Here is a 110,843-nt window from a genome sequence, read left to right on the forward strand (position 1 = left end):
CCGTCCCACGCCGTCCCGCGTTGTCCCGTCCCATCCCGGGCCGCTGTGGCGCCTTGTCGCGCTGCGGGGCTCAGGTGCTGCGCGGGGCGTACATGATCACGGCGACGCCGACCAGGCAGATCGCGGCGCCGATCACGTCCCAGCGATCGGGGCGGAACTTGTCGACGACCATGCCCCAGGCCAGCGACCCGGCGACGAAGATGCCGCCGTACGCGGCGAGGATCCGGCCGAAGTTCGGGTCGGGCTGGAACGTGGCGACGAACCCGTACGCGCCGAGGGCGAGGATGCCGCCGGCGATCCAGAGGACACCGCGGTGTTCGCGCCAGCCCTGCCAGATCAACCAGGCGCCGCCGATCTCGGCCAGCGCGGCCAGGGCGAAGAGCAGCAACGATCGCGCGACGGTCACACCGGCAATCCCATCACGCCCGGCCCGGGCAAATCACCCCGGTCACGCCCGGCCTGGGCATTTCACCGGTCACGCCCGGCCCGTGTGCTTCGCCCCGGTCACGCCCGGTCTGGGCATTTCACCGGTCACGCCCGGCCGGTGCGCTTCGCCCCGGTCACGCCCGGTCTGGGCATTTCACCCCCGGTTTAGGCGCGTCGCTCGCCGTGGTCACCATCCGCTGGTCGCTGGTCGCTGGTCGCTGATCGGTAGCCGGTAGCCGGTAGCCGGTAGCCGACCGGCGGCCGGTAGCGATCGGCGGCAACCGCGCCGCCGCCCGGCTGGCCGGTATGCCACTGTGGTGCACGCCGCTGACCGTCTGCAGCGCGCTCGCCGCGCCGCCAGACTGCTGAGCACTGCCCGACCCCGGGCCGGCGAGTCCGGATCAGCACCCGCAGTCGTCGGCGCAGCCGGAGCCGGTACGGCGGCGCCGGAGGAGCACGAGGCCGCCTGCGGTGAGCAGGAGGACGGCGCCCGCGTCGAGGAGGACGTCACGCAGCCCGGCGGCTGCGCCTGCGGTCAGGAACCCGGCGCCGACCAGCGGCGGGACGCAGCACAGGCCACCACCACGCCGAAAGCTGCGGCGATCGTGGCGGCGGCCGCGGTGAGCCGGGCCCGGAACCGTCCGCGCGACCGACGGGACGGTGATGCGGTGAGCGCAACGCGGCTCGTCATTCCGGGGCACTCCTTTCGACCGGCGCACAGCAGGCGTCGACCCGGGGCGGCGCGGTGCGCGCCGGAGTACCGCACGTGTCGGGCCTAGTCTGCGCGGTGCGCGCCGGAGTACCGCACGTGTCGGGCCTAGTCTGCGCGGTGCGCGCCGGAGTACCGCACGTGTCGGGCCTAGTCTGCGCGGTGCGCTCCGGGGTGCCGCACGTGTCGGCCCGGGGCTCCGCGGTGCGCTCCGCGGCGCCGGAGACCTCGGCCAGGTCGCTGAACGGCAGCGGGCAGCGCGGGCTGTCAGCGCAGGTGATCAGGTCGTCGCAGCCCGCGTCGACGGCGTCGGCCAGAGTGTCGCGGATCGTGTGCAGGTCGGCCAGGCGGGCGTCGATCTCGGCGAGTTTGGTCCGGGCGCGGGCCTGCAGGCCCGCGTCGGCGCGGTGCCGGTGGCGCCCGGCCTCGAGCAGGTCGGCGACCTCGTCGAGGGTGAAGCCGAGTCGCTGTGCGGCCTTGACCACCCGCAGCAGCGTGACCGTTCCGGCCGGGTAGAGGCGGTGCCCGCCGGGGGAGCGCCGCGGCTCGGCGAGCAACCCGCGGCGTTCGTAGTAGCGCAGGGTCTGCGGGTTCACCCCGGCCGCGGCGGCGACCTCGCCGCTGCGTAACCCGGGCCCGGTCACGACGCCGCCGCGGTGGCGCGGGCGGCCAGCGCGTCGAGCACGTCCGTTTGCGCAGCCGGCACCTCGGCGTCGAGCAGCAACTCGCCGTCCGCGCCGGCCAGCGTGAAGGTGACGAACGCGCAGCAGGACGTCTCGCGGGCGGCCAGGTCCTCGACGGCGGCGCGCCGCCCGGCGGCGTCGCGCAGCACCAGCCGGAGCCGGGTGGGCGCGGGACGTTCCACCCGACGCAGCGCGGCGGCGAACAGCGCGTCGAACTCGGCCACCCGCTGCGGCTGCTCGGGCGGGGGGAGGGTGCACGCGGACGGCACCCACCCCGGGTCGTGCGTCGATGCGGTCATGACCTGACGGTAAGCCTGTACCCGGGTACCGGATGCAAGCCTGACATTTAAGCCTTTGGTGCCGACCGGGACCATTGACCCCGTGAACACCCTGCTTCTCGGCGTCGTCGGATCGACGGCCTACGGGCTCGCGCACGCGGGCTCCGACGTCGATCGGCTCGGCGTGTACGCCGTGCCCACCGTCGAGCTGCACGGGCTGCGCCTGCCGATCGACCGGGCGGCCACGATCGTCGAGCACGACCCGGACCGCACCGTGCACGAGGCCCGCAAGTTCGCGATGCTCTGCCTGTCGTCGAACCCGACGGTCACCGAGCTGCTCTGGTTGCCCTCCTACGAGCGGTCCGCGCCGCTCGGCGAGGAACTGGTCGGGCTGCGCGGCGCGTTCGCCAGCGCGGACGGCGTCCGCAACGCGTACTTCGGCTACGCCACCGCCCAGTTCAAGCGCCTGCTGACGACCGGTCAGTTCCAGTCGAAGATGCGCAAACGCCGGTCCAAGCACGCGCGGCACCTGCTGCGGCTGCTCGACCAGGGCTACGAGTACTACGTGACCGGGCAGCTGCGGCTGCGCGTCGACGACCCGGAGCGCTACCGCGAGTTCGGCGACCGGGTGGCCGTCGATCCCGAGGTGGCCCGCCCCGTGCTGGCCGCGGCGCGGGAGAAGTTCGCGGACGCGACGTCGCCGCTCCCGGCGGCCCCGGACGAGCCGGCGGTCGAGGCCTGGCTGCGGCGGGTCCGGAAGGAGTACCTGTGAAGCCCTCCGCCGTGCTCGTCGACGTCGACGGCACGCTCGCGACGCGGGTCACCGACCGCTCGCCGTTCGACTGGCACCGCGTCGGCGAGGACGCGCCGGTGGCCGCCGTCGTCGCGGCGGTCCGTGCGCTCTCGGCGGCCGGGCACACGATCGTCGTGCTGTCCGGCCGGGACGAGACGTGCCGCCGCCAGACCGAGTCCTGGCTGACCCACCACCTCGACGTGCCGTACGAGCACCTGCTGATGCGCCGCGCCGGCGACAACCGCCGCGACGACCTGGTCAAACGTGAGCTCTACGAGCGGTTCCTGCGCAAGCGCTTCGACGTGCTGTTCGTCCTCGACGACCGCGACCAGGTGGTCCGGATGTGGCGGCGGCTCGGGCTGGTCTGCTTCCAGGTCGCCGAGGGGGACTTCTAGGCGGCAGAAAAGGTGGGAACAACGACATTGCTGCCACCGGCGAGGCCCGCCAGGCTGACGTCATGCAATCGGTACTGGTCGTGTTGTTCGACGGGGTGCAGAGCCTCGACGTGACCGGCCCGCTCGAGGTCTTCGCCGGGGCGAACCGGGTGGTACCGGGCACCTACCGGCTCGCCACCGCGAGCCCCGGCGGGGACCCGGTGCGGGCGTCCAGCGGGCTGACGCTCGTCCCCGATGTCGGCCTGGCGGCCGCGGACACGCCGCACACGCTCGTCGTCCCCGGCGGGGAAGGCACCCGCGACCTCGATCCGGACGTCGTGGACTGGCTCCGGGCGCGGGCGGGGGAGGCCACCCGGCTGGTCTCGGTGTGCACCGGTGCGTTCCTGCTCGCCGAGGCGGGCCTGCTCGACGGCCGACGGGCGACCACGCACTGGCGGGTGTGCGACACGCTGGCGAAACGCTATCCGGAGGTCGGCGTCGACCCGGAGCCGATCTTCGTCCGGGACGGTCCGGTCGCCACCTCCGCGGGGGTCACCGCCGGGCTCGACCTGGCGCTGGCGCTGGTCGAGGAGGACCTCGGGCGGGAGGTGGCGCTGCACATCGCCCGGCACCTGGTGATGTTCCTGCGCCGGCCGGGCAACCAGGCCCAGTTCTCGACGCAGCTCTCGGCCCAGGTCGCCGACCGGCCCGGGCTGCGTGAGGTGCAACGCTGGATCGCCGACAACCCGCACGCCGACCTGAGCGTCGAGGCGCTCGCCCGCCGCGCGAACCTCTCGCCGCGGCAGTTCGCCCGCGCGTTCGCGGCCGAGGTCGGGCGCACTCCCGGGCGGTACGTCGACGCGGTGCGGCTGGAGACCGCGCGCCGCGTGCTGGAGGAGAGCGACGAGAGCGTCGACGTGGTCTCGCGCCGCTGTGGATACGGGACGACGGAGGCGATGCGCCGTGCCTTCGTCCGGACGCTGGGCGTCGCGCCCGGCGACTATCGGCGCCGATTCGCCGGAGGTCACCGCTGATGCTGTTCGCGATCCTGCTCTACCCGAAGGTCACCGCGCTCGACGCGGTCGGCCCCTACGACGTGTTCAGCAAGGTCCCCGGCGACGAGGTCGTGTTCGTCGGGGAGCGGACCGGGCCGGTGCGCACCGAGATCGGCAGCCTCGGCCTGATCGCCGACGCCACGCTCGACGAAATAACGAGCCCAGACGTCGTCGTCGTCCCCGGCGGCCACGGCCAGGCCGACCTGATGTCCGACGGCCCGATCCACGACTGGCTCCGCCACACCGACGCCACCAGCACCTGGACGACGTCGGTGTGCTCGGGTTCGTTGCTGCTGGCCGCGGCCGGGCTGCTGCGCGGGCGGCGCGCGACGTCGCACTGGCTCGCGCTCGACCAGCTCCCGGCCTTCGGCGCCGAGCCGACCGGGGAGCGGGTGGTACGCGACGGCAAGTACCTCACCGCCGCCGGGGTCTCGTCCGGCATCGACATGGCGCTGACCCTGGTCGGCCTCCAGAGCGGCGACTGGGTCGCGCAGGCGGTGCAGCTGGGCATCGAGTACGACCCGCAGCCGCCCTACGACGCCGGCTCGCCGGACAAGGCGCCCGCGGATGTCGTCGGCTACCTGCGCGAAAAGCGCCGTTTCGTGCTCACCGGACGGGATTAGCATCCGGGGCATGAGCATGATCCTCGGTGCCATGATCTTCTATCCGGGCGGCGAGCACCTCGCCAGCTGGCGGCTGCCCGGGGCCGAGCCCGAGCGGTACCTGGACCTCGGGTACTACCGGAACTTCGCCCGCACGGCCGAGCGCGGCGGCTTCGCGACGCTGTTCATCGCCGACGAGCTCTACGTCTGGGACCGGTTCGCCTCCGGGATCGACCACGTGGTGAACATCCGCCCGGAGCCCTTCACGCTGCTCGGCGCCCTCTCCCAGGTCACCGAGCGGATCGGGCTCGCCGCGACCGTCTCCACCACCTACAACGAGCCGTTCCCCATCGCCCGCAAACTCGCCTCGCTGGACTTCCTCAGCGAAGGACGAGCCGGCTGGAACGTCGTCACCAGCGCCAGTGACGAGGAGGCCTGGAACTTCGGCCGCGACGCGAACCTCGACCACGCGGTGCGCTACCGGCGGGCCGCGGAGTTCATCGAGGTCGTCAACGGTCTCTGGGACAGCTGGGACGACGACGCGTTCCGCTACGACAAGGAGTCGGGGTACTTCGCCGACGCCACGAAGCTGCACACGCTCGAGCACCGCGGCGAGTTCTTCACCGTCCGCGGCCCGCTGAACATCGCCAGGCCGCCGCAGGGCCGCCCGGTGATCTTCCAGGCCGGGGCGTCGGAGGCGGGCCGGGCGCTGGCCGGCGCCACCGCCGAGGCGGTGTTCACGATGGGCACCAACGCGGTCCGCGGCGCGAAGATCCTCTACGACGACTACAAAGCGCGGGCCGCCGCGAACGGCCGGAACCCCGACCACCTCAAGGTGCTGCCCGCGCTCTCCCCGGTGATCGGCGAGACGCTCCGCGAGGCCGAGGAGTACCTCGACCGGATCGAGGCGCTCACCCCGGAGCGGCTCTCGCTCGACTGGCTGTCGCACTACCTCCAGTTCGACGTCAGCCGGCACCCGATGGACGAGAGGTTCCAGCCCGACCTGTCGGTGCCGACGAACCAGGTGCGCTCGGTGCAGGAGCAGATCGGCCGGCTGGTCGGGTCGGGCACCTTCACGCTGCGCGAGGTCAACCGGGCGCTGCTGCGGCGGCGGTTCCTCGTCGGTACGCCCGACACGATCGCCGACTGGATGACCGAGCGCTACCGGGCCGGCGCGGCCGACGGGTTCATGCTCGCGTTCTCGTCGATCCCGGTCGGCGTCGACCAGTTCGTCGACCTGGTGGTGCCGGAGCTGACGAAGCGGGGTGTCTACTCCGGGGAGTACCGGGGCCGCACCCACCGGGAGAACCTGGGCCTACCGGTGCCCCCCAGCCGCTACGCGTGACGCGTCCGCCACGTAGGACGCGATCCGGTCCGCGGCCGCGCCGCCGTCGAGGTCGGGGTTGTAGATCGTGACGCTCAGCCCGCCGCAGCCGCCGATCGTGAGCAGCTGCCCGGTCAGGGTCTCCAGCTGCTCCCAGGACAGCCCGCCGGGCTGCGGGTAGTCCACCGCCGGGAGCGCCTCGGTGCTCAGCACGTCGAGGTCCACGTGCAGCCACCAGTGCTCGGTGCGGGCGACGAGCCCGGCGGCCATCCGGTGTGCGGTCTCGAGGCCACCGGGGGCGGCCAGCCGCTCGCCGGGGAGCACGGCGACCCGGTCGGCGAGACTCGGCTGGCCCGCCCCGGTCAGCTCGGCCGCGTCGCGCGGGCCGAGCTGGACCAGGTCGGCCGGGCGCAGCACCGGCGGGTAGCCGGGAACCCACCCCAGCGCCAGCGCGATCTCGCTGTCGGCGGCCTCTCCGGTCGGGGAGCGGTGCGGGTCCCAGGCGTCCTCGTGACCGTCGACGAAGACCAGCCCGGCCCCGTAGCCGCGCCGGTCGGCGGCGCGGAGCGCCCCCAGCAGCACCGGGCAGTCCCCGCCGAGCACGACCGGCAGGCGGTCGGCGGCCCACGCGTCGAGCACCCGCTCGCTCACCGACTCCACCATCGCCGCCAGCGCGTTCTCCGAGGCCAGACCGCTCGGGCCCCGGGCCGCGTCGCCGGTGGGGACGGCCGCGTCCACCACCCGTGCGCCGGGCAGGCGGGCGGCCAGACCGGCGTCGAGCAGCGCCGAGGGGGCCCGCGCCACCCCGTCGGCGGCTCCGGACGAATTGAACGGCACCAGGATGAGGTCCACCCGCACATCATCGCGCGAGTTACATTTGCCTCCGGGGTAAACACTGGGCTCGTCTACTGTAGACCTCCGCTGGCCGGGAGGGCTCATGAGTGCGTTTCGCCTGCTGGGCAGTTTCGAGGTGCGCGCGCCCGACGGCTCCCGGATCGCGGTGGGCCGGCGCAAGCAGCGGGCGCTGCTCGCGTTGCTGCTGCTGCGCGGCTCCTCACTGGTGCGATCGGACGAGATCGTCGACGCGCTGTGGGGCGCCGACCCGCCGTCGTCGGCGCGGGCGAACCTGCACTCGTACGTGTTCGGGCTGCGCCAGGTCCTCGATCAGGTCGCGCCGGGTGGGGCGGCCCGGCTGGTCACGTCGGCCGCCGGGTACCGTCTGGACGTCGCCGCCGGTGACTGCGACGCCGCGGTCTTCGAGCGCCTGGCCGCCGAGGGCCGTCGCGCGCTCGAGCAGGAGCGCTCCGCGGACGCCCTGGACGTCCTGACCCGCGCGCTGGAGCTGTGGCGCGGGCCGGTGGTCCCGGATCTGGCCGACGCGCCGTGGATGGCCCCGCACGTCACGCGGCTGACCGAGACCCGGCTGGCCGCGATCGAGGACCGCGTCGAGGCCCGGCTGGCGCTCGGCGACCACGCCGGGCTGGTCGGGGAGCTGGCCGCCGCGACCGCGGAACACCCGCTGCGCGAGCGCCTCTGGGGCCAGTACCTGCGGGTGCTGCGGGTCACCGGGGCCCGCGCCCGGGCGCTCGCGGCCTACGAGACGCTGCGCGCGGTGCTGCGCGACGAGCTCGGCGTCGAGCCCTCGCCGGAACTCCAGGAGCTCTACCGGGCGATCCGTGACGACGACGGGGCTACGGCGGCACCGCGTCACCCGGCCCTGTTACCCCCGGCGGTGCCGGACTTCACCGGCCGGGTGTCCGAGGTGCGCCGGCTGCTCAAGGTGCTGACGCCGCACACCCCACCGGCGGGGCTGTCGGTCCTCGGCATCACCGGGATGGCCGGGGTCGGCAAGACGACGCTCGCGGTGCACGTCGCCCACGCGGCCGCGCCGGCGTACCCGGACGGTCAGCTGTACGTGAACCTGGCCGGTGCCGGGCCCGACCCGGTCGCCCCCGCCGACGTGCTGGGCCGGTTCCTGCGGGCGCTGGGCGTCCCGAGCCCCGCGGTGCCCACCGACGCCGACGAACGGGCCGAGCTCTACCGCACGCTGCTCACCGGGCGGCGGGTTCTCGTCGTGCTCGACAACGCCGCCACCGAGGCCCAGGTCCGGCCGCTGCTACCGGGGGCGGCGGGCTGCACGGTGCTGGTCACCAGCCGGGTGCGGCTGTCCGGTCTGGAGGGTGCGCGCTGGACCGAGCTCGAGGTGCTCGACGCCGACGACGGCGTGCGGCTGCTGTCCCGGATCGTCGACGACGCCCGGGTCGACGACCACGACGCCGACGCCGCGGCCGTCGTCGGACTCTGCGGTGGTCTGCCGCTGGCGGTGCGCATCGCGGGCGCGCGCCTGACCGCGCGCCCCGGCTGGACGGTGTCGCACCTGGTGGCCCTGCTGCGCGACGAGAACCGGCGCCTCGACCGGCTCGACGCCGGTGACCTGCGGGTCCGCGCGTCGCTGGCGCTGAGCGACGACGGGCTCCGGCCGTCCGCCCGGGCGCTGTTCCGGCGCTTGAGCGTGCTCGACGTCCCCGACTTCGCCGGGTGGCTGGCCACCGTGCTCTCCGACGAGAAGCCCGAACGCGCCGCGCGTGACCTCGACGACCTGGTCGACGCCCACGTGCTCTCGGCCGTCGGCACGGACCCCGCCGGCCAGACCCGCTACCGCTTCCACGACCTCGTGCGCCTCTACGCCCGCGACCGGGCCGCGGCCGAGGGCGACGACGAGGAGGCCCTGCGCCGCGGTCTGGGCGCCTGGCTGGCGGTGGCCTCCGCGCTCGAACCCGGCATTCCCGGCCCGACCTGGGCGCAGATCGAGAGCCGGGCGTTCCGCCCGGACGTCCACGAGGTCCGGTGCGAGTTGTCCGGGGTGTCGGCCGTCGACTGGTTCGACGCCGAGCAGGTCGCGTTGCGTGCGCTGGTCCGCCAGGCCTGCGCGGCGGGGCGCACCGACGTGGCGTTCGACCTCGCCCAGCGCTGCGAGAAGTATTTCGACCTGCGCGGGATGTACGCCGAGTGGGCCACGACGAACCGCCTGGTCGTGGGTGCGTGCCGCGCGGCGGGCGACCGGCGGGGGGAGGCGGTGGCGCGGCGCGGGCTGGCCGACCTGACCACCTGGATCACCGACGACCAGAGCACCGAGGCGATGACCAGGCAGCACGCGGAGGCGATCCGGGTGCAGGAACTGTTCCGCGAGGTCGGCGAGCACGGCGGCATGGCCGACGCCGGGGTGATGCGCTCGTGGGCGCTGACCGCCACCGGACGTCACGCCGAGGCGATGAGCGCCGCCCGCGAATCGCTGGAGTGGGCCTCGGCCGCCGCGCACGTGGGCGGGGAGTCGCGCGCCCACCTGGCGCTGGCCGTGGCGGCCGGGGAGTCCGGTGACCTGGGGCAGGCGCTGGAGCACCTGAACCTGGCGCTGGAGCGGGCCCGGGTGCTCGGCAACCCGCGCGGCGAGGCGACCGTCCTGCAGTTCTTCGGCATCGGGTTCGGGCGGGCGGGCCTGCTCGACGAGGCCGAGGGCTACCTCGCCGAGTCGCTGGCGATCTCGCGGCGCCACCGGGACCTCTACACCGAGACGCTGACGTTGATCTGCCTGGCGCGGGTGCGGTTGCAGCGCGGGGACGAGGACGCGTCGCTGGCCGCCGAGGAGGCGTTGGCGACGGCTCGTGAGTACAACATGCCGCACCACGTCGCCGACGCGCTCGGGATCCTCGGGGAGATCGCGCTCGGGGCCGGCCGGCCGGTGGAGGCCGTGGGGTACCTGCGTGAATCGGTGGCGCTGTGGCGCACGCGCGGCTGGCTGCGTTTCCTGGCCGGGGCGCTGGTGGCGCTGGGGCGGGCGCTGACCGCGGTGGACCGGGTGGAGTCCGCGGCCGCCTTGCGTGAGGGTGCTGCGTTGTTCGCGCAGGCCGGGGACGACGCCGGGGCGGACGAGGCGCGGCGTTTACTCGCGGAACTCTGACCACTCGGGTCCGATGAGGGACATCCCGTGTGTTGTCGCGCCGACGGAGCGCGGGTTTCGTCGTGCGTTCAATGGGTGACGACGCGAACGTAGGCGATCGAAGGGATGTCCTCTGATGAAAAGCCGCCTGGCCCTGCTCGGCGTCGGTCTGCTGCTCGCCGTGCCGGCCTGCTCGGTTGAGTTCGCGGCCGCCCGGGCCGCGGATCCGGCCGTGTGCACGGCCGAGGACATCCAGGTCGACGTCACCCGGCAGCCGTCCGGGCCGGTCGGGCTGGTCGCGCTGGAGAACGCGTCGGAGCGGGCCTGCACGCTGGACGGCCGGGCGACGGTCACGCTGACGAACGCCGCCGACGAGGACGTGTCCGTGCCGACGGCCGCGGTGGACCAGCCCGGCCCCGCGGTGTCGTTCCTGCTGCCGCCCGGGACCACGGCGTTCCAGGGAATCACGTGGACGCCGTGCTCCAAAGGGGACAGCTCGTGCGGGGTCGGCAACGGGCTGCGGGTGACGCTGCCGGGCTCCACGACGCCGCTGAACGCCGAACTCCTGGACTTCCCGGCGCCGGAGAAGAACGACATCACGATGTCGTCCCTGCGGGTAGGGACGATCCAGCCGTCCCGCCAGGGCGTCGTGGCCTGGTAGCCCGCGGCCGCGGGTCGAGTCCTTCCTTAGACCGGACGGATCGTGGTGAGGCGGGTGCGGGCGGCGTCGAACTCGGACGTCAGTCGGTCGACGACCTCGGCGACCGGGGGAGCGTCGGTCACCAGGCCGAGCCCCTGGCCCGCGGCCCAGAGATCCCGCCACCGGGCGGCCGGGTTCGCGCTGTCGTAGGCGCGGCCGCCGGCGAGCGTCCCGGCCGGGTCGATGCCGTGGGCGTCGAGGCTGGGGCGCAGCCACGACGCCGGGGTGCCGGTCACGGCCGAGCTGATCACCAGGTCGTCCGGGCCGTGGTCGATCACCATCTGCTTGTACTCCGGCGCCGCCCGGCTCTCCGCGGTGGCCAGGAACCGTGTTCCCACCGACACCAGGTCGGCGCCGGTCGCCAGCCCGCCGAGCACCCCGGCGCCGTCCGCGACGCCGCCGCCGACCACGAGCAACCCGTCGAAGAACGACCGGACCGCCGGGACGAACGCGAGCGGCGACAGGTGCCCGGTGTGCCCGCCGGATCCCGCCGAGACCAGCCCGAGCCCGTCGACGCCGGCCGCTACGGCCTTGCGCGCGAGCCGGAGGTCGACGACGTCGGCGATCACCAGCCCGCCGTACGCGTGCACGACCTCGACGGCCGGGGCCGGCGAGCCCAGCGCGGTGATCACGACCGGGGGCCGGTACTCGGCCACCAGCCGCAGGTCGTCCGCGAGCCGGGTGTTCGTGCGGTGCGTGACCAGGTTCAACGCCCACGGCGAGGTGACCGCCGCGGTGATCGTGCCGAGCCACGCGTCCAGCTCGCCGGTGGTCCGGCAGTTCGGCGCCGGGAACGCCCCCAGCACCCCGGCCTTCGCGGCCGCGATCACCAGCTCCGGCCCCGACACCAGGAACATCGGGGCGCACAGCACCGGCAACCGCAGCCCGGCCAACACCTCAGGAAGCACCGAACCTCCGCTGCAGCTCGTCCTTGCGTACCTTCAGGCTCGCGGTGCGCGGCAGCGCGTCGACCACGTGGATGCTCGTCGGTTTCTTGTACGACGCGAGCCGCTCACGGACCAGCACGTCCAGCGCGGCGGTGTCCACCGCCGCGCCCGGCCGCGGCACCACCGCGGCGGTCACCGTCTCACCCCACCGCGGGTGCGCGACGCCGAACACCGCGACCTCGGCGACGCCCTCGCCGAGCGCGAGCACCTGCTCCACCTCGGCCGGGAAGACGTTCATGCCGCCGGTGACGATCATGTCCTTCGACCGGCCGCGGACGTACAGGTAACCGGCGTCGTCGAGCGCGCCGAGGTCGCCGGTACGCAGCGCGTCGCCCGCCGGCGCGTCGTCCAGGTAACCGCTGAACAGCGTCTCGCTGCGGACGACGATCTCGCCGGTCTCGCCCGCGCGCAGCGGCGTTCCGTCCGGGCCGACGATCGACACCGACGCGATCGGCACCGCGCGCCCGGCGCTCGCGTAGGGGTCGGACGCCGCGCAACCCGCGCGCCAGTCGTCCGGCACGGTCGCGGTCACCGGCGCCCCGGTCTCGGTCATGCCGTACGTCTCCACGTACCGCGGGCCGATCGCGTCGACCAGGTCCGCCACCGCGTCGCGCGGCGCGAGCGACCCGGAGTGCAGCACGCCGTCGAGGTGGTCGAGCACCGCCGGGCGCCGCCGCACGGCGTCCGCGAACGCGGTCATCAGCGGCGTCGGCGCGTAGGTGAAGTTCGTCCGCTCGGCGATCATCCGGTCGACCCAGCGCTCGGGGTCGAGCCCGGCCTGGAACGAGACCTCACCGCCGACGTACAGGTGGGGCAGCACGACACCCCAGATCCCGGCGACGAACGCGAGCGTGCCGGTGAACCCGCAGCGGCTACCCCAGCGCAGCCCGTCGTGGGCGGGCATGTGGCGTACGATCGCGTCGAGGTTGCGGTGGGTGTGCACCACGCCTTTCGGGCGCCCGGTGGTGCCACTGGTGAACCCGACGATCCCGGGGAGGTCGGGATCGCCGGGCGTCGACGGCACGGCGGTGGACCCCGCCGCGACCATGTCCCGGTAGTCGGCCGGCGTGACGACGCGCAGCCCGGAGCCGGCCAGCAGCTCCTCGAGGCGCTCGACGTGACCGGCCGTGACGACGACCGTGCCGGCGCCCGAGCGCGAGAGCACCTCGGCGATCTCCGGCACCGCCAGGCGGTCGTTGACGTGCACCGCGGTCGCGCCGGTCAGGCCGACCCCGAGGTAGGCCTCGACCGCGTCGGCCCGGTCCTCGACGACGAGCGCCACCCGGTCGCCGGGCCGCACGCCCAGCGCGTGGGCGAACCGGACCGCCCGGTCGCGTGACTCGCCGTGCGTGCGGACCACGCCGTGGCCGCGGAAGGCGACGGCCGAGCGCCGCCGCCCCATCGCGGCCACGACCGTGTGGGCCCAGGACACGTCAGAGACCCATCCCGCGCAGCAGCGTCGCCCGGTCGTAGTACTCGAGCCACTCGGTGACCTTGCCGTCGGCGATCCGCAGCACGCCGACGACCGGGACCTCGCCCTCGTGCCCGTTGAACCCGAACCGGTCGACCCGCTCCACGAACACCTTCCCGTCGATCATCCCGAGCGTCTTGACGTCGAGCGTGATCCAGGTGGCGCCGGCCGCGAGCTCACGCAGCCGCCCGGCGATCGCCTCCTTGCCGACCAGCGGCTCCTGCATGACGCTGTGCAGCACGCCGTCGTCGGCGAACAGGTCGATCGCGGCGTCCCAGTCGAGCCGGTCCCAGGCATCGAACATGGCGCGTGCGACCTCGAGGTCGGTCATCGGCGTAGCTCCCGCTTCAGTACCTTGCCGACAGGGTTGCGGGGCAAGGCGTCCCGCACGTCGAGCCGCTCCGGCAGCTTGTACGACGCGATCTTCTGCTCGCGCAGGAACGCGACGAGCTCGTCCAGCGTCAGCGACGCTCCCGGCGCGAGCACGACGACCGCCGCGACCTTCTCGCCGAGCACGTCGTCGGGGTCACCGACGACCGCGACGTCGGCCACCGCCGGATGCGCCCCGATCAGGCCTTCCAGCTCCGCCGGCGCGATGTTCATCCCGCCGCGGATCACCAGGTCCTTGGCCCGGTCGAGGAACCGCAGGTACTGCCCGCGGTCCCCGGCGATCTCGAACAGGTCCCCGGTCTTCAGGTACCCGTCGGAGTCGAACGGCGCGACGCCGTTCAGGTAGCCGGCGAACACGGTCGGGCCGCCCAGGTGCAGCTCACCCGGCTGCCCCGGTGCGGTCACCTCGGCGCCCGACACCGGGTCGACGAGCTTCACCGTGACCTGGTCGGCCAACCGGGACGACCAGGTCACCCCGGGCGCGCCGTACCGCGGGAAGAACTGGGCCCGCTCGGCCGGGTCCGGGAAGTCCTCGGGGCCGGAGAGCAGGCCGATGCCCTCGTTGGACCCGAAGAAGTTGATGACGCCGATCCCGAACCGTTCCTGCCAGCCCCGCACCATCTCCGGCTGCAGCGGCACCGAGCCCGACCCGATCCGGGTCAGCGCGGACGTCTCGACGGCCTTGCTCAGCCGGTCGTCGGAGAGCAGCAGCCAGAGCATCGCCGGGGGCGCCACCGTGTAGGTGACCCGCTCCGACGCGATCTGGCCCAGGAACACCCCGAGGTCGAACGGGTGGTGCTGGACGAGCACGCACCCGGTACGCAGCCACGGCAGGAACATGCCGTTGATCCCGGCCATGTTCACCATCGGGAACGGGTTGAGCAGCACGTCGGCGGCGACCATACGGGGCGCGTCCACGGTGGCCCAGCAGATCGCCAGCCAGTCCAGGTGGCACCGGGGCACGCCCTTCGGGGTGCTCTCGGTGCCCGACGTCCAGCAGATCGTCAGCGCGTCGTTCGGGTCGTTGGGGTCGCCGGCCCGGTGCGCGTCGACCGCGCTCCGGTCCTCGGCCGACGCCGGGACCGGCACCCAGGCGGCGCCCTCACCCGGCCGCCCGAAGGTGACGACGTGCTCCAGGGCCGGGAGGCGATCGCGGACCGAGGCGACCTCGGCGGCCGGCGACCGGCCGCCGAACGTCGCCACCGTGACGTACGCGCGGAACGACGCCTGCGCCGCCATCTCGGCGATCTCGCGCTCGCGGTACTGCATCGGCAGCGGCGAGACGATCACCCCGATCGTCCAGGCCGCGAGGTAGACCTCGGCCAGCTCGACCGTGTTCGGCAGCTGCACGCCGAGGACGTCGCCGCGCCGCAGCCCGAGCTCCAGCAGGCGGGCGGCCAGCCAGGTCACCTCACCGTCCAGCTCGGACCAGGTCAGGCGCCGGGGTTCCCCGCCGAGCAGCGCCGCCCGGTTCGCCGGATCGACGATCGCCAGGTGGTCACCGCGCTCCGCGACCCGGTCCCGGAACAGCTGGTCGACGGTCTCGTCGCTCCACCAGCCCCGGGCCTGGTAGTCGGCGACCTTCTCCGCCGGGTGCAGGCCCCTGCTCACTGGCCGTCCGAGATGTCGATGACGTCGCCGGACGAGGTGAACCGCTTGGCGCCGGCCTGCCAGGTGTAGGGCTGGAACGCCTGGATGCCGAGCGACTTGTCCGGCGTCATCGTGAACTTGATGCCGTCGATGAACATCGGCGGCTGGTAGCTCTGGTTACGCGCGGCCTGCATGATCGAGGCCCGCGACAGGCCTTCCTTCGACTTCGCGGCGTTGGTGAACACGTCGATCATCAGGTCGCCGATCGCCCAGCCGTTGACCGTGTAGCTGTTGGTCGGGGAGTCGGCGCCGTTGGCCGCGGACTGCTTCAGGTACTCCTGCACGGCCGCGTCGGACGCGAACGCCTGGTCGGCCGGGTCCTTGAGCCACTTGAGGATCTGCTGCTGGTCGGCGGCGGCACCGGCCGGCGCGTAGAGCGTCGCGCCGTCGGCGCAGTTCGAGGGCTGGATCACGGTCTCGGGCTTCCAGCCGACCCGGCCGATCGCCTGGGTCAGCGCGAGGCAGTCGGTGGTCACCCCGGCGTTGACCAGGATCGGCGCGGCCGACGCCTTCAACGCCGACGCGGCGGTGTTCGGGTCGGTCAGCGGCGCTTCCTTGGCGATCGTGAAGTTCGTGCCCTCGATCGCCTTCTTGAACCCGTTGGCGTAGCCCTGGCCGGACTCGGTCTGGTTGGCGGCCAGCGCGACCTTCGCCCCCTGCGGGTACTTCGTCTTCAGCCCTTCGACGACGACCTTCATCTCGACCTCGGCCGAGGGCAGGTACTCGGTGGTCCACGGGAACTTCGTCGCGTCGCGGTAGGCGGGCACGCTGGCCTGCCCGAACAGCAGCGGTACGCAGGCGTCGTTCTGGGCGTCGCTCATCGCGTCGAGCTGGCCGGAGCCGAACGTGTCGAGTACGTCGACCTTGTCCTTCTCGATCAGCTCGCCGACGTTGGTGCGGGCGCGCTCCGGGTTGAACGCGTCGTCCTTCACCACCACCTGCAGCTTCACGCCGTCGATGCCGCCGGCCGCGTTGGCCACCGCGAACCGGGCCTCCATGCCTTCGATGACGTTGCCGACCGCGTCGGCCAGCGGCCCGGACGTGGCGGCCGACCAGCCGACCTTGAGCGTGTCGGTGATCTTCGCGGTGGCGGCGTCCGGGTCCGCGCAGTTCTCGACGTCGAAGGCGCTCGACGATCCGGCGGCGGTGTCGTCCTCGGCGCCGCTGTTGCTGCCGCAGGCGGAGAGCGCCACGGTGGCCACGACCAGGGGAATGAGGAGTCTGCGCTTCATTGCGTTCCTTCCGGGGGTGGGTCGTGCGCGCCACCGCGGGAGAGGGGCGGTGGCGGGAGTAGTCAGCGTTCGCGGAGCGAGGGATGGTCGGGTGGCAGCACGGTCACGACCTTGCGGATCAGGATTCCGAGACGACCGGCGATGCCCTCGGGCATCAGGAAGCACAGGGCGATCAGCACGGCGCCGAACAGGACGCCGGAGAGGGGTCCGGTCATGAACGACGAGGTGTAGTAGGGCAGGAAGACGACGGCGAACGCCCCGATCAGCGGCCCGAACTGGGTGGCGACCCCGCCGAGCACCAGGCCGGTGACCAGCTCGATCGACTTGAGCAGCGTGAACGAGCCGTCGGGGGAGAGCGCCCCGATGTACATCGTGAACAGCGCGCCGGCCAGGCCGGTGATCGCGCCGGAGACGCCGAACACGAGGATCTTCGTCCGGGCGATGCCGACGCCGCTCGCTGCGGCCGCGATCTCGTGGTCGCGGACCGTGCGCATCATCAGCCCGAACCGGCTGCGGATCAGGCCCCGGGCGAACAGCATGACGAGGACCAGGACGAACGCCGACAGCCAGAACATCCAGATGCCCCGCTGGGCCCGCACCAGCCCGGTCCACTCCGGGGGCGCCAGGTACCGGGAGCGCACGACCATGCCGGCCGCGCCACCGGTGAGGCCCTCGAGGCGGCGCACGATCTCCGGGAACGCGACCGCCACCGCGAGCGTGACGAGCGCCAGGTACAGCCCGTGGATACGCAGCGACGGCAGCCCGACGAGCAGCCCGAGCGCGAACGTCAGCAGCATCGCGATCGGGATCGTCGCCAGGGGGGAGAACTCGAGCTGCACGATGAGCACACCGGTCGTGTAGGCGCCGAGCCCGAAGAACGCCGAGTGCCCGATCGAGAGCAGACCGGTGTACCCGGTGACCAGGTTCAGGCCGATGATCGCGATCGCCATGATGAACACCGACGTGAACTGGCCGACGCGGAAGCTCGTCAGCTGCGAGGCCGCCAGAAGTGCGAGGGCGGCCACGACGATCCCGGCGGCGCGGATGCCGCGGTGCTCCCAGGAGCCTTCGACGATCGTGAAGCGGGCGGTCGTGCTCGCCGCGGGCTTCGCGAGAGTTGCGGTCGTCATACGCGCACCGTCCGGGCCGTGCCGAACAGACCGTTCGGGCGGATGAACAGGATCGCGACGATGATCAGCAGCGCGGAGGTCTGCTGCAGCTCGCCGCCGATGAACGAGACGTAACCCGAGAGCATGGCTTCGAGCACGCCGATCGTGATGCCGCCGACCACCGCGCCCTGGAGGCTGTCGAGCCCGCCGAACAGGGCCGCGGCCGACGCGGCGATGAAGATGTGGAACATCGTGGTGAGGCCGAGCTGCTCCGGCGCCAGCGGCGTGACCAGCACCCCGGCCAGCGCGCCGATCGCCCCGGAGAGGCCCCAGCCGATCATCAGGATGCGGCTGGTGCGCACACCGGCCAGCGCCGCCGACTCGGGGTTCGCGGCCACCGCACGCATGTGCAGGCCGATGCGGGTGCGCCGGAACAGCAGCGTCATCAGCACGACCAGGACGATCAGCGCACCCCAGACGCCCAGCGCGTCGCCGTAGAGCCGGGCGCCGCCGATGCTGACGTAGTCCTCGAGGCCGTTCGGGAACGGGCTCGGCATGATCTTGGTCTCGGAGTTCCACAGCAGACCGGCGAGCGAGTTCAACCCGGTGAACAGGCCCAGCGCGACGATGAGCACGGCCATGTCGTTCTTGCGCTGAACGGGGCGGATCAGCAGCCGTTCGATCGCGGCGCCGAGCACGAACCCGACGATCAGCGCGGCGACGATCGCGATCCACACCGGCGCGTCGAGCGTCGTCAGCCACCAGGCGACGAACGTGGTGAACAGCGCGAGCTCACCCTGGGCGAAGTTGAGCGTGCCGGTGGCCCGGTAGACCACGACCAGCGCGAGCGCCAGCAGCGCGTAGACCGATCCGTTGGTCAGACCGGCCAGGAGACGTTCGACGAAGAGCTCCACGTGAGGCTCCTAGTAACCGAGGTAGGCGCCGCGGACGGTGTCGTCCTCGCGGAAGCGCTCGACGGGGCCCGAGGCGGCGATCGTGCCGACTTCGAGCAGGTAGACGGTGCTCGCGATGTCCATCGCGAGTTCGGCGTTCTGCTCGACGATCAGCAGCGCGGTGCCGTCGGTGCGGTTGATGTCGGCCAGGGTGGCGAACAGTTCCTGCACGACGATCGGGGCGAGGCCGAGGCTCGGTTCGTCGCAGAGCAGCAGCGTGGGGCGGCTCATCAGTGCGCGGGCGACGGCGAGCATCTGCTGTTCGCCGCCGGAGAGCGTGCCTGCCTTCTGGTTCGCGCGCCGGCCCAGCACGGGGAAGACCGTGCACCAGCGCTCGATGTCCTCGGCGATCTGCTTCTGGTCCGTGCGCACGGCGGCGCCGACGCGGAGGTTGTCGAGGACGGAGATGTCGAGGGTGCCGCGGCCCTGGGGGACCAGGCTGATGCCCTGGCGCACGATCTCGTCGGGGCGGCGGCCCAGCGGTGCGCCGTCGAAGGTCGCGGTGCCGCGGCGGCCGATCAGCCCCGCGAGCGCACGCATCGTCGTGGTCTTCCCGGCGCCGTTGGCGCCCAGGACCACGACCACGTCCCCCTTCTCGACGGTCATCGAGATGCCGTGCAGCACGTCCCGGCCGCCGTACCCGGCGGTGAGGTCGCTGACGTCGAGCAGGCTCATCGCGCGGCCTCCGCGGACTCCGGACGCCCATCGGGCTCCGCGGCGCCCGCACCGGCTGCTGACTCGGCGGCCTCCGGGCGGGCGCCGGACTTCGCGCGGCCCAGGTAGGCGGCGACCACGGCCTCGTCCTCCCGGACCCCGGCGGGGGTGCCGTCGTAGATCTTCTGCCCGAAGTCGAGCGCGACGACGTGGTCGCTGATGCCGAGCACCAGGCCCATGTGGTGCTCCACCAGGAGTGCGGCGAAGCCGTACTCGTCCCGGAGCGAGACCAGGAGCCGGCCGAGTTCGTACACCTCGCTGTGGGTGAGGCCACCGGCCGGCTCGTCGAGTAACAGCAGCCGCGGTTCGGCCATCAGCGCGCGGGCCAGCTCGACGCGCTTGAGCGTGCCGAATGGCAGCCCGGCGGCGGGCCGCCCGGCCACCTCGACCAGGTCGAGCCGCTCGAGGATCTGCCAGGCGCGGGCCCGGGCCCCGGCGCGGCTGCGCGCGAGCCCTCCGGCGAGGGTGTTCTCGAAGACGGTGAGCGTGCCGAACAGCGCGAGGTTCTGGAACGTGCGCGTGATGCCGGTTCCGGCGAGCCGGTGCGGTGCGGTGCGCAGCAGGTCCCGGCCGTCGAAGCCGATCGAGCCCGCCGTCGGCCGGTAGATGCGGGTGATGCAGTTGAACAGCGTGGTCTTGCCGGCGCCGTTCGGGCCGATCAGCCCCAGGATCTGGCCGGGCTCGACCTCGAACGAGACCCCGTCGAGCGCCCGCACCCCTCCGAAGTGAATGGCCACCTCGTTGACCTGCAGCAAGGCGCCTCCCTGATGACACTTCAGTTAACGGTGTGATACGGATTACTACAGGAAGCAGAGCGAGTCGTCAACGACTCCGGACCGGGAGGGAGAGCGCCAGTGGACGCCGCGCTCCAGACGTTGCTAGCCAAGCAAGAGGTCCATGACCTGCTCGTTCGCTACCTCCGCGCGATCGACCGCGGAGACGTCGCCGCGTTGGAGGCGTGTTACCTGCCGGGGGCCACCGAGGATCACGGCGGTCTGTTCACCGGCCCGGCGAGCGAGTACGTCGCCTCGGTGCGGCGCACGATCACCCACCCGAAGGCCGTCAGCACGCACGCGCTGACGAACGTCCTCGTCGACGTGGACGGCGACACGGCCCGCGCCGAGTCGTACGTGCTGGCCTTCGCCCGGGTCCGCCGCCCCGACGGCCGGATCGGTGACACGCTGACCTCGGCCCGGATGATCGACGACCTGGAGCGGGTCGACGGGCGCTGGGGCATCCGGCACCGCGCGCTGCGGTGGGACTGGAACCACGACATGGAACCGTCCGAGGGCTGGGTGTTCGGCCTGCTCGGCGACGTCGAGGCGATGTCGCGCAGCGAGAAGTACCCGACCGACGTGCTGTACCAGGGGAGCCGGGCATGAGCGTTCTTCGCGGGGTCCCGGTCGCCGGGGCCACGGTCGTCGTCACCGGCGCGAACCGGGGGATCGGGCTCGCGTTCGCGCAGGAAGCACTCGCTCAGGGGGCGGCGAAGGTGTACACGGGTGTGCGTGACCCGTCCGCCGTCCCGGAGGAGCTGGCCGGCGCCACCCCGGTCCGGCTCGACGTGACCTCCGACGCCGACGTGACGGCCGCCGCCGAGGCGTGCGGTGACGCGACGATCGTCGTCAACAACGCGGGGCTGTTCACCGGCAACCGGCTGATCGAGGCCGGTGACCTCGACGCGGCCCGCGCCGAGATGGAGGTCAACTACTTCGGCGTGCTGCGGATGACCAGGGCGTTCGCGCCGGTGCTGGCCCGCGCCGGGCACGGGTCGTTCGTGAACGTGCTGTCGGTGGCGGCGATCGCGCCGACCGCGTTCATGGGCGGGTACTCGCCGTCGAAGGCCGCCGCGCTGAACCTCGGCGGCATCGCGCGGGCCGAGCTGGAGCGCTACGGCATCACGGTGACGTCGCTGATCGTCGGTTCGGTGGACACGCGGATGGCCTCGCACGTGGAGGGCACGAAGGAGGCTCCGCGGGAGATCGCCCGGACCGGGCTGGCCGCGATGGCCCGCGGCGAGTGGACGTGCGACACCGACACGCTGGCGGTCGAATCGCGGGCGCGCCTGGCCCGCGACCCGGTGCGGTACGAGAAGAGCCTCGGCAAGCTGCTGTTCGCGGCCGAGCTCCGGACCGGAAAATGACGATCCGGGTGGCGCAGTGGGCCACCGGCGCCGTCGGCAAGACGATCCTGCGCGGCATCCTCGACCGCCCCGACCTGGAGCTGGTCGCGCTGCTCGTCTACGGCGAGAAGAAGGTGGGCCGGGACGCCGGGGACATCGCCCGGCGGGCACCGACCGGCGTGACGGCCACCCGCGACATCGCCGACGTGATCGCGGCCGCGCCGGACGTCGTCGTGCACGCGCCGCGTCTGCAGATCCCGTACGAGAAGCACGACGCCGACCTGGTGCGCCTGCTGGAGGCCGGCATCAACGTCGTCACGACCGCCGGGCAGCACTTCCCGCGGGCCCACGGTTCCGCCCGCGAGCAGCTCTTCCTCGACGCGTGCCGGGCCGGCGGCAGCACGCTCTACGGCGTCGGCATCAGCCCCGGGGTGATCGGTGAGCGGCTCACGCTGGCGCTGACCGGCGCGAGCGTCACGCTGGACCGGATCACGATCGACGAGGTGCTCGACGCGCGCTCGATGCCCGACCCGGACTTCCTGTTCACGGTGATGGGCATGGGGTCGGACCCGGCGACGCTCGACGGGTCCGGGCCGCTGCCGACGCTCTACGGGCTGCTGTACCGGGAGACGATCGCGTACGTGTGCGCGCAGCTGGGCGTCGCGGTGGACGACATCGTGCCGGACCATCGCACCGTGCCCGCGCGGAGCGACCTGAGCGTCGCGGCCGGGACGATCGCGGCCGGCACGGTCGGCACCACCGAGTGGCGGTGGCACGCGCTCGTCGGCGGGAAGCCGTTCCTGACGCTGGCGATCATCTGGACCTGCGAGCCGGACCGGCCCGAGTACGCCGGGCGCGACCACTGGCGGATCCACCTCGAGGGCAAGCCCGAGATGATCATGACCCTCAACCTGGTCGAACCCTCCGAGGAGGGCGTGCGCACGACCGCCGCCCAGTACGTCACCGCCGGCCCGGCGTTACGCGCGATCGAACACGTGGTCGCGGCGCCGCCGGGAATCTTCGCCGCCCCGGTGTTCGGCGCGTACGACGCGGCCCGGGCCCCGCAGGCCCGACCGGCCGCGGCGCCGGTTTCCGCGGCGCCGGTCTCCGCGGGGGAGGGGGCGCGATGACCACGGTGCTTCTTCCCACGCCGGCGGAGTACGCGGACCCGCACTACGCGCTGCACGCGGACGGCACCCGCGTCGAGCGGCTCGAGGACATCACCCGGCGGCGGGCGGCGGCGACGCCCACCGCGTCGGCCGTGCGCACCGGGACCGCGACCACGACGTACGCGGAACTGGACCGCGGGGCCAGCCGGGTGGCGAACGCGCTGATCGGCGCCGGGGTCGCGCCCGGCGACCGGGTCGCGTACCTGGGTGAGAACTCCGCGCAGTTCCTCGCGACCCTCTACGGCGCGAGCAAGGCCGGGGCGATCCCCACCGCGCTGAACTTCCGGCTGGCCCCGCCGGAGGTCGACTACATCCTGCGCGACGCCGAGCCGGCCGCGCTCGTGCTCGGCCGGGGCCACGAGCACCTGGCGCCGGCCGCTCTCGAGGCCGGCGTCCGCCTGGTGGCGACCCTCGCCGACCCTCCGGCGGGGAGCGACCCGGCGGTGGTGGGGTACGACGCCTGGGTCGCGGCGGCTGCCGACACGGACCCGGGCTTCGCGCGCGACCCCGAGGACACCGCGCTGATGTTCTACACGTCGGGCACCACCGGTCACCCCAAGGGCATCGAGCTGACCGGCGCGAACCTCGGCCGGGCCGTCGCCGCGATGCACTACCTGCTGGAGCTCGACACCACCTCGGTGGCGCTGGCCCCGGTGCCGTTCTTCCACGTCTCCGGCCTGGGCCTGGCCCTGGTCGCGGCGATCAACGGCTCGGAGCTCCTGCTGCGCAACCCCACCTCCCCGGCCGACCTGTGCGTGATCCTGCAGGAGTACCGCGTCTCGCACGCGGTCGCGGTGCCCACCGTGATCCAGTTCCTGCTGACGCTGCCCGAGGTGCGCACCGGCGACTGGAGCGCGCTGAAGTACCTGGTCTACGGGGCTTCGCCGATGCCGGAGCCGGTGCTGCGCGAAGCCACCGGGGTCTTCGGCTGCAAGTTCCTGCAGTCCTACGGGCTGACCGAGTCGACCGGCGGCGTCACGATGCTCAGCCCGGCCGATCACCGCGCCGCGCGCAAGCTGCGTTCGGTGGGGCAGCCGATGCCGAACGTCCCGGTGCGTGTCGTCGACCCGGTCACGTTGGAGGACGTGCCGCCCGGCGTCCGCGGCGAGGTGCTCATCGGTGGCGGTCACGTGATGCGCCGCTACTGGCGCAACCCGACCGCGACCGAGGCCGCGATCACCCCCGACGGCTGGCTGCGTACCGGCGACGGCGGCTCGTTCGACGAGGACGGCTACCTCTACCTGCACGACCGTCTCAAGGACATGATCGTGTCCGGCGGCGAGAACGTGTACCCGGCCGAGGTGGAGAGCGTCCTCACCGGACACCCGTCGGTCGCGCACGTCGCGGTCGTCGGCGTGCCGTCGTCCCGGTGGGGCGAGACGCCGCTCGCGGTCGTCGTCCCCGCCGCCGGCCGGACCGTCGACGCCGCCGAGCTGATCGCCTGGGCCCGCGACCGGATGGCGCACTACAAGTGCCCGTCCGATGTCGTCCTCGTCGACGCCCTGCCGCTGACCGCGAGCGGGAAGGTACTGAAGACGTCTCTCCGTGGTCGCTACGGAGGCGCCCCCCGCTGATCGTTGCGACGATCGGGGCATGACCGGCTACCTCACCGACCCGCCTGCCTCGGCGGAGGGCGACGCGCTCTTCGCCGAGGACGAGGCCGACCTCGGCTACGTGATGAACGCGACGCGCCTCTGGGCCCACGACCCCGCCGCCGAACGCGCTCTCTTCGCGCTGATGGGGCAGGTGGCGGCCCCGGCGCTGGACCTCCGCCGCCGCGCGATCCTGGTCTCCGCGACCGCGTCGGCCTTCGGCGACCCGTACTGCTCGCTGGCCTGGGGCACCCGCCTGGCCCGGGTAGCCGGTGACGACGTGGCCGCCGCGGTACTCACCGGCGACGACGCGGCCCTGCCGGCGCCGGAACGGGCGATGGCGGCCTGGGCCCGCCGCGTGGCCCGCGCCCCCCACGCCACGACCCCGGCCGACGTCGACGCTCTGCGCGGGGCCGGCTTCCCGGACGCGGAGATCTTCGCGATGACCGTCTTCATCGCCCTGCGCCTGGCCTTCTCCACCGTGAACAACGCCCTCGGCGCCACCCCCGACCCCGACCTGCACGCCGACGCCCCGGAGCCCGTCCGGGACGCGCTCCGGTCGCTCCGGCGGTAACGCCGCTATCAGCTCCTGCTCAGAAACGACTCACGGTCCTCCGGCAACTGAACCAGCCCGGTGACCCGTCCGACATCGAGTATCTGATGGAGTGCCTCGACGGCGGTGAAGCGCTCCGATGGGCTCGACGCGGAGTCCACAGCGAGGTCACGAAGCCAGAGGCACTGATCGTGGCGAAGATCGTCACTCAGCCGCGCCTTCGCGAGGGCCAGTTCGCACCGCTCGTCGACGGTTGTTGCGAAATCATTTGGGACTCGTGAGATTGCGATGCGAGCCGGACCTGTCTCGGTGAGCTCGAATCGCATCAGCAACTCTAGTGCCAAGGCCCGATTCAGCGGAGTCGACGTAGAATCCGACGACATCTCGCCGAGGGCACGTCGAAGGGTCAAGCGGTGCGCGGGGGAACCGTCGTTCAGGATCCGCGCGGCCTGGCGCCGTGCTGCCGCCGGCACGGTGCTGTTGCGGACCAGGGTGCGCAGCGCGTCGTCGGCGGCGGGCCGATACCGAACGTCGGTAGCCGCGAGCGAGCGCAGAACACAGGCGCGGGTGAGGACGTCGAGGTCGCCGGCCGACGACAGTTCGCGAAGGAGGCGATGGCCTGATTCGCTGTGCGCACCGCCGACTTCTTCGAGTGCGACCGCGGCCATCCAGCGTGCAACCGGCTCCTGCGCCGGATCGCGGGCCAGCGAAGACAGCAGCTGAGCTGCCGAGCTTCGGTGCTCGAGGCGCCACGTCCCACACGTGATGAGGGACTTGGCGGCGAATACACGCTGCTGACTCGGTGTGGATTCGACGGTCGCCAGCTGGAAGAGCTTTTCCGCCGCCGCATTGTCGTCGTCAAGATCGAGAGCGTCGAGTGTGCTCCACACCTCCGTGACTTCCCAGGGGTCGGCGGATGGCTCAGATGTGCAGGCCCGCAGGCTCTCTCGCGCCCGTGCGCGCCCGGCCGGCCCGTACCGCGCGAGCGTTTCAGCTGCAGCACGTCGCTCCCAGACCCGAATCTGTTTGTCCGCGGCCAAGTCATCCAAGAGGTTGAACGCGCTCGTGTTCTCGTAGCGCGAAAGCCTCATGAGGTTTTCGGACGCGTAGTGACGCTCCCAGCCGGGCGCAGCCGCATCCAGTGCGACTCTGGTGAGCGTCTCCCGTGCCGCTCGATACTGCGGCGGGTCCCCGCCGGAAATCTTCGCTGCGGCGGCCTGCAGCAGTCCGTGGGCGAGAGGCGATCGGAGCGAATCGCCACTGGCCCGGAGGAGTTCGAGCGCGAGAACGCGGGCGGAGGGGCCGAGTCGCGCGAGCGCATGGGCCGCGTCGCAACGATGCCACGCGCGTAGGGACTCATCCCGGAGAATCGATGCCCAGGCCTCGATCGCGACGGGACGGGAATCGAGGCCGAAGTCGCTGAGCGCGGTGGCGGCACGTTTGCGTCCGTCGGCCTCTACCTTCGGGTTGGTCGCGAGACGGGAGAGTTCGCGTATCGCCCAGTCAAGTTGGGAACTGCCGAAGCGCGCGACGAAGCGAATGGCCCGCACGCGACATTGAGGAATTATGCTTACATCGCGAGTGATTTCCTTGATCGAACGGAGGGCCCGGTCGCGTGAGGCCCCGGGAAACCGCGCGAGGTGGATCGCTGCATCGACGCGAGTTTCGGCGCCGCATCGCGGGTCGACCGCGATTTCTTCGAGAACGGCGAGGGCAGTTTCGCGGTTGGCGCCGGGATAAGCGCAGAGATCCTGTGTCGACTCGAGTCGGTCGCGGCCGCCGAGCGTTGCATCGCTAACGATCGCGGCGAGTGCGCTCACGGAATGCGACCATCCGGCCTCGCCCCGGCTGGCGAGCGCTGAGATCGCGCGGCGCCGGGCAGTGGGAGGCAGGCTCTTGTCGTGGGCCAGCGTCGAAAGGCCCGTGATGAGCTCAGGGTCGGGAATCGTCCCGCCGCGGGTCAGGGTAGCTAGCGCCTCGATGCGGTCCTCTACCTGGGTACGTGGACTATCCGCTAGTTCACGTGCCACCGCAAGGGCACTGTCTCGGTAGCGGGGGCTGGTGCGAGCCAAGTCGCTCGCGGCATCGACCCGCACCGCGTCATTGGCGTGGGGGTGGACCAGCCTGCGGTGGAGAGCGTCCTCGACCGAACTCACGTCCTCTAGCGTCGCGTTGACGTCCGAGGAAAGGTATAGCGAGCCGGCTGGGAACTCCGCGCACCAGGTCTGGAATGCGATACCGAGTTCTGGGACCTCTCCCACATCCCAGTCAAATCCCCACCACAAGGATTCCGGCGGGTCCGTTGCGGCAATTCTGACGATGGCACTCCGGACGACCGCGCGAAGGGAACCTCCGATGCCGGCCATGTTGCCGAGAAGGAGCACTCCGAAATGAGTGACGTCTCCGTCGGACAAGGTGAGCGAGAGAATGTCTGTCGTGAAGGCCGGCTCGGCCAGCGTCCTTTTCACCAGCGCTGCGAGATCGTCTACCGGTACTTGGGGAAGCGTGGACAGTCTCTGCAGAGCCAGTAATCGCCGTACCCGTGGGGCGAACGGGTCAGTAGCGAGATCCGCCAGAATCTTATGAGCGACCCGCGATTGCGCCGGCCCGACGTCGGCGAGCAGATCGGCGGCGTGGAACCGTTGTTCGGTCGTGAGGACCGGGGAGGCGGCTCGTTGCTGTAACAAAGTGCCGGTCAAGGTCGCGAGGTCGGGTCGAGTCACCACCAGGGCGGCAGCGGCAAGCTCGATCTCCGAGTCGCTCGCGTCCACGTCCATCAAGGAACACTCGACCTGCGCCATCAGTTTGGCACTGATGTCCGGGCTGATCGCGACGACCACGGTGAAAGCGGCGATTCGCTCTTCGCGAGCCAACCACGTGTCGAGGAAAAGCCGCTCTAGCAATCGGGCCGCGTCGCTGGGATCAGCGTCCGTCCGCGCCAGCTCCTCTGCGGCTCGTCGTCGAGTCGCCGCTCTCGCTGTGGGCGACGCGGCGAGCCGGCGGTACTCCGCGATCGCGGAATCGGCGAATCGGGGGCCGAGCTCGGCGAGGTTGGAGGCCGCGGAGAGCTGCTCCGACGGCTCGACGCCGACGTCGGCGGCGATCTCACGAAGCAGGCCGGCGGCCGAGTGGCGGTAGGCAACCCCGAGCGTTGCTAGCTCCCGTGCGATCTCGCGCCGATCATCGGCGGAAACAGCGGGATCGCTGGCGATGGACGCGATTTTGATGGCGGCGGCCGGTCGGTGCTCCGGCAGAATCCGTGCCGCAGCGGCGTGTGCGAGAGCGCGGTCGTCGGCTTGCGCGGCGCTATTCCGAGTGACGGCGAGCAGCAGGTCGGCCGCGCGTCGTCGGTAGTTCCCGCCGAGCGACGCGAGCTCGTCCGCGACGGTTCGACGATGCCATTCGGTCGCTGCGGCGTCAGTCGCGAGCTCAGTCAGTATCGCTCCAGCTTCGTCACGATAGCCAGACCCGAGCTTTGCCAAGGCGACCGCAGCATTCAGACGCGCGGGCACGTCGAAGGCCGATCCGGTCGCGCGCTCGCGCAACGCGTCCGCTGCGACGGCCCGCCCGTCGTCACCGAGCCGTGCCAGCTCTTCTGCCGCCGCTCGATGCTCGTAGCCGGTAGCTCTGCGGGCAACCTCACTTAGTGTCTCTAACGCCCGTTCGCGCTCCGGTCCGCCGAAACGTCCGAGGACGGCGGCCGCGGTGTAGCGATAGTCCGACGGTTCGGAGGGACTGGTCCAGCCAATGAGCCGCTGCGTGAATTCGGCCCTCCGGTTAGGTAACCGCGTACGGAGCAGGTCGATGAATGCTATCCGGACCCCGATGGCAGCCTCTTCGCTCCGTGTCAGGGCGAGGAGTCGGTCGCGGACGACCGCATGCGCGGCAAGTGCTGCCACCGCGGGCACGGCATGGGTCAACCAGTCGCCTACCCGGACTCGGTCCTCGATCAGCTGCAGATAGCGGTCGCGCTGGAGGTCGGTCGCGGTCTTGGGTGCCTGCGTGAGTAGCCTGCCGGCGGCCAAGCGGTGCTTGCTGCTCCCTGCTTGGAGGCCGTCGATGAGCCCCGTCTGTTCGCCGCGTTCTCTCGCAAGTTCGAGATAGTGCACGAGTACACGAGTGCTGGGTTCGTCGGCCTGCAACAACCCTCGAAGATGCTTGGCGCACTGTGCGTCTTGCGGTCGAAAGGGGCAGGACAACTGTTTGGCTTCGGCGGTCGCGGCCAGGTGCTCGGCGAAAGTCTGGTGGACGAATCGGAGTCGGCCGGCGTCCCAGGTGAGCAGTGAACCGTGCTGGAGCCACTCCACGAGAGCCGACTGCCATCCGAGCGGAAGACTGAGCTGCGGAAGCTCTGCGCGGAACAAATTCTCGGCGACGTCTAGCAGCGGCTCTTCGGCAGTGGTGTACGCGATCGCCAACGTCTCGAGAAGCTTGGTCCGATGCTCGTCCACCCACTGGGCCAACGCGGGGCAGTCACCGCCCAGATCGCGAAACGCGGCGAGCGCCGCCGCCTCCTCCGCGCGTCGGTGCGGACCGAATTGGCGGAAGTATTCCCTGTACAGCTCGTAGCGGCTGGCCGGAAGCGAATCGTTCGGGTGAGCCTCGAAGACGCGGGCTGCGATTTCGGCGAGCAGTGGCACGTTCAGCGTCGTCTCTAGGCCTGCCTGCCTTACCTGCGCCAAGAACTCGGCTGACGCCTGTGGGCGGTGCGGCCAGCGCTCGGTGGGGAAGCGCTTCTCCGCGAAGCGTACGAGTGAACCCTCGTCGAAGGGCTGGAGTTCGTAGAGGCCGACCTGGGCCCCTTGGAGCCGGTCGAGCTCTCCCGGCGGCAACGGGCGACTGGTGACAAATAGGTGTGTGCCGGTGTCCGACTGCGTCATCTGCACTGCGAGCAACTGCAACAGCTCCTCGCGATGTTCCTGTGAGGGAATCTCGTCGAGGGCGTCGACGACGATCCACCAGGGATGGCTGCCGACACGGCCGCCGAACAGTGACGCTGGTAAGGGCGCGGAGAGCAGCCGCCGGTACTCGTCGTCGACGGTGGCCGCTACGGCTTCCTCCCAGGGGCGATCGCGGTGGGCGACGAGCGAGCGTGCACTGATCAAGACGGGAATGGGTTGGGCCTGGCGGCTCTCGTGAGTAGCGAGTAAGGCGGTCGCCCGTTCGATGACGATGTGTCGGCCCAGCGTCGTCTTTCCGAGACCGGCCCTCCCTTCGATCACCAGGTGTTCGTGTCGGTCGATCACGTCGTCGAACGGCTCGTCGAGGCCGGGCTGGCGGCGACGGGCATCCTCCAGCGGTCCGAATTCGGAACGGCCTGCTGCTTCGTCCCCCGGTCCGCGAGGTTCACGCGACTCGGTGGGAAGCCGCACCGACTGACGGACGTAGACACTCCCGAGCCCGATCGGAGAGGCGCCGCGGAGGGCACGCGGCAGCGTCTCGGCGTAGTGCAGCATTCGTCGTGCGAGTTCGAGCACGAGAGGGGGCAGCTCCTCGGGACCCGAGTCGTCATGTTCCTTGACCAGCTTTTCCGCGAGCAGTCGTAGCGCGTCGCATACGGCTGCTTCGAGCGCATCGTGCGTCGCGAACGTCCGGACGAGGCGTTCGCCCTCGCCTGAGACGCGGGCGAGGAAAGCCTCCTGCTTGTCGCCGTGATGACGGTTGGCACGAATCCAGGAGGCCGGCACCTGGGCGTCCTCGTCCAGGCGGAACGCCAGTCGTTTCATGCCCATAGTCCCCGCTGTCTCATACTCCAACTCCGTGTACGAGAGCCCCGAGCCGTCCGGCACGAGAGTGCCGTAGCGATAGCCGAGGAGTGTGACGTGGACATCGCATCCGCGGACCCGGCTCACAGAGACCTCGGCCGTGGAGAGATCCTCGGCGTCGAAAATGCTCATCTCGACCGGTACATGGCCTGCTCTGACCACCCCCGCGCACGCGGCCGCCAGATAGCTGCGATCGTGCGGATGGCTACGAAGCTCGGTGGTGTGCGAAATGAACACCCGCCAAGGACGGTCGACCATTCAAGCCCCCAACGATCCTGAACCACTGCCCCCTTGGAGGGACAGTTTGGCGGAGTAGGCGGCTGCTGGATGGCTGTCCACGAGGATCTGGCAGGAACGGCGGGTCGACGACGACGTTCGCGGCAGTAGGGACTCCTCCAAGTGGTGAATGAGGACGGCCGCGGTCCGCCACGGTGCGGTTATCGCCGGGATATCCGAATGCGCATACCGTGTCGCAACGCCGCGCTGGCTTGACTGCCCCCATGAGCCGAATCGCGATATACGGGTGCGGGCCGGACGAGGCGGATGCGTTCCGGGCGATGGCGCCCCGGTTCGGGGTCGAGCCGATCGTCATCGAGGCGCCGGTCGGTGCGGGGAACAGTGGGCTGGCGGCCGGGAGCCGGTGCGTCAGCGTCGATCACCGGACGCGGCTCACCGCGCCCGTGCTCCGGGCCCTGAGCCGCGCCGGTGTCGGGTACGTGTCGACGCGCAGTGTCGGGGTCGACCACATCGACACCGGGTTCGCCGCGCGGGCCGGGATCGTGGTCGGCACGGTGCCGTACTCGCCCGACAGCGTGGCCGACTACACGCTGATGCTGATGTTGATGGCCGTGCGGAACGCGAAAGCCATGGTGCTGCGGGCGGAGGTGCACGACTACCGGCTGAACGACGTGCGCGGGCGGGAACTGCGCGACCTCACGATCGGGGTGGTCGGCACCGGGCGGATCGGCTCGGCGGTGATCACCCGGCTGAGCGGCTTCGGTGCCCGGATCCTCGCCCACGACGTGGCCCGCGACGACTCGGTTCCGCTCGACGACCTGCTGCGCGAGAGCGACCTGGTGACGCTGCACGTGCCGCTCACCGCCGCGACCCGGCACCTGCTGGATCGGGCGCGTCTCGACCGCTGCAAACCGGGCGTGATCCTGGTCAACACCGCGCGCGGTGCGCTGCTCGACACCGAGGCGTTGCTCGCCGCGCTGGAGAGCGGCCGGGTCGCCGGTGCCGCGCTCGACGTCGTCGACGGGGAGGACGGCATTTTCTCCGAGGACCGCCGCGACACCCCGATCGGGAACAAGCCACTGCTGCGCCTGCAGGAACTGCCGACCGTGGTCGTCAGCCCGCACACCGCCTACTACACCGACCACGGTCTGCGCGACGTCGTCGAGAACACCCTTGTCAACTGCCGGAACTTCGAAAGCGGGGAGCAGTGAAGGTCGGAATTCTCTTCGGGGGCGCCTCGGAGGAACACGCCGTGTCGGTCAAGTCCGCGCGGGAGGTCGCGAAACATCTCGACCCGGCGAAGTACGAGCCGGTCTGGGTCCGGATCACGCCGGACGGCGCCTGGCGGTGGTGCGACGGGCCCGACGGGGACGACCGTGGCCCGGCCGTGCTCTCCCCGGACCGCGGCGACCACGGGATCCTCGTCGGCGGGCGCGACCCGGTCCGGCTCGACCCGGTCCGGCTCGACGTGGTGCTGCCGGTGCTGCACGGCCGGTTCGGCGAGGACGGCGCGATCCAGGGCCTGCTGGAGCTCTCCGGCATCCCCTACGCCGGCTGCGACGTGCCGAGCTCCGCGCTCGCCATGGACAAATCCCTCGCGTACACGATCGCCCGCGCCGAGGGGATCGCCACCCCGGACTTCCGGGTGCTCACCGACGACGAGAAGCTCGACGGGCTCACGTACCCGGTGTTCGTGAAGCCGGCCCGGTCCGGGTCGTCGTTCGGCGTCAGCAAGGTGGAGCATCCCGGCGAGCTGCCCGACGCGGTGCGTGCCGCCCGGCGGTTCGACCCCAAGGTGCTCGTCGAGGAAGCCGTCGCCGGCCGTGAGGTGGGGTGCGCGGTGCTGGGGAACGACCCCGACCTGATCGTCGGGGAGGTGGACCGGGTCGCGTTGACGCACGGGTTCTTCCGGATCCATCAGGAGGCGACACCCGAGACCGGGTCCGAGAACTCGGCATTCGTCGTCCCCGCCGACATCTCCGACGTGTCCCGGGCGCTGGTCCGGCAGACCGCGACCACCCTGTACCGCGCGTTCGGCTGCCGGGGCCTGGCCCGCGTCGACCTGTTCCTGACCGACGCCGGCACGGTCGTCCTCAACGAGGTCAACACGCTGCCCGGCCTGACCTCCTACAGCCGCTACCCGCGCATGATGGCCGCCGCCGGGGTACCGCTGCCGGTGGTGCTCGACCGGCTGATCGCGCTGGCGCTGGGCCGATGAGCGACCGGTTCGTGTTCGTCGACGAGTTCGTCCCCGGCGTCCGCTGGGACGCCAAGTACGCCACCTGGGACAACTTCACCGGCACACCGCTCGACGGGTACCTGGCCAATCGCATCGTCGGGACGACCGCGCTGTGCGCCGGGCTCGAACGGGCCCGGGCGGAGGCCGAGTCGTACGGGTTCGGGCTCCTGCTCTGGGACGGCTACCGCCCCCAGCGCGCGGTCGACGCGTTCCTGCGCTGGTCGGAGAAGCCGGAGGACGGCCGGACGAAGCAGCGGCACTACCCGAACATCGCGCGCGGGGAGATGTTCACGCGGGGCTACGTCGCCGCCCGGTCCGGGCACAGCCGCGGCGGCACCGTCGACCTGACGCTGTTCCACCGGGCCGGCGGGGAGCTCGCCGCGATGGGCGGCGACCACGACCTGATGGACACGATCTCGCACCACGGGGCCGACGGGATCACCGCGACCGAGGCGACCAACCGCCTGCTGCTCCGGTCGATCATGGAGGCCTGCGGGTTCCGCGCCTACGAGAACGAGTGGTGGCACTACACGCTCGTCGACGAACCGTATCCGGACACCTATTTCGACTTCCCGATCACGGTCGGTCGCGCGGTAGCCGGACCGTGACGCGCAGGCCGCCGCCGTCGCGGGGTTCGAGCCCGAGTGTTCCGTCGTGGGCCTGCGCGATGCTCTTCACGATGGCCAGCCCCAGGCCGACGCCGGCCTGGTCGGAGCGGACCCGTGCGGTGCCGCGGGTGAAGCGTTCGGCGAACGTGGCGACCCGCTCCGCGGCGAGCGGCTCGCCGGTGTTCTCCACCGTGAGCACGGCGCACCCGTCGTCGGCGGCCGTGTGCAGGAGCACCGTGCCGTCCCCCGGGCGGTTGTGGACGATCGCGTTGTGCAGCAGGTTCGTGGTCAGCTGCAGCAACAGCGCGGGCGAGCCGCGGGTGGGCGTCACGTCCCCGGTCGTCACCACGCGCACCCCGTGCTTCTCCGCGAGCGGCAGGAGCGTCTCGCTCGCTTCCTCGGTGAGCAGCGACAGGTCGACCGCGGCCCGGGGGAACGCGCGCTGGTCGGCCCGGCTGAGCAGCAGCAACGCCTCGGTGAGCTCGATCGCCCTGGCGTTGACGTCACGCAGGCGCCCGTCGAGTTCCCCGGCCGGCCGCTCAGGGTCGTCGCGGGCGACGTCGAGCAGGGTCCGCATGATCGCCAGCGGCGTGCGCAACTCGTGGGACGCGTTGGCGGCGAACCGCTGCTGTTCGGCGACGTCGGCCTCGATCCGGGCGAGCATCGCGTCGAAGCTGTCGGCGAGCTCCCGGAACTCGTCCGCTCGGCCCTCCAGCGCGATGCGGTGCGAGAGCGACCCGCTCGCCGCCCGGCGGGTCGCCTCGGTGATCCGGTCCAGCGGGGCGAGCATGCGCCCGGCCAGGACCCACCCGCCGATCAGGCCGAAGACCAGGAGGAACACCATCACCTGAGCGGCCCGGGGGAAGAACGCGACCTGTAGCGCGTAGCGGGTGGGGCTCATCAGCGCCCGGTGGTCGTGGACGCCCTCCGGCGGGTTGGGCACGTAGCGCAGCAGGAACACCCACACCGCGCCGAGCAGCAGCACGCCGACCACCATCAGGAACCCGACGTAGCTGAGGGTGAGCTTCAGCCGGACGCTCAGCCCGGGTCTCCTAGGCATCGATGCGGTAGCCGACGCCGGGCACGGTCGTGATCACCCACGGCTCGCCGAGGCGTTTGCGCAGCGCCGAGACCGTGATGCGCACCGCGTTCGTGAAGGGGTCGGCGTTCTCGTCCCAGGCCCGCTCGAGCAGGTGCTCGGCGCTGACGACGCCGCCCTCGGCGGCGAGGAGGACCTCGAGGACGGCGAACTGCTTACGGGTGAGCGCGACGTACCGGCCGTCGCGGTGGACCTCGCGCCGGAACGGGTCCAGGCGCAGACCCGCGAGCTCGCGCACCGGCGGCCGGCGGTACGCGCGGCGGCGGTCGAGCGCACGCAGCCGCAGCACCAGCTCGCGGAGCTCGAACGGCTTCGTGAGGTAGTCGTCGGCGCCGAGCGCGAAGCCCGACGTCTTGTCGTCGAGCCGGTCGGCCGCGGTGAGCATCAGGATCGGGGTGCCGCGGCCGGAGGCCACGATGTGCTCGGCGATCTCGTCGCCGGAGGGGCCGGGCACGTCGCGGTCGAGCACGGCGATGTCGTAGTGGTTGACGTCGAGCAGCGCCAGCGCGGTGTCGCCGTCCCCGGCGACGTCGGCGGCGATCGCCGCCAGCCGCAGCCCGTCGCGGATGGCGTCGGCCAGGTAGGGCTCGTCCTCGACCACCAGTACACGCATGCTCCCAAACTACGAGCCGGTGCCTATCGTTCGTGTATCGAGAGCTCGGAGAGCAGGTCGCCGGCGTCGTCGACCCGGCGGCCGCACCTCGCGGTCACGGCGTGGGTGACGTGAAACGGCGCCGGTAGGACGTCGGGGTGGTGGCGTAGGCGGCGACGAAGTTCTGGCGGAACGTCACGACGCTGCCGAACCCGCACGCGCGGGCGATCCGCTCGACCGGCCAGGGGGTGGCCTCGAGGAGCCGGCGGGCCTCGTCCAGCCGGCGGGCGAGGAGCCAGCGGGCCGGGGTCGCACCGGTCACCTCGGCGAAGCGCCGGGTGAGGTTCCGGCGGCTCATCCCGGCGTGGCCGGCCAGGTCGTCGAGGCTGAGCGTGCGGTCGAGGTGGGCCAGGGCCCAGTCGATCGTCGCGCCGAGTTGCCCCACCCCGCCGGGCTCGGGGATCGGCCGGTCGACGTACTGCGCCTGGCCGCCGTCGCGGTGCGGCGCGACGACCAGGTGCCGGGCGACGGTCGACGCCGTGACCGAACCCAGGTGGGTGCGCAGCACGTGCAGGCAGGCGTCGATCGCCGACGCGGTCCCGGCCGAGGTGAGCACGTCGCCGTGGTCGAGGTAGAGCGCGGACGCGTTGACCTCGATCGCGGGGCGCCGCCGGGCGAGCTCGGGGCCGGCCGACCAGTGCGTGACCGCCGTGCGGCCGTCGAGCAACCCGCTGTCGGCGACCGGGAAGGCGCCCAGGCACAGCCCGGCGATCCGGGTCCCGCGGGCGTGGGCGTCGCGGACCAGCGTGACCAGGGCGTCGTCGGCCGGGCGTAGATCGGTGTGCCAGGACGGGAGGACGAGCAGGTCGGAGCCCGCCACCACGTCCGGCCCGGCGACGTCGCCGATCGTGACGCCGTCCGCGGTGCGGATCCGGTGCCCGTCCGACGTCCAGACCGTCGTGTCCCAGCCCACCTCGCCGAACACGAGCAGCGGCGCCGCGAGGTGGAACATCGTGATGCCGTCGAAGGCGTGGACCGCGATCCTCATTCTGGCCCGATCTCATCGATGGTGGTCTTTCGTGCCACTCACGGTACCGGCCCGGCCGGACGCACGATCGGGACATCACCGACCGAGAGGGAGCTGTGCCATGCGACGAGCGTTGATCGTGGTCGACGTCCAGCAGGAGTACTTCGACGGCGCGTTGCCGATCCAGTACCCGCCGCGGGAGGAGTCGCTGGCGAACATCGTCCGCGCGCTCGACGTCGCCGCGCAGCACTCGCTGCCGACCGTCGTCGTGCAGCACGAGTACCCCGAGGGCGCACCGGTCTTCGCCGCCGGGTCGGCGGGCTGGGCCCTGCACCCCGACGTGGAGAAGCGGGCCGACCCGGCGTGGAAGCGGGTCACGAAGAGCAACTCGAGCGTCTTCGCCGGCACCGACGTCGCCGCGTGGCTGGCCGAGCAGCAGGTCGACACGATCACGATCGTGGGGTTCATGACGAACAACTGCGACCTCGCGACCGCGGTGTCCGCCGAGGAACTCGGGCTGACCGCGGAGGTGCTGTCCGACGCGACCGGCGCCATTCACCTGTCGAACGCGGCCGGCAGCGTCTCGGCCCGGCAGCTGCACGAGACGCTGCTGGTGCTGCTCGACTCCAACCTCGCGTCGGTGGCGACGATCGAGGACTGGGTGGCGGCGGTGGAGAACGGCGAGGCGCTGCCGGCCACGGATCTCGGCGGCTCGGCCGCCCGGGGCCGCGAGACCTTCGCCTGACGCCCGCGCGGCGGCAGCGGCCGACGGGGCCTCAAGCCGGGCTGACACCCGCGATCGTCAGCCGCAGCAGGCGGCGGGCCTCGGCGGCGCGGTCCGGGTGGTGCTCAGTGGCCAGCGCGATGCCGGTCACCAGGTGGAGCAGGTCGCCGATCGTGACCCCGGGCGTCAGCGTCTCCGCGGCGCGGCGCACCAGCGGGTCCCCGGCCCGGGTGAGCCGCGCGGTGGCGCAGTGGTCGTGGGGTTCGTCCGGGTCGGCGACCGGGTCACGGTTGAGGGCCTCGGCCACGCCCCGGGTGGTGGCGGCGAACGTCAGCACGGCGTCGAGCCAGTCGACGAGCGCGGCGCGGGGCTCCGGCTCGTCGGCCAGCTCACGCGCCCGCGCGGCCAGCGCGTCGATCCGGCTGCGGAAGACCGCCTCGAGCAGGGCGTGGCGGGTCGGGAAGTGCCGCCGGACCGTGCCCGAGCCGACCCCGGCGGTGCGGGCGATCTGCTCCAGCGACGCGTCCGCGCCCTCGTCGGCGACGGCGCGCACGGCCACCTCCAGGAGCAACGCGTAGTTGCGTCGAGCGTCGGCGCGCACGGGCACCCCTCCCGGTTGCTAAGTGGCGGACCCCGCCGTATGTTAGCCGAGAGGAAACGGCGGGCCCCGCCGTTTAACCGTGGATCCCGAAGGAGGAGCGCGATGTCCGCTCCCGTTCTTGTCGTCGGCGCCACCGGGCAGCAGGGTGGCGCGTCCGCGCGGGCCCTGCTCGCGGCCGGTGTCGGAGTGCGTGCGCTGGTGCGCGACCCGGCGAAGGCACCGGCGCTCGCCGCGCTCGGGGCCGAGCCGGTGGTCGGCGACCTGCGTGACCGCGACTCGCTGGCCGCCGCGGTGGCCGGCGTCCGGGCGGTGTTCTCGATCCAGATGGCCGAGGTGAAGGACGGCGCCTACGACTTCGCCGGCGAACTGCGGCAGGCCGGGAACCTGATCGACGCCGCCAGGGCCGCGGACGTCGCGCAGTTCGTGCACACGTCGGTGTCGGGGTCGGACCGGCTGCGTGCCGCGCCCGGCTACGAGACCGGCCGGTGGTCCCCGATGGAGCCCTACTACGCCGCCAAGACCGGGATCGAGAACCGGGTGCGCGAGGCCGGGTTCCGGTACTGGACGCTGGTGAAGCCGGCCTTCTTCATGGAGAACTTCCTGCCCTCGGCGCGGTACCTGCTGCCGCGCGGCGTCGAGGGCGGCCTCGCGACCGTGCTGCGTCCGGCGACCCGTCTGTCGCTGGTGGCGGTCGACGACATCGGGGCGACGGTGGCCGCCGCGATCGCCGACCCGCGGCGGTTCCACGGTGTCGAGCTGGAGCTGGCGAGCGACTACCGGTCGATGACCGAGATCGCCGCGGCGCTGTCCCGGGCGACCGGCGTGCCGATCACCGCGCCGGACCTGACCGAGGCCGAGGCCCTGGCCGCCGGGATGCCGCCGTACGCCGGGCTCTCGCACGAGCTGCTGAACGTCGCCGGCCAGCCCGCGCGCCCCGAGTTCGCCCGCGCGCTAGGAATCCCGCTCACCACGTTCGACGCGTGGGCCGGCGAGCGCATGGCGGCGGCGGACGCGGCGTAGCACGAACCAGCCCGCGGCGAGCACGACCACGAGCGCCACGACGAACCACTGGTAGCGGCGCAGCGTCGCCTCGACCTCGGGGAGATGACCGCCGACCAGGTAACCGGCGGTCGTCCAGGTGCCGGCCCACAGCGCGGCGCCGATCGCGTCGAACACGACGTAGCGCCGCCACGGCATGCCGGTGGCTCCGGCCACCAGGCCACCGAGCTGACGCATCCCGTCGACGAACCGGGCGATCGTCACGACCACCGACCCGCGCCGCGACAGGAACGCCTCCACCCGGTCGAGGCGCTGCTCGGTGAGGCGCACGTACCGGCCGAAGCGCAGGATCAGCGGCCGGCCGCCCTTCCGGCCGATCCAGTAACCGATGTTGTCGCCGGTCACGGCGGCCGCGAACGCGACCAGGCCCACGCCGACGACGTTCAGCTTCCCGGTTCCCGCCAGCCCCGCGGCGAGCACGACCGCGGTCTGGCCGGGGGCCGGGATCGCGAAGCCCTCCACCGCCACCAGCACCGCCAGGCCCAGGTAGCCGTAGTCGCTGACCAGGGCGGTGATTGAGTCCATCGTCCCTCCCGCGGGAACGATAGCCGCCGCCGTGGTCAGGGCCGCGGGTGCACCGGGACGGTGTCGTCCCAGGGCTGGCGGGTCACCAGGTCCGCGACCCGCACGTAGCCCCGTTCGAACTCGCCGGTGGCCGCGTCGACCAGCCGGTACTCCTGCCGCTGCCGGTGGATCGGCTGCGCGTCGACGAGCACGACCCGGACCTCGCCGGGCGCGAAGCCGCACCGTTTCTGGAGCGCGGCGACGAGCTGTTCGTTGTGCAGGTGACCGTCGCCGAAGTTCCAGCCGACCGCGGTGCTGCACATGCGTTCGCCGTCGACCAGGACGTAGCCGGCTTCGTCCCGGTCGGCCAGCGCGCGGTGGGCGAGCGTGAACATCGCGCGCCCGTGCGAGTTGAACGAGCGGAACGCGTAGCCCATGTACAGGTACAGCTGCGCGGTCTCCGGGCTGCCGTAGTACCGCTCCAGCTGCGCCTGCGGCATGCTCGCGATCGAGACGACGTTGGCCTCGATCTTCGCCGACGCCGACGGCGTGACGCACCACAGCGTGGTGTCCCAGTTGCCGGCGTAGTACCGCATCCCGGGCAGGAACGAGACCTTCCGCGGCGCGAGGTTGCCCACCACCACGACGGCCGCGAGCACCGCGAACAGGAGCACCGGCAGCGGGGTGGTCAGGTCACCGGGCCCGACGCCGGGGTGGCCCAGGAACAGGGCGACGACGCCGAACATCATGAACACGTTCCACTCCAGCGGCACCCCCATCGGGATCGACGACAGGATCGCGAGGTGGAAGCACAGCAGGACGACCGCCGCCGTGGTCTTCAGCGGACCGCCGGGGGCGAACAGCAGCACCAGCGGGACCAGTCCCTCGACCGCGGTGGCGACGTGCGCGAGGACCCGGGACGGCCGCCCGGGGCGCAGGTCGTCGGGGAAGTTCTCGAAGAACCGCCGCTTGATCCACTTCGGGCGCAGCACCGGGTTGTTGCTCATCATCGTCGAGATCACGAACGGGAAATGCTTGTTCAGCTTGGACGTCGCCGCGCCGAGCCAGATCGCGACGCAGACCAGCTGGGCGGCGACCACGAGGTCGACGCCCGACGCGGTGGCGAACAGCGTGGCGACGGTGAACGACCCGTACACCTCCCCGCGGGCGGCCAGGAACACCACCTTGTCGCGCAGCCCGAGCACGGCCAGCAGCCCGACGACGACCCAGACCTTCGCCGCCGGGATCACCCCGACCGACGAGCCGAGCTCCGGCATCGGGCCGGTGCCGTCCGAGGCCAGGGCGACGACCAGCGCCACCAGCAGCGCGGCGTAGAGCAGGACGTCACCGGCCGTCCGGGTGTCGCCCCGGGTCAGCGGTACCCGCCCCGGCCACGGGGGCAGCCGGATCGTGCCCGGCCGCAGCCAGTACAGGGCCGAGCCCATCGGCGGCACGAACCGGTTGTTGAGCGGACCGAACCCGCAGCCGAGGCCGACCACCTCGAACGCCAGGGTGTACAGCACGACCTTCTGGAAGACGATCGGCTCGGCGTACCAGCCGCCCACGTCGGTGAACCCGTCGATCCCGCCGGTGCCGACCGCGATCGACCAGCCACCGAGCACGTAGAGCAGGATCTTCGCGACGTAGAACAGGTGCAGGACGATCGGCGTCCCGAACCCGACCTCGGCCCAGTGCCGCGCCATCGGCCGGATCTTCTCCGACCGGGTGCCCCGGCTCCACTCCGCGAAATCGACGACCGGCGCGTCCTGCTTGAGAAACCCCACGGACGTCTCCGATCGCCGAGGCCGCTGCCGAGCGATGATGAACCGTCCGAAGAGGACGCGCAAGCTGTTCTAGCCTGGAGACCATGAGCCGGGAACTGTGGTGGGACGGGTGTGTCAACGTCCGTGACCTCGGTGGGCTGGGGCGCGTGCGACCCCGGGCGGTCGTCCGCATGGAGGCACCGACCACGCTGAGCCCCACCGGGTGGGCGGCGGCCTGGGACTACGGCATCCGGACGTTCGTCGACCTGCGCCACGCCGAGGAGTGCGACCCGGACGACGCTCCGCGCCCGCCGGGGATCACGACCGTGCGGGTGCCGCTGGAGCCGATCGGCACGCCGTTCTACGAGCGCTGGGTGCCGATCGACAACCTGGCGTCGCCGCTCTACTACCCGGCGATGCTGGCCGAGCACCCGGAGCCGGTGATCGCGGCCGTCCGGGCGATCGCGACCGCCGCACCCGGCGGCGTCGTGATCCACTGCGCGGGCGGCAAGGACCGCACCGGGCTGGTGTCGCTGGTGCTGCTGACGCTGGCCGGCGCCACCCCGGAGGAGATCACGGCCGACTACCTGATCACGTTCGAGCGGATGGCCGAGCGCTACGCCGCGCTCGGCTACCCCGACGTGCTGGGAAAGGTCAGCCGGATCCTCGCCGAGCACGGCACCACGGTCGAGGCGTCGCTGGCGTCCACCGTCGCCGGGCTCCGGATGCCGGGCTTCCTGCGGGACAACGGCGTGACCGACGCCGAGCTCGCGGCGTTGCGCGCCCGGCTGCTCAGCGGAACGTGAAGCGGACGCCGTTGAGCTCGAGCGGCTCGGGCGCCGGGCCCGGCGCGCGGAGCTCGACGCCGGTCAGCATCGTCCGCGGCCCCTCGGCGAACCGGACGGTGCGGGTGCCCAGCCGCAACACCCCGTCGACGGTTCCGGTGCCGAACACCGCGCCCCAGCGGCGGGCCTGAGCCGCCGGGTCGGGCGAGTGCAGCGTGACCCCGCGGATGTCGTCGATCACCGGGTTCGGGGGCGCGACGACCGGGATGTCGTCCCAGAACCAGACCGACGGGTCGGCGATCTCGTCCAGCTCGACCAGCAGCCCCATGTCCCGCGGGTGCAGCTGCACGATCCGGTGGCCGTAGGCCTCCAGGTCGGCGGCCAGCCGCACGCCGTCGGCGAGCGCCCGGTCCACGTAGGGCTGCACCAGCGGCACCTGGATCGAGAGCGCGTACCCGCCGCCCCCGCCGCCCTTGCGCAGCCAGTTCGCGATCGACACGTCCGCACGCAGCGGCGCGACGACCTCCAGGTGGGCCTCGGACCCGACCCGGATCGTCTCGTCGGCCATCCCGATGTCGTCGAGCAGCGGGTCGGCGAACCCGGGCGCGAGGCCGAACGTCTCCCGGAGTTGCTTCCCGGTGACCGCGGCGTCCTCGGCGCCGAGCACGACCTGGCGCAGAATGGGGAAGGTCATGAGATCGCTCGCTCCTGTCCGGCCCAGTACGGTTCGCGCAGCTGCCGTTTGAGCAGCTTCCCGGACGGGTTGCGCGGAAGATCGGCCACGACCTCGACCGCGGTCGGGCACTTGTAGTGCGCCAGGTGGGCCCGGCAGTGCTCGATCAGCGCGTCGGCGTCGAGAGCGGCCCCGGGGCGGGGCACCACGACCGCGAGCGGCGTCTCGCCCCACCGGTCGGACGGAACCCCGATCACCGCCACCTCGAGCACGTCGGGGTGCGCCATGATCGCGTTCTCGACCTCGGCCGGGTACACGTTCTCGCCGCCCGAGCTGATCATGTCCTTGATCCGGTCCTTGAGGAACAGGTAGCCGTCCTCGTCGAGGTAGCCGGCGTCCCCGGTCCGGAACCAGCCGCCGGGCCAGTACGCCCCGGCCTCGCCGCGCTTCCAGTAGCCCGGGGTGACCGCCGGGCCGCGGGTGACGACCTCGCCGGTGGTGCCGGGTGCGACCGGCGCCCCGGTCGCAGGGTCGGCCACGGCCACCTCGACGCCGGGCACGGCCCGTCCCGCCGAACGGAGCTTCGAAGCGGCCCCCACCACGTGGTCGTCGGCGCCCAGGATCGTCGTCACGCCGATCGTTTCGGTGAGCCCGTAGCTCTGGGCGAGCTTCGCCCCGAACACCCGCTGCGCGCCGACCATCACCGACTCGGAGATCGGCGAGCCGCCGTAGACGACCCACTCGACGCTCGAGTAGTCCGCCGCGGAGGCCTCGGGCGAGGAGAGGAACAGCTGCATCACGGTGGGCACCATGATCACGTGGGTGGCCCGGTGCCCGACGATCGACGCGATCAGCCCGGCCGGCGTGACCTCGGTGAACTGGACGATCCGGCCGCCGGCCGCGAGCGCGATGAGCGACCAGCCGCCGGCCGCGATGTGGTAGTACGGCGTCGGGACGAGGCTGACCGACGCCGACGAGACGTCGAACGCCGGGCCGAACGCGCCGACCGCCCAGAGGAACCCGGCGACCGTCGTCGTGACGCCTTTCGGGCGTCCGGTGGTGCCGGACGAGTACATGATGCTGAACAGGTCGTCGCCGGTGGAGTCGCGGTGCGGGTCGTGCGGCGCGGCGGCGGCCAGGAAGTCCTCGTAGGAAGAGCCGAGCACCAGCTGGAGCCCGTCGAACGAGGCCGGCACCAGGTGCTCCTCGACCAGCAGCGCGGCCGGGGTCACGTCGCCGAGGATCCACTCCACCTCGGGCGCGGCCAGCCGGAAGTTCATCGGCACGATCACCAGCCCGGCCTTGGCGGCGGCGAAGAACAGCTCCCAGTACTCGGTGGCGTTGCGGGCCAGGTACGCCACCCGGTCGCCGGGCTGCAGCCCGGCCCCGATCAGGCCGCGGGCCAGCGCGTTGGAGCGCCGGTCCAGCTCGCCGTGGGTGACGTTCCGGCCGTCCCCGACGACGGCGGGCGCGTCGGGGGTGCGCCGGGCGGTGGCGCGCAGCAGGTCGGCGAGGCTCGTGGCGTTCGCGACGGCGTCGGCGACGGGATTGGAGGGACTGCTCATGCCTCTCCTTTGAAGCGTTGAGTCAAACGATCCGGACGTCACGGCGGTGGACGACGGCGCTGCACTGGTCGCACCGCAGCTGGGGGTCGAACTCGGCCCCGCAGGTCGTGTGGGTCTCCAGCAGCGCCGGGCCCTCGGGGGAGCGGAACCAGCGCTGGCTCCACTGCAGGGCGGTGGCCACGACCGGGAAGAACGCACGGCCCTTCTCGGTGAGGTGGTACTCGGCCCAGTCGGGCCGCTTGTCGTTCTGGGTCGCGAACAGCACGTCGATCGCGACGAACGCGCGGAGCCGGTCGGCGACGAGCGTCGGCGGCGCGGACAGGGCCTTCTCGAAGTCGGTGAACCGGGTGATGCCCCGGAACGCGGCCCCGATCAGCGCCGACGCCCACCGGTTACCGAGGATCGTCATCGTGTCGGGGAACAGGCCGGCGGCGCCGCTGATCTGCTCGGAATCCCAGCGCCGGCGGGTGGAGGCCTCCGGAACCGACCGGGCCCAGTTGCCCGAGGGGCCCCAGTCCGCGGCGATCTCGCGCGCGGCCGCGGGCTTGCCGCACGACGCGCAGGACAGGACCGGGGCGAACTCCCGCTCGCAGACGGTGTGCACCATCCGCGGGAGCTCGTGCCCCGGCACCCATTTCCGCTCCCAGTCCCAGATCGTGACCATGAACGGCCAGAGCGACCGGCTGCGCGGCGTCGTGAGGTACTCCGCGCGCAGCGGGTTGGACTGGTAGACGTTGCGCTCGAGCAGCCCCTCCCGGGTGAGGAGGTTGAGCCGGGCGGTGAGCACCGCGTTGCTGATCGGCATCGCGGCCTTGAACTGCCCGTAGCGGGTGACGCCGATCAGCGCCTGCTGGATCAGCAGCAAGGTCCACTCGTCACCGAGCAGGCCGAGCATCTTGCCGACGGCGTTGGGGCCGCCGGGCTCGAGTTCGGTGGGCTGCTCGTCGCTCATTGTTCGTTCCTTTTGTGGGGTTACAGACCGACCGCCGACGCGGCGGTGTCTGCATCCTGCCAGCGACGCAGCTCGGAGCCGGCGGCCCACGTCGAGTGGGTGCCGCTGGAGATCCGCTCCGGCAGCTTGAGCTTGCAGACCGGCCCGTCGGCGATGCGCGCGGCGTCGAGCACCACGCAGTACGACGCGTCGGCGTTCATGTCGGTGGTCAGCGTGACCAGGTACCCGTCGTCCTCGCCGGTGCCGCCGACGCGGGGCGCCATCGCGGTCTCGCTGCCGTAGACGCCGTCGCCGAACGACAGGTGCTCCTCGGCGCCGGTCTTCAGGTCGTGCCGGACCAGGCCGTCGAAGAGGAACCAGGACGGCTTGCCGGTGGCCGCCCAGACGTAGCGGTAGTCGCGCCCGGCGTGCTCACCGTTGATCATGCCGAACTCGGTGACCCGGTCCGAGCGCTGCTCCTCGGTGACCGCGCCGGTGACCAGGTTCAGCCGCCAGCGGTGCAGGCGGGACTGCATCCGGTCCAGGGCGAGGAAGCGGAACGCGCGCTGCCACTTGTCGCCCATGCCGTTGTCGGCCGGCTCCGGGTCGCCCTGGAAGAACCCGTCGAGGACGATCTCGTCGCCGTCCTCGTAGGCGTTCGTGAAGTGCAGGACGTAGGTCGACTCGGCCTCGAACCACTTGATCGCGTCGGGGCCACCCCGGCGCGGGATCACCGCGAACCGGGCCGGCATGTCCCGGTGCCAGCGCGGCGCGTGCACGCCCCGCTCCAGCGCCGCGGCGTCCCAGAACAGCGGGAGGTCGTTGAGGATCGCGTAGTTCTCGGTGAACGCCATGTCGTGCGGCAGGCGCGGGCCGGGCAGCGGCACGTCGACGTAGTGCACCAGCGCGTTGTCGGCGTCGACGACGCCGTAGTGCATGTACGGCGCCTCCTTGCTGTAGTTGAAGAACAGCAGCTCGCCGGTGCGGTCGTCGACCTTGGGGTGGGCCGAGACGCCCCACTCGAACGGGAACCGGCCGCCCCAGCTCTCCTTGCCGCGGGTGTCCCCGGTCCACGGGTCGACGCGGTACAGGTCTCCGCACTGGTAGAAGCTGGTCAGCGCCGTGCCGCGGTGCACGATGACGTCGGTGCTCGACGCGTCCTTCATGCGGCCGCGGGCGCCCCAGCCGTCGTCGCGGCGGGAGAGCGCCGGGTTCTCCGACACCCCGGCCCAGAGCGCCTCGCCGGCCTCGTTCTCGGCGAGCAGCCCGTCGGTGCGCACGAACCGGTTGCGGTAGAACGTCTTGCCGTCCCGGAAGCCGACGACGTGCACCATGCCGTCGCCGTCGAACGGGTGGTAGTTCTTCACCGACGGGTGCACCGGGTTCTCGGTGTTGCGCAGGTAGACCCCGTCCAGGTCGGCCGGCACCTCGCCCTCGACGACCTCGAGGTCGTCGGCGCTCCACTCGGTGGTCTGCGGACGCCACGGGCCCGTGCGGTACGGGTGCTCGTCGTCCGCGGGAAGCGTGGACAACATGCGGCCCACGATTTCGACGCTCATGCCATTTCTCCTGGGGCCGATCCGACGACGAGGCTCACGGTGGTGGCCGTGCTCCCGCCGAAATTCAGGGTGCCGAACGTCTTCGCGCCGTCGACCTGGTACTCGCCGGCGTTGCCGGACACCTGCTTGGTGGCGTCGAGCAGCATCCGTACGCCCGAGGCGCCCACCGGGTGACCGCCGCCGATCAGCCCGCCGCTGGGGTTGATCGGCAGGCGGCCGCCGATCGCGATGTCACCGTTCTCGACGGCTTTCCAGGACTCGCCGGGGCCGGTGAGCCCGATGTGGTCGATCGCGAGGTACTCGCTGGGGGTGAAACAGTCGTGGGTCTCGAGGCCGTCCAGGTCGTCGAGCGTGATCCGGGCCCGCCCGAACGCGTCGCCGACGGCCCGGCGCAGGTGGGGCAGGACGTACGGGTCGTCGGCGGACCGGTCGAACTTCTGCTGCATCGGCAGGCCGACCGTGCGGTGTCCCCAGCCCAGGATGCGTGCCCAGGGCCGCAGGTGCGGATTGCGGCGCAGGTAGCCGTCGGTGACCAGGACGACGCCCGCACCGCCGTCGGTGATCTGGCTGCAGTCGAACCGGCGCACCCGGCCCTCGACCGGTGGGTTGGTCGTGTCGTCCGCGCTCAGCGGCGGAACGTCCCAGCCGCGGGTCTGCGCGTTCGGGTTGCGCCGCGCGTTGGCGAAGTTGAGCTCGGCGATCGCGCGCAGGTGCTGCTCGTCGAGGCCGTAGCGGCTCGCGTACTCGTCGGCGACCAGGCTGAACATGTGCGGCCACATGAACTTCACGCCCTCGCCCTCGTGACCGGTCCAGGCCGCGGTGCCCAGGTGCCGCGCGGCGGTGTCGCCGGGAACCGTCTTCTCCAGCTCGATGCCGACGACGAGCGCGGTGTCGTAGTTGCCGGCGCGCAGGTCGGCCATCGCGGCGAGCGCGGCGACGCTGCCCGAGGCGCAGGCGGCCTCGTGCCGGGAGGACGGGGTCTCCCAGAGGTCCTCGCGGACCGTGGCCGGCATCGCGCCGAGGTGGCCCTGCGCGGCGAAGAGCTCGCCGAACGCGTTGGCCACGTGGACGACGCCGATCTGCTCGCCGGGGACGTCCGCGGCCTCGAGCGTGCCGTCGACGACCTCGCGGGTGAGGTCGGAGAGGTCGCCGCCCTCACGCGTGAGGTTACGGGCGAAGTCGCTCTGGTAACCGCCGAGAACCCAGATGTCGGTCGTGCTCATTGGTCCGCTCCTTTGCGTCCGCTGCCGGCCTCTTGCATCTAAGCTACAACTAGCAGAGTATCTCCCGCTGTTGAAGCGTGAATTTTCCTCGGCGATGAGGAGACATCGATGACGTTCGTTCTCGACTACGTCCGGACCCCGCGCGGCAAGGCCTCGGCGAAGGGGTCGCTGCACGGCGTCCCGGCCGTGGAGCTCGTCGTCGGGCTGCAGCGCTCGCTGGCCGAGCGCACCGGCCTCGACCCCGAGCAGGTCGAGGACGTCGTCCTCGGCTGCGCCTCCCAGGTCGACGAGCAGGGCGCCGACCTGGCCCGCACCGCGACGCTGCTGGCCGGCTGGGGCGACCGGGTGCCGGGCGTGACCCTCAACCGGTTCTGCGCATCGGGCATCGACGCGGTGGGCCAGACCGCGGCCCGGGTGCGCGCCGGTGACCTGCGGCTGGCGGTGGCCGGCGGCGTCGAGAGCGTGTCCCGGGTCCCGATGTTCGCCGACCGCGGCCCGCTCTGGACCGACGCCGACACGGTCCGCCGGATCGGCTCGGTGCACATGGGGATCGCCGCGGACCTCAACGCCACGATCGAGAAGTTCACCCGCGAGGAACTCGACGCGTACGGGGTCGAGACCCAGCAGAAGGCGGCCGCGGCCCGTGCCGGCGGCGCGTTCGCCCGCTCCCTGGTGCCGGTGGCCGGACTGGACCACGACGAGCTCGTGCGGCCGGGCACCACGCTCGACGGGCTGGCCGCGCTGCCGCCGGCGTTCGCCGGGCTCGGCGAGGGCGGCCAGGACGCGATCGCGCTCGGCGCCTACGACGGGGTCGACCACATCGACCACCTGCACACCGTGGGGACCTCACCGGCGATGGCCGACGCGGCCGCGCTGCTGCTGATCGGCGACGAGGACGCCGCCCGGCGCGCCGGGTTGCGCCCGCGCGCCCGGATCGTCGCGGCCGCCACGACGTCGGTGAACCCGGTCGTCATGCTCACCGCCGGGCAGAGCGCGGTCGAGACCGTGCTCACCCGCGCCGGCCTGACCCCCTCCGACGTCGACGTGTTCGAGTTCGCCGAGGCGTTCTCCGCGCTCTGCCTGCGGTTCCGGCGCGACCTGGACGCCGGTCCGGACCGGCTCAACCCCAATGGAGGCACGATGGCCATGGGCCATGCGTTCGGCGCCACCGGCGCGATCCTCGTCGGCAGCTGCGTGGAGGCGCTCGAGGACTCCGGCGGCCGCTACGGCGTCGCCGCGGTCTCCGGCGCCGCCGGGCTCGGCGTCGCGGTGCTGATCGAGCGGCTCGCCGCGTGAGCGCGCTCGACGGGCGCGTGGTGATCGTCACCGGGGCGGGGAAAGGGCTGGGGCGGGCGTTCGCGCTCGACCTGGCCGCCCGGGGCGCCAAGGTCGTCGTCAACAACCGCAACCGCGTCGTCGACGACGCCGGGCTCGGGCCCGCCGACCACGTCGTTGCGGAGGTCCTCGCCGCCGGGGGAGACGCCGTCGCCGACCACGGCGCGGTCGAGGACCCGGCCACCGCGCAGCGCCTGGTCGCGACCGCGCTCGACCGCTGGGGCCGGCTCGACGGCCTGGTCACCAGCGCCGCGGTCAGCGGGCCGCAGATGCTGCACAGCACCACGCCGGAGAACCTGCGCGCGGTGCTCGACGTCAACGTCGTCGGCACCGTCCTGGTCACCGCCGCGGCCTCGGCGGTGATGCGTGCCGCGGGCGGTGGCCGGATCGTGCTGGTGGCCTCCACCGCCGGCCTGCACGGCGAGCCGACGGTCTCGGCGTACGCGGCGAGCAAGGGCGCGGTGATCGCGCTGGGCCGGACCGCGGCCGCCGAGGGCGCCCGGCGGGGCGTCCACACGAACGTGGTGCTGCCGTACGCGACCACCCAGATGACCGAGGCCGGGATGGACCCCCGCTACGCCGGGCTGATGCGCCCCGAGGCGGTGGCGCCGCTGGTCAGCGCGTTGCTGGACCCGGAGTCGGAGGTCAACGGCGAGGTGATCGTCGCGGCCGCGGGCGGGATCCGGGTCGCCGACGCCGTCGAGGGCGGCACCGTGAGGTTCCCCGCCGACGGGGTCGGTCTCGCCGCCGCGCTGGCCGCGAGCCGCGCCGGGGACCGGCACACCTATCCCGAGGCGCAGGCCGCGTTCCAGGACTTCGCGAAGGAGCTCCTGCCATGAACTGGTCCGGGTTCGCGCTCAACGTCGTGCTCTGCCTGGCCGCCGCGCTCGTGTACTTCGGCGTGCTGATGGCGGTGGCGATCCGGATCTCCAACCAGTCGATCATCGACATCTTCTGGGGCCCGGGGTTCGTGCTGATGGCCGTGGTGAGCTACCTCGCGTCGACGGGCTCCGGCGACGACCTGCGCCGCGGCGTGGTGCTCGCGCTGACCGCGATCTGGGGCCTGCGGCTGGGCGTCTACATCGGCAACCGCAACCGCGGCCACGGGGAGGACAAGCGCTACACCGCGCTGATGCGCCACCGGACCGGGTCGCTGGTGGGGTTCCTGATCCGCAAGATCTACGGCTTGCAGGGGGTCCTGCTGCTCGTGGTGTCGATCCCGGTGCAGCTCGCGATGTACCAGTCCGCGTCGCTGGGCGTGCTGGGCTTCCTGGGCATCGCGGTCTGGCTCGTCGGGTTCCTGTTCGAGGCGATCGGCGACGCGCAGCTCGCCCGGTTCAAGAAGGACCCGGCCAACGAGGGCCGGATCATGGACCGCGGACTCTGGGCCTGGACCCGGCATCCGAACTACTTCGGGGACACGGTCGTCTGGTTCGGGCTGTGGCTGCTGGCCCTCGGTCACCCGGCCGGTGTGCTCACCGTGATCTCGCCGATCGTCATGATGGTGCTGCTGCTGCGGTTCAGCGGCAAGGCCCTGCTCGAACGACGCATGCGTCGGCACCGCGGCGCCGCCTACGAGGAGTACATCGCGCGGACCAGCGGCTTCTTCCCGCTCCCTCCGCGCAAGCGAGCGACCGGGGCCGCGTGAGGCTCGCCGCGCTGCTCGACGTCGAGGCGCTGGGGGAGGGGCGGTTCCGGGGCGAGAGCGACGGGATGCCGCTGCCGCAGCCGTTCGGCGGCCAGCTCGTCGGCCAGTCGATCGTCGCCGCCGGGCGGACGCTGCCCGCGGACCGGGCCGTGCACGCGATCCGCACGACGTTCCTGCGCGCCGGCCGCACCGGGCACCCGGTGACGCTGCGGGTGGAGCCGCTGCGCGACGGGCGCCGGATCTCGGTGCTCGAGGTGAGCGTCCACCAGGACGGACGCGAGCTGTGCCGGTCCTGGGTCTCGGCCGCGGTCGACGCACCGGACGGCATCCGGCACGCGGCCGCGCCGGCGCTCGTCGCGGGTCCGGACGCGAGCACGCCGCTGGCCGCGCTCGCGGTCGACGACGGCGGCCTCGGGGAGCTCTGGGACGGTTTCACCGCGGTGGACGTGCGTGTCGCCGGCACCGGCGAGGACGGCCGGGTGCACTGCTGGATGCGGTGCGCCGCGCTGCCGGCCGATCCGCTGCTGCACCGGGCCGCGACCGCGTACGCCAGCGACCTGATGCTGATGGCGACGGTCGTGGCCCGGCACGGCGTCCCGGTGGGGCACGAGCGGTCGCTCGCCGAGGAGTGGAACGCGGTGTCGCTGGACCACTCGGTGACGTTCACCGGCGACACCCGCGCCGACGACTGGCAACTGTTCAGCCAGTTCTCGCCGGCCGCTCGCGGCGGGCGCGCGGTGGTCACGGCCGCGGTCTCCGACCCCACCGGCCGCCCGTCGGCCGACGTCTCCCAGGTCGCCCTCGTCTGGCCCCGAACGCCCGGGTAGCCACGGTGGGGCCGGCTGCGGTGGGGCCGGCCGCGGTGGGGGCCGGCCGCGCGCTCGGTGACCGCCGTCGCGGGGGCCGGGTGCGGGCGCGGGGCCGCCGTCGCGGGGGCCGGGGGCGGGCAGGCGGTGGATGTCGGTGGGGGCGCGTAGGGTGGCCGCACGGTCGGCGGCGGAGGGAGTCGGGGTGCGGCTGGCGGTGGGGTGCGCGCAGTGGACGCACAAGGCGTGGCCGAACCACGCGTTACCGTCGGCGGAGCGCCTGGGCGCCTACGCCCAGTGGTGCGACGCGGTGGAGGGCAACACCACGTTCTACGCGACACCGAGCCCGGCGACCGCGGCCGGCTGGGCCGCGCAGACCGGCGAGGACTTCCGGATCGTCCCGAAGTTCCCGCGCACCGTCACCCACGAGGGCCGCTTCCAGGGCGTCGAGAAGGACGTCCGTGCGTTTCTCGACGCGATGGAACCGCTCGGCGCCCGCGCCTGGGCGCTGTGGGTGCAGCTGCCGGGCACGTTCGCCCCGGCCGACGTGCCGTCGCTGGCCCGGTTCCTGCGCCGCCTCCCGGCGTCGTTCCGGTACGCGGTCGAGGTGCGCCACCCCGCGTTCTTCGACGACGCCGGGGCCGCGCGGGAGCTCGAGGCGGTACTGGGCGCGGCCGGCGCCGAGTGGGTGCCGTTCGACACGACCGCGTTCTTCGCCACCCCGCCCACCAGCGACGCCGAACGCGACGCGTGGACGAAGAAGCCGCGGGTCGCGCTGCGGGCGACCGCGCTCAGCGACCGGCCGATCGTGCGCTACCTGGGGCGTGACGACCCGGCCCGCACCGTCGAGGGGTGGCGGCCCTGGGTCGGCCGGGTCGCCGCGTGGCTGCGCGAGGGCCGCTCGCCGACGGTGTTCGTGCACACCCCCGACAACGTCGAGTCCCTCGAGCTGGCCCGCCGGTTCCACGCGGCCGTCCGGGCCGAGGTCCCGGAACTCGACGCGCTCCCGGAACCACCCCCGGTCGAGACCATGACGCTGTTCTAGCCGCGCCCGGGGGCCGGGCGCGGCTGCGAACGGCTCAGGCGCGCTGGCCCTCGGCTTCGACGTCGATCGCGTCGACGCGGCCGTCCCAGAACGCCACGTGGCCCTTGATCGCGGCGACCGGGCCGTACGGCTCGGTGTACTCCCAGACCGCGTCGGTCGACTTCTCCCCGCCCAGCGGGATCGAGTAGTAGCTCGCATCGCCCTTGTACGGGCAGTAGGTCTCGTACGAGCTGCGCTCGAGCAGCGACGTGTCGACGTCGGCCAGCGGCACGTACTGCACCGGCGGGTAGTTCGATTCCTGCAGCGTGAGCGCGTTGCGGGTGTCGGCGACGACCTTTCCGGCCACCGTCACGACGACCCGGTTGTGGTTCGGCGTGACCGTGATCGGGTGGTCGGGTCCTGGCTGTAGTACCGGCTTGTCAGTCATATGAGCTAGATGGGCCCGCCGCCGCGAATTATTCCTTCCGCCCCACCGCGCCGTAGCAGCCGACGTGGGCGGGGTCGGGGCGCTCCGCGGCCGGCAACGGCGACCGCCAGTCGGTGATGCACACCAACCCGGGGTCGACCAGCTCGGTGCCGTCGAAGAACGGACGGAGCTCGGCGCCCGACCGCATCTGGAACGTCGCCAGCCGCTGGAACTCCGGGACGTCGGCGAGCGCGTCCGCGCTCATGAAGTCGGCGGTGCCGTGGCTCATCACCAGGTAGCTGCCGCTCGGGAGCGCGTCGAGCAGCGTCCGGGCGGCGGCCAGGGGGTGCTGCGCGTCGGGGATCAGGTGAACGAGCGCGACGAGCATCAGCGCGACCGGTTGGTCGAGGTCCAGGACGCGCCCCGCCGACACCGCCGCGAGGATGTCGTCCGGCCGCAGGAAGTCGGCCTCCAGGAACGCGGTGTGCTCCGGCGACCCGCCGAGCAGCGCCCGCGCGTGCGCCATGACCAGCGGGTCGTTGTCGACGTAGAGCACCCGCGCGTCCGGCGCGACCCGCTGCGCGACCTCGTGCACGTTGTTCGCGGTGGGTAACCCGGTGCCGACGTCGAGGAACTGGCGGATGCCGGCCTCGCCGGCCAGGTACTCGACCGCGCGGCCGAGGAACGCACGGTTCTCCCGCGCCCACATCGGCGTCCACGGGTAGAGCGCGGCGATCTGGTCCCCCGACTCCCGGTCGACAGCGAAGTTGTCCCGCCCGCCGAGCCAGTAGTCGTACCGGCGCGCGGCGTGGACGACGGTCGTGTCGATGCGGTCGCCGGTCATCGCGGCCCTCCCGGTCTCTCGCGATAGGACGCTCACCCTAGCGTGTGACCCACACCACCGGTATCGGCCGTCGTCGTTACGGATAGGCTTTCGGTATCCATCGTGGTACGGGAGGGGAAGCCGGCATGACCGCGATCTCGGACATTCCGCTGCGCACGATCCGCGGCGAGGAAACCAGCCTCGCCGCGTTCGGCGGCCAGGTGCTGCTCATCGTCAACGTCGCCTCGAAGTGCGGCCTCACCCCGCAGTACGAGGGCCTGGAGAAGCTCCACGAGCGGTACCGCGAGCAGGGCTTCGCGGTGCTCGGCTTCCCCGCGAACGACTTCGCCGGTCAGGAGCCGGGCACCGACGCCGAGATCGCCGAGTTCTGCACCACCACGTTCGGCGTGCAGTTCCCGATGTTCTCCAAGATCTCGGTCGTCGGCGGCGACAAGCACCCGCTCTACCAGCAGCTCACGGCCGCGATCGCCGAAGCCGAGGGCGACAAGGCGACGCACCGCGAGAAGCTCAAGGGCTACGGACTGCCGGCCACCGAGGACCCCGAGGTGCTCTGGAACTTCGAGAAGTTCCTGGTGTCGCGCACCGGCGAGGTCGTGGGCCGGTTCGCGCCGAGCCTCACCCCCGACGACGACCGGCTGACCGCCGCGGTCGAGCGCGAGGTGGCTACTCCTCGCTGAGCCGGTCGCGGGCCTTCGCCGAGCGGGTCGCGGCGAGGGCCCAGGCGATCAGCGCGGGCTGACCGAGCAGGCGCACGGCCCGCTTGGTGTCGGTGTCCAGCCCGAACGCGTCCTTGTGCTCCACCAGCTGCGCGATGTTGCCCGGGAAGACCGCGACGAAGAACCCGGCGACGAGCCAGCCCAGCCGGCGCCGGGCCGGCTGCTTCCACGTCGTCACCAGCGCCGTGCCGAGCGCGAGCTCGACGACACCCGACGCGAGCACGACCGTGTCGGGATCGGCCGGGAACCAGCTCGGCACCTGCGCCCGGAACTCCTCGCGCAGCGCGGTCAGGTGGGCCGTACCCGCGGTGAGCAGCACCGCGCCGAGCGCGGCCTGCCCGGCCACGCGAAGAACCTTGGACACCGGACTCCTCAGGGTCGACGGACGACGAGCGTGTGGGCCAGCATGTCGCCGATCCGCCGTCGCTGCCGTGAGTTCACCACGACTACCAGTGCGACGAGATACCCGCATCCGCCGTCGATCACGCGGGCCGCGGTACGCACCGCCGCTTTCCCCAGGCCGGGAGGGAGCCCGGTGACCGCGTCGACGACCTGGATGCGCATCAGCATCGTGCCGAGCGTGCGCCCGAGGTAGGCCTCCATCCGCACGTAGTACAGGACGGCCAGCACCAGCCAGGCCACGCCGTACCGGGGCGAGAGCTGCGTGAACTCCAGCCCGGTCCGGAGCCGCCCGTCCGCCGCGCCGAACGCCCGGTGGACGAGCGCGAGGAGGACGGCGTCGGCGAGGGTGGCGACCACGCGACGATCAGTGACACGAACGTCCTCAAATGGGACGTTAGACCTACCCCTCAGGTGAACAGACGTCGCTTGGCGTCCTCGAACTCTTCCTTGCTCATCTGACCCACCTGCACCAGCTGCCAGAGACGACGCAGCTCGTCACCGGGGTCGGGCGCGGACGCCGGGGGCGGAGGTGGCGGGGGGGCGAGCACACCCGCGCGGGCGGCCTCCAGCGTCGCGCCCAGGCGGTAGAAGTCGTCCGCCCGGCCGTTGCGGAACGCGACCGCGAGCTCGGCCCGGGCACGCCGCCCGTCGGAGCTGGTGATCTCGACCCGGAACTGCCCGTTCGTGAACCGCGCCGGGCGGACGTCGATCCCTGTGATGTCCTGCACGTGGGCGCGCCGGTCGCTGGGGCGCACCGGTTCGCCGCGGCGCTGGATGGTGATCCAGGTGCCGTCGAAGGTGATTTGCTCGGATTGGCCTTCGACGCACAGCGGCTGGTGCGGGCTCGGGAGCGGGTACGGCGGCAGGGGACTGGCCACGGGGTGAAGTTATGGGAGTGCGTAGCGCGACGTCTGGTGTTTTCGGCGGATCTGGACGTCCTGCTTCCGGAGGATGACCGGACGGCTAACAGGAACCAACTGTTCGTGGGTAGCGAGGGAATTGCCAGACGGGATCGGTCCAATTTGCAAGTTGCATGGCGCGCCTTGGTTTGCAATAACAAGCCCACACAACCCCCTGACCAGCACGGACATTCACCGCACCAAGGGTGAAGAAGGCTCGGACGAGCCGGAACCGGACGGTTCGCCGAGATACTGCGGGGGAACGGCGTCGACGAGCCACACCTCGTTGTCCGACCGGAGGAACACGTGGCCGTCGCGCGCCATCGCGCCGGCGTCGACGGTCAGGATCGCCACCGGCCCGCGACGCCGGGATCCGACCCGCTGCGCGGTCGCCTCGTCCGGGGAGAGGTGGACGTGGTGACGCTTCCCGCGGTGCAGCCCGGTGGCGCGGATCGACGCGAGCGCGGTGGCCCCGGTGCCGTGGTAGAGCACGGCCGGGGGCTCCGCCGGCGCGTACCCGAGCTCGACCGTCACCGAGTGCCCCTGGTTCGCCCGAACCCGGTCGTCGGCGACCGCGAAGCGGCGTTTGTCGTCGCGGGCCACGACCGTGTCGAAGTCGGTGCGGTCGATCCGCAGCGCGGCGAGGAGGTCGTCGACGGCGACCCAGCCGGCCGGGTCGAGCGTCAGGCCGAAGCGCCCCGGCTCGTGACGCAGCGCGAGCGACATCCGTTTGCTGAGCCGCACCCGCCGGTCGTGTTCCATGGGATCAGTGTGGACCCGCTGGTCCAGCGGGTTGTCGGGCGTGGTCGGATCGGCGCATGGTCTACGAAACACTGCGCTACGACGTGTCCGACGGCATTCTGACGCTGACGCTGCACCGCCCCGATCAGCTCAACGCGTTCACCGTGACGATGGCCGAGGAACTCGTCGACGCGTTCGGGCGGGCCGGCACCGACGAGGACGTCGCGGCGGTGGTCGTCACCGGCAGCGGGCGGGCGTTCTGCGCGGGGATGGACCTCTCCGCCGAGGGCAACGTGTTCGGCCTCGACGAGTCGCTGCGCCCCACCCCCGAGCAGCTGCGTGAGCGCCTCGACGACCCGGAGTTCGTGCGCGGCGTGCGTGACACCGGCGGGCGGGTGACGCTGGCGATCTTCGACTGCCCCAAGCCGGTGATCGGGGCGATCAACGGGCCCGCGGTGGGCATCGGCGCGACGATGACGCTGCCGATGGACGTCCGGATCGCGTCGGAGAAGGCCCGGATCGGGTTCGTGTTCGGCAAGCTCGGCATCGTGCCGGAGGCGGCGAGCTCGTGGTTCCTGCCGCGGCTGGTGGGGATCAGCCGGGCGCTGGAGTGGACGTACTCGGCCGAGATCCTGACCGCGGCCGAGGCCCACGAGGGCGGGCTGGTGCGCAGCGTGGTGGCGCCGGACGATCTGCTGCCGACCGCGTACGCGCTGGCGGCGAAGTTCACCACCGACCGGTCGCGGGTGGGCACCGCGCTGACCCGGAAGCTCATCTACCGCAACGTGGCGCAGCCGCACCCGTTGGAGGCGCACCTCACCGACTCGCTGGCGATGTTCTACACCAGCGTCGGCGACGGCAAGGAGGGGGTGCGCGCGTTCCGGGAGAAGCGCCGCCCGGAGTTCACCGAGCGGGACCTCCCCCGGGTGTTCCCGTCGTAGCGCTTCCCGGCGCCAGCAGGCGCAACGCGGTGTGCGACGGGCTGCCGGCCGGCGCGGTGTAGACGAACAGCGTCTGGTCCTCCTCGGGCAGCGCGAGCGCCTGGTAGGTGAGCGTGAGCTCGCCGGCGACCGGATGGTGGTAGCGCTTGGTGCCGGTGGTGCGCATCAGCACGTCGTGCTCCGCCCACCAGCGCCGGAACCGCTCGTCCTTCACCGACAGCTCGCCGACGAGCGCCGACAGGTCGGGGTCGTCGGGGTACTTGCCGGCGTCCAGACGCAGCGCGGCGACGGTGTCGGCGGCGACCGACTCCCAGTCCGGGTGCAGGTCGCGGGCGTTCCCGTCGAGGAAGACGAACCGGGCGTAGTTGCGGTCGCGGGCCGCGAGGACCGGGAAATCGGCCACGAGCACGCGGCCGGTGCGGTTGATCGCCAGGACGTCCATCCGGCGCCCCAGCACGAGCGCGGGGCTCGCGGCCGCGTCGAGCGTCTCGAGGAGCTGGTGGGTGGCCACCGGGACGTGCTGGGCGCGTCGTGGTGGCCGCCGCCGGCGCGCCGCGGGAGGCCGGGCCAGGTCGACGAGGTGGGCGCGTTCGGCGTCGTCGAGCCGCAGCGCGCGGGCGATCGCGTCCAGCACGGCGTCGGACGGGTTGAGGTCGCGGCCCTGTTCGAGCCGGACGTAGTAGTCGACGCTGACGCCGGCGAGCGCGGCGAGCTCCTCGCGCCGCAGGCCCGGGACGCGGCGCCCGGCGCCGGTCGCGGAGAACCCGCTGGTCTCGGGCGTGCGGCGGGCCCGGCGGGAACGGAGGAACTCACGGAGTTCGGCGTTGTGCACCACGTTCCCAGTATTCCCGGGCCGTGGTGCGGGCGAGTGCGCCGAACCTGGGTCTGGCGTTCCTAGGCCGCGGCGGGCCGGTCCGGGCCCCCCGGAGGCCGCTGGGCCGGGCTGGAATCGAGGAGTTCCCCCACCGAGGAGAGGTCTTCGAGAGATGCGTACTGTCCAGGTCGCCGTGGCCGGCGGCTCGTTCGGCGTCGTCGAGCAGGAACCGCCGGAGCCGGGCCGCGGCCAGGTCCGGGTCACGGTCGAGGCGTGCGGGGTCTGCCGCACGGACCAGGCGTTCGTCGACGGCGGCTATCCGGTGTCGTTCCCGCTGGTCCCCGGCCACGAGATCGCCGGCCGGATCGACGTCGTCGGTGCCGACGTCGAGGACTGGGTGCCCGGCGACCGGGTCGCGGTCGGCTGGTTCGGCGGTCACTGCGGACGCTGCACCGCCTGCCGCGGCGGCGACTTCATCCACTGCGCCCGGATCCGGGTGCCGGGCTGGGCGTACCCGGGCGGGTACGCCGACGCGCTGGTGGTGCCGGTCTCGGCGCTCGCCCGGATCCCGGACGGGATCAGCGCGGTCGAGGCGGCGCCGATGGGGTGCGCCGGCGTCGCGACGTTCAACGGGTTGCGGCACAGCGCCGCCCGGCCCGGTGACCTGGTCGCGGTGCTCGGCCTGGGCGGGCTGGGGCACCTCGGCGTGCAGTTCGCCGCGCGGATGGGATTCGAGACCGTCGCGATCTCCCGGGGCGCAGCGAACGCGGAGCCGGCCGCCCGGTTCGGCGCGCACCACTACGTCGACAGCACGACCGCGGACGTGGCCGCCGAGCTCACCCGGCTGGGCGGGGCCGCGGTCGTGCTCTCCACGGTGAACAACTCCGACGCGATGGGCGCGACAGTCGCGGGGCTGCGTCCGCGCGGTGAGCTGGTCGTCGTCGGGGTGGACCCGGAACCGATCCGGGTGAGCCCGTTCCAGTTGGTGCCGGTCAGCCGGACCGTGCACGGGCACCCGTCGGGCACGGCGCGCGACGTGGAGGAGACGCTGCGGTTCGCGCGCCTGACCGGCGTCCGGCCGGTGACCGAGACGCTGCCGCTGGAGCAGGCCGGGGCCGCGTACGCCCGGATGACGGCCGGCCGGGCGCGCTACCGGATGGTGCTCACGACGGGGCGCTGAGGTCCTTCACCGCGACGGTCTCGCCGTCGGCCTGCTCACCGGTGGGGCGGAACCCCAGCTTGAGGTAGAAGGGTTCCGGCCCGCCGTCGCGGGGTTCCCAGGTGACGTAGGCCAGCGACTCGCCGCGCGTGCGCAGTTCGTCGCAGACCGCGCCGACCGCGAACCGGCCGTACCCGCGGCCCTGGGCCTCGGCGGCGATGTTCAGCCGCCACAGCCCGGAGCGGCGGTCGTCCGGGTCGCGCTCGGGGTTCCACGGCATGTCCAGGAACGCCATCAGGAAGCCGACGAGCCGGTCGCCGTCGTAGATCAGCCGCGGCCACGCGTTGTCGGGGTAGAGGTAGGCCTCGGCGACCGACCTCACCACCGGCGCGACGAGGTCCTCCTGGTCCGGGCGCACCCGCAGGTCGAAGGCCGCCTCGTAGTTGGCGGGGGTCAGTTTCTCCAGGCGCACGCCGATCAGCCCAGCCGGATCCGGGTGCCGGCCGAGGCCGGGGCGGCGTGCAGGTCGAGTTCGGCGGCGGTGAACTTCTCCGGGAGCGCGAACGTCAGCGTCACGCGGGTGGACTCCTTCGGCTCCAGCGACGTGAGGGACACCGCGGCGGGCGCGGTGCGTGATTCGGTACTCACCACTTGTTGGGACTCCCCGTAGAACGAGACGAATGCCGACGTGCGGTTGGTGACCGCGACCGTGACCGTGAGTTCGCGCGGGCCGGCCGACTGCACGCCGACCAGGCGGAACTGCAGATCGCCGTCGACGGCCGCGGCGGTGGAGCCGACCGTCGGCTGGGCCGAGCCGCGCGACGGCGTGGGCGTGGGCTCGTCGTCCGAGCCGAAGAACCTGATCGCACCGGTGGTGATCGCCCAGATCGCGAGCAGGCCGACGACGAGGACGGCCGCGATCACGATCAGACGGTTGCGGTCCATCGGCCGGCGGTGGCCCGGTGGGGCACCTGGATCCGTTAAGCGCGTCACGGTGTGTCCCTTCGTCGCTGAAGCACGGTAGCGGGAAACCGCCGCCTTGACCTCAACCGAGGTTTACCTCCTACGGTCCCTCCCTATGCGACCGACACTGCACGATTCCGCTGCCCAGGACTCCGCCGAGGACGTGGTGCGGCGTTTCGCCGCCGGGCTCCAGCGCGCCGGGGACACGCTCGACGCCGACGCGTACGACCGGTGGTTCGCCGACGACGTGCTCTGGGGCAGCCCGTACGGGGCGACGCTCGCGGGATTCGCGCCGCTCAACGAGATCCACCGCCGGATGATGGCCGGTGCCCGCGGGGCAGTGGACCCCGACGCGCCGCCGGTCGGGGCGCCGCCGGTCGGGGCGCCGCCGGTCGGGGCGCCGCCGGTCGGGGCGCCGGCGTCGCGGTTCGAGGTGGTGGCCGTGCGGGTGCCCGCGCCGGGGGTGATCGTCGCCCAGCTCCGCCGCCGGGCCGTCGCCGAGGGCGGGTTCTCCGAGATGGCGCTGTACGTGCTGGTCGAGCGCGACGGGGCCTGGTGGCTGGCCGCCGCGCAGAACACCCCGATCGTCAGCGGTCGATGAGCTCCACCTCCACGGTGGTGGTGTCGCCGGCCTCGAGCGACTGGGCGGTGCGGATCGCCCGCTTGACCGGCAGGACGTAGGCGCCGCGCTTCCGGTCGGGGAAGATCGACGTCGTCCAGGTGCTCAGGCCGATGCGGGCCCGGACCCGGACCGACCCGAACCCCCGCTCCAGGCCCGCGGTGAGGTCCCGGATGTCGTCCGAGGCGTCCTCGGGCAGGCTGACGAACGTCCAGCTCTCGTCGCGCCGCGCTTCCCAGATCCAGAGCTCGGCGTCGAAGGTCACGATCACGGTCGACACCTTGTCAGGGGGGTGCGACAGAATCCGGGTGGGTACCGGTCGGGTTGTAACCCGAGTGACGAGGAGTGTTCCGTGACCGAACTGCCGCTGTACGCGACGCTGGGCTTCACCGACTCCGAGTGGGGCCTGCTCGTCGGTCTTCCCCAGTCGGTGCTCGTCGCCGCGAGCGCCGCCAGTCCGGACAGCACGCGGAAGACCCGCGCCGAGTCGGCCGCCGGGCTGGACGTCATCGCCGACGCCCGGGCGTCGGCCAGCCCGCTGGTGACGGCGATCGCGAACGAGATCGTCGCCGAGGTGGGGGATCCGGAGCTCGGCGAGGAGGCTCCGGTGATCGAGCCGGGCGACCCCGCCGCCTACGCGCGTGACGTCGTCGGCCGCGCCGGCGAGGCGAACGCGCTGCTCGCCGCGAAGGCCGCGCCGGCCGACGCGGAGACCTACCGGCACTGGCTGGTGGAGGTGGCCGAGTCGGTCGTCGGCGCCGCGTCGAGCGGGGGTCTGCTCGGGATCGGCGGCGAGGCCGTCACCCCGTCCGAGCGGGCCTTCCGCGACGATCTCGCCAAGGCCCTCACCGCCTGACCCGGAGCAGGCGGTGGATGCGCCGGACCTCCTCGGCCCGGACGGACGGGTCGGCGAGGCGGCGCTCGGCGACCGCCGGGAGGGCAGCTTCCAGGGCGGTCCGGCCGGCGGCGGTGCGGAACAACCGCGCGAACCAGCCCTGTCCGGCGCGTCCCACCGCCCGCTCCCGGGTCCGGCCCGGGACCGTCGAGGTCACCAGCAGTACGTAGGTCTGCGCGAGGTCGGTCGCGGCCGCGCCGCGGGCCGCGCCCTGCCAGTCGATGACCACCGGCCCGGTGTCGGCCAGCAGGACGTTCGCCGGGTGCAGGTCCAGGTGCAGCAGCCGGTCGCCCGGCGCGCCGATCGTGCGCAGCGACGGGGGTGCGGTCACCGCGTGCACGCGCTCGTGCAGGTCGGCGAGCGTCCGCGCGTGCCGGGAGCCGCGCCAGGGGTGGCGCTGGAGGTCCGCCAGCATCGTCGGCCCGTCGACGCGTTCGAGCACCATGTCGGCGCCGTCGACGTCCAGCACCGCGGGCACCGGCACTCCGCCGTCGCGGGCCAGCCGCATGACGTCGGGCTCCCACTCCGGGCGCCCGGCCGGATCGCGGCAGCGGCGCAGCACCCGGTGGGCGTCGAGCGCGTACACGTCGCTCCAACGCCCCGACGCGAGCAACGGCCCCGGCGCCGGCATAGCAGCTCCTGTTCGGACTCGGTCCGGAGCGGTCAGCGGACGCGCACCGTCGCCCAGATCGTCTTGCCTTCCTCGGTGGGCAGCGTGCCCCAGGCGGCCGCGAACTCGTCGACCAGGCGCAGCCCCTTGCCCGGCAGGCTGGAGCCGGGCGCGCTGACGTCGGTGCGTCTGCGGGCCGGCTCCGGGGTGCCGTCGGACACCGCGATGTTCAGGTAGATGCCCCGGTAGGCGAGCGTGACGACGAGCTCGGTGCGCGCGTGCCTGGCCGCGTTGTCCACCAGTTCGGTGACGATGACCGTCGCCTCGCCGACGACGTCCTCCAGGTTCCACGCGGCGCACGCGTCACGCATGAAGCGGCGGGCCTCGGCGGCGGCCGCGTCGGTCGGGCGGAGATGGATGCGCAGCCGGCCGAGGGGCGCGACCCCGGCCCGGACGGCCTCGACCGCCGCCTCCACGGTGGCCCGCACCGGCACCGTCCGCGTCGCCGGCGACCAGCGCAGCGCGGCGCTCGTCTCGTCGGTCGGCGCGGCCAGGACGACCGGGACCGCGGGCCAGGTCTCGGCCCGGTTCAGCACCGCGGGGAACACCATCAGCACCACCGGTCGCGTCACGGTCAGCCCGGACAGGTCGACGACGACGCCGGCCGGGCACTCGGCGAGGCACTTGAGCAGCAGGCCACGCACGGTGGGGACGCCCGGGAGCCGCAGCGGACCCGACAGCCCGAGGATCGTGACCGGGTCCCGCCGGTCGATGTGCCAGGACATGTCGTCCATCACACCATCGGACCTCGGAACGCGCGTCTCCGCAAGGGCGACGCGGCAATTCCTCCCAAACCGGACAGTCATCGGGTCAGTGGTCGCGCCGGTGGGCCTGGTCGACGACCGGGAGCGCGTCGACCAGGCCGGTGGTCAGGAGCATGCGCGAGAGCAGGACCGACGGGTGGTCCAGTACCAGGGCCGCGCCGGCGCGGGCGGCGACCGCCCGCGCCCGGAGCATCGTGCTCAACCCCCGCGCGTCGACGAACGTCAGTTCCCGGCAGTCCAGGACGAGCGTGTCGGCGAGCCCGCGGTGCAGCCAGGTGAGCGCGTCGAGCAGGATCGGCGCGGTCCGGTGTTCGAGTTCGCCGTGCAGCGCGACGCGGGCGGTGCGGCCGACCACGCGCACGGTGACGGTGAGCTGGTGATCGGTCACGACGGCCTCCGGGCGGGAGCATTCGTTCGCTACCAGGATAATTGGCCCGGTCAGCTCTCGGCGAGCCCCGGCGCGAACTCGCCCTCGAACGCGTCCTGGACGACCTTCGCGCCGCCGGGCACGTCCGCGGGCTGGTAGATGTAGCTCTGCAGGCTCGGCGAGCGGTGCAGGGTGAACGCCTCGATCGGCACGATCAGACCGCCGGTGTCGATGTTCTTCAGGCCCTGGAACGCCTTGAGCACCCCGGCGCGGGTCAGGTCACCGTCCTCGCACGCGGTGTCCAGCACCTGCTTCATGATCTCGGACATGCCGTAGCCGAGGATCACGCCGCCGCTGGGGTTCTTCGCGTCCGGGAACGCCGCGGTGTACTTGTCGTACAGGTCGCGGTGCTTCTCGAACGTCGAGACCGGCGCGGAGACGTACAGGTGCGACTTCAGCCAGGCCGCCGTCGGACCCTGCAGCAGGCCCGGCGCGAACACCGGGTTGCTGCCCAGGATCGGCACGTCGAGACCCTGCGCCTGCGCGGCCGCGGCCACCGAGGTGGTCTGGGCCGGCGCGACCGTCAGCACGATCGCGTCGACGCCACGCGCCTTGAGCTGCGTCACCTGGGCGCTCATGTCCTGGTCGGTGGCTTTGATCTGCGCCTCGACGACCTTCAGCTTCTTCTGCTTCGCGACGTAGGTCGTGCCCTCCAGGCCCGTCTCGCCGTACTCGCCCTCGAAGTAGATGTGCCCGACGGTGTCGCCCTCCTTCAGCAGTCCCTTCTCGAACGCGTAGTCGTAGGCGTTGGACATCTCGACGTCGTAGGTCGGGCCGAGCACCCCGGTGCCGGGGATGTCGGTGAGCTTCTCGCCCCAGGCCGAGGGGAAGTTGACGATCGTGTCGGCCTCGTAGTCCTTGGCTAGCGCCGCGTTGATGGGGGACCCGATCGTCTGCTGCATCGCCAGCACGTCGGACTTGATCGAGCTGTAGAGCTGCACACCCTGCTGCGGGACGTACCCGGTGTCCTGGACGTCGAGTTTGACGGCGTACTTGTCGCAGACCTTCGCGGACTTCCAGTAGAGGGTGTTGCCGTTCGTGATGTCCTTGCCCAGGGCGGCGAACACGCCGGTCAGGTCGGTGAGCACGCCGAGCGTGATCGTGCTGCCCTCCACGCCCACGTCGGTGGTGACGTCGCCGGAGCCGCCGTCGGAACCCGATTCGGCTTTACTGCTGCACCCCGCGGCCAACAGCGCGAGGGCGACGGTGGCGGCGGCCACTCTGGTCAGCATCTTCATCGATGGTTCCCCTTTGCGGCTGGGTTCTCCGGAACAGGCGAGCGAAGCCCGCGAGGCCCGCGGGCTGGAACAGGACGACGAGCACGATCGCGAGGCCGTAGAGGTAGCGGGCCGCCTCACCCGCGGCCAGGCCGTCGCCGCCGGCCCCGCTGACCAGCGGGAGCGCGTCGGAATAGCGTTGCAGGACGAGCGGGAGGGCGGTGACGAACACCGCGCCGGCGACCGCGCCACCGAGCGAGCCGAGGCCCCCGAGCACGACCATCGCCAGGTACTGGATGGAGACGAACAGGCCGAACGACTCCGGGGCGATGCTGCCGATCGACAACGCGTACATCACCCCGGCCAGGCCGCCGTAGGCCGAACTGACCAGGAACGCGCCCGCCTTGTAGCGCTGCACGTTCACGCCCATCACCGACGCGGCGAGTTCGCTGTCGCGCACGGCCTGCAGCGCCAGCCCGGGCCGCGAGCGCACGAGGTTGCGGGCGAACAGGAAAGCGAGGACCGCGAGCAGCAGCCCCAGGTACCAGAGCCGCTCGGACTCCCGGAACGGCACGCCGAGCAGCACCAGCCGCGGGGTGTCGGCGAACGAGAACCCGAACAGCGAGAAGTCCGGCACCGAGCGGCCGTTGAAGCCGCCGGTCACCGACGTCCAGCTGTTGAGGACGTGCTGGCCGACGAAGACCAGCGCCAGCGACGCCACCCCGAGGTAGATCCCGCGCAGGCGGGCCGCGATCGGGCTGAACGCCAGCCCCGCGACCCCGGCCAGGACGACGCCGATCACCGCGGCGACCAGCGGCGGCCAGCCCAGCCCGGAGACCTCGTCACCGCCGGTGCCGGCGAAGAACGTGTAGCTGATCGCCCCGACGGCCAGGAAGAACGAGTGCGCGAGCGAGAGCTGCCCGGCCGTGCCGAGCAGCAGGTTCAGGCCGATCGCGCCGACGATCGCCCCGCAGATCGCGAAGCCGGTGCGCAGCCAGAACTCCTCGACGTAGAACGGAGCGACGATCAGCACGATCGCCGGCAGCACCCATCGCAACGCCCTAGACACGGGTCAGCTCCCGGGTGCCGAACAGGCCCGACGGCCGGACCAGGAGCACCACGATCATCACCAGGTACGGCACCACCGGGCCGAACCCGCGGCCGAGGAACAGCAACTGGTCCTGGTAGCCGGCGGCCAGCGCCTCGGCGACGCCGATCAGCAGCCCACCGGCCAGCGCGCCACCGGTGGAGTCCAGGCCACCGAGGATCGCGGCCGGGAACGCGCCGAGGGCCACCGTGTAGACCGCCGGGCTCACCCCCGGCGTCGGCGCGCCGACCAGGAACAGCGCGGCGACGGCGGCGAGCGCACCGGCGACCAGCCAGGCGATCGCGGAGACCCGGCCCTGCCGGATGCCCATCAGCGCGGCCGCGTCCCCGTCCTCGGCGACCGCGCGCATCGCCACCCCCCAGTCGGAGTACTTGAACGCGGCGAAGAACCCGCCGATCAGGACGGCCGCGACCAGGATCGCCAGCGCGCGGTTCGTGCTGATGCCGACGTCGCCGAGCCGCACGACGTCGCCGCCCCACGGGTGGGGCACGTTGAGGATGTCCGAGCCGATCCGCCGGGTCAGGTCGGTGAGCAGGATGATGTCGACGCCGATCGTGACGACGGCGAGCGCGATGTCGGTGGTGCCGCGCAGGCGGTTGATCAGCAACCGTTCGATCAGGACGGCGACGGCCGCGGTCAGCGCCACCCCGACGACCGTGCCGAGCCAGAACCCGAGCGGGTCCGAGAGCCGCACGATCGTGTACGCGCCGAGCAGCAGGAACGAGCCGTGCGCGAAGTTCACGACGCCGCTGGCCTTGAAGATGATCACGAAACCCAGCGCGATCAGCGCGTACATCGCGCCCAGCGACACGCCGTTCAGTAGCAGGGAGAGGAACTGGGTCATGCCGCCCCCAAATACGCCTTGATCACGTCGGGATCGGACTGCACTTCGGCCGGGGTGCCGTCGGCGATCCGGCGGCCGAAGTCGAGCACGGTGACCCGGTCGGCCAGCGACATGACCATCCCCATGTCGTGCTCGACCAGGATGATCGTGATGTCGAGCGCGGAACGGATCTGGGCGATCACCTCGGCCATCCGCCGGGTCTCGTCGGCGTTCATGCCCGCGACCGGTTCGTCGAGCAGCAGCAGACGCGGTTCGGCACAGAGCGCGCGGGCCGCCTCGACGCGTTTCTGGTCGCCGTAGGGCAGTACGCCGACCGGGGTGTGCAGCTTGTCGCCGAGGTCGAGGAACTCGGCGATCTCGGTGACGCGGGCCGCGTGCTTCGCGTGTTCCCGTCGCGCCCGCGGGAGGCCCAGCCCCCCGGCGACGAAACCGGTGCGGGTCAGGTGGTGCCGGCCGAGCAGGAGGTTCTCCGCGACCGACTGCCGCGCCGAGAGCGCGATGTTCTGGAACGTGCGCGCGACGCCCACCCCGGCGATCTGGAACGGACGCATCGTGTCCAGGCGGGCGTCGCCGAAGCGCACCTCGCCCCCGGAGGCCCGGTACACGCCGGTGAGCACGTTGAACAGCGTCGACTTACCGGCGCCGTTCGGGCCGATCACGGCGTGGATCGTGCCGGGCTCCACGGTGAACGACACGTCCGCGAGCGCCGACACCGCGCCGAACCGGACGCTGATGCCGTCGATCTCCACCGGGTCGTTCATTCCGACCACCGCGACAAGGTCTTCGGCTCGGCGGCTCCGGGGCGCTGCGCGGAGTGCCCCAGGTACAGCCGGCGCACGTCGTCGTTGCCGGCCAACTCGTCGGCCGATCCGGAGAGCGACACCGTCCCCACGTCCAGAACATGCGCTTCGGACGCCACCCGCAGCGCCATCGTCGCGTTCTGCTCGATCAGCAGCACCGCGGTGCCCTGCCGGTGGATCTCGGTGACGATCTCGCCGATCTGGCCGATGATCTTGGGCGCCAGGCCCAGCGACGGTTCGTCGAGCAGCAGCAGTTTCGGGGCCGCCATCAGCGCCCGTCCGATCGCGAGCATCTGCTGCTCGCCGCCGGAGAGCAGCGCGCCGCGCTGCGTGCGCCGCTCGGCGAGCACCGGGAACAGGTCGTTGATGCGGTCGCGCGCGGCGGCTTTCGCGGCCCGGTCGCGGTTGCCGAGCCCACCGGCGCGCAGGTTCTCGTCGACCGTGAGGCGCCCGAAGATCCGGCGCCCCTCGGGCACGTGGGCGACGCCGCGCCGGACGATGCTCGCGGGGTCGCGCCGGGTCAGGTCGGTGTCGTCGAAGCGGATCGTGCCCGACTCGATCCGGCCGCCGAGGCGACGCAGCGTGCCGGAGATCGCCCGCAGCAGCGTGCTCTTCCCGGCGCCGTTGCTGCCGAGCACGGCGACGATGCCGCCGTCGGGCACGGTGAGGCTCACGCCCCGCAGGGCCCGGACCGCGCCGCCGTAGGCGACATGGAGGTTGTCGACGGTCAGCGTCACGGTCGTGAGTGTGTGTGCGAACGGCCTCCTACCAGGTCGAATGAGCCCCAATCGGTGTCAACAGCACCGATTTGTCACGCACTTGGTGTGCGGAGTGCACACTCGTCGTTTCGCTCAGTGATCCAACCGCCTGTTCCGCGCCGATCGGCCCGCGTAGCCTCCGCCGGTATGGCAGCGGAGCCGGTCGGCCCGGGCGTGTCCGCGCTCGCGGTCCGGCTGCGCACGCGGCGCCTCCGGACCCTCACCGCGGAGGTGTCCCAGCACGTGCACGCCGCGCTGCCCGACTATCCCGGCGTGGTCACCGACTGCGCGGTCAGCGTCGAGCAGATGCTGCGCGAACTGGCCGGCGAAGGCGAGCGGGCCGCGCTCCAGGAGACCGGGCGGCGCTGCGCCCAGGAGAGCCTGCCGGTGGAGTGTCTGCTGCACAGCTTCCGGCTCTGCGCCCGGGTGATCTGGCAGGGGCTGGTCGGGGAGGCCGCCCGCTCCGGCGACGACTGCGTCCGGCGGCTGCTCGACGAGGCGGTCGTCGTCTGGGACGCGCTCGACCGCGTCTCGACGCTGGTGACCAAGGCCTACCGCGAGGAGCAGAGCCGCCTGCAGCGCACCACCCGGCGACGCCGCGAACTCGTGCTGTCGGCGCTGCTCGACCGCCCACCGGCGTCGGCGGCGGCCGGTGAGGAGGCCGGCGAGGTGCTGGGCGTGCCGGTCCGCGGCCCGCGTGTCGTCGTCGTCTCCACGGTCGGGTCGGGCAACCCGGAGACGGCGCTGCGCACCGCCGGTTTCACGTCCGCATGGGTCACCCAGGGCGCGCGCGACGTCGGGCTGCTGTCCCTGCTCGGCGCCGACGAGCTGCCGCGCGCCACCGAGGCGCTGGCCGCGTGCCTGCCCGGCGCCGTCACGGTGTCGCCGCTGATCGACGGCTTCGACGAGGTGGCCACCGCGCACCGCCTGGCCGTGCTCACGCTGCGCACGCTGCCGTCGGCCTTCCAGGGCATCGCCCGCGTCACCGACCGGTTGCCGCACGCGCTCGTCGCCGGCGTGCCCGACGTCGCGGACGTGCTGGTGCGCCACACCCTGGGCGGGCTGCTCACCCTGCGGGCCGGCGAACGCGAGGTGTACCTGTCCACGCTGGAGGCTCTGGTGGAGGCCGACGGGTCGTTCGCCGGGGCCGCGCGCAAGCTGTACTGCCACCGCAACACCGTGCTCAAGCGCGCCCACCGCATCGAGGCGCTCACCGGCCGCCGGTTGACCAGCACCCGGGCGCTGGTGGAGCTGTACCTCGCGGTGCTGGCCGTGCGAATGGACACGAATCGGTCGGGCGAGAACGGCCGCTACGCGCCCCGCGCCTGACCCGGACGACCCCGAGCCCGCCGCCTGATGCGCCGCGTCGCCGCCGCGTGCTAGACAACGGGGAGTTCCAGCTGCTCCGGGGGGATCCGTGGCTTCACCGTTACGCGCCGGCGACCCGGAGAGACTCGGGCCCTACCGCCTCGTCGGCCGGCTCGGCGAGGGCGGGCAGGGCGCGGTGTACCTGGGGGTGACCGGCGCCGACGTGCAGGTGGCGGTGAAGGTGCTCAAACCCGAGCTGGTCGCCGACACCTCGGCCCGGCGGCGGTTCGGCGGGGAGGTCGAGCTCGCGCGGCAGGTCTCGTCGTTCTGCATCGCCGAGGTGCTCGACGCGGACCTCGGCGGCGACCCGCCGTACATCGTCAGCGAGTTCGTCCCCGGGCCGTCGCTGGCCTCGGCGGTCACCGCGGACGGGCCGCGTACCGGCGGGACGCTGCACCGGCTCGCGGTCGGCACGATCACCGCGCTGGTGTCGATCCACCGGGCCGGGGTGGTGCACCGGGACTTCAAGCCGCACAACGTCCTGCTCGGGCCGGACGGGCCGCGGGTCATCGACTTCGGGATCGCCCGGTCGCAGGACGCGACGGTCACCGCGGCCAGCGGTGTGCTCGGGAGCATCTCGTACATGTCGCCGGAGCAGATCGGCGGGGAGACCGTCGGCCCGGCGAGCGACGTGTTCAGCTGGGCGGCGACGGTCGCGTACGCCGCGACCGGTGCCCACCTGTTCGGGAACGACTCGGTGCCGGCCGTGCTGCGGCGCATCCTGTCGGACGCACCGGACCTCGGCGGGGTGCCGGCCGGTCTGGTGCCGGTGCTCGCGGCGTGCCTGGACAAGGACCCGGCGCGGCGGCCGGCCGCCAGCGACATGCTGCTGCGGTTGCTCGGCCACGACGAGCCGTCGACGGACGCCCACGCGCTCGACGCCCGCGCGATCGCCGAGACCAGGCTGAGCCCCCGGCCCGAGCAGCCCACGGTGCCGTTCGCGGCGTCACCCGGTGCGACCCGGCGGATGCCGGAGCCACCGCCGGCGATCCCGGTCCCGGTGTCCGGCGCGTACGCCCCGCCGACGGCCGACCAGGTGGGCCACGCGTCCACGGCCCCCATGCCGACGGGACCGGGCCCGACGGCCCCGATGCCGGTGGGGCCGGGGCCGGTTCCGGCCGGGCCGGGTTCCGCGGGGGCGGGCTCGGCGGGAGCGGGGCGGCGGAGACGGGTGCTGTGGCCGGTGGTCGCGCTCGCGGTGGTGATCGCCCTGGTGGCGGGCGTCGGCGCGGTGCTACTGCTCGGCGACGACGGCTCCGACCAGGTCGGGCGGGGCACCGCGGCCCCACCCCGGCCGCCCGCCGCCACCGGCGACCTGCTCTACCGGCAGACCTTCGACGCCCAGAACGACTGGGACGGGTACCGCTACCAGCCCGACGCCGACAACGCCGCCGAGGTCGCGACCCGCGGCTACGACCCGGAGCGCGGCGTCTACACGATGCTCGCCCGCGGCGAGGAACGCACGAACCAGGTCGCGTCCCCGTTCCCGCCGAAGGACGGCGCCGACACCGCCCTGCGCGACGTCGCCGTCGGCGTCACCGCCCGGCTCGCGGACCGGTCGGCAGGCACCGGCGAGGTCGGTCTGAGCTGCCGGGGCGACGAGGACACCGGCACCGGCTACTTCTTCTACCTCTCCCGCGAGGGCGCGGTCCGGATCGTCCGCCAGCAGGACGGAACCCCGACGGAGCTGCTCCCGGCCTCCGGACGGGCCACCAAGCTCGGCGACGACCCGGTCCGGCTCGAAGCGGCCTGCCGCGCGGACCGCCTCACGCTCTGGGTGAACGGCACCCAGGCCGCCGACGTCCGCGACCCGACCCCGCTCCCGGAGAGCCCCCGGGTGCAGGCCGGCGTCATCGTCCGCCTCCCCGACACCGGCGACGACGTCCTCGAGGTCTGCTTCGACGACTTCACGATCTACCGCGCCTAGCCCTGTTTGAAAGCTGGTCAGCGTAGCCATTCGTTGATCGCATGATCACTGGCCTGTTCTGGGCGGTCGGCGTCGGGCGGTCGGGTCGGTCGCGGCGATAGCGTCGGGGCCGGCGTAGCGCTCTAGGTTGCACCGACGTGGGCCTGGAGCGGGCGAGCAGGGTCACGGTGCTGACGCCGGCCTCAACCTCGCGGCGAGCTGGTCACGAGTCAGTCCGCCGGCTGGTTCTGCAGCCGATCGCGCGGCTCCGGGTCCGGCCCGGCGTCCAGCCGCTTGTCAACGGCGGCCTCGTCGTCAACGGCGGCCTGGCCAGCGTGGACGGCGGCGACAACATCGTCGGCGCGTAGGTAGGCGTAAACGGTTTCCCGGGAGATGCCGTACTCGCGGGCGAGGGCGGTCCTCTTCTCCCCGGCTTCGGCGCGCGCGCAGCTGTGCCGCCCGCTCGATGTTCAGCGCGGGAGCGCGGCCGGTGTAGACGCCGCGGGCCTTGGCTGCGGCGATGCCCTCGCGTTGGCGTTCGAGGATCAACGTGCGCTCGAATTCGGCGAACGCGCCCATGACCGAGAGCAGCAGGTTGGCCATCGGGGAGTCCTCGCCAGCGAAGGTCAGGGACTCCTTGACGAACTCCACCTCCACACCTGCGCCGGTCAGTGTCCTGACCAGCCGGCGCAGGTCGTCGAGGTTGCGGGCGAGCCGGTCCATGGAATGCACGACCACGGTGTCGCCGTCGCGGACGAAGGCCGGCAGTTCCTCCAGCTTCGGCCGGCTCGTGTCCTTGCCCGACACCGTGTCGGTGAACACCCGATCGATCTCGACGCCGTCGAGCTGACGGTGGTGTTCTGGTCGATGCCTCCCGGAACCCTGTGCGCCTGCCGAACGACGTTTCCTTAAATTCGGCGTTCCCGCCATATCAACTATCTTGATCAGCGAGGTGGCGCTCACTATCTTGCCCTTTCCTCGCGCACTTTCATGCCTGCCTTGCGGAGACCCTATCCAGGCTGTGAATAAGCACAGAATTCCCTGCCGACCGCCCCGGCAATGGCCGACCAGGCCTACTCCGACGCGGATATCGCCTACGTTCAGAATGGTCTGACCAACTACGGCGTGCCGAAAGCCACGCAATGGAAGCTAATTCAATAATTCCTTGCCGGTGAAACGTGGGACTGGCAGAGGAACTCCGTCCCGGTCAAGGAATCGAAATCTCGGCGAGGAGATCTGGACACCACGGTGTACCGCTACGCCGATGGTTCGGTGGCGGCATCTCAGAGCGAGGCTCCCGCAGCAACCGCCACGGTGTCGGCTACCTCCAGCACCAGCGGCAAGATGTCCGCTAAGGGTGTCTCCCAGTGCGTCAAGCGCATCTCGGGCGGCTCGACCTACATGGACAACTGCCTGATCAGCTGGGGCGCGATCACGTGGTCCATGACCTACCGCGCCAACTACCGATACAACTCGTCCGGCTCCTCGATCTACAGCGTCCGCGGGTTGACCTACGGCGGCGCCGGCAGCTCGGGCAACGGGCAGGTTGGCGTGATTCACAGCCTCGCCGGGAAGAATGACCGATCCATGGCTCAGGGGCACGTCGATCAGGGGGCCACCGTCTTCACCGGACGGTTGGCTTGCCCCTCTACGTCAGCCGAGCGGAGCCACGACGGCATCATTCGGTCGACCAATGGGTGCATTACGAATCGCCGTCGACAATGAAGAATTGTGATATCGTCGGCGGCAAAATATAGCGCAGTCGCGGATGCTCAGCTCTACCCAGAAAGGTGGCCCGGTATGGACTTTCACCCCTATCAGTTCTTTGTGCTGGCAATGGTCCTGATTATTGTTGCGTTCTGCTGGTACTTGGTAAGACAATTCCAGAAAGGACGTCGGTCGGAGTGAACCACTCGTAGAACCCCGGGTCACCTCGCTGTTCGTCGACCTGGCGGTCGACGAACGCCACCGCCTCGGCGGGTAAGTCGCTGCGTCCACGCGGGAACCGGCCCGCTCGGGTGTAGAACTTCAGCAACAGGGCGGAGCCCAGCCGGGTCGGCCCGCGTTTGCCTGCGATCAGCTCCCGCGCGGTTTGGATCGTGGCGTGGATCCCGCGTCGACGCAGGTAGGCGCGGTTAGCGCGGGATCCGTGATCCTTGTCGGCCAGGACTCGCGCCGGTCGTGTCCGCGGTCTGCCGGCCCGATCGGCGACCCGGATGGCGTCCGGAACGGGCTGGAACTGCGGGGCATCACCGGCTTGTCCGGCGGCGAGCAGCAGCGATAGCGGGCGTTGCCCCGGGTCGGTCGCCAGATGGATCTTGGTGCTCAACCCGCGGCGTGACCGTCCTTGACCGTGGTCGTTGGGCTCTGCGGTGACCCCTCCCGGTGGTTGTCTCTGATCCGACCCCTTTGACGGGCGCCCGCCGCGTGCCGGTGCGCGCGGACCACGGTCGAGTCGACCGACACGTCCCAGGTGATCAGCCCTCGAGCCTGGGCGCGGGACTGCAGGTCGGACACCATCCGCGCCCAGGTCCCGTCGCGCTGCCAGTCCCGGAACAGGGCATAGGCGGTCTCCCAGGGGCCGTGGCGTTCGGGTAGGTCGCGCCGTGGCGCGCCGGTGCGGGCCCGCCACCGGATCCCGTCGATGACCTGCCGCCGCGGACGCGGCGGCCTGCCACCCGGCTTCGCCGGCGGCAGCACCGCCGACAGGACTTCCCACTCCGCTTTCGTCAGATCACCACGGGCCGCGCGTTACCCAACGAACGACGGACTTCTTCAACACGCCCTAGCCCGACGCGAGTTGTCTCAGCTGCGCGGCGGTGCCGTTGAAGACGTTCGAGTCGCCGGGGAACGGGCCGGTGGAGGAGTGTTGCCAGAATGTGTGCTTCGCCCAGCCGGCCGGGAGCGGCCCGACGGTGGGCTTGTAGCGGGCGATCCAGAGCGGGTTGGTGGCCCCGAACTCCCGGTCGTCGCCGGTGCAGGCCTTCCACCAGCTGGTGGTGGTGTAGATGACCGCGTGACGGCCGGTGCGCTGGTGGTACCGGGTGAGGAACGCGCGGATCCAGCCGCGCATCGCCGTCTGCGTCAGCCCGTAGCACTCGTTCTTCCTGTACTCCGGACGTCCGGCCCGGTCGGGGTACGGGTTGTGCTCGATGTCGAGCGCTCCCGGCAGCGTCCGCCCGTCGCGCGACCAGCCGCCGCCGTGGTCGACGAAGAAGTCGGCCTGGCGGGCGCCGCCGCTGCGCAGCGGGAGTCCGAAGTGGTACGCGCCGCGGATGAGGCCGATCGTGGTGGCGCCCTTGTACTGCTGGGAGAAGTTCGGGCTGCGGAAGTCGGTGCCGAGCGTCGCCTTGATGTACGCGAACGCGGGCTTCTGCGCGGCGACGCCGGTCCAGTCGACGTTGCCCTGCCAGTTGGACACGTCGAGGCCGCGGATCGGCGCGGCCGGCGCGGCCTGGGCCGCGGGTGAGGTCGCCGGAGCCGGCGCCGCGGACACGTCCACGACACGCACGGCGGTGAACACCGCGCCGCCAAGCACGGCGCCGGCTAACAGCACTACCCAGAAAACGCGCATCACGCGCAAACCCCCGTCACAGCGAGCAATTCGCAGCACGCTAACAAGGCACGTCGACCGGCGGCTGTCCCGGCGGGAGGTGTTCGTCCCGGTGGATGAGGGGGACCTGGGCCGTACGCCTGAACGGAATGCATCGATGGCGACGTGCCTTGGTGGCTGGTATGGAGCCTGATGCGGTGTCGTCGTTGCTCGACCGGATGCGGTGGACGGTCTCCCGGTACGACCGCGTGTCGGTGGTGGCCGGAGCCGATCATCGGTTCTTCGGTGCCGAGGTGCGGTTCCACCACGTGCTGAGCGGCGACGCGACGCTCACCGGCCCGGCGTCCGCGTCGATCGCGGATTCGCCGGGCGGACGCGCGCCTGATCGTGACGCCGGCGGGCGCGCTCCGGGTGTCGGCGCCGGCCGGGCCGGGGCGCCGGTGCTGGACCGTCCCCGCTCGGGGAACGGCGGGGACGCGCGTGCGCTGGGGAACGGGGCCCGGCGGATCGGGGCCGGCGACGCGGTTCTCGCGTTGCGTGGGGGCGACTACACGATCCGGGCGCTGGTGCCGACCGTGCTGCTGAGCGCGGTGCTCGACCCGGTCGGCGAACCCGACCTGGTCGCGCAGCGGCTGCCGACGCTTCTCCTCAGCTGTGGGTTCGCCACCCGCGAACCGGTCGCCGCCGCGCTGCTGGCGCAGGTCGAGGCCGAGTGGGCCGCGGACCGCCCCGGCACCTCCTCGGTGGTGTCGCAACTGGCGACGGTGGTCGCGGCGATCGCGGTGCGGGCCTGGGTGGAGTCCGGATGCGACGCCGAGGGTTGGCACCGGGCCGCCGCCGACCCGGACATCGCCCGGGTCACGGCCGCGATCCGCGCCGACCCCGGCGCCGCCTGGACCGTCGACCGGCTGGCCCGGGTGGCCCACGTCTCCCGGTCGACCTTCGCCGAACGTTTCCACGCGGTGGTGGGCGAGTCACCGGCCCGGTTCGTGCTCCGCATCCGCACCCAGCGCGCGAAGGAGCTGCTCACCCGCGAGGGCTGGTCGGTCGCCCGCACCGCCGTGGCCCTGGGCTACGGCTCCGAAGCCGCGTTCAGCCGCGCCTTCCGCCGCGTGGTCGGCGTCCCACCCAGCACCTGGCGCACCACCCACCACCCCTGATACCCGGGCCACCGGCACGCACGTCTCACGCCCGCACCCGGCGGAGCGTTGCCAGCACCAGCGTGCCGAGCAGGGCCGCCACCCCGCCCGCTACCAGCGCCGCGCGCACGCCGACGCCGTCCACCAACACCCCGCCGGCCACCGCGCCCAGAGCAATGGCCAGCTGGAACGTGGCGATCATCAGACCGGTCGCGGGCTCCAGACGGTCGGGTTCGGTCCGGGCGATCCACGTCTGGAACGCGGTCGGTACGGCACCGAAGCCGATCGCCCACACCGCCACCGGGACGAACACCGCGCCCAGCGTCCCCAGCGTCGCGGCCAGCGCGAGCGTGGACACCCCGATCAGGAACGGCGCGCCCAGGACCAGGACGGTCAGGCGGCGGTCGGCGAGCGGGCCGGCCAGCAGGTTGCCGACGACGTTCAGCGCGCCGTAGAGGAGCAGCAGCGCCGCCAGCAGGCCGGCGGTCAGGCCGGGCACCGGTTCCAGCGCGGTGCGCAGATAGGTGAACGCCGCGAAGTGGCCGACGGCGACGAGGGCGATCGCGGCCAGGCCGGTGGCCAGCACCGGTCGCCGGGCCGTGCGGAGCAGCGTGCGCAGACCGGGTGAGCCGGCCGGGGGTACGGCCGGCAACCAGCGTGCCTGCGCGACGAGCGCGACCCCGCCGGCCACCGCCGCGATCGCGAACACCACCCGCCAGCCCCACACCTCCCCGACGTAGGCGCCGAGCGGCATCGCCGCGACGGCCGCGACCGTGCTGCCGGTGTTGACGACGGTCAGCGCGCGTCCGAGGCGGTCGGCCGGGACGAGCCGGGAGGTCACCGCGATCGAGAACGCCCACACCCCGGCGAGCGCGGCGCCGAGCAGCAACCGGGCCACGAGCAGCAGCCAGTAGCTGGGCGTGACCGCGACCAGCAGGTTCGACGCCACGGCCAGCGTCATCAGGCCGATCAGGACGTGGCGCCGGTCCTGACGGGGCAGCAGGACCGCGATCGTGGGGGCGATCACCGCGCCCATCAGGGCGGTCGCGGTGACGGCCTGGCCGGCGGTGCCCTCGCTCACGCCGAGGTCGGCGGCGATGCGCGGCAGCATGCTCGCCGGCAGGAATTCGCTCGCCACGAGCGTGAACAGCCCGAGTCCGACGGACGTGACGGCACGCCAGTCCGCCCGGGTGGCGGCGGCGACGGTGGTGGTCATGGTGCTCCTCGATTCGGTAGTCAGCCGCTACCGAGGCTGCGCCGGGCGCACCGGCGTCACTTGATCAGCCGTCCCCGGATTCCGCCCGATCGTCCGCGCCGGATTGCGGCCGGAAACTGACCGGAATCACGCATACCGTCGAGGCATGCAGCGACTGACCTGGCCCGAGGTCCACGCCCGCCGCCTCGCCCGCCACCACCTGACGCCACCCGGCGCCCCGCGGCCGGGACCCCACTTCGCCGACGTCGCCCGGGCGATCTGCGGGGTGCACGCGCAGGTGATGTCGGCCGCCGAACTCTCGCTCGCCCTGCGCGTCCCCGGCACCACCCGCACCGACGTCCGCGAGGCCCTCTGGCGCGACCGGACCGTCGTCAAGACCTTCGGCCCGCGCGGCACCGTGCACCTGCTCGCCGCCGACGATCTCCCGGTCTGGACGAGCGCGCTCGCCGCCGTCCCGAGCCCGAACCGGTTCCCGGACGGCGTCCGCCTCGACGACGCGCAGACCGACGAGGTCGTCACCGCGATCGGCGACGCGCTCGACGGCGTCGCGTTGACCATCGACGAGTTGAGCGACGCGGTCGTGGCCCGCACCGGGCCCTGGGCGGGGGAGCTCACGATGCCGGCGTTCGGCGGGATGTGGCCGCGCTGGCGTCAGGTGCTGCACCGGGCCGGGCACCGCGGGGTGCTCGCGTTCGGGCCGAACCGCGGGCAGAAGGTCACCTACGTCAACCCGCGGGTCGTGCCGGCCGACCCGGACCGAGCCCTCGACCAGGTGCTGCGCCGGTACCTGACGAGCTACGGCCCGGCGCGGCCGGAGCACTTCGCGCAGTGGCTGGCCGCCCCGAAGCCGTGGGCCGCCGCGCTGTTCGCGGCCGCCGACCTGGAGCGGGTCGACGTCGAGGGCGTCGAGGGGTGGGTGCTCGCCGGGGACACGGCGCCGGCGTCCGGGAGCAGCGTCCGGCTCCTGCCGTACTTCGACGCCTATCAGGTCGGCTGCCACCCGCGTGACCAGGTCTTCCCGGGCCGGGCCTGGGAGCGTGCCCTGGCCCGCACCCAGGCCGGGAACCATCCGGTGGTGGTGGTCGACGGGGTGGTGGCCGGGGTGTGGCACGTGCGTCGCTCCGGGCGCCGGCTGGCGATCACGGTCGAGCAGTTCGGACCGGTGCACCGCGCCGCGCTCGAGCGCGAGGTGGAGCGCGTCGGCGTGATCCTCGAAGGCACCCCCGCGCTCACCCTCGGGCCGGTAACGATCGGTCCACACGCCTGAGAGCCCCTTGCGTCGACCGCCGCTTGTGGACATACGATCGCGGGACGCCGAACCTCAGGGGGTTACGCCTGTGAACGATCCGGACTGGGCGGTGCAGAACATCGACCCCAACCAGCCCTCCGCGGCCCGGATGTACGACTACTACCTCGGGGGGTCGCACAATTTCGCGTCCGACCGGCAGGCCGCCGCGAAAGTGCTGGAGCTGCTCCCCGACGCGCCGCTGATGGCCCAGGCCAACCGGGCTTTCCTGCACCGCAGCGTGCGCTTCCTCGTCGACGCGGGGGTGAAGCAGTTCATCGACCTGGGCTCCGGGATCCCCACCGCGGGCAACGTGCACGAGGTGGCGCCGGACTCGACGGTGGTCTACGTCGACATGGACCCGGTCGCGGTCGCGTACAGCGAATCGATTCTGAGCGACGTCGACCGCGCCGGCATCGTGCACGCGGACATCCGCCGGCCCGGGAAGGTGCTCGAGTCCCCGGTCACTCGGGAGCTGCTCGACTTCGATCAGCCGATCGGCCTGCTCGCCGTGGCCGTGCTGCACTTCGTCGCGGAGGCGGAGGACCCGGCCGGGATCATGGCCACGTTCCGCGAGGCGCTGCCGGCCGGGAGCGCGCTCGCGCTGGCCCACGTGACGCTCGACGAGCGACCGGACGAGATGGCGCGGATCAAGTCGATCTACCAGTCCAGCGCCAACCCGACGACGTTCCGCACCCAGGACGAGATCAGCGGGCTGCTGACCGGCTGGGACCTGGTGGACCCGGGCCTGACCTGGGTCGTGGAGTGGCGCCCCGACTGGCCCGACGACGCCGACGGCAACTCGGCCTGGTGCGGCAACTACGGCGCGGTCGGCTGGAAGAGCTGAGCCGCTACCGCAGGGCGGTGGCGACCAGCCGGGCGGCGTCGGCGATGCTCCGGCCGATCCGTTCGACGTCGGCACCGTCGTCGACGTAGACGACCGCGAGCGCGCCACGCGCACCACCGTCGGGACCCGGCACGGGCGCGGCGATCGAGCGGAACCCGCGGATGACCTCACCGTGCGAGACCGCCCAGCCGACCCGGCGGGCCATGCGCAGCTCCTCGCGGTCGTCCGGTGACGGCGGCTCGCCGATCAGCAGCGCCAGGCCGGGCGCGCCCCGGTCGACCGGGTGGCGGGTGCCGGGGCGGTAGGTGACGTGCGCCGCGGTGTCCTGCGGTTCGACGCTGACCACGGTCACCGCCTCCGCGCCCGCACGCACCACCAGGAACGCGGTCATGCCGAACTCGGCCACCAGCCCGTTGAGCCGGGGCAGCGCGGCGGTCTGCAGGTCCGAGCGCACCCCGCGGGCCAGCGCCGCCGTGCCCAGCCCGAGCCGGTAGTGCCCCTGCTGGTCCCGCTCGACCAGCTGGTGGTCCTCCAGCGTGCGCAGCAGCCGGTAGGTGATCGAGCGGTGGACGCCGAGCACCTGCCCGATCTCGGTGATCGGCACCGCCGCGCCGGCCACCGCGAGGTGCTCGAGGATCCGCACGCCGCGGTCGAGCGTCTGCGAGTGGGGGGCGTCCATGCCCGCCAGCCTAAGTCGGTGCCCTGGACCGCGCGGGCCCGTCGTTCACCGCGCCGGTTCGATTCTCCCGGTGACGTCACCGAAGCTCAGGCGGGTGCCGTCGAGCGCGGGTGCGGTCGCGCTGATCGTCACGGTGTCCCCGTCCTCGAGGAACGTGCGGGTCGAGCCGTCGGGCAGCCGGAGCGGGGCCTCGCCGTTCCAGGCCAGCTCGATGAGCGAACCGCGTTCGTCCGGTTCCGGGCCGCTGACCGTGCCGGACGCGAACAGGTCCCCGATGCGTGACGTCGCCCCGTTCACGGTCAGGTGGGCGAGCTGCTGCGCCGCCGTCCAGTAGAGCTGACGGAACGGAGGATTACTCACCACGACGCCGTTCAGGCTCACCGTCAACTGCAGATCGAGACCCCAGCGCTCCTTGCTGTCGTCCAGGTAGGGCAGCAGCTCGACGTCACGCGGTGGCGGGTCGACCCGCGCGGCCTCCAGCGCGGCCAGCGGCACCACCCACGGGGAGACCGAGGTCGCGAACGACTTCCCGAGGAACGGACCCAGCGGGACGTACTCCCACGCCTGCAGGTCACGCGCGGACCAGTCGTTGACCACGCACACCCCGAACACGTGCGCGGCGAAGTCGCCCACCGCGACCGGCCCCGTCGCGGGCGCCCCCACCACGAAGCCGACCTCGGCCTCGATGTCCAGCCGCCGCGACGGCCCGAACGTCGGCACCTCGTCCGACGGTGCCTTGCGCTGTCCCGACGGGCGCACGACCGGCGTGCCCGACACCCGCACGGTGCCCGCGCGCCCGTGGTAGGCGATCGGCAGGTGCTTCCAGTTCGGCGTCAGCGGCGGGCTCCCCGGCCGGAACAGTTTCCCCAGGTTCGACGCGTGGTGCTGGGAGCTGTAGAAGTCGACGTAGTCGGCCACCTCGAACGGCAGGTGCAGCGTGACGCTCTCCCGCGGCACCAGGTGGGCGGAGACCGCGTCGTCGGTGCCGGTGAACCACCCCGTGAGACGCTCACGCAGCGCGGCCCACGCCGCCGGCCCCCGCGCCATGAACGCGTTCAGCGACCCCGTCGCGTGCACCGGGTCCCCGGTCGCGGCGGCCAGGTCGAGCACGTGGTCACCGATGGCGACGCCGGTCCGCGGGGCGTCCCCGCCGACGGAGAAGATCCCGTACGGCAGGTTCGTCACGCCGAAACCGGTGCCGGCCGGAAGATCGAGCCAGGTCACGAACGAATCCCTTCCACGAGCCCGAGGGCCACCAGATCGTCGATCGGTTCGGTCACGCTGCAGGTCCCGAACGAGGTGAACGTCGCCCGGGCCGCGGCGGTTCGCTCCGGCGACCACCCTTTCACCGCCGCCACCAGCCGCGAGGCGTCGGTCTCCTCCAGCCGGGCCACGGCCGCGTCGCCGCCGGAGGACAGGGCGTCGACCGCCACCAGGACGTTGAGGAACCCGTGGTGGGTGAAGCCGGTCGCGGGGTCGGTGTGGCGCACCGCGTGGTGCAGGCCGGCCGTGCACTTGACCGCGACCCCGCGCTCCACGCACGCGCCGAGCGTGGACGCCAGCTCCTCGCACGACGGGAACGCCGACGCGACCAGGCCACCGGTGCGCACCTTCGCCCGGTACGGCGTGGACGCCAGCGTGTCCAGCACCCGGTCGCGCGCCTCGCCCCGCGGGATCTCCACCGCCACCGGCACCCCACCGGGCACGATCCCGGCCAGCTCGCTCACGGCTCGCTCGACGTCGTCGGCGATGGGTGTCTCCACCGCGGACAGCGCGAGGACCGGGTGGGCCCGCACCCGCGCGAGCGCGTCCGGCAGGTCGAGCGGAGCGGCGATCACCGAGACGCCGAACGGCTCCGGGCCGGACGCCAGCGCGGCCAGCTCCTCGAGCCGCGCGCCCGGCACCACGAACGGCCCGATGAGCTCGCCGTAGCGCTCCACCAGGTCCCGGTGCGCCGGTACGGCTGCCGCCATCGGGGCGTCGCCGGGCGGGAAGAGCGCGGCGTCGTCGAAGAAGGCGCGGAACGTCATCGCCGGGCCCAGGTCAACGCGTAGCGGCCGTCGTCGGCCTCGAGCCCGGCCTCGCCCAGGTCCAGCGGCCGGAACGTGTCGACCATGACCGCGGTCTCGTCGAAGAACTCGACGCCGAGCGAACGCTCGACCGCGCCCGGCTGCGGGCCGTGGGAGTGCCCGCCGGGATGCAGCGAGATCGAACCCACCCCGATGCCCGAGCCTTTCCGGGCCTCGTAATCACCGTCGACGTAGAACATGACCTCGTCCGAGTCGACGTTGGAGTGGTAGTAGGGCACCGGGACCGCCAGCGGGTGGTAGTCGACCTTCCGGGGCACGAAGTTGCAGATCACGAAGTTCGTGCCCTCGAACACCTGGTGCACCGGCGGTGGCTGGTGCACGCGCCCGGTGATCGGCTCGAAGTCGGCGATGTTGAACGCGTACGGGTACAGGCACCCGTCCCAGCCGACCACGTCGAACGGGTGGTCCGGCACGACGTGGACCGTCCCGCCGCCGCGGTGCTTCACGTAGACCTCGACGTCGGAGCCCTCGGCCACCAGCGGCTCGACCGGCCCGCGCAGGTCCCGCTCGCAGTACGGCGCGTGCTCCAGGAACTGCCCGTACCTCGAGAGGTACCGGCGCGGCGGCGCGATGTGCGACGACGCCTCGATCGCGTAGGTGCGCAGCGGTTCGCCGCCGGTCGGCACCCAGCGGTGCGTGGTCGTGCGCGGGATGATCGCGTAGTCGCCGCGGCCCACCTCGAGCGCTCCGAACACGGTCTCGAGCACCGCCGAGCCGCGTTCGACGTAGACGCACTCGTCGCCGATCGCGTTGCGGTAGTAGGGCGACGCGACCTCCGACACCGCGTAGGAGATCCGCACGTCGGCGTTGCCGAGCACCAGCCGCCGCCCGGTGACCGCGTCGGCGCCGTCGAACTTCAGCTCGTGCAGCCGCAGGTGACGCGGCACCAGCGGCGCGTTCGGCGTCAGCGTCGCGTCGGGCGGCTCCCACGGCCGCGCGTCGGTGATCGCCGACGGGATCCCGCGGTGGTAGAGCAGCGAGGAGTCCGACGAGAACCCCTCCTCGCCGACGAGTTCCTCGGAGTACAGACCACCGTCGGGACGGCGGTGCTGGGTGTGACGCTTCGGCGGGATGCTGCCCACCTGGCGGTAGAAGCTCATGCGTACGCCTCCTCACGGGCGAAGACCCGGCCCAGGGCGGTGTTCAGTGCGGCGATGGTGGTGACGACGGCGGCGACGTGCGCGTCGGGGCGCAGCACCCAGTATTCCTCCGGCCGGGCGCCGAGCGCCTCGCTCAGCAGTCCGGTGGGGTCGAGGTCGTCGATCCGGTGCACGGTGACCGGCGGGGCCACCACCGGCACCTCGGCCGCCGGGCCCACCAGCACCGTCACCCCGGTGCGCGCCAGCCGGCGCAGACGGCCGGCCGGACCGGTGACCGGGCAGTCCGGCACCAGCACCCCCGGGGCCGGCACCGGCACGTCGCCGCGCGCCGGGCGCCCCGGGAAAGGGCGGCGGGGATCGGGCGTGGTCAGCGGCGAATCGACGTACCAGAACGGCTCCGCGAGCCGCCCCGAGTCGACGAGGGCGCGGGCGTCCGGGTCGGCGGCGGCCCGCTCCAGCACGTCGGTCCGGTGCCGGGCCTCCGCCGGTGTCCGCGGCACCAGGAACCGCATGGTCGCCGAGGTGACCTCGAGGTTCTCCCGCGCGGCGGCGTGCCGCTCGTCGTGGTAGGACTCCAGCAGGCCGGGCGGGGCCCAGCCGCGCAGCACGAACGCGATCTTCCAGGCCGCGTTCTCCGCGTCGAGCACCCCGGAGTTCAGCCCGCGCGCCCCGAACGGCGACACCAGGTGCGCGGCGTCGCCGGCCACCAGCACCCGCCCGACCCGCATCCGGTCGACGACCCGCGAGTGGAACCGGTACACCGACTTCCACCGGACCTCGTACGCACCGTCGCCGATCACCTGCCGGATCCGCCGGTCCAGCCCGCCCGACGCCTCCTCCGCGGCCAGGTCGAACTCCGGCGGCACCTGCCAGTCGATGCGGTACGTCGAGTCGGGGCACGGGTGGATGAGCACCTGCCGGCCGGGATTCCACTCCGGGTCGAAGTAGAAGCGGCGCTCGGTCTCCCAGCCCGGCAGGTCGGTGCGGATGTCGCAGATCAGAAAGCAGTCGTCGAAGGACTCGCCGTCGAACGTCAGCCCCAGCATCGTCCGGACGTCGTCGCCGCGCGCGCCCGGACACGCCACCGCGTAACTGCCGGTGACGACGCCCTGCGCGGTGCCGACCGCGACCCCCGTCGCGCCCGGCTCGATGCTCGTCACCCGATGACCCCACCGCACGTCGACGAGCGGCTCGGCGGCGATCGCGGCGTCGAGGATCTCCTCGGTCTCGCACTGGGACACGTTCACGAACGGCGGGAACACCGAGCGGCCGCGGTCGGCGAACCGGGTGCTGAACAGCTCGCGGTCGCGGTGGAAGGTGCGTGCCGTGGTCCACGTGACGCCCCGCGCGGCGATCGCGGCGCCCGCCCCCACGGAGTCCCAGACGTCCAGCACGTCGCGCTGCTGGCAGATCGCCTTGCTGCCGACCGCGTCCCGCTCGGCGCGGGCGTCGAGCACGGTGACCGGCACCCCCCGGCGGGCCAGCAGCAGCGCGGTGGTCTGGCCGACCGGACCGGCGCCGATCACCAGCACCCGCTCGGTCACGACTGGAGCTCGTTCCACACCTGCCGGTCCCGCTCGGCGGTCCAGATCACCGGGCGCTCGACGCCGTCGAACTCGTCCCAGAGTCGCTGCACGTCGAACGGCAGGCAGTGCTCGAAGATCGGCCACTGCCCGTACTTCGGGGCGAGGGCCTCGTGGGTGGCCGTGAACGCGTCCTTGAGCGAGCCGCCGGACCGGTGCGCCGCCCCGACCGTGCGCTGCATCGTCAGCAGGAAGTCCCTGGTCTGTTCGATCGCCGCGTCGACGGCGTCCCGGCCGCGGGCGATCGCCCCGCGCCCGCCGACCAGCTGCCGGGCCCGCAGCGTCTTGACGCTGTCCAGCGTGCCGGCGGCCCAGTCGAAGTGGAACGCGTCGCCGGTGTAGAGCGCGGCCTGGGACTCGACGAGGTCACCGGCGAACACGATCTCCGGCCCGGGCAGCCAGGCGACGATGTCACCCTCGGTGTGGCCGCGCCCGTGGAACTGCAGGACGAGTTCGCCCCGGTCGCCGCCGAGGTCGATCGTGAGCCGGTCGCGGAACGTCAGCGTCGGCCAGGTCAGGCCGGGGATCGACTCCGGTTGTTCGAAGAGGCGCGGCATCCGGCCGAACTCGCTCTCCCAGTCCTGCCGGCCGCGCTCGGTGATCAGCGCCCGGGTCTGCTCCGAGCTGACGACGATCTCGGCGTCGAACGCGCTCGCGCCCAGCACCCGGACCGCGTGGTAGTGCGACAGCACCAGGTAGCGCACCGGCTTGTCGGTGTGCTCGCGGAGCCGGGCCAGCCAGCGCCGGGCGGCCGCCGGCGTGGCCAGCGCCTCGAAGCAGACCAGGAAGTCCTCACCCTCGATCGCGCCGACGTTCGGGTCGCCCTCGGCGGTCAGGGCGTACACGCCCTCGGCGAGCACCTCGAGGGTCTGCTCTTTCACGCCGAGGTCGGCGGAGGACGCGAACGGCTTCATCGCCACGATGCTCGGCTCCTGTTCGATAATCGAACACAATGTCCAGCTATCGAGTGGGACGTTACGAGCCGGACCTGCCGCGGACAAGAGGCCGTGCCCGAATCGGCGACGGCCGGGTGGCTGGATCCGTTCCGCCCCGGGAGGCCCGCGGTGACGCTGAGCTTCGACGGCGCCTCGGCTGGTCCGGCTGCGCTCGCGGACACGATCGCCGGGCTCGTCCCGGCGGACGTGCGGCGCGAACACGCTCGTGGTGGGGCTGACGTCGTACTCGTCCCGGTCGGGGCGGGGGTGGGCGCGGGTCGCGGCCGCGCTGAACGTGGTGTGCGTGCGGGTGGTCTACGAGGGCGCTGTGGCCGGCAGCGTTCCGCTCGTGGTGGCGGCGCTCGGGCTCGCGGTGGCGTGCGTGTTGTGCGTGGCCGGGCTGTGGCGGGCGCCGGGGCGGGGGAGTGGCGGCTGACCGCGGTGACGGCCGCGGTGATGCTCGCGCTCCACGGCCCACTGAACGCATTCGCCGGGCATGTGCACGCGGGGACGCCGGCCGATGCCGTGGTGGCCGCGCTCCTGCTCACGACGACCGGCACGGTCGTGCTCACCGAGCCGCTGCGCGCGGCCCGCGCGGTTTGAGGGGCCCGCCCGCGCGGTGTCTGCTCCTGCCGGGCCCGCCTGTGCCGGGCCTGCCCGCGCGGTGTCCGCTCCTGCCGGGCCCACTCGTGCGGTATCTGCTCGTGCCGGGCCCGCCCGTGCCGGGCCCACTCGTGCGGTGTCCGCTCGTGCCGGGCCTGCCTGTGCCGGGCCCGCTCGTGCGGTATCCGCTCGTGCCGGGCCCGTCTGTACCGGGCCCGGTCGGTCGCGGGCTGGACCGCGGGGCGGCCCGGCGTGGGCGGACCGGGGTGGGGTCAGGCGGTGAGGGCGTTGTTCTGGCGCCACCAGTCGGCGACGGCGGAGGTGTCGCTGTCCTGGATCTCCGCGGCGACCAGCGAATTGCGGTCGCCCCAGGTGATCCACCAGGTGCCGTTGCTGGTGTAGTAGCAGGCCGCCAGACCGGTGGAGTTCCAGCTCCCGTAGCCCTCGTTGCCGACGGCGCCGCAGTCGTGGTTCGGGTCGTCGTCGCCCGAGTAGTCGTTCACGGCGTCGAAGTGGTCGCGGTAGTCGCGGAACCCGGCGAACTTGAAGTAGCGGACCTGGGTCTGCAGGGTGCCGACCGTGTCGCACACGAGCGTCGCGTCGACCTCGACGTCGTCGGGGGCGGGGCCCGAGCGGCAGCCGGCCTTGTCGATGCCGCGACCGCTGAGCGTCGACCAGAGGGCCTGCTCCTCGGACGAGAGACCACCGGGCGGGCTCGCCGTCGGGGACGCGCTCGGCGAGGCACTGGGCGACGCGCTGGTGGGCGCGGGCGTGCGTGCCCCGGCGGTGGGATCGGGGTCTTCGTCGTTCCCGAACGACGTGGCGATCGCGTAGGCGGCGATCGTGAGCACGAGCAGCAGCACGGTGCCGGCCGCCACGAACGCGAGCGGGGGCACGCGCTTGATCCGCTGCCCGAGCCCGGCCCGTGGGGTGGTCGGCGGCCAGGGACCACCGGGGTGCCCGGGCGGCGGGTAGCCGGTGCCGGGGTGTCCGCCCGGGGCGCTACCGCCGGGGAAGTTTCCGCCCGGCGCGCTTCCGCCGGCGGGCAGCGCGAGGCGGCCGCCCCCGGGCGCCGGGCCGCCCCCGGGCGCCGGGTTGCCCCCGGGCATCGGGCTGCCGGGCGGGCCGGAGGACAGGCCGACCGGGCTGCCGGGCGGACCCGACGGTGGGTAGCCGGGCGAACCGGCGGGGCCACCGGGCATGCCGGCGGGGCTTCCCGGCATACCGACCGGGCCTCCGGGCATACCGACCGGGCTTCCCGGCGGATAAGCGGGGGCACCGGCCGCGAACGGGGGGATCGGGGCGACGGTGGTGGGACGCAGCGGCGGCCGGGACCGGCTGCCCGCGCTGGCCTGGCCGGGGGCGAACGGACCGGGCAGCGGCGGAAGCCCGGCGGCACCGGCCACCAGCGCGGCCAGCGCCCGTCCGTCCGGCGCCGCGACCGCGCGCAACCGCTCGGCCGCCGCCGCCGCGTCCGGACGCTCCTCGGGCTCCTTGGCCAGCAGCTCGTCGAGGATCGGCCCCAGCTCACCGGCCCGCTCCGCCGCCCGGTGCGGTGCGGTCGCGACCGCGAACAACCCGGAGAGCGCGTCGCCGATGTCGAACGCCTCGGCGCCCTCCACCGCGAGGTACAGCGTCGCGCCGAGCGCGAACAGGTCGGCCGGCGGCCCGGCCGTGCCCTTGGTGAGCCGCTCGGGCGCGATGTACCCGGGAGTGCCGAGCAGCACCCCGGCCGCGGTGCGCGACCCGGTGCCGAGCACCGACGCGATCGAGAAGTCGGTGAGCAGCACCGTGCCGTCCGGCTGCACCAGCACGTTCGCCGGTTTCACGTCCCGGTGCACGACCCCGGCCCGGTGCGCCGCGTCCAGCGCGTCCAGCACGGTCAGACCGATCCGCGCGACGACGCCGGGAGGCAGCGGCCCGGCCGCGGCGACCACCTGGTCGAGCTGGTAGCCGCGGATCAGCCGCATCACGATGCACGGGTGACCGGCGTCCTCCACCACGTCGTAGACCGCGACGATGTTCGGGTGGTCGAGCGCCCCGGCCGTGCGGGCCTCCTGCATCGCCCGCCCGACCATCGCGTTGCGTTCCTCGTCGGTGGACAGCGGCGGGACCGCGAGCTCCTTGACCGCGACCTCGCGGCCGAGCCGCTCGTCGTAGGCACGCCACACCACGCCACTGCCCCCGCGGCCGATCTCCGCGGACAGCCGGTAGCGGCCACCGATCAAGCGCCCCTGCGCGTGCATCACTTCTCCCAGGACCATCGAAGGGGAAGTCTAGGGAGCCGGTGCAAGCGTGAGCAGCCCGGTCAGCTGTGAAAACTTACAGACCGTAAGTCTTGCCGACGATGTCGCGCTGGATCTCCGACGTGCCGCCGTAGACCGTCGAGATCACCGATGCGCGCAGGATCCGCTCCATCTCGTACTCGGTCGCGTAGCCGTATCCGCCCATCATCTGCATGCCCTCCAGCGCCATCGTCTTGGCGAACTCGGTGGCCTTGAGCTTCGCCATCGAGGCCTCGCGCGGGAACAGGGTGCCCGGGTTCGCGTCGACGAGTTCGGCCGTGTGGTAGACGAGCAGTTTGACGCAGGTCAGCTCGGTCGCCAGGTCGGCGATCCGGTGCCGCAACGCTTGGAAGGTTCCGATCGGGCGGCCGAACTGCGTCCGCTGCTTGACGTAGGCCACGGTGTCGTCGAACGCGCGCTGCGCCGTGCCGAGCATCAGGGCGGCCAGCACCAGACGCTCGAAGTTCAGCCCGGCCATCAGCTGACGCCAGCCGTTGCCGACCTCGCCCACGACCGCCGACGCCGGCAGCACGGCGTCGGTGAAGTACAGGTCGTTGACCTCCTTGCCGCCCATCGTGTCGATGCCGTGGATGCTCAACCCGGCGGTGCCGGTGGGGACGTTGAACATCGTCAGGCCGTCGTGCCCGGAGCCCGAGGTGCGGGCCACCAGCAGGATGTGGTCGGCGATGTGGGCGTTCGAGCACCAGGTCTTCTGGCCGTCGACCACCCAGGAACCGTCGTCACGCCGGGTAGCGCGGCACGTGAGCGCGGCCACGTCGGACCCGGCTCCCGGCTCGGACATCGAGATCGACTCGACCGCACCGCCGGCGATCCCGCCGAGGATCAGCTTCTTCTGCTCCTCGCTCCCGAACCGTTCGTACGCACCGGCGACGATGATCGACGTCGCGAACCCGCCGATCGGGGCGAGCGCCTTGGCCGTCTCCTCCAGGAAGAGGCACAGGTCGACGGCGCCCCCACCGGCGCCGCCGTACTCCTCCGGGAGCGCGGCACCGAGATACCCCAGCGCGGCCATCTTGCGGTAGAGCACGTCGCTGTGCCGCTCGCCGCCGGCGACCAACGCGTCGCGCTGCTCGCGGGTACCGGCCTCGCGCCGGCAGAAATCCGCGACCGCCTCCGCGAACGCACGTTGCTCGTCGGTGAGATCAGGAGTCACAGAGTCCTCCGAGGGTTCGAGTGCCGTCAGCGTCAATGTAAAATACCAAATATATTCAGAGCCGCTCGGAGTCAGGACGCGATGGCGCTGCCCACGCTGACCCCGCCAGCGCAGAGGTGGTCGGCGAGCACGCCCGGACCAGGTGACTGCGGCGATCCGCACCGCACGCCGCTGCCGCTGCCGCTGCCGCTGCCCCTGCCCCTGCCCCGATGGGCGGCCCTGCCGCTTGATCGGCGCAACCCGCTTGATCGGCGCAAGACCCGCCCGACCGCGGGGGATCTGCCTGCTCGCCCGGAAGCCCGCGGCGCCGCCGAGACGGCCGCGCAGATCCGCACGGAGTCCGGCAATCCGCTGGTCGACGCCGGGCCGGAGGTCCTGCTCACCGTCGAGCAGCCCGACCGGGCGGCGCGCTACGCCCACCGGGTGCTCCGCGGCCGCCGGGGCCGCAGTGGACTCTGGCGTCGAACCAGAAGGGCACGCCCACTGTCGCCCGCGCGGCGTGGCTCGCTGCGCCGTTCGGCGACGCGGTCGGTGAGCCGGTGCGGCGGGTCATCGCCGGTGGCGGGAGCACCGGCGCCGCGCTCTGCCGGCCGGGGTGGACACGATCGCGCCGTCGGCCTGGGTGGACACGAGCGCGTTCACCGGGTCGACGGCCACCGCCGAGACGGTGCTGACCACGTGCGCCGAGACGCTCACACCGATCGTCGTCGAGGCCGGCGGCAACGGCGCGAATGAGCGTCACCGCCGACGCCGATCTGGACGCCACCGCGTGGCGCCGCCGTCTTCGGGACGCGGGCGAACCTGCGCCGGGCAAACCTGCGCCGGGTGGCAAGCCGGTGAGGTGGCGCCGAACCGGTGCGGGTGGCGACGGCGTGGCGGATGTTCCGCCTGCGTCACGGCCGCCCGGGCCGGTCACCCGCCCGGGCCGGTTATCCGCCCGGGCCGGTTATCCGCCCGGGCCGGGTCACCCGCTCGACCAGAGGTCCTGGGCGTCGAGGTGGGCGAGGAGGCGCTCGGCGCCGTCGGTGAAGTGGCGGGCCATCACCGCGGTGGCCCGCTCGGCGTCCCGCGCCGCCAGGGCGTTGAGCACCTCGTCGTGCGTCGCCAGCATCGACGCGCGCCACCCGGCGTCGGAGGAGTAGAAGCGCACCGGTGTGTAGCGCAGCGCGGAGTGCAGGAACCACGAGAGCTTGCGGGCGTCCGCGACCCGGTTGAGCGTGCGGTGGAACTCGAACTCCCGCTCCTCGAGCTCGTCCGCCCCGGCGCCACCGGTCACCGCGGTGCGCAGGCCCTCCTGCTGTGCCCGCAGGTCGTCGAGCTGCTCGGCGGTGAGCGCCGCCGCGGCCCGCGCCACCAGCTGACCCGCGACGTGCCCCTGCAATGCGAACACGTCGACGATGTCCTGGCGCGACAGCGGCGCCACCCGGTACCCCCGGCGCGGCTCCAGCTCCACCATGTCCTCGCCGCGCAGCGTCAACAGCGCTTCCCGCACCGGGGTGATGCTGACGCCGAGCGCCGCGGCGACCTCGTCCAGCCGGATGAACACGCCCGGCCGCAGCTCGCCGGACATGATCTGGTCCCGCAGGTACGCCACGACCTCGTCGGAGAGCTGGGGACGCCGACGCCGGACCGCGGCGTACGTCATGCGGTTCCTCCCCGATCGTCCTCGACGCGGTGAAGATATCAAATATCGAAACGACCGTCGGATCGCGGAGGGCCGGCGACCACGTGCGATCCCTAGCGGTAGAGGTCGTCGATCGCGTCGGAGTAGCGATCGGAGATCGTGCGGCGCTTGAGCTTGAGCGTCGGGGTCAGCTCCCCGGCCTCCGGACTCAGCGCCGCGGGCAGCACCTGGAACTTCTTCACCTGCTCGGACCGGGCGAGCCGCGCGTTCGCGGCGTCGACCGCGGCCTGGAGCTCCGCGAGCACGGCCGGATGCGCGGCCAGCGACTTCGGGTCCGGCGCTTCGATGCCCCGCGCGGACGCCCAGGCCGGGGCGGCCTCCTCGTCCAGGCTGATCAGCGCCGTGATGTAGGGACGCCGGTCGCCGATCGCGATCGCGTACCCGATCAGCGGGTGCGTGCGGAGCAGGTTCTCGATCTGCGCCGGGGCGACGTTCTTGCCGGCCGCGGTGATCAGCAGTTCCTTCTTGCGGTCGGTGATCGTGAGGAACCCGGCCTCGTCGATCGTGCCGATGTCACCGGTGGCCAGCCAGCCGTCGGCGTCGGTGACCGGTGCGACGCTGCCGTCGGCCTGCAGGTAGCCCTGACAGACCAGCGGTCCGCGGACGAGGATCTCGCCGTCGTCGGCGAGCTTCACTTCCATGCCGACGTTGGGCACGCCGACGGTGCCGGTGCGGAAGTGTCCGGGCGTGTTGATCGTCGCGGTGCCGGTGGTCTCGGTCATGCCCCAGACCTCGTACACCTCGACGCCGATGCCGGCGAGGAACGTCAGCACGTCGACCGGGATCGGGGCGGCGCCGCTGCCGGCGTGGATGATGTTGTCCAGGCCGAGCTTGGCGCGGATCGGCTTGAGGATCAGCGCGTCGAGCGACGCGAGCTGCTCGGTGAGCTCGGCCGGCACCTCCTGGTGGTGCTCGCGCAGGCCGTGCACCTCGAGCGCGACCGCGGTGGCACCGGCGACGGCGTCGCGCACGGCCGGGTCGGCGGCGGCGAGGAAGCCCTGCAGCGCGGCCACCATCTTCTCCCAGACCCGGGGGACGCCGAAGAAGCTGTACGGCGTCACCGCGAGCAGCGCCGCGACCGCCTGGGAGGGGTCGGAGACGATGTGGACGTGCCCGGCCCGGTACACCGGGATGTAGATCCCGAGCACCCGCTCGGCGATGTGGGCCAGCGGCAGGTACGCGATCGTCGGGGCGTGCGCGGGCAGGTCGACGAGCAGTTCCAGCGCGACGGCCTGGTGCAGCACGTTGCGGTGGGTCAGCACGACGCCCTTCGGGTCTCCGGTCGTGCCGGAGGTGTAGAGCAGCGTCACCGGGTCGTCCGGGGTGACCTGCGGCCAGCGGTCCTCGAACGCCGCCGGGTCGTTCGCGTACCGGTCGGCGCCGGCGGCCTCGACGGCGGTCAGGTCGGTCAGGCGGGGGTCGTCGAACTCGACGCCGGTGGGGTCGATCAGCACGATCGCCCGGACGTCGGCGAGCTCGTCGAGGATCGGCGACCAGCGGCTGAGCTGCTCGGCGTTCTCGATGACCAGCACCGTGGCCCGGCTGTGCCCGGCCAGGTAGCCCAGCTGCGGTGTCGAGAGCGTGGCGTACGCGCTGCACGGCACCGCGCCGAGGTGGACGGCGGCGAGGTCGACGAGCCAGTGCTCGATCCGGCTGGAGGCCGAGATCAGCATCCGGTCGCCGGCGGCGAGCCCGGCGTCGTCGAGGCCGAGCGCGACGGCGGCGACCCGGCGGCGCAGCTCGCCCCAGGTGAGCGTGGAGTCGTCGTCGCCGAGGTGGCTCAGGGCCGGGTGGTCGGCGAACTCGCCCGCGTTGGAGCGCAGCAGTAACGGGATGGTCAGCTCGGCGGTAGCCGCCGCGCATTCGTCGGCGAGGGACATCCGTGGTCTCCCTTCACCGGCCCCGCGGGCCGGCGCTGGCCTGGGTGGAGGTGCTGACGAGACTGTAAACCACGGTTAACTTCGGAGGGCACGAAAAAAGGCTTTGCCGCCGACGTCAGGCGCGACGCATGCACTCCAGGGCCAGCGAGGCCACCAGGGGGCGGTACGAGTCCGGTGGGGACGGGTCGGTCGCGCCACCCAGGTCGGTGACGAGGTTCAGTGCCGCGTGCACGAGGATCCGCGCCTCGGACGCCGCCAGGCCGGGCCGGACCCCCACCAGCAGGCGCACCCACTCGTCGACCTGGAGCCGTTGGATCTTGCGCAGTTCGTGCCGGTCCCGGTCGGGCAGGTTGTTGTTCTCGGCCAGGTACACCGCGACCAGGTCGCGCTGGCCGAAGGTCAGGTCGACGAAACCCTCGACCAGCCGGCGCAGGCCCTCCTCGTCGGTCGCCGCGGCCTCCAGCGACGCGGTCGTGTTCGACGTGACCTGCTCGGCGGCCCGGTGGTACGCGGCGGCGAGCAGGTCGGCCTTGCTCGGGAAGTACCGGTACAGGCTGGAGGCGTGCAGGCCGGACGCCTTGCCGATGTCCTCCATGCCCACCGCGTGGTACCCGTGCTGGTGGAAGAGCCGGATCGCGGTGGCCAGCACGGCCTCGCGGCGGACGTCCTGCTGGCGGGCGGTGCGGGGGTCCCCGGCGGGGGTGCCCCGGGCGGGGGAGTTCGCGGGCGCGGCGGCCGGCGGAACGGCGGGAACCTCGGCCGTGAGCAGTGCCCAGCCGGCCCGGCGCAGCAGGTCCACCGCGCGGCTGCGTGAGATCGGGGCCCGGTGCGTGGCCGGGCTCGCCAGCGCGCTGAACGCCGCCCGGGTCAGCAGCCGGGGCAGGCGGGGCGGCAGCTCGGGACGGATCGCGCCCAGCGGCTCGGCGATGCGTCCGATCAGCGTGTTGAGGCCGTCCCGGAACTCGGCGCGGTGCTCGGGCTCCAGGTACCGGTTCTCCCACTGGTACAGCCCGCCCACCCGCCGCTGCTCGACGCTGAGCGTCGCCAGCGCGTCGAGCACGTGGTCGAGCTTCTCGCGCGGGTCGGTGGACTCGGCCAGGGCGCGGTCGACCGTGCCGCGGATCGTGACCGTCAGTTCCCGGGTGGCGTGCACGAGCATCGCGTACTTGTTCGGAAAGTGCCGGTAGATGGCGGGCCCGGTGATGCCGACCGCGCCGGCGATCTCGTCGACGCCGACGCCGTGGTAGCCGCGCGCGCAGAAGAGCTCGGCCGCGGCCAGGGCGATCTGGGCCTTCCGGTTCTTCGGACGCTTGGTTGGCGTCGGCTGTGCCGCGTCCGTGTCGTCCTCCGGTGCTCGTGCTAATCAGTGCCGCACTGAAAGTACCCGGAGGCCGATCGTCGCGGCGAGCGACCTCGCTCATATCAGCGGCTTCCCGCGCCGGATCCGGCGCTTGACGTCCCACAACAGGTAGTTGAACGGGAACTCGCGCACGACCGCGGGCTGCCACCGGGAGAGCCGCCCGATCGTGCGCATCGTCGTCTCGAAGCGCCGCTGGCGCCGCTCGTCCCAGTCCAGCCGCATCTCGGCCCGGAACTCGGGCGGAAGGAAGCCGGTGGTGATGAACGTGTTCAGCGGGACGAACGGGGCGCGCAGCGGGCGGGGCAACCAGTCCGAGCGCACCACGGCCAGCAGGTGCTCGCGGATCGTGTCGTCGATGTGCACCGCGGCCAGCTCCGCGTCCCAGTAGCGCTGGAAAGCCGCGCGGTCGGGCGGCCACAAGTGCGCGCGCACCTCGAGGGTGGTGCCGAGCGCGGCGCAGCGGCGGTACACGTCGGCGGCCTCCTCGGGGGTGAGGGTGTAGCCGAGGGTGGCGTAGGTGTCCTCGAACCCGCGGTAGAGGCAGGCGGCCACCCAGAGCTGGAGGCGCGGGTCCATCGCGGAGTAACGCACCGGGCTGGCGGCGGTGGAATACACCTGCCGGTGGGCGACCGCGACCGCGGCCCGGTAGGCGTCCTTCTCCGCCTCGGTGCCGAGCATCGCGACGGCCAGGTAGGACAGCGTGGTGCGGGTGCGTTTGACCGGGTGGTCGAAGAGCCGTCCGCTCTCGACCCTGCTCTCGTGCACGCCGTAGCCGACGGCCGGGTGCGCCAGCTGCATGATCACGTTCGCCGCGGCGGCCAGGAGGCCGGCGCCGTGGACGATCCGGCGTAAGTCCGTCGTCGCCGGCTCAGTGGACGTCACGGTGCCTCCATTCTGATAACATGCGTTCTCAGATAGCGTGACAGACGTGTCAAGATGTGCGCCATGGAGGACGGTGCGCTGCGCACGTACGGCGGGGTCACGGGCGTCGACCGCGCGGCTGAGCGGCGTGCGGCGTTGCTCGCGGCCGGACTGGAACTGCTCGGGTCGCCGACCGGGCCGGGGGAGCTGACCGTCCGCGGGGTGTGCCGGCACGCCGGGCTCACCGCCCGGTACTTCTACGAGAGCTTCGCCGATCGGGACGCGCTGACCGCCGCGGTCTACGACGGTGTGGTCGCCGACCTCGGCGCGGACGTGCTGGCCGCGCTGGAGGGCGCGCCCCGCACGGCCCGGGAGCGGACGCGCGCCGGGCTCGCCGCGCTGATCGGGAACATCGCCGAGGACCCGCGGCGCGGGCGGCTGCTGTTCTCCCGGTCGCTGGGCGCGAGCCCGGTGGTGGCCGCGCGGCGCGCGGAGTCGACGCGCTGGTTCGTCGACCTGCTGACCGCGCAGGTGCGCGGGTTCTACGGCGTCGCGCGGACGCCACGGCTCGACGTCGCCGCCGAACTGCTGGTGGGCGGAGTGGCGCAGGTGCTGACGTCCTGGCTGGACGGCGTGCTCGACCTCGGCGCGGACGAGCTCACCGAGCACTGCACCGGGCTGTTCCTCGCGCTGGCGGGCGAGCGGGCCGACTCACGCGTCGGCGAGGGCGGGGCGGCCCGCGGGTAGCGCCCTCGGCGGGGCCGCGAGCGGCAGCGCGGCGATCGCGGTGGCGGCCGTCGGCAGCGGAACGGCCCTGGTCACGGCATCCAGGTGAGCCCGGTGACGCAACCACAGGCTGCCGACGATGCCCCAGGCGACGCTCGCCACCCCGACGATCGCGAGCCCGATCAACGCCAGCGCGATGTCGCCCCAGAGCCACCCGCTGGTGAGCACGACGGTGGCGCCGTATCCGACGAACATCAGCCCGACGCTCGCCGCGACCGCCGCCACCGTCCAGTGCGGACGGGTCGTCGGCCGGCACAGCAGCGGCCAGGTGACGTACGCGACGGTGGCGGTGAGCGCGACCACCAGCGCCGGCGGGTGCCCGTGCTGCAGGGCCCGCACCGCCAGCACGGTGGCGAATCCACTGGTGAGGGTGATCGCGGCCAGCCACCGCCAGCGCCGGTTCCGGACGGGTTCGACGCTCGTCCGGGCGGCCACCGCGGTTGCTAACGCCGCTGCGATCGCGTAGGTGAACATTTCGCCTCCTCGACGCCGGGACACATCGAGTCAGATATTTAGCACTAAGTCCTCCTAACGCGGGCGTGTCGCCACGCGCGAGACGGGCCCGGTGTCTATTGACTTTCGATAGGTAGTGCGCGATCTTCGATCTATGTTGACTGAGAGTCGAGTGATCGCCGCCCTGCGCGCCTTTCTCGTCGTGCTGTTCGGGATCCTGGTGCTGTTCCAGACCATGTCGCTGCCGGGCCAGTTCGCCCACCTGGCCGAAGAGGATCCCGACATGGCGTATCTGCGCTGGCCGGCCACCGCGGTGACGGTGTTCTGGGTGCTGTGCGTCCAGGTCGTGATCGTGTCGATCTGGCAGTTGCTCGCCCGGGTGCGCCGCGACCGCATCTTCAGCGAGGACTCGTTCACCTGGGTCACCCTGATCGTCCGGGCGATCGGCGCCGGGTGGGTGGTGCTGCTGGGCGTGTTCCTCTACGTCGGCTTCAACGCGACCGACCCCGGGTTGCCGTTGCTGCTGTTCCTGCTCCTGGTGGGCGTGGCCGTGCTCGGGCTGCTCGTCGTCGTGATGCGCGCGCTGCTGCGTCAGGCGACCACGCTGCGGTCGGACATGGAGGCGGTCATCTGATGGCGATCGTCGTCCGGATCGACGTCGAGCTGGCCAAGCGGAAGATGAGCGTGGGGGAGTTCGCCGAGCGGGTCGGGCTGACCCCGGCGAACGTGGCGGTGCTGAAGAACGGCCGGGCGAAGGCGGTGCGGTTCAGCACCCTGGAGGCGATGTGCCGCGTGCTCGACTGCCAACCCGGTGACCTGCTCGAATGGATCGACGACGAGGAAGCGTCATGAGTACGCGCCGGACGTGACGGCGGCCAGGCGGCGCGACAGGGCCAGCTGGAGGGCCGCGTGACGGCCGGCGGAACCCCGGCCCGGCCTCGGCGGCGACGACCTCGCCCAGCAGGGACAGGTCGAACAGGAACTCGGCCCGGCGGGCCCGCGGCAGATCGGTGAGGTGGTCGGCCGGTCCGGCGTAGAGCAGGAGGCAGTACCCGGGCAGGTGCTGGGTGTCGCCGATGACCGCCCAGCCGGTGCGCATGCGGCCGAGCACGGCCGGGTTCTCGCCGCGCTCGGCGGCCTCGAGCCGATCCATGCCTCCCGGTGATAGCAGACCGCCGCCCGCCGTAGGGTGACCACAATGGACACGCACACGCCGCAGACCGCCCGGATCTGGAACTACCTGCTCGGCGGCTCCGACAACTACCCGGCCGACCGCGCGGTGGGCGACCAGATCGTCCAGGGCATGCCCCAACTGGCGGAGAACGCCCGGCTCTCCCGCGCCTTCCTCAACCGGGCCGCTCGTTACCTCGCCGGCGAGGCCGGGGTCACCCAGTTCCTCGACGTGGGCTCCGGCCTGCCGGCCGCCAGCAACACCCACGAGGTGGCGCAGGCCGTCGACCCGGCCGCCCGGGTCGTGTACGTCGACTCCGACCCGATGGTCGCCGCGCACTCCCGGACGCTGCTCACCAGCACCCCGGAGGGCGCCACCGACTACCTCGAGGCCGACATGCGCGACGCGGCGGCGATCCTGGGCGGAGCCGCCCGCACGCTCGACCTCGACCGGCCGGTGGCGCTGTTCCTGATGGGTGTGCTCGGGCACGTCGAGTCGGACGCCGAGGCCGCCGCGATCGTCCACGGGCTCCTCGACGTGCTCGCCCCCGGCAGCTACTTCGCGATGTACGACGGCAGCGACACCAGCGAGGCCAACACCGAGGCCGTCCGGATCTGGAACCTCTCCGCGAACCCGAAGTACCACCTGCGGAGCGTCGAGCGGATCGCCGCGCTCTTCGACGGCCTCGACCTGGTGGAACCCGGCGTGGTGCCGGTGACCCGGTGGCGGTCGGACGGCGCGGAGGTCGACCAGTACTGCGCCGTCGGCCGCAAAGCCGTCTAGTGCCATTCGGCCGGCCGGCGGCCCGTCCCGGACGACCACGGCGGGCCCGCACCGGGAAACGAGCCCTAAGCTGCGAGCCGGATTGAACGCGGAACATCCCGGGACCGTAGAGGAAGCATGGGGCACGCCACACCTCGCCGCTCGTCCGTTCTCCCCGAGGAGCCGACCACCGACATCCCGCCCGACGACCCCACCGTCCCGCCGCCCGACGCGGCTCGGGGCGGCGGCGCGTCGGACTCGGACGGAAGCGGGTCCGGTGACGAGGCCCACGGCGCACACGCGCTGTCCGAGGACGATCTCGAGGACGACAGTCTCGAGGACGACGACCTCGGGAGGGCGCGGCGGCCGGTGCGCCGGGTGCGCCGGGTCGGACCGGGCGAGGTGGTGCCCACCCCGAAGCAGGCGGGTCAGCTCGTCGCCCAGGCCGGGGCGGTCGCGCTCCTGGTCGCGCTGGCCGGGCTGGCGTACGGCGGCGGTGCCGGGCGGTCGGTGAGCCCGGGCCTGCCCGACCCCGGTGCCCTCACCGGCTGGGGCCTGCCGCTCACCGAGGTCGTGGCCCAGTTCGCGGCCGCGCTCGTGATCGGCAACCTGCTCGCCGCGGTGCTGTGGGGCCCGTCGCCAAGCGGTGGCGCGGCGGTGGCCGGTCTCCACCGGCGGATCGCCGGCGTCGCGGCGGCCGTGTGGTCCGTCGCCGCCGTCGCGATCTGGCTGTTCACGCTCTCCGACATCCGCGGTGTGCCGGTCAGCGGAATCCTCGGGGCCGAGGCGCTCGGCAACCTGGGCTTCCGCACCGCCGCCGGTCAGGCCGGACTGTGCACGGTGGTGGCCGCGCTCGCCGCGACCGCGCTGTGCCGCCGCTCCCCGGCCGGTGCGTTGCTCGTCGCCCTGCTCGGCGTGCTGCCCCCGGCGTTCGTCGAGTCCGCGGTCCCGACCGCCGACCACCGCACCGCGATCGCCGCGTCCGCGCTGGAGACCCTGGCCGTCACGGTCTGGCTCGGCGCCCTCGCCGCCCTCCTCCTCCGCGCCGCCCGCGACCGCGTCCCACCCGCAGCACCCGGCCGGCCCGTGTCCGGCCGGCCCGTGTCCGGCCAGTCCGGCCCGCACGGCCCGACCGTGTCCGGTCAGACCGAGGCCGGCCCGGATGCGGCCGGCCTCGGTCTGGCGGGGGGCACCGGGACCGCGGCGGGGCGGAGCGCGGTGCCGGAGGCGGTGTTGGTGGCGGCGCGGCGGTTCGGGCCGGTCGCCCTGGTGAGCGTGGTCCTCGGCGTCGCGTCGATCGGGCTGTCGGCGATGGTCGTGCTCGGCCCCTCCGACACCGGACTCGACAGTGCGTACGGGTACCTGGTCGTGCTCTCGCTCGGGGCGTTCGGGGTCGCCGGGGCGATCGCGCGGTGGCGGTCCACCCAGACCGTGCCCGCGCTCGGCCGGGGGTTACCGGGGCCGTTCGTCCGGTTCGCCTCGCTCGAGCTGACCGTGCTCGGCGCGCTCGTCGGTCTCTCGGCGGCGATCGCCCGGACGCCGTCGCCGCTGGAGTCCGGCGAGGGCATCCACCACGAGTCGCCGGGCGTCCAGATGCTCGGGTTCGACCTTCCGCCGTCGGTGTCGTTCGCGCAGCTCGCGTCGGACTGGCGCCCGGACGTGCTGTTCCTGCTGGTCTGCGCCGCGCTGGCCGGGGGCTACGCCGGGCTGCTGGTCCGCGCGCGTCGCGCCGGGGTGTCCCGGCCGGCCGGCCGCGCGGTGGCGTGGTTCGCCGGGGTGGGCGTGGTCGTGGTCGCCACCAGCAGCGGGGTCGGCCGGTACGCGCCGGTGTTCTTCAGCGTCACGATCATCCAGCACGTGCTGCTCGCCGTGGTCGCGCCGTTCCTGCTCTCCCGCGGCGCCCCGATCACCCTCGCCCTGCGTGCCCTACCGCGAGCCGCCCGCCCCACGCCCGGCACGCCGGACGTGGCCGGGCCGCGGGAGTGGCTGGTGGGTGCGCTGCGCTCTCGTGGGGTGCGGGTGCTCACGGCGCCGGGGACGGTCGTGGGGCTGTGGGTGCTCGGTCTGGCCGGGATCTACTTCACCGGGGTGTTCGAGGCCACGCGCTGGTCCTACGCGATCGACCTGGCCGTGCAGGCGTACCTCCTGGGCTGCGGCTCGCTGCTGTTCTGGTGGCTGACCGGGCCCGATCCGCGGCCGGCCGGGCGCCGCTCCGACCTCACCCGGGCCGGGTTGGCCGCCGGGGCCGCGGTCGCCGCCGTGGTCGCCGGGGGGATGCTGGCGACGGTGGTCGGGGTCGTGGCGGCCGACTGGTGGATCGGCTTGCTGCGGGTGCTACCGCTGCCCTGGCCGTGGGGGAGCCGCACCGCCGCCGCGGACCAGGCCGTCGGAGGCGTCCTCCTGGCCGCGGCCCCCGCCCTGGTGCTCCTCGCGATCGCCGCCGACCGCCTGTCCGCCGCCTCCGTGACGCGCCGGAAGGCACGCGCCCGGTCCCGCGCCGCCGGGGAATAACCGGTCGACAGCGTCGGGACAGTAAGAGGCATGACCGACCTGGGGCTCGCGCCCGCTGACCTGATCGTGGCCGCCGGGACGCCCCTCGGCGTCCGGGACCACGGCCGTCACCCCCGCCTCGGCGACGGCGGCTGGAGCGGCGACGTCCTGCTCGTCCCCGGTGCCCGCGGCACCGCCGACGAATGGGACGCGGCCGCCGCGCTGCTCCGCGGTCTCGGGTACCGGCCGGTCGTGGTCGAGCCGCGCGGGCACGGCCGCTCCGGTGCCGGCGACTGGTCGTGGCCCGCGGTCGTCGCCGATCTCGAGGCCGTGGCCCGCGCCCTCGATCTCGACCGGCCGGCCGTCGTCGGCCGCGGGCTCGGCGGGGCGATCGCCGCGTTCTGGGCCGGCGCGCACCCGGAGTGCCCGCTCGCCGTCAGCATCGACGGCTACGGCAATCCGACGCGCCCCGAGCAGCTCGCGTCGCTGCCCGACGACGACCCCGCGGCCCGCGTCGCGGAGTTCTCCGCGTTCCTCGCGGCCGCGTTGCAGGACGTCCCCGCGACGCTGAGCCAGGCCCTGCGCGCGGTCGAGGACCTCGACGTGCTCGCGCTGCACGGCGCGGTCCTGGCGCCGACGGTCGTGCTGCTCAGCTCCGAGTCCGACCTCGCCGACGTGCTCCCGGCGGAGCTGGGCCTGGTCTGGCTGGCCTACCTCGACTGGGTTCGCGGCGCGCTGGCCACCGTGCCGCAGATCGAGGTCATGACGATCCCCGGCAGCAACGACGCCTACCTGAGCAACCCCGAGCAGCTGGCCGGCGTCCTGGCCGAACTCCTCCCGGCCCCGGCCGCGCCCCTGCCCGCCTAGGCCCTACCCAGCCGCGCTGCCCCGGCGCCGTTGCCGGGGCCGCGCGCTGGTGAGACCGGCGCCGTTGCCGGCCTCGGGGAGAGACGCTAATCCAGCCCCGTGCGCCAACGGAACAACAACGACGAGACCGATCACGACCGACCGGAAACAGACATCGGTCCAACAGCATCCGACGTCGATCGACCCGCGATCAGCCGCGCCCCAGGAGCGGCATCGCGGTGGCCATCACGGTCATGAACGGCACGTTGACGCTCAGCGGCAGCCCGGCCAGGAACACGATCGTCTCCGCGACGTGCCGGACGTCGAACGCGGCCTCGGCCCGGCGGGAGCCGTCCGGCTGCAGCGCCCCGACCTGCAGTCCCTGCGTCATCGCGGTGGCCGCGTTGCCCACGTCCAGCTGGCCGACGGCGATGCCGACGTCGCGGCCCTCGAGCGCGAGCGACCGGGTCAGCCCGGTCACCGCGTGCTTGCTGACGGTGTACGGCGTGGCCTGCGGCCGGGGCACCTGGGCCGAGACCGACCCGAGGTTGAGGATCCGCCCGCCGCGCGGCTGCTGGGCGGCCATCACCCGGAACGCGGCGCGGGCGGTGAGGAAACTGCCGGTGACGTTGATCGCCAGCGACGCGTCCCAGCCCTCGTCGGACGTCTCGGCGACCGGCTGCTGCGCGCTGAAGACCCCCGCGCTGTTGACCAGCAGGTCGAGCCGTCCGAGCCCGTCGAACAACGCGTCCACGGCGGCCCGGTCGGTGACGTCCAGGACGTGCGCGGACCCCGAACCGGCCAGCGCGACCGACTCTGCGAGAGTGGAGGCCGTGCGCCCCGCGAAGACCACGTGGTAGCCCGCGGCGGCCAGCGCGATCCCCGCCGCGCGGCCGATGCCACTGCCGCCCCCGGTCACCACGGCGACCTCGGTGACGATGGCGACGTCGGTGGTGCCGGCGAGGTCGGTGTCGGGCACGTGCCACCTCCGGTCCACGCCGGCCCGGTGCCCGCGCGTCGCGACCCATCGTCGCATCTACGGCCGGCGGCGGGCGCTGCCGTCGGGCCGGGTGCGCTGCGGCGCCTGGCCGGTTACCAGTACCCGGCCTGGATCGCGGCCGGCGTGGCGGCCGCGCTGGCCTACCCGGGAGCGTTCGAGCGCTGGGGCGGTGTCCGGCTCGCCGACGGCGTCGTGCTGACGACGGTCGTCCAAGTGGTGATGTTCGGCCTGGCCACCCGGGCGCAGCTCAGCGACTTCACCGGTGTCGTCCGCCACCCGAAGGGCCTGCCGGTCGGGTTGCTCGGCCACTACCTGGTGATGCCGTTCGGCGCGTTCGCGCTGGTGTCGGTCACCGACCTGCCGGCGGAGATCGAGCTCGGCGTCGTCCTCTACGGCTGTGTGTCCAGCGGCCTGGCGTCGACCGCGATGAGCCTGCTGGCCCGGGCCGACCTGGGGCTCGCGGTCACCATCACCGCGCTCTCCACGCTCGTCGCGCCGCTGGCGACGCCCCTGCTGGTGCGGCTGCTCGGCGGCCGCGTCGTCGACGTCGACGTGGTCGCGATGGCGTTCGACGTCCTGCAGCTGACGCTGGTGCCGGTGACCGCGGCGCTGCTCGTGCAGTACCTCGGGACCGCACCGCGCCGCGTACGGCTCGTCGGGCACGGCGCCGCGGTGCTCGCCGCCGCCGGCCTGGTCCTCGCGCTCACCGGGGACCACCACGTCGCCCTCGCCCGGCTCGCCGCCGCGGTCCTGGTCGCCGACGGGTACGCCGCGCTCGTCCGCTGCCGGCCGCCGGTCGCGCGGGTCCTGCCCTACGTCTCGATGGCCGGGATCCTGTACTACACGACGGTCACCACGGCGGCCGGCCGCGACGCGCTGCTCGACGTCGGCGTCACGCTGGTGATCGTCGGCCTGGTCCACAACCTCACCGGGTACGCGTTCGGGTACTGGGGTGCCCGCGCGCTCGGGCTGGACCGCGCGGCCGCCCGCACCACGACGTTCGAGGTGGGCATGCAGAACGGCGGCATGGCCACCGGCCTGGCCGCGTCGCTGGGGCTGCTCGGCACGGCGGGGCTCGCGGCGGCCGTGTTCAGCCCGCTGGGCAACCTGACCGGCTCGATGCTGGCCAACTACTGGTCCCGCCGCCCGGCCGGGGACGTGCGAGCCTGAGCGGCATGCTCACCGCGACCGTCGTCAACTGTTCGATCCGGTACCCGGACCGGCCGTGGTGGGAGACCCCCGCCGCGGCCGCCCGGGACGGCTACCCGGCGGTGGAGTTCTGGTGGCCGTTCGCCGGGCCGGTCGCGTCCGACGCCGAACTGCGCCGCCTCGCCGACGCCCTGCACGACGCCGGTGTGCGGCTGGTCGCGCTCAACACGTTCGGCGGGGACCTCGCCGCGGGGGAGCGGGGCATCCTGTCGCACCCGCACCGCGTCAGCGAGGTCCGCGAGAACGCCGAGAGCGTCGCCCGGATCGACCGCGAACTCGGCTGCCGCCTGCACAACGTGCTCTACGGCGAGCGCCTCGACGGGGTCACCGGGGCCGCGCAGGACGACACCGCCGCGGCGAACCTGGCGTACCTGCGCGAGACGATCCCGGTACCGCTGCTCGAACCGCTCTCCGGCACCCGCCCCGACTACCCGGTGCGCACCGCCGACCAGGCCGCGGCCGTGATCGACCGGGTGGGCGGCGGCGTCGGGCTCCTCGCCGACCTCTACCACCTCGCCGCCAACGACCAGGACGTCGCCGGGACGCTGCGCGCGCACGTCGACCGCATCGCCCACGTCCAGATCGCCGACCACCCCGGCCGGCACCGCCCGGGCACCGGGCGGATCCCGATCGCCGCGCACCTCGCGCTGCTCACCGAACTCGGCTACCGGGGCCTCGTCGCCGACGAGTACGCTCCGCTGTAATAACAAGCCCATACCCGCGACACCAACCCTACGCACCCCAAAAGATCCGCATCGGGGGAGTCCGGCACGATTGAATAGGCGACCGCGCGGCAACGGCTGAAGTGGCGCGCGATCCGTACCGTGTGCTCATTCGGGTGAAAGAGGTTTGCTGATGCGTCTGCGGCACGTCCGGGCGGCCCGCACGCGGAAGGCCGAGCGCTGACCGAGCTCGGCTCGCCGGAGCGCGTCGGCACGACCGACGAGGACGCACCGGAGCGAGCCGTCCGAGCCGGCGGTGTCCCGCCGCGCGTTCCCGGCGCGCCCCGGCGCACCGGGATGTGGCGCGGCGCGCCCCGCTGGATGTGGCTGGCGGTCGCGATCGGTGCGCTGCTGACGATCTTCAGCGCCGGGGTGCTGGTGGGGCTGCCGGCGGCGGTGGACCACTACACCGGCGACATCACGCGGAAGGGCGGGCTGGGTGACGCCGCCGACCAGGGCCACTCGATCGACGGGCCGCTGAACCTGCTGCTGATCGGTACCGACGAGCGCCCGGACGCCCCCGACAACATCCGTGCGGACTCGATCATCGTCGTGCACGTGAACGCCGACCACACCAAGGCGTACCTGGCGTCGATCCCGCGGGACAGCCTCGTCGACATCCCGGAGTTCCCCGACACCCGGTACCCGGGTGGGCAGGACAAGATCAACGCGGCGTTCCAGTTCGGGTTCCGCTCCGGCGGCGGCAAGTCCAAGGGCATGGAGCTGCTGGCGAACACGGTCAGCGACCTGGCCGGCGGCATGAAGTTCGACGGGGCGGCGATCATCAACTTCGAGGGCCTGCGCGGGGTGGTCCGCGCGCTCGGCGGCGTGCGGATGTGCGTCGACGAGAAGGTGACCTCGATCCACGTCGGCTGGAACACGCAGACCGGCGAGGTGGGGGTCCCGTACTACATCAACGACGACGGCACCCCGGCCGGTCGGCGGGAGAACATGCGGCCGCAGGTGTACTGGCCGGGCTGCCACGAGTTCAAGGACTGGCAGGCGCTGGACTACGCCCGGCAGCGTGACCTGCTGGCCAACAACGACGGTGACTACGGCCGTCAGCGTCACCAGCAGCAGCTGATCAAGGCGATCATGCAGAAGGCGACGTCGGGTGGCGTGATCTCCAGCCCGACGAAGATCAGCAAGGTGCTGGGCTCGCTCGGCGACGCGTTGACGTTCTACAACAACGACGTGTCGATCACCGACTGGGTGTTCACGCTCAAGGGCATCAAGCCCGACCAGCTGACGATGGTCAAGACCAATGGCGGGAAGTTCAACGCCGAGGTGGTCAACGGCATCTGGTACGAGCGGCTCAGCGACACGAGCATGGACCTGCTGCGGGCGATGAACGACGACCGGATGGACGACTTCGTGGCCGCGAACCCGACCTGGGTGACGCCTACGACCTGACCCGGACCGCGTCGAGCACGAGCGCGATGAGCCGCTCGGTGCGGCCGGGGTCGCCCGGGCCGGTGGCGAACGCGCCCAGGGCCAGCACGACGACGTCCTCGGGGTCGACGTCGGTGCGCAGCGTGCCGGTCTCGCCGCCGCGGGCCAGGATCGCGGCGACGGCGGCGGTGATGCGCCGGCGGGTCACCGGCTGGGCGATGCGGCCGGTGGTCAGGGCGGCGCGGAGGGTTTCGGCCAGGCCGCGTTTGGTCGCGACGAACGCGGCGTAGCGCTGGAGCCAGGCGCGCAGGGCGGCGTCGGGTGGCAGGTCGCGCAGCAGCGTGGTGGCGCTGTCGGCGACCTCGTCGAGTTCGGCCGCGTAGACGGCTTCGACGAGGTCGTCGCGGGTGGGGAAGTGCCGGTAGAGGGTGCCGATGCCGACGCCGGCGTCGCGCGCGATGTGTTCGAGCGCGACCGGGCCGTCGGCGGCGGCGAACGCGGTGCGGGCGGCGCGCAGGATCGTGTCGCGGTTGCGCAGGGCGTCGGTGCGGGGTTTCTTGGCGGTGGGCAAAGCGGAGGGACCTCCGGTACGGTCGGTGTAGCGGAGGCACCTCCGCTTCTGTGGATCCTACGGACCGGAGCGCTCCATGACCACGACCGTCTCCCCCCACGCCGGCGGACCGGGCCGCCTCGGCGACCTCACCGTCTCCCGGATCGGCTACGGCGTGATGCAACTCGAGCGCCTCCGCGGCGACCGCGACGCCGCGATCGGCCTCCTGCGGCGCGCCCGCGAACTCGGCGTGACCCACGTCGACACCGCCCAGTTCTACGGCGACGGGTTCGTCAACGAACTCATCCGCGACGCCTACGGCCCCGACGACGGCGTCACGGTCGTCACCAAGGTCGGCGCCGACCCGCACCCCGGCGGCGAGATCCCGCTCCGGCCCGCCCAGAAGCCCGACGAGCTGCGCGCGAGCGTGCACGCCAACCTGCGCGCCCTCGGCACCGACCGGATCCCGGTGGTGAACCTGCGCCGGCTCAACGACCGCGGACCCGGCATCCGGGCCGACGCCGACCAGATCGTCGACGTCGACGACCAGCTCGCGGCCCTGGTCGCGCTGCGCGAGGAGGGTGTGATCGGCGCGATCGGGCTCAGCGGCGCCTCGCTCGCCACCGTGCGCCGGGCCTTGCCGGCCGGTCTCGTCTGCGTGCAGAACCTCTACAGCCTCGTGGACCGCGACGACGAGGACATCCTCCGCCTCTGCACCGAGGAGGGCATCGCCTGGGTGCCGTACTTCCCCCTCGGCGGCGCCTTCCCGGGCCGGCCCAAGGTGACCGACGACCCGGGTGTGCTCGAGCAGGCCGCCGCGCGCTCCTGCACCCCCTCGCAGTACGGCCTGGCGTGGCTGCTGTACCACGCACCGAACGTGCTGCTGATCCCCGGCACCGCGTCCGTGGCCCACCTGGAAGAGAACATCGCGCTCCCTACTCTGGAATAACAAGCCCATACGCTCGAACACACGCGTCGACCTGCGAAAAGCAACCGACGGCGACGCTTACTGTCTTTGGCCGTTCAGCGCCGCCGGGAGAGGCCGACCCCCAGCAGACACACGGCTCCGCCGACGAGCGCGAGACCCGCGGGGGTCTCGTCGAGGGCGATCCATCCGCCGAGGACGGTGAGCGGCGGGACGACGTAGGTGGTCAGACCGAGTCGCCCGGCGTCGGTGCGCGCGAGGGCGTAGGCCCAGGTGCCGAAGGCCAGCGCGGTGGGGACGAGCCCGAGGTACACGAGGCCGAGGGTGGCGTCGAGCGGTGCTTCGGTGAGCTGGCGGGCGAAGGCGGGTGCCCAGGGCAGGCAGGTGAGCGTGCCGATGGTGCAGGCGAGCCAGGTGACCTGGAGGGCGGAGAGGCGCCGGAGGGTGGGTTTCTGGGCGAGGACGCCGATGGCGTAGGTGACGGCGGCGACGAGCAGGAGCGCTACGCCGAGGGCGTCGCGGTGGCTGTCGCGGGCGGACGGTACGCCGATGAGGACGACGCCGGTGAAGGCGACGGCGGCGCCGATGAGCAGCCAGCGCGGGAAGCCTTCGTTGAGCAGGAGGCCGGCGAAGAGCGCGATGAGGATGGGGCCGAGGTTGACGAGCATGGCGGCGGTGCCGGCGTCGACGTGGCGTTCGGCTTCGTTGAGGGCGAGGTTGTAGATGCCGAACCAGGTGATGCCGCAGAGCAGGATCAGTTGCCATTCGCGCCGGGTGGGTGGGGTCCAGCGGCGGGTGGCGGCGAGGGTGGCGCCGAGCGCGAGGGTGCCGACGGCGAGGCGGCCGAAGGCGAGGGGACCCGCGGTGTAGTGCTGGCCGACCCAGCGGACGCCGATGAAGGCGGAGGCCCAGGCGAGGACGGTGAAGGTGATGGCGGCGGCGGTGCGGAGCTGCTGGGCCCGGGTGGTGTCTTGGGTGGCGGTCACGGGTCGACGGTAGGGCGTGGCGGGGTGGTGGTCCGGCGGGTTTCGGCCGGGTGGCTGGCGGCTGGGGTTTGTTGTCAGACCTGGAGTAGTGGCCAGTCGCTGCCGAGGAGTTTGCGCAGGGGTGCGGGTTCGCCGGTGACGACGCCGGCGGAGTGGCGGAGGGCGAGTTGGGCGGTGTGGAGGGTGGCGAGGGTGGGTCGGTGTCCGCCGCTGCCGGAGAGGGTGGGGGCGCTGTCGCGGCCGAGGAGGCGGGCGGCGGCGCCGTCGAAGGGTTCGACGAGGAGCGCGGCGGCGAGTGCGCCGCCGGTGAGGAGGTCGAGGACGTCGGCTTCGCCGTGGTCTAAGCCGCAGTAGGCCTCGGCGAGGACGAGGGGGCTGACGGCGATGGCTTGGCCGCGTTCGAGGATGGAGGCGACGAGCGAGGGCGCGAGGAGGTCTTTGCTGGTGGCGTAGGCGGTCAGCGGGTGGTGGTCGAAGATGAGTCCGACCTGGCTGAGGGTGCGGGCGCCGGTCACGCGCGTTGGGTGTTCTTCCAGGCGGCGACGTGGTCGAGGAAGCGTTCGGCGCGTTCGCGGTCGGGTGGTTGGGGGTTGCCGGTGCGGGCGAAGACTTCGTCGAGTTGGCGGAGTTGTTCTTCGCGGCGGGCGAGGTGGCGGATGGCGTCGGTGACGTAGCCGGAGACGCGGCGGGCGCCGACGCCTTCGAGGTGGGCGGCGACGTCGTCGGGGACGCTGATGGTGATCCGCTTGGTCACACTTTCAGGGTAGCGGTGTCATACTCCGTCGGGCAATTGGTGGCGTATGTGGTGGGGTTGGTGGGGCGCCGTGCGTGATCTTCGGGTGTTACCGAAGGCGCATCTGCATGTGCATCTGGAGTCGGCGATCCGGCCGGGGACGCTGGCGGAGTTGGCGGCGGCGCACGGGGTGGTGGTGCCGGCGGTGGCGCGGTTCGACGGGTTCGCGGCGTTCGCGGCGTACGGGGATGTGGTGCGTTCGTGTTTGCGTGAGCCGGCGGATTTTGTGCGGGTGGCCGAGGAGTTCTGCGCGGACGAGGCGGCGCAGGGTGTGGGGTATGTGGAGGTGACGTTCACGGCGGCGGCGCACGGTGAGCGTCTGGGTGATCCGGTGATGCCGTTGGAGGCGGTGCTGGCGGGGTTGCGTGCGGGTGCGGCGGCGCACGGGGTGGTGGTGCGGGTGGTGCTGGATCATTCGCGGCGGCGGGCGGTGTCGCGGATGCGGGCGACGCTGGCGTTGGCGGTGTCGCATCCGGAGGTGGTGGCGATCGGGGTGGCGGGTGAGGAGTCGTATCCGCTGGCGCCGTTCGCGGGGGTGTGTGATGAGGCCCGGGAGGCGGGGGTGCGGTTGGTGCATCACGCCGGGGAGGCGTGTGGGGCGTCGTCGGTGCGGGAGGCGTTGACGGTGGGGCACGCGCGGCGGCTGGGGCAC

The 110,843-nt window shown here is 72.7% G+C and carries 113 protein-coding genes and 3 pseudogenes (1 of these 116 cut by a window edge); 47 read left to right on the forward strand and 69 right to left on the reverse strand.

Annotation, left to right across the window (positions count from 1 at the left end; translation table 11 throughout):
- Positions 1-70 precede the first annotated feature (70 nt).
- The 4 genes and pseudogenes from CRYAR_RS20935 to CRYAR_RS20950 all read right to left on the reverse strand — a co-directional run bounded on the left by CRYAR_RS20935 (position 71) and on the right by CRYAR_RS20950 (position 2,117).
- Complete coding sequence (locus tag CRYAR_RS20935; protein WP_035853501.1) at positions 71-406, reverse strand: YnfA family protein; 336 nt, start codon at positions 404-406, stop codon at positions 71-73.
- A gap of 421 nt (positions 407-827) precedes the next feature.
- On the reverse strand, positions 828-1,127 hold the full coding sequence (locus tag CRYAR_RS49035; protein ID WP_035853503.1) for a hypothetical protein: 300 nt from the start codon (positions 1,125-1,127) through the stop codon (positions 828-830).
- Between the two features lie 229 nt (positions 1,128-1,356).
- A pseudogene (locus tag CRYAR_RS50835) lies at positions 1,357-1,779 on the reverse strand (MerR family transcriptional regulator); the annotation flags it as partial.
- A complete protein-coding gene (locus CRYAR_RS20950) occupies positions 1,776-2,117 on the reverse strand; it encodes a hypothetical protein (RefSeq protein WP_035853506.1) in 342 nt (113 codons plus the stop codon). The pseudogene CRYAR_RS50835 and the gene CRYAR_RS20950, both read right to left, overlap by 4 nt.
- An 82-nt stretch (positions 2,118-2,199) precedes the next feature.
- On the opposite strand from CRYAR_RS20950, the gene CRYAR_RS20955 reads away from it, so the two are divergent.
- The 5 genes from CRYAR_RS20955 (at position 2,200) to CRYAR_RS20975 (ending at position 6,265) form a co-directional block, all read left to right on the forward strand.
- Positions 2,200-2,868, forward strand: coding sequence for a nucleotidyltransferase domain-containing protein (locus CRYAR_RS20955; protein ID WP_035853509.1), 669 nt, complete (start codon positions 2,200-2,202; stop codon positions 2,866-2,868).
- Positions 2,865-3,284 carry a phosphatase domain-containing protein gene (locus tag CRYAR_RS20960; RefSeq protein WP_035853510.1) on the forward strand — a complete coding sequence of 140 codons (420 nt, stop codon included), beginning with the start codon at positions 2,865-2,867 and terminating at the stop codon, positions 3,282-3,284. The genes CRYAR_RS20955 and CRYAR_RS20960 overlap by 4 nt, the downstream gene beginning before the upstream one ends.
- A gap of 62 nt (positions 3,285-3,346) precedes the next feature.
- Positions 3,347-4,297 carry a GlxA family transcriptional regulator gene (locus CRYAR_RS20965; RefSeq protein ID WP_035853520.1) on the forward strand — a complete coding sequence of 317 codons (951 nt, stop codon included), beginning with the start codon at positions 3,347-3,349 and terminating at the stop codon, positions 4,295-4,297.
- On the forward strand, positions 4,297-4,941 hold the full coding sequence (locus CRYAR_RS20970) for a DJ-1/PfpI family protein (protein WP_035853527.1): 645 nt from the start codon (positions 4,297-4,299) through the stop codon (positions 4,939-4,941). The genes CRYAR_RS20965 and CRYAR_RS20970 overlap by 1 nt, the downstream gene beginning before the upstream one ends.
- 10 nt (positions 4,942-4,951) lie before the next feature.
- Positions 4,952-6,265 (forward strand): LLM class flavin-dependent oxidoreductase, encoded by a 1,314-nt coding sequence (locus tag CRYAR_RS20975; protein WP_051570732.1) that lies wholly within the window; start codon positions 4,952-4,954, stop codon positions 6,263-6,265.
- Here CRYAR_RS20975 and CRYAR_RS20980 read toward each other — a convergent pair.
- Positions 6,236-7,096 (reverse strand): arginase family protein, encoded by an 861-nt coding sequence (locus tag CRYAR_RS20980; protein ID WP_169745069.1) that lies wholly within the window; start codon positions 7,094-7,096, stop codon positions 6,236-6,238. The genes CRYAR_RS20975 and CRYAR_RS20980 overlap by 30 nt on opposite strands.
- Before the next feature lie 85 nt (positions 7,097-7,181).
- Between CRYAR_RS20980 and CRYAR_RS20985 the strand changes: the two genes are divergently transcribed.
- On the forward strand, positions 7,182-10,202 hold the full coding sequence (locus CRYAR_RS20985) for an AfsR/SARP family transcriptional regulator (RefSeq protein WP_035853534.1): 3,021 nt from the start codon (positions 7,182-7,184) through the stop codon (positions 10,200-10,202).
- 115 nt (positions 10,203-10,317) lie between these two features.
- Positions 10,318-10,842: a DUF4232 domain-containing protein gene (locus CRYAR_RS20990; RefSeq protein WP_035853541.1), complete on the forward strand. Its 525-nt coding sequence runs from the start codon at positions 10,318-10,320 to the stop codon at positions 10,840-10,842.
- Positions 10,843-10,868: 26 nt separating this feature from the next.
- On the opposite strand, the gene CRYAR_RS20995 is transcribed toward CRYAR_RS20990, so the two are convergent.
- The 9 genes from CRYAR_RS20995 to CRYAR_RS21035 all read right to left on the reverse strand — a co-directional run bounded on the left by CRYAR_RS20995 (position 10,869) and on the right by CRYAR_RS21035 (position 20,102).
- Entirely contained in the window at positions 10,869-11,738 is an 870-nt protein-coding gene (locus CRYAR_RS20995) for an NAD(P)H-dependent flavin oxidoreductase (protein WP_051572136.1), read from the reverse strand.
- A gap of 40 nt (positions 11,739-11,778) precedes the next feature.
- Positions 11,779-13,260, reverse strand: coding sequence for a class I adenylate-forming enzyme family protein (locus CRYAR_RS21000; protein WP_051570734.1), 1,482 nt, complete (start codon positions 13,258-13,260; stop codon positions 11,779-11,781).
- A 1-nt stretch (position 13,261) separates the two neighbouring features.
- A complete protein-coding gene (locus tag CRYAR_RS21005) occupies positions 13,262-13,630 on the reverse strand; it encodes a nuclear transport factor 2 family protein (RefSeq protein WP_035853552.1) in 369 nt (122 codons plus the stop codon).
- The gene (locus tag CRYAR_RS21010; RefSeq protein ID WP_211247567.1) at positions 13,627-15,300 is read right to left on the reverse strand and encodes a class I adenylate-forming enzyme family protein; all 1,674 of its coding nucleotides are present in this window, start codon (positions 15,298-15,300) and stop codon (positions 13,627-13,629) included. The genes CRYAR_RS21005 and CRYAR_RS21010 overlap by 4 nt, the downstream gene beginning before the upstream one ends.
- Entirely contained in the window at positions 15,297-16,571 is a 1,275-nt protein-coding gene (locus CRYAR_RS21015) for an ABC transporter substrate-binding protein (protein WP_035853560.1), read from the reverse strand. Before CRYAR_RS21015 ends, CRYAR_RS21010 begins: the two co-directional genes overlap by 4 nt.
- Before the next feature lie 62 nt (positions 16,572-16,633).
- Complete coding sequence (locus CRYAR_RS21020) at positions 16,634-17,701, reverse strand: branched-chain amino acid ABC transporter permease (RefSeq protein ID WP_035853567.1); 1,068 nt, start codon at positions 17,699-17,701, stop codon at positions 16,634-16,636.
- Positions 17,698-18,594, reverse strand: a complete 897-nt coding sequence (locus tag CRYAR_RS21025; protein ID WP_035853575.1) for a branched-chain amino acid ABC transporter permease — start codon at positions 18,592-18,594, stop codon at positions 17,698-17,700. The genes CRYAR_RS21020 and CRYAR_RS21025 overlap by 4 nt, the downstream gene beginning before the upstream one ends.
- Positions 18,595-18,603: 9 nt before the next feature.
- Positions 18,604-19,308: an ABC transporter ATP-binding protein gene (locus CRYAR_RS21030; RefSeq protein WP_035853586.1), complete on the reverse strand. Its 705-nt coding sequence runs from the start codon at positions 19,306-19,308 to the stop codon at positions 18,604-18,606.
- Positions 19,305-20,102: an ABC transporter ATP-binding protein gene (locus CRYAR_RS21035; protein WP_063725740.1), complete on the reverse strand. Its 798-nt coding sequence runs from the start codon at positions 20,100-20,102 to the stop codon at positions 19,305-19,307. Before CRYAR_RS21035 ends, CRYAR_RS21030 begins: the two co-directional genes overlap by 4 nt.
- Before the next feature lie 99 nt (positions 20,103-20,201).
- On the opposite strand from CRYAR_RS21035, the gene CRYAR_RS21040 reads away from it, so the two are divergent.
- From CRYAR_RS21040 to CRYAR_RS21060, 5 genes are read left to right on the forward strand one after another with little or no spacing between them, the layout of a single operon-like run.
- Complete coding sequence (locus tag CRYAR_RS21040) at positions 20,202-20,729, forward strand: nuclear transport factor 2 family protein (protein ID WP_035853592.1); 528 nt, start codon at positions 20,202-20,204, stop codon at positions 20,727-20,729.
- Positions 20,726-21,490: an SDR family oxidoreductase gene (locus CRYAR_RS21045; RefSeq protein ID WP_035853605.1), complete on the forward strand. Its 765-nt coding sequence runs from the start codon at positions 20,726-20,728 to the stop codon at positions 21,488-21,490. The genes CRYAR_RS21040 and CRYAR_RS21045 overlap by 4 nt, the downstream gene beginning before the upstream one ends.
- Positions 21,487-22,599 carry an NAD(P)H-dependent amine dehydrogenase family protein gene (locus CRYAR_RS21050; protein WP_084700766.1) on the forward strand — a complete coding sequence of 371 codons (1,113 nt, stop codon included), beginning with the start codon at positions 21,487-21,489 and terminating at the stop codon, positions 22,597-22,599. Before CRYAR_RS21045 ends, CRYAR_RS21050 begins: the two co-directional genes overlap by 4 nt.
- Positions 22,596-24,212 (forward strand): long-chain-fatty-acid--CoA ligase, encoded by a 1,617-nt coding sequence (locus tag CRYAR_RS21055; protein ID WP_169745070.1) that lies wholly within the window; start codon positions 22,596-22,598, stop codon positions 24,210-24,212. The genes CRYAR_RS21050 and CRYAR_RS21055 overlap by 4 nt, the downstream gene beginning before the upstream one ends.
- A 19-nt stretch (positions 24,213-24,231) precedes the next feature.
- A complete protein-coding gene (locus tag CRYAR_RS21060; RefSeq protein ID WP_035853612.1) occupies positions 24,232-24,804 on the forward strand; it encodes a carboxymuconolactone decarboxylase family protein in 573 nt (190 codons plus the stop codon).
- Positions 24,805-24,812: 8 nt separating this feature from the next.
- Here the strand turns inward: CRYAR_RS21060 and CRYAR_RS21065 are convergent, their stop codons facing one another.
- A complete protein-coding gene (locus tag CRYAR_RS21065) occupies positions 24,813-30,806 on the reverse strand; it encodes a DUF4062 domain-containing protein (RefSeq protein ID WP_084700768.1) in 5,994 nt (1,997 codons plus the stop codon).
- Positions 30,807-31,048: 242 nt separating this feature from the next.
- Between CRYAR_RS21065 and CRYAR_RS49695 the strand changes: the two genes are divergently transcribed.
- The 3 genes from CRYAR_RS49695 to vanX are packed head-to-tail and all read left to right on the forward strand — an operon-like array spanning position 31,049 to position 33,632.
- Positions 31,049-31,996: an NAD(P)-dependent oxidoreductase gene (locus CRYAR_RS49695; RefSeq protein WP_063725741.1), complete on the forward strand. Its 948-nt coding sequence runs from the start codon at positions 31,049-31,051 to the stop codon at positions 31,994-31,996.
- Positions 31,966-33,003, forward strand: a complete 1,038-nt coding sequence (locus tag CRYAR_RS49700; protein ID WP_425389397.1) for a D-alanine--D-alanine ligase family protein — start codon at positions 31,966-31,968, stop codon at positions 33,001-33,003. The genes CRYAR_RS49695 and CRYAR_RS49700 overlap by 31 nt, the downstream gene beginning before the upstream one ends.
- Positions 33,000-33,632, forward strand: coding sequence for a D-Ala-D-Ala dipeptidase VanX (vanX, locus tag CRYAR_RS21080; RefSeq protein WP_035853645.1), 633 nt, complete (start codon positions 33,000-33,002; stop codon positions 33,630-33,632). The genes CRYAR_RS49700 and vanX overlap by 4 nt, the downstream gene beginning before the upstream one ends.
- Here the strand turns inward: vanX and CRYAR_RS21085 are convergent.
- The 3 genes from CRYAR_RS21085 to CRYAR_RS21095 all read right to left on the reverse strand — a co-directional run bounded on the left by CRYAR_RS21085 (position 33,601) and on the right by CRYAR_RS21095 (position 36,371).
- Positions 33,601-34,692, reverse strand: coding sequence for a sensor histidine kinase (locus CRYAR_RS21085; RefSeq protein WP_035853650.1), 1,092 nt, complete (start codon positions 34,690-34,692; stop codon positions 33,601-33,603). The genes vanX and CRYAR_RS21085 overlap by 32 nt on opposite strands.
- Positions 34,685-35,344, reverse strand: coding sequence for a response regulator transcription factor (locus CRYAR_RS21090; RefSeq protein WP_035853661.1), 660 nt, complete (start codon positions 35,342-35,344; stop codon positions 34,685-34,687). Before CRYAR_RS21090 ends, CRYAR_RS21085 begins: the two co-directional genes overlap by 8 nt.
- 94 nt (positions 35,345-35,438) lie before the next feature.
- Complete coding sequence (locus CRYAR_RS21095; RefSeq protein WP_035853672.1) at positions 35,439-36,371, reverse strand: GlxA family transcriptional regulator; 933 nt, start codon at positions 36,369-36,371, stop codon at positions 35,439-35,441.
- A gap of 100 nt (positions 36,372-36,471) precedes the next feature.
- Here CRYAR_RS21095 and CRYAR_RS21100 point away from each other — a divergent pair, with 100 nt between their 5' ends.
- Positions 36,472-37,095 carry an isochorismatase family protein gene (locus CRYAR_RS21100; protein ID WP_035853678.1) on the forward strand — a complete coding sequence of 208 codons (624 nt, stop codon included), beginning with the start codon at positions 36,472-36,474 and terminating at the stop codon, positions 37,093-37,095.
- A 31-nt stretch (positions 37,096-37,126) separates the two neighbouring features.
- Here the strand turns inward: CRYAR_RS21100 and CRYAR_RS21105 are convergent, their stop codons facing one another.
- On the reverse strand, positions 37,127-37,675 hold the full coding sequence (locus tag CRYAR_RS21105) for a TetR/AcrR family transcriptional regulator (protein ID WP_211247568.1): 549 nt from the start codon (positions 37,673-37,675) through the stop codon (positions 37,127-37,129).
- Between the two features lie 102 nt (positions 37,676-37,777).
- On the opposite strand from CRYAR_RS21105, the gene CRYAR_RS21110 reads away from it, so the two are divergent.
- Entirely contained in the window at positions 37,778-38,695 is a 918-nt protein-coding gene (locus tag CRYAR_RS21110; protein ID WP_035853691.1) for an NmrA family NAD(P)-binding protein, read from the forward strand.
- Here the strand turns inward: CRYAR_RS21110 and CRYAR_RS21115 are convergent.
- On the reverse strand, positions 38,627-39,259 hold the full coding sequence (locus tag CRYAR_RS21115; protein WP_035853696.1) for a DedA family protein: 633 nt from the start codon (positions 39,257-39,259) through the stop codon (positions 38,627-38,629). The genes CRYAR_RS21110 and CRYAR_RS21115 overlap by 69 nt on opposite strands.
- Positions 39,260-39,294: 35 nt before the next feature.
- A complete protein-coding gene (locus CRYAR_RS21120) occupies positions 39,295-41,022 on the reverse strand; it encodes a DUF3556 domain-containing protein (protein WP_035853697.1) in 1,728 nt (575 codons plus the stop codon).
- A gap of 83 nt (positions 41,023-41,105) precedes the next feature.
- Here CRYAR_RS21120 and CRYAR_RS21125 point away from each other — a divergent pair, with 83 nt between their 5' ends.
- Entirely contained in the window at positions 41,106-41,807 is a 702-nt protein-coding gene (locus tag CRYAR_RS21125; RefSeq protein WP_051570735.1) for a tyrosine-protein phosphatase, read from the forward strand.
- On the opposite strand, the gene CRYAR_RS21130 is transcribed toward CRYAR_RS21125, so the two are convergent.
- From CRYAR_RS21130 to CRYAR_RS21150, 5 genes are read right to left on the reverse strand one after another with little or no spacing between them, the layout of a single operon-like run.
- Positions 41,794-42,480: a VOC family protein gene (locus tag CRYAR_RS21130; protein ID WP_035853703.1), complete on the reverse strand. Its 687-nt coding sequence runs from the start codon at positions 42,478-42,480 to the stop codon at positions 41,794-41,796. The two genes, CRYAR_RS21125 and CRYAR_RS21130, sit on opposite strands and share 14 nt — an antisense overlap.
- The gene (locus tag CRYAR_RS21135) at positions 42,477-44,024 is read right to left on the reverse strand and encodes an AMP-binding protein (protein WP_051570736.1); all 1,548 of its coding nucleotides are present in this window, start codon (positions 44,022-44,024) and stop codon (positions 42,477-42,479) included. The genes CRYAR_RS21130 and CRYAR_RS21135 overlap by 4 nt, the downstream gene beginning before the upstream one ends.
- 22 nt (positions 44,025-44,046) lie before the next feature.
- Positions 44,047-44,976: a winged helix-turn-helix transcriptional regulator gene (locus CRYAR_RS21140; RefSeq protein ID WP_035853707.1), complete on the reverse strand. Its 930-nt coding sequence runs from the start codon at positions 44,974-44,976 to the stop codon at positions 44,047-44,049.
- A 20-nt stretch (positions 44,977-44,996) separates the two neighbouring features.
- Positions 44,997-46,514, reverse strand: coding sequence for a carotenoid oxygenase family protein (locus CRYAR_RS21145; RefSeq protein ID WP_035853713.1), 1,518 nt, complete (start codon positions 46,512-46,514; stop codon positions 44,997-44,999).
- Complete coding sequence (locus CRYAR_RS21150; protein WP_035853717.1) at positions 46,511-47,737, reverse strand: acetyl-CoA acetyltransferase; 1,227 nt, start codon at positions 47,735-47,737, stop codon at positions 46,511-46,513. The genes CRYAR_RS21145 and CRYAR_RS21150 overlap by 4 nt, the downstream gene beginning before the upstream one ends.
- Positions 47,738-47,845: 108 nt before the next feature.
- Here CRYAR_RS21150 and CRYAR_RS21155 point away from each other — a divergent pair, with 108 nt between their 5' ends.
- The 5 genes from CRYAR_RS21155 to CRYAR_RS21175 all read left to right on the forward strand — a co-directional run bounded on the left by CRYAR_RS21155 (position 47,846) and on the right by CRYAR_RS21175 (position 52,571).
- Positions 47,846-49,033: an acetyl-CoA C-acyltransferase gene (locus CRYAR_RS21155; RefSeq protein WP_035853728.1), complete on the forward strand. Its 1,188-nt coding sequence runs from the start codon at positions 47,846-47,848 to the stop codon at positions 49,031-49,033.
- Entirely contained in the window at positions 49,030-49,911 is an 882-nt protein-coding gene (locus CRYAR_RS21160; RefSeq protein WP_035853739.1) for an SDR family NAD(P)-dependent oxidoreductase, read from the forward strand. The genes CRYAR_RS21155 and CRYAR_RS21160 overlap by 4 nt, the downstream gene beginning before the upstream one ends.
- The gene (locus tag CRYAR_RS21165; protein WP_035853750.1) at positions 49,908-50,720 is read left to right on the forward strand and encodes a DUF1295 domain-containing protein; all 813 of its coding nucleotides are present in this window, start codon (positions 49,908-49,910) and stop codon (positions 50,718-50,720) included. Before CRYAR_RS21160 ends, CRYAR_RS21165 begins: the two co-directional genes overlap by 4 nt.
- Entirely contained in the window at positions 50,717-51,547 is an 831-nt protein-coding gene (locus tag CRYAR_RS21170) for an acyl-CoA thioesterase (RefSeq protein ID WP_035853753.1), read from the forward strand. Before CRYAR_RS21165 ends, CRYAR_RS21170 begins: the two co-directional genes overlap by 4 nt.
- Positions 51,548-51,731: 184 nt before the next feature.
- Entirely contained in the window at positions 51,732-52,571 is an 840-nt protein-coding gene (locus CRYAR_RS21175; RefSeq protein WP_035865611.1) for a DUF72 domain-containing protein, read from the forward strand.
- A 34-nt stretch (positions 52,572-52,605) separates the two neighbouring features.
- Here CRYAR_RS21175 and CRYAR_RS21180 read toward each other — a convergent pair whose 3' ends face one another.
- Both CRYAR_RS21180 and CRYAR_RS21185 read right to left on the reverse strand, forming a co-directional pair.
- On the reverse strand, positions 52,606-52,998 hold the full coding sequence (locus CRYAR_RS21180; protein WP_035853756.1) for a DUF427 domain-containing protein: 393 nt from the start codon (positions 52,996-52,998) through the stop codon (positions 52,606-52,608).
- Positions 52,999-53,026: 28 nt separating this feature from the next.
- Positions 53,027-53,821 (reverse strand): SAM-dependent methyltransferase, encoded by a 795-nt coding sequence (locus CRYAR_RS21185; protein WP_035853762.1) that lies wholly within the window; start codon positions 53,819-53,821, stop codon positions 53,027-53,029.
- A gap of 125 nt (positions 53,822-53,946) precedes the next feature.
- Between CRYAR_RS21185 and CRYAR_RS21190 the strand changes: the two genes are divergently transcribed.
- Positions 53,947-54,498 (forward strand): glutathione peroxidase, encoded by a 552-nt coding sequence (locus CRYAR_RS21190; protein ID WP_035853767.1) that lies wholly within the window; start codon positions 53,947-53,949, stop codon positions 54,496-54,498.
- Here CRYAR_RS21190 and CRYAR_RS21195 read toward each other — a convergent pair.
- From CRYAR_RS21195 to CRYAR_RS21210, 4 genes are all read right to left on the reverse strand, one after another.
- Entirely contained in the window at positions 54,485-54,901 is a 417-nt protein-coding gene (locus CRYAR_RS21195; RefSeq protein ID WP_211247569.1) for a DoxX family protein, read from the reverse strand. The genes CRYAR_RS21190 and CRYAR_RS21195 overlap by 14 nt on opposite strands.
- 8 nt (positions 54,902-54,909) lie before the next feature.
- Positions 54,910-55,296, reverse strand: coding sequence for an RDD family protein (locus tag CRYAR_RS21200; RefSeq protein WP_051570737.1), 387 nt, complete (start codon positions 55,294-55,296; stop codon positions 54,910-54,912).
- A 50-nt stretch (positions 55,297-55,346) separates the two neighbouring features.
- The gene (locus CRYAR_RS21205; RefSeq protein ID WP_035853770.1) at positions 55,347-55,817 is read right to left on the reverse strand and encodes a hypothetical protein; all 471 of its coding nucleotides are present in this window, start codon (positions 55,815-55,817) and stop codon (positions 55,347-55,349) included.
- 213 nt (positions 55,818-56,030) lie between these two features.
- Positions 56,031-56,600: an RNA 2'-phosphotransferase gene (locus CRYAR_RS21210; protein ID WP_051570738.1), complete on the reverse strand. Its 570-nt coding sequence runs from the start codon at positions 56,598-56,600 to the stop codon at positions 56,031-56,033.
- A 56-nt stretch (positions 56,601-56,656) separates the two neighbouring features.
- On the opposite strand from CRYAR_RS21210, the gene CRYAR_RS21215 reads away from it, so the two are divergent.
- Positions 56,657-57,520 carry a crotonase/enoyl-CoA hydratase family protein gene (locus CRYAR_RS21215; RefSeq protein ID WP_035853773.1) on the forward strand — a complete coding sequence of 288 codons (864 nt, stop codon included), beginning with the start codon at positions 56,657-56,659 and terminating at the stop codon, positions 57,518-57,520.
- Here the strand turns inward: CRYAR_RS21215 and CRYAR_RS21220 are convergent.
- Complete coding sequence (locus tag CRYAR_RS21220) at positions 57,483-58,355, reverse strand: helix-turn-helix transcriptional regulator (protein WP_035853778.1); 873 nt, start codon at positions 58,353-58,355, stop codon at positions 57,483-57,485. The genes CRYAR_RS21215 and CRYAR_RS21220 overlap by 38 nt on opposite strands.
- Before the next feature lie 151 nt (positions 58,356-58,506).
- On the opposite strand from CRYAR_RS21220, the gene CRYAR_RS21225 reads away from it, so the two are divergent.
- Positions 58,507-59,514 (forward strand): alcohol dehydrogenase catalytic domain-containing protein, encoded by a 1,008-nt coding sequence (locus CRYAR_RS21225; protein WP_035853783.1) that lies wholly within the window; start codon positions 58,507-58,509, stop codon positions 59,512-59,514.
- On the opposite strand, the gene CRYAR_RS21230 is transcribed toward CRYAR_RS21225, so the two are convergent.
- Positions 59,498-59,965, reverse strand: a complete 468-nt coding sequence (locus CRYAR_RS21230) for a GNAT family N-acetyltransferase (RefSeq protein ID WP_245620487.1) — start codon at positions 59,963-59,965, stop codon at positions 59,498-59,500. The two genes, CRYAR_RS21225 and CRYAR_RS21230, sit on opposite strands and share 17 nt — an antisense overlap.
- 5 nt (positions 59,966-59,970) lie before the next feature.
- Positions 59,971-60,438 (reverse strand): hypothetical protein, encoded by a 468-nt coding sequence (locus CRYAR_RS21235; RefSeq protein WP_035853798.1) that lies wholly within the window; start codon positions 60,436-60,438, stop codon positions 59,971-59,973.
- 133 nt (positions 60,439-60,571) lie between these two features.
- On the opposite strand from CRYAR_RS21235, the gene CRYAR_RS21240 reads away from it, so the two are divergent.
- Positions 60,572-61,057, forward strand: a complete 486-nt coding sequence (locus CRYAR_RS21240; protein ID WP_035853803.1) for a hypothetical protein — start codon at positions 60,572-60,574, stop codon at positions 61,055-61,057.
- Here the strand turns inward: CRYAR_RS21240 and CRYAR_RS21245 are convergent.
- Entirely contained in the window at positions 61,044-61,346 is a 303-nt protein-coding gene (locus CRYAR_RS21245) for a DUF1905 domain-containing protein (protein ID WP_035865624.1), read from the reverse strand. The two genes, CRYAR_RS21240 and CRYAR_RS21245, sit on opposite strands and share 14 nt — an antisense overlap.
- An 81-nt stretch (positions 61,347-61,427) precedes the next feature.
- Here CRYAR_RS21245 and CRYAR_RS21250 point away from each other — a divergent pair, with 81 nt between their 5' ends.
- The gene (locus tag CRYAR_RS21250) at positions 61,428-61,931 is read left to right on the forward strand and encodes a hypothetical protein (protein WP_035853807.1); all 504 of its coding nucleotides are present in this window, start codon (positions 61,428-61,430) and stop codon (positions 61,929-61,931) included.
- Here the strand turns inward: CRYAR_RS21250 and CRYAR_RS21255 are convergent.
- From CRYAR_RS21255 to CRYAR_RS21290, 8 genes are all read right to left on the reverse strand, one after another.
- Positions 61,921-62,601 carry a phosphotransferase gene (locus CRYAR_RS21255; protein ID WP_035853817.1) on the reverse strand — a complete coding sequence of 227 codons (681 nt, stop codon included), beginning with the start codon at positions 62,599-62,601 and terminating at the stop codon, positions 61,921-61,923. The genes CRYAR_RS21250 and CRYAR_RS21255 overlap by 11 nt on opposite strands.
- 32 nt (positions 62,602-62,633) lie before the next feature.
- Positions 62,634-63,374: a hypothetical protein gene (locus CRYAR_RS21260; protein ID WP_051570739.1), complete on the reverse strand. Its 741-nt coding sequence runs from the start codon at positions 63,372-63,374 to the stop codon at positions 62,634-62,636.
- Between the two features lie 76 nt (positions 63,375-63,450).
- Positions 63,451-63,792, reverse strand: a complete 342-nt coding sequence (locus CRYAR_RS43395; RefSeq protein WP_051570740.1) for an STAS domain-containing protein — start codon at positions 63,790-63,792, stop codon at positions 63,451-63,453.
- A gap of 50 nt (positions 63,793-63,842) precedes the next feature.
- Positions 63,843-65,063 (reverse strand): ABC transporter substrate-binding protein, encoded by a 1,221-nt coding sequence (locus tag CRYAR_RS21270; protein ID WP_211247570.1) that lies wholly within the window; start codon positions 65,061-65,063, stop codon positions 63,843-63,845.
- Positions 64,999-66,117 carry a branched-chain amino acid ABC transporter permease gene (locus tag CRYAR_RS21275; protein WP_084700774.1) on the reverse strand — a complete coding sequence of 373 codons (1,119 nt, stop codon included), beginning with the start codon at positions 66,115-66,117 and terminating at the stop codon, positions 64,999-65,001. Before CRYAR_RS21275 ends, CRYAR_RS21270 begins: the two co-directional genes overlap by 65 nt.
- A complete protein-coding gene (locus CRYAR_RS21280) occupies positions 66,110-67,000 on the reverse strand; it encodes a branched-chain amino acid ABC transporter permease (RefSeq protein ID WP_035853837.1) in 891 nt (296 codons plus the stop codon). The genes CRYAR_RS21275 and CRYAR_RS21280 overlap by 8 nt, the downstream gene beginning before the upstream one ends.
- Positions 66,997-67,761 carry an ABC transporter ATP-binding protein gene (locus tag CRYAR_RS21285; RefSeq protein WP_035853848.1) on the reverse strand — a complete coding sequence of 255 codons (765 nt, stop codon included), beginning with the start codon at positions 67,759-67,761 and terminating at the stop codon, positions 66,997-66,999. The genes CRYAR_RS21280 and CRYAR_RS21285 overlap by 4 nt, the downstream gene beginning before the upstream one ends.
- Positions 67,758-68,537, reverse strand: a complete 780-nt coding sequence (locus tag CRYAR_RS21290) for an ABC transporter ATP-binding protein (protein ID WP_051570742.1) — start codon at positions 68,535-68,537, stop codon at positions 67,758-67,760. Before CRYAR_RS21290 ends, CRYAR_RS21285 begins: the two co-directional genes overlap by 4 nt.
- Before the next feature lie 168 nt (positions 68,538-68,705).
- On the opposite strand from CRYAR_RS21290, the gene CRYAR_RS43400 reads away from it, so the two are divergent.
- Complete coding sequence (locus CRYAR_RS43400; protein WP_051570743.1) at positions 68,706-69,887, forward strand: PucR family transcriptional regulator; 1,182 nt, start codon at positions 68,706-68,708, stop codon at positions 69,885-69,887.
- 88 nt (positions 69,888-69,975) lie between these two features.
- Complete coding sequence (locus CRYAR_RS43405) at positions 69,976-71,853, forward strand: serine/threonine-protein kinase (RefSeq protein ID WP_051570744.1); 1,878 nt, start codon at positions 69,976-69,978, stop codon at positions 71,851-71,853.
- A 335-nt stretch (positions 71,854-72,188) separates the two neighbouring features.
- Here CRYAR_RS43405 and CRYAR_RS50270 read toward each other — a convergent pair.
- Positions 72,189-72,663: pseudogene (locus CRYAR_RS50270) on the reverse strand (recombinase family protein); the annotation flags it as partial.
- 417 nt (positions 72,664-73,080) lie between these two features.
- On the opposite strand from CRYAR_RS50270, the gene CRYAR_RS21310 reads away from it, so the two are divergent.
- Positions 73,081-73,557, forward strand: coding sequence for a hypothetical protein (locus CRYAR_RS21310; RefSeq protein WP_035853860.1), 477 nt, complete (start codon positions 73,081-73,083; stop codon positions 73,555-73,557).
- A 121-nt stretch (positions 73,558-73,678) separates the two neighbouring features.
- On the opposite strand, the gene CRYAR_RS47450 is transcribed toward CRYAR_RS21310, so the two are convergent.
- From CRYAR_RS47450 to CRYAR_RS21325, 3 genes are all read right to left on the reverse strand, one after another.
- The gene (locus CRYAR_RS47450; RefSeq protein WP_051570747.1) at positions 73,679-74,161 is read right to left on the reverse strand and encodes a transposase; all 483 of its coding nucleotides are present in this window, start codon (positions 74,159-74,161) and stop codon (positions 73,679-73,681) included.
- Positions 74,158-74,532: a transposase gene (locus CRYAR_RS21320; protein WP_245620488.1), complete on the reverse strand. Its 375-nt coding sequence runs from the start codon at positions 74,530-74,532 to the stop codon at positions 74,158-74,160. The genes CRYAR_RS47450 and CRYAR_RS21320 overlap by 4 nt, the downstream gene beginning before the upstream one ends.
- A gap of 85 nt (positions 74,533-74,617) precedes the next feature.
- Complete coding sequence (locus tag CRYAR_RS21325; protein ID WP_084700776.1) at positions 74,618-75,406, reverse strand: lysozyme; 789 nt, start codon at positions 75,404-75,406, stop codon at positions 74,618-74,620.
- Positions 75,407-75,567: 161 nt separating this feature from the next.
- On the opposite strand from CRYAR_RS21325, the gene CRYAR_RS43425 reads away from it, so the two are divergent.
- Positions 75,568-76,545: a helix-turn-helix domain-containing protein gene (locus CRYAR_RS43425; protein WP_051570749.1), complete on the forward strand. Its 978-nt coding sequence runs from the start codon at positions 75,568-75,570 to the stop codon at positions 76,543-76,545.
- Between the two features lie 25 nt (positions 76,546-76,570).
- Here CRYAR_RS43425 and CRYAR_RS21335 read toward each other — a convergent pair whose 3' ends face one another.
- Entirely contained in the window at positions 76,571-77,740 is a 1,170-nt protein-coding gene (locus CRYAR_RS21335) for an MFS transporter (RefSeq protein ID WP_035853884.1), read from the reverse strand.
- 145 nt (positions 77,741-77,885) lie between these two features.
- Between CRYAR_RS21335 and CRYAR_RS21340 the strand changes: the two genes are divergently transcribed.
- Both CRYAR_RS21340 and CRYAR_RS21345 read left to right on the forward strand, forming a co-directional pair.
- Positions 77,886-79,007, forward strand: a complete 1,122-nt coding sequence (locus CRYAR_RS21340; RefSeq protein ID WP_035853895.1) for a winged helix DNA-binding domain-containing protein — start codon at positions 77,886-77,888, stop codon at positions 79,005-79,007.
- Positions 79,008-79,077: 70 nt separating this feature from the next.
- Entirely contained in the window at positions 79,078-79,872 is a 795-nt protein-coding gene (locus CRYAR_RS21345) for an SAM-dependent methyltransferase (RefSeq protein ID WP_035853904.1), read from the forward strand.
- Between the two features lie 4 nt (positions 79,873-79,876).
- Here the strand turns inward: CRYAR_RS21345 and CRYAR_RS21350 are convergent, their stop codons facing one another.
- The 6 genes from CRYAR_RS21350 to CRYAR_RS21375 are packed head-to-tail and all read right to left on the reverse strand — an operon-like array spanning position 79,877 to position 86,244.
- Complete coding sequence (locus CRYAR_RS21350; protein ID WP_035853910.1) at positions 79,877-80,551, reverse strand: IclR family transcriptional regulator; 675 nt, start codon at positions 80,549-80,551, stop codon at positions 79,877-79,879.
- Between the two features lie 45 nt (positions 80,552-80,596).
- Positions 80,597-81,775: a fumarylacetoacetase gene (gene fahA, locus CRYAR_RS21355; RefSeq protein ID WP_035853915.1), complete on the reverse strand. Its 1,179-nt coding sequence runs from the start codon at positions 81,773-81,775 to the stop codon at positions 80,597-80,599.
- Positions 81,772-82,581 carry a hypothetical protein gene (locus tag CRYAR_RS21360; protein ID WP_035853920.1) on the reverse strand — a complete coding sequence of 270 codons (810 nt, stop codon included), beginning with the start codon at positions 82,579-82,581 and terminating at the stop codon, positions 81,772-81,774. Before CRYAR_RS21360 ends, fahA begins: the two co-directional genes overlap by 4 nt.
- On the reverse strand, positions 82,578-83,741 hold the full coding sequence (locus tag CRYAR_RS21365) for a homogentisate 1,2-dioxygenase (protein WP_035853930.1): 1,164 nt from the start codon (positions 83,739-83,741) through the stop codon (positions 82,578-82,580). The genes CRYAR_RS21360 and CRYAR_RS21365 overlap by 4 nt, the downstream gene beginning before the upstream one ends.
- The gene (locus tag CRYAR_RS21370) at positions 83,738-85,285 is read right to left on the reverse strand and encodes an FAD-dependent monooxygenase (protein ID WP_051570750.1); all 1,548 of its coding nucleotides are present in this window, start codon (positions 85,283-85,285) and stop codon (positions 83,738-83,740) included. Before CRYAR_RS21370 ends, CRYAR_RS21365 begins: the two co-directional genes overlap by 4 nt.
- The gene (locus CRYAR_RS21375; RefSeq protein WP_035853949.1) at positions 85,282-86,244 is read right to left on the reverse strand and encodes an MBL fold metallo-hydrolase; all 963 of its coding nucleotides are present in this window, start codon (positions 86,242-86,244) and stop codon (positions 85,282-85,284) included. Before CRYAR_RS21375 ends, CRYAR_RS21370 begins: the two co-directional genes overlap by 4 nt.
- Positions 86,245-86,488: 244 nt before the next feature.
- On the opposite strand from CRYAR_RS21375, the gene CRYAR_RS21380 reads away from it, so the two are divergent.
- On the forward strand, positions 86,489-86,695 hold the full coding sequence (locus CRYAR_RS21380; protein WP_157017937.1) for a hypothetical protein: 207 nt from the start codon (positions 86,489-86,491) through the stop codon (positions 86,693-86,695).
- The gene (locus CRYAR_RS21385) at positions 86,647-86,862 is read left to right on the forward strand and encodes a hypothetical protein (protein WP_157017939.1); all 216 of its coding nucleotides are present in this window, start codon (positions 86,647-86,649) and stop codon (positions 86,860-86,862) included. Before CRYAR_RS21380 ends, CRYAR_RS21385 begins: the two co-directional genes overlap by 49 nt.
- A 272-nt stretch (positions 86,863-87,134) precedes the next feature.
- Here CRYAR_RS21385 and CRYAR_RS43430 read toward each other — a convergent pair whose 3' ends face one another.
- The 7 genes from CRYAR_RS43430 to CRYAR_RS21415 form a co-directional block, all read right to left on the reverse strand.
- A complete protein-coding gene (locus tag CRYAR_RS43430) occupies positions 87,135-89,126 on the reverse strand; it encodes a serine/threonine-protein kinase (protein WP_084700780.1) in 1,992 nt (663 codons plus the stop codon).
- Between the two features lie 58 nt (positions 89,127-89,184).
- Positions 89,185-90,321, reverse strand: a complete 1,137-nt coding sequence (locus tag CRYAR_RS21395; RefSeq protein ID WP_035853974.1) for an acyl-CoA dehydrogenase family protein — start codon at positions 90,319-90,321, stop codon at positions 89,185-89,187.
- A 549-nt stretch (positions 90,322-90,870) separates the two neighbouring features.
- Entirely contained in the window at positions 90,871-91,017 is a 147-nt protein-coding gene (locus CRYAR_RS51345) for a hypothetical protein (protein ID WP_157017941.1), read from the reverse strand.
- A gap of 268 nt (positions 91,018-91,285) precedes the next feature.
- Positions 91,286-91,966, reverse strand: a complete 681-nt coding sequence (locus tag CRYAR_RS21400) for a GntR family transcriptional regulator (RefSeq protein ID WP_035853984.1) — start codon at positions 91,964-91,966, stop codon at positions 91,286-91,288.
- Between the two features lie 92 nt (positions 91,967-92,058).
- Positions 92,059-93,885: an AMP-dependent synthetase/ligase gene (locus CRYAR_RS21405; protein ID WP_051570752.1), complete on the reverse strand. Its 1,827-nt coding sequence runs from the start codon at positions 93,883-93,885 to the stop codon at positions 92,059-92,061.
- A 115-nt stretch (positions 93,886-94,000) separates the two neighbouring features.
- Positions 94,001-95,170 (reverse strand): TetR/AcrR family transcriptional regulator, encoded by a 1,170-nt coding sequence (locus CRYAR_RS21410; protein WP_084700782.1) that lies wholly within the window; start codon positions 95,168-95,170, stop codon positions 94,001-94,003.
- Between the two features lie 132 nt (positions 95,171-95,302).
- Positions 95,303-96,127, reverse strand: coding sequence for an oxygenase MpaB family protein (locus tag CRYAR_RS21415; protein WP_035853996.1), 825 nt, complete (start codon positions 96,125-96,127; stop codon positions 95,303-95,305).
- A gap of 63 nt (positions 96,128-96,190) precedes the next feature.
- On the opposite strand from CRYAR_RS21415, the gene CRYAR_RS21420 reads away from it, so the two are divergent.
- Entirely contained in the window at positions 96,191-96,853 is a 663-nt protein-coding gene (locus CRYAR_RS21420) for a TetR/AcrR family transcriptional regulator (RefSeq protein WP_035854009.1), read from the forward strand.
- Here the strand turns inward: CRYAR_RS21420 and CRYAR_RS21425 are convergent.
- Positions 96,818-97,366 (reverse strand): hypothetical protein, encoded by a 549-nt coding sequence (locus tag CRYAR_RS21425; protein ID WP_035854019.1) that lies wholly within the window; start codon positions 97,364-97,366, stop codon positions 96,818-96,820. The genes CRYAR_RS21420 and CRYAR_RS21425 overlap by 36 nt on opposite strands.
- A gap of 133 nt (positions 97,367-97,499) precedes the next feature.
- On the opposite strand from CRYAR_RS21425, the gene CRYAR_RS21430 reads away from it, so the two are divergent.
- Entirely contained in the window at positions 97,500-97,979 is a 480-nt protein-coding gene (locus CRYAR_RS21430) for a DUF2975 domain-containing protein (RefSeq protein ID WP_035854028.1), read from the forward strand.
- Positions 97,979-98,197, forward strand: a complete 219-nt coding sequence (locus CRYAR_RS21435; protein WP_035854033.1) for a helix-turn-helix domain-containing protein — start codon at positions 97,979-97,981, stop codon at positions 98,195-98,197. Before CRYAR_RS21430 ends, CRYAR_RS21435 begins: the two co-directional genes overlap by 1 nt.
- A 100-nt stretch (positions 98,198-98,297) precedes the next feature.
- Here the strand turns inward: CRYAR_RS21435 and CRYAR_RS50845 are convergent.
- Positions 98,298-98,498: pseudogene (locus tag CRYAR_RS50845) on the reverse strand (HIT family hydrolase); the annotation flags it as partial.
- Between the two features lie 45 nt (positions 98,499-98,543).
- Here CRYAR_RS50845 and CRYAR_RS21440 point away from each other — a divergent pair.
- The 3 genes from CRYAR_RS21440 to CRYAR_RS43435 all read left to right on the forward strand — a co-directional run bounded on the left by CRYAR_RS21440 (position 98,544) and on the right by CRYAR_RS43435 (position 102,635).
- Entirely contained in the window at positions 98,544-99,299 is a 756-nt protein-coding gene (locus tag CRYAR_RS21440) for an SAM-dependent methyltransferase (RefSeq protein ID WP_051570753.1), read from the forward strand.
- A gap of 117 nt (positions 99,300-99,416) precedes the next feature.
- A complete protein-coding gene (locus tag CRYAR_RS21445) occupies positions 99,417-101,789 on the forward strand; it encodes a cytochrome c oxidase assembly protein (RefSeq protein ID WP_035854049.1) in 2,373 nt (790 codons plus the stop codon).
- A 30-nt stretch (positions 101,790-101,819) separates the two neighbouring features.
- Positions 101,820-102,635: an alpha/beta fold hydrolase gene (locus CRYAR_RS43435; RefSeq protein ID WP_051570754.1), complete on the forward strand. Its 816-nt coding sequence runs from the start codon at positions 101,820-101,822 to the stop codon at positions 102,633-102,635.
- A 190-nt stretch (positions 102,636-102,825) separates the two neighbouring features.
- On the opposite strand, the gene CRYAR_RS21455 is transcribed toward CRYAR_RS43435, so the two are convergent.
- Entirely contained in the window at positions 102,826-103,593 is a 768-nt protein-coding gene (locus CRYAR_RS21455) for an SDR family oxidoreductase (protein ID WP_245620489.1), read from the reverse strand.
- Between CRYAR_RS21455 and CRYAR_RS21460 the strand changes: the two genes are divergently transcribed.
- The 3 genes from CRYAR_RS21460 (at position 103,594) to CRYAR_RS21470 (ending at position 106,958) form a co-directional block, all read left to right on the forward strand.
- A complete protein-coding gene (locus tag CRYAR_RS21460; protein WP_051570755.1) occupies positions 103,594-104,784 on the forward strand; it encodes a bile acid:sodium symporter family protein in 1,191 nt (396 codons plus the stop codon).
- Positions 104,785-104,789: 5 nt separating this feature from the next.
- Complete coding sequence (locus CRYAR_RS21465) at positions 104,790-105,527, forward strand: hydroxypyruvate isomerase family protein (protein ID WP_035854060.1); 738 nt, start codon at positions 104,790-104,792, stop codon at positions 105,525-105,527.
- A 315-nt stretch (positions 105,528-105,842) separates the two neighbouring features.
- Positions 105,843-106,958 (forward strand): LCP family protein, encoded by a 1,116-nt coding sequence (locus CRYAR_RS21470; RefSeq protein WP_035854073.1) that lies wholly within the window; start codon positions 105,843-105,845, stop codon positions 106,956-106,958.
- Here the strand turns inward: CRYAR_RS21470 and CRYAR_RS21475 are convergent.
- Positions 106,948-107,508 carry a TetR/AcrR family transcriptional regulator gene (locus CRYAR_RS21475; RefSeq protein ID WP_035854082.1) on the reverse strand — a complete coding sequence of 187 codons (561 nt, stop codon included), beginning with the start codon at positions 107,506-107,508 and terminating at the stop codon, positions 106,948-106,950. The two genes, CRYAR_RS21470 and CRYAR_RS21475, sit on opposite strands and share 11 nt — an antisense overlap.
- A 76-nt stretch (positions 107,509-107,584) precedes the next feature.
- Here CRYAR_RS21475 and CRYAR_RS21480 point away from each other — a divergent pair, with 76 nt between their 5' ends.
- Positions 107,585-108,436: an aldo/keto reductase gene (locus CRYAR_RS21480; RefSeq protein WP_035865679.1), complete on the forward strand. Its 852-nt coding sequence runs from the start codon at positions 107,585-107,587 to the stop codon at positions 108,434-108,436.
- A 74-nt stretch (positions 108,437-108,510) separates the two neighbouring features.
- Here CRYAR_RS21480 and CRYAR_RS21485 read toward each other — a convergent pair whose 3' ends face one another.
- The 3 genes from CRYAR_RS21485 to CRYAR_RS21495 all read right to left on the reverse strand — a co-directional run bounded on the left by CRYAR_RS21485 (position 108,511) and on the right by CRYAR_RS21495 (position 110,152).
- Entirely contained in the window at positions 108,511-109,398 is an 888-nt protein-coding gene (locus tag CRYAR_RS21485) for a DMT family transporter (RefSeq protein ID WP_035854091.1), read from the reverse strand.
- A 74-nt stretch (positions 109,399-109,472) separates the two neighbouring features.
- Positions 109,473-109,913, reverse strand: a complete 441-nt coding sequence (locus CRYAR_RS21490; protein ID WP_035854102.1) for a hypothetical protein — start codon at positions 109,911-109,913, stop codon at positions 109,473-109,475.
- A complete protein-coding gene (locus tag CRYAR_RS21495) occupies positions 109,910-110,152 on the reverse strand; it encodes a hypothetical protein (protein WP_035854112.1) in 243 nt (80 codons plus the stop codon). Before CRYAR_RS21495 ends, CRYAR_RS21490 begins: the two co-directional genes overlap by 4 nt.
- A gap of 70 nt (positions 110,153-110,222) precedes the next feature.
- Here CRYAR_RS21495 and add point away from each other — a divergent pair, with 70 nt between their 5' ends.
- Positions 110,223-110,843 carry the 5' portion of an adenosine deaminase gene (add, locus tag CRYAR_RS21500; RefSeq protein WP_035865682.1) on the forward strand. The gene runs 348 nt beyond the window's last position, so 621 of the gene's 969 nt are visible here — the first part of the coding sequence; its start codon is at positions 110,223-110,225; its stop codon lies off the right edge, out of view.

The sequence above is a fragment of the Cryptosporangium arvum DSM 44712 genome (assembly GCF_000585375.1).
In the GTDB taxonomy this organism is placed as follows: Bacteria; Actinomycetota; Actinomycetes; order Mycobacteriales; family Cryptosporangiaceae; genus Cryptosporangium; species Cryptosporangium arvum.

Coding starts and splice junctions, on each gene's coding strand:
- CRYAR_RS20950 (WP_035853506.1), bottom strand. CDS start 2,117: ATGACCGCATCGACGCACGACCCGGGGTGGGTGCCGTCCGCGTGCACC.
- CRYAR_RS20965 (WP_035853520.1), top strand. CDS start 3,347: ATGCAATCGGTACTGGTCGTGTTGTTCGACGGGGTGCAGAGCCTCGAC.
- CRYAR_RS20970 (WP_035853527.1), top strand. CDS start 4,297: ATGCTGTTCGCGATCCTGCTCTACCCGAAGGTCACCGCGCTCGACGCG.
- CRYAR_RS20975 (WP_051570732.1), top strand. CDS start 4,952: ATGAGCATGATCCTCGGTGCCATGATCTTCTATCCGGGCGGCGAGCAC.
- CRYAR_RS20985 (WP_035853534.1), top strand. CDS start 7,182: ATGAGTGCGTTTCGCCTGCTGGGCAGTTTCGAGGTGCGCGCGCCCGAC.
- CRYAR_RS20990 (WP_035853541.1), top strand. CDS start 10,318: ATGAAAAGCCGCCTGGCCCTGCTCGGCGTCGGTCTGCTGCTCGCCGTG.
- CRYAR_RS20995 (WP_051572136.1), bottom strand. CDS start 11,738: ATGTTCCTGGTGTCGGGGCCGGAGCTGGTGATCGCGGCCGCGAAGGCC.
- CRYAR_RS21005 (WP_035853552.1), bottom strand. CDS start 13,630: ATGACCGACCTCGAGGTCGCACGCGCCATGTTCGATGCCTGGGACCGG.
- CRYAR_RS21015 (WP_035853560.1), bottom strand. CDS start 16,571: ATGAAGCGCAGACTCCTCATTCCCCTGGTCGTGGCCACCGTGGCGCTC.
- CRYAR_RS21020 (WP_035853567.1), bottom strand. CDS start 17,701: ATGACGACCGCAACTCTCGCGAAGCCCGCGGCGAGCACGACCGCCCGC.
- CRYAR_RS21030 (WP_035853586.1), bottom strand. CDS start 19,308: ATGAGCCTGCTCGACGTCAGCGACCTCACCGCCGGGTACGGCGGCCGG.
- CRYAR_RS21045 (WP_035853605.1), top strand. CDS start 20,726: ATGAGCGTTCTTCGCGGGGTCCCGGTCGCCGGGGCCACGGTCGTCGTC.
- CRYAR_RS21050 (WP_084700766.1), top strand. CDS start 21,487: ATGACGATCCGGGTGGCGCAGTGGGCCACCGGCGCCGTCGGCAAGACG.
- CRYAR_RS21055 (WP_169745070.1), top strand. CDS start 22,596: ATGACCACGGTGCTTCTTCCCACGCCGGCGGAGTACGCGGACCCGCAC.
- CRYAR_RS21060 (WP_035853612.1), top strand. CDS start 24,232: ATGACCGGCTACCTCACCGACCCGCCTGCCTCGGCGGAGGGCGACGCG.
- CRYAR_RS21065 (WP_084700768.1), bottom strand. CDS start 30,806: ATGGTCGACCGTCCTTGGCGGGTGTTCATTTCGCACACCACCGAGCTT.
- CRYAR_RS49695 (WP_063725741.1), top strand. CDS start 31,049: ATGAGCCGAATCGCGATATACGGGTGCGGGCCGGACGAGGCGGATGCG.
- vanX (WP_035853645.1), top strand. CDS start 33,000: ATGAGCGACCGGTTCGTGTTCGTCGACGAGTTCGTCCCCGGCGTCCGC.
- CRYAR_RS21085 (WP_035853650.1), bottom strand. CDS start 34,692: ATGCCTAGGAGACCCGGGCTGAGCGTCCGGCTGAAGCTCACCCTCAGC.
- CRYAR_RS21090 (WP_035853661.1), bottom strand. CDS start 35,344: ATGCGTGTACTGGTGGTCGAGGACGAGCCCTACCTGGCCGACGCCATC.
- CRYAR_RS21095 (WP_035853672.1), bottom strand. CDS start 36,371: ATGAGGATCGCGGTCCACGCCTTCGACGGCATCACGATGTTCCACCTC.
- CRYAR_RS21100 (WP_035853678.1), top strand. CDS start 36,472: ATGCGACGAGCGTTGATCGTGGTCGACGTCCAGCAGGAGTACTTCGAC.
- CRYAR_RS21110 (WP_035853691.1), top strand. CDS start 37,778: ATGTCCGCTCCCGTTCTTGTCGTCGGCGCCACCGGGCAGCAGGGTGGC.
- CRYAR_RS21115 (WP_035853696.1), bottom strand. CDS start 39,259: ATGGACTCAATCACCGCCCTGGTCAGCGACTACGGCTACCTGGGCCTG.
- CRYAR_RS21125 (WP_051570735.1), top strand. CDS start 41,106: ATGAGCCGGGAACTGTGGTGGGACGGGTGTGTCAACGTCCGTGACCTC.
- CRYAR_RS21130 (WP_035853703.1), bottom strand. CDS start 42,480: ATGACCTTCCCCATTCTGCGCCAGGTCGTGCTCGGCGCCGAGGACGCC.
- CRYAR_RS21135 (WP_051570736.1), bottom strand. CDS start 44,024: ATGAGCAGTCCCTCCAATCCCGTCGCCGACGCCGTCGCGAACGCCACG.
- CRYAR_RS21140 (WP_035853707.1), bottom strand. CDS start 44,976: ATGAGCGACGAGCAGCCCACCGAACTCGAGCCCGGCGGCCCCAACGCC.
- CRYAR_RS21145 (WP_035853713.1), bottom strand. CDS start 46,514: ATGAGCGTCGAAATCGTGGGCCGCATGTTGTCCACGCTTCCCGCGGAC.
- CRYAR_RS21150 (WP_035853717.1), bottom strand. CDS start 47,737: ATGAGCACGACCGACATCTGGGTTCTCGGCGGTTACCAGAGCGACTTC.
- CRYAR_RS21155 (WP_035853728.1), top strand. CDS start 47,846: ATGACGTTCGTTCTCGACTACGTCCGGACCCCGCGCGGCAAGGCCTCG.
- CRYAR_RS21165 (WP_035853750.1), top strand. CDS start 49,908: ATGAACTGGTCCGGGTTCGCGCTCAACGTCGTGCTCTGCCTGGCCGCC.
- CRYAR_RS21180 (WP_035853756.1), bottom strand. CDS start 52,998: ATGACTGACAAGCCGGTACTACAGCCAGGACCCGACCACCCGATCACG.
- CRYAR_RS21185 (WP_035853762.1), bottom strand. CDS start 53,821: ATGACCGGCGACCGCATCGACACGACCGTCGTCCACGCCGCGCGCCGG.
- CRYAR_RS21190 (WP_035853767.1), top strand. CDS start 53,947: ATGACCGCGATCTCGGACATTCCGCTGCGCACGATCCGCGGCGAGGAA.
- CRYAR_RS21210 (WP_051570738.1), bottom strand. CDS start 56,600: ATGGAACACGACCGGCGGGTGCGGCTCAGCAAACGGATGTCGCTCGCG.
- CRYAR_RS21215 (WP_035853773.1), top strand. CDS start 56,657: ATGGTCTACGAAACACTGCGCTACGACGTGTCCGACGGCATTCTGACG.
- CRYAR_RS21225 (WP_035853783.1), top strand. CDS start 58,507: ATGCGTACTGTCCAGGTCGCCGTGGCCGGCGGCTCGTTCGGCGTCGTC.
- CRYAR_RS21235 (WP_035853798.1), bottom strand. CDS start 60,438: ATGGACCGCAACCGTCTGATCGTGATCGCGGCCGTCCTCGTCGTCGGC.
- CRYAR_RS21240 (WP_035853803.1), top strand. CDS start 60,572: ATGCGACCGACACTGCACGATTCCGCTGCCCAGGACTCCGCCGAGGAC.
- CRYAR_RS21255 (WP_035853817.1), bottom strand. CDS start 62,601: ATGCCGGCGCCGGGGCCGTTGCTCGCGTCGGGGCGTTGGAGCGACGTG.
- CRYAR_RS21260 (WP_051570739.1), bottom strand. CDS start 63,374: ATGGACGACATGTCCTGGCACATCGACCGGCGGGACCCGGTCACGATC.
- CRYAR_RS21270 (WP_211247570.1), bottom strand. CDS start 65,063: ATGCTGACCAGAGTGGCCGCCGCCACCGTCGCCCTCGCGCTGTTGGCC.
- CRYAR_RS21280 (WP_035853837.1), bottom strand. CDS start 67,000: ATGACCCAGTTCCTCTCCCTGCTACTGAACGGCGTGTCGCTGGGCGCG.
- CRYAR_RS21285 (WP_035853848.1), bottom strand. CDS start 67,761: ATGAACGACCCGGTGGAGATCGACGGCATCAGCGTCCGGTTCGGCGCG.
- CRYAR_RS43400 (WP_051570743.1), top strand. CDS start 68,706: ATGGCAGCGGAGCCGGTCGGCCCGGGCGTGTCCGCGCTCGCGGTCCGG.
- CRYAR_RS21325 (WP_084700776.1), bottom strand. CDS start 75,406: ATGCGCGTTTTCTGGGTAGTGCTGTTAGCCGGCGCCGTGCTTGGCGGC.
- CRYAR_RS43425 (WP_051570749.1), top strand. CDS start 75,568: ATGGAGCCTGATGCGGTGTCGTCGTTGCTCGACCGGATGCGGTGGACG.
- CRYAR_RS21335 (WP_035853884.1), bottom strand. CDS start 77,740: ATGACCACCACCGTCGCCGCCGCCACCCGGGCGGACTGGCGTGCCGTC.
- CRYAR_RS21340 (WP_035853895.1), top strand. CDS start 77,886: ATGCAGCGACTGACCTGGCCCGAGGTCCACGCCCGCCGCCTCGCCCGC.
- CRYAR_RS21350 (WP_035853910.1), bottom strand. CDS start 80,551: ATGGACGCCCCCCACTCGCAGACGCTCGACCGCGGCGTGCGGATCCTC.
- CRYAR_RS21360 (WP_035853920.1), bottom strand. CDS start 82,581: ATGACGTTCCGCGCCTTCTTCGACGACGCCGCGCTCTTCCCGCCCGGC.
- CRYAR_RS21365 (WP_035853930.1), bottom strand. CDS start 83,741: ATGAGCTTCTACCGCCAGGTGGGCAGCATCCCGCCGAAGCGTCACACC.
- CRYAR_RS43430 (WP_084700780.1), bottom strand. CDS start 89,126: ATGGTCCTGGGAGAAGTGATGCACGCGCAGGGGCGCTTGATCGGTGGC.
- CRYAR_RS21400 (WP_035853984.1), bottom strand. CDS start 91,966: ATGACGTACGCCGCGGTCCGGCGTCGGCGTCCCCAGCTCTCCGACGAG.
- CRYAR_RS21405 (WP_051570752.1), bottom strand. CDS start 93,885: ATGTCCCTCGCCGACGAATGCGCGGCGGCTACCGCCGAGCTGACCATC.
- CRYAR_RS21420 (WP_035854009.1), top strand. CDS start 96,191: ATGGAGGACGGTGCGCTGCGCACGTACGGCGGGGTCACGGGCGTCGAC.
- CRYAR_RS21425 (WP_035854019.1), bottom strand. CDS start 97,366: ATGTTCACCTACGCGATCGCAGCGGCGTTAGCAACCGCGGTGGCCGCC.
- CRYAR_RS21430 (WP_035854028.1), top strand. CDS start 97,500: ATGTTGACTGAGAGTCGAGTGATCGCCGCCCTGCGCGCCTTTCTCGTC.
- CRYAR_RS21435 (WP_035854033.1), top strand. CDS start 97,979: ATGGCGATCGTCGTCCGGATCGACGTCGAGCTGGCCAAGCGGAAGATG.
- CRYAR_RS21440 (WP_051570753.1), top strand. CDS start 98,544: ATGGACACGCACACGCCGCAGACCGCCCGGATCTGGAACTACCTGCTC.
- CRYAR_RS21445 (WP_035854049.1), top strand. CDS start 99,417: ATGGGGCACGCCACACCTCGCCGCTCGTCCGTTCTCCCCGAGGAGCCG.
- CRYAR_RS43435 (WP_051570754.1), top strand. CDS start 101,820: ATGACCGACCTGGGGCTCGCGCCCGCTGACCTGATCGTGGCCGCCGGG.
- CRYAR_RS21465 (WP_035854060.1), top strand. CDS start 104,790: ATGCTCACCGCGACCGTCGTCAACTGTTCGATCCGGTACCCGGACCGG.
- CRYAR_RS21470 (WP_035854073.1), top strand. CDS start 105,843: ATGTGGCGCGGCGCGCCCCGCTGGATGTGGCTGGCGGTCGCGATCGGT.
- CRYAR_RS21480 (WP_035865679.1), top strand. CDS start 107,585: ATGACCACGACCGTCTCCCCCCACGCCGGCGGACCGGGCCGCCTCGGC.